Source organism: Arthrobacter sp. sptzw42, from assembly GCF_059089685.1.
The window spans coordinates 345,105-449,487 of the sequence record NZ_JBNHEX010000001.1 but is presented as its reverse complement, the minus strand read 5'-3'; the positions used below and the strand labels follow the sequence as shown (position 1 = coordinate 449,487).

Genomic DNA, 104,383 nt, shown 5'->3' with positions numbered 1-104,383 from the left:
CGGTGGATCATCCACCGGCCCCGCCGATTCATGCTTGTCCGTGCCGGAAACCGGAAGTGCTAGATGTCAGCGCCTTCAGCAGGTTCCGTGGTGTGGGCGCGCTCGGTCTCGACCTCAGCGCCTTCTTCCTCGGCCACAACCGGGGCGAGCGAGAGCTTTCCGCGGTCATCGATCTTGGTGATTTCCACCTGGACCTTCTGGCCCACCGAGACAACGTCGTCAACGTTGTCCACGCGCTTGCCGTTGGCCAGCTTGCGCAGCTCGGAGATGTGCAGGAGGCCGTCCTTGCCCGGGGTCAGCGATACGAATGCACCGAAGGTGGTGGTCTTGACGACCGTACCCAGGTAACGTTCGCCGATTTCCGGGACCTGCGGGTTCGCGATGGCGTTGATGGCGGAGCGTGCTGCGTCTGCAGACGGGCCGTCGGTGGCGCCAATGTAGACCGTGCCGTCGTCCTCGATGGAGATGTCGGCGCCGGTGTCCTCCTGGATCTGGTTGATCATCTTGCCCTTGGGGCCGATGACCTCGCCGATCTTGTCCACGGGGATCTTGACGGCGATGACGCGCGGTGCGAACTCGGAGAGCTCGTCCGGGGTGTCGATGGCCGAGTCGATGACCTCGAGGATGTGCAGGCGGGCTTCGCGGGCCTGCTTGAGTGCTGCAGCCAGGACCGAAGCGGGAATACCGTCAAGCTTGGTGTCCAGCTGGATGGCGGTCACGAACTCGGAGGTACCGGCAACCTTGAAGTCCATGTCGCCGAAGGCATCTTCGGCGCCGAGGATGTCGGTCAGTGCCGCGTAGCGCGTCTGGCCGTCAACCTGGTCGGAGACCAGGCCCATGGCGATGCCTGCGACAGCTGCCTTCAGGGGCACACCGGCGTTCAGCATCGACAGGGTGGAGGCGCAGACGGAACCCATCGACGTCGAACCATTGGAACCGAGGGCCTCGGATACCTGCCGGATGGCGTACGGGAACTCTTCGCGGGACGGCAGGACCGGCACGAGTGCGCGCTCGGCCAGGGCGCCGTGGCCGATTTCGCGGCGCTTCGGGGAACCGACGCGGCCCGTTTCACCGGTGGAGTACGGCGGGAAGTTGTAGTTGTGCATGTAGCGCTTGGTCTTCACCGGCGACAGCGAGTCGATCTGCTGTTCCATCTTCAGCATGTTCAGCGTGGTGACACCCATGATCTGGGTCTCGCCGCGCTCGAAGATGGCCGAACCGTGAACGCGGGGCAGAACCTCGACCTCGGCGGTGAGCTGGCGGATGTCCGTCAGGCCGCGGCCGTCAATGCGGATCTGGTCCTTGAGGATGCGCTGGCGCACAACGTGCTTGGTGACCGAGCGGAATGCTGCGGACACTTCCTTCTCACGGCCTTCGAACTGGCCGGCGAGGAAAGAGGTGACCTCGTCCTTCAGGGCGTCGGAAGCGTTGTCGCGCTCCTGCTTGTCGGCGATCTGGAAGACAGCAGCCAGCTTCTCGGCGGCGGCCGACTCAACAGCGGCGTAAACGTCGTCCTCGTAGTCCAGGAAGACCGGGAACTCAACAGTGGGCTTGGCCGCGCGGGCAGCCAGGTCCGCCTGGGCGTCGCAAAGTGCCTTGATGAACGGCTTTGCAGCCTCGAGGCCTTCGGAGACAACCTCTTCGGTGGGGGCAGTGGCGCCCTGTTCCTTGATGAGGTTCCAGGAGTTGTCGGTGGCTTCGGCTTCCACCATCATGATGGCGACGTCGTCACCGGCCACGCGGCCGGCTACCACCATGTTGAAGACGGAGTTTTCCAGCTGCGAGTGCTTGGGGAAAGCAACCCACTGAGATCCGTTTTCGTCGGCAACCAGGGCAACGCGGACGCCGCCGATGGGGCCGGAGAACGGCAGGCCGGAAAGCTGGGTGGACATGGAGGAGGCGTTGATGGCCACCACGTCGTAGAGCTCGTCAGGGTTGATGGCCAGGACGGTCACAACAATCTGGACCTCGTTGCGAAGGCCCTTGATGAAGGCGGGGCGCAGCGGGCGGTCCATCAGGCGGCAGGCCAGGATGGCTTCGGTGGACGGTCGTCCTTCGCGGCGGAAGAACGAGCCCGGGATGCGTCCGGCAGCGTACATGCGCTCTTCGACGTCGACCGTCAGCGGGAAGAAGTCAAAGCCTTCACGCGGGTGCTTGCCGGCCGTGGTTGCGGACAGCAGGGCGGTGTCATCGTCGATGTACACCATTGCTGCGCCGGCTGCCTGCTTGGCAAGGCGGCCGGTTTCAAAGCGGATTACACGCTTGCCAAAACGGCCATTGTCAATGACTGCTTCTGAGAACTGGATTTCGGGACCCTCCAAGAGAGTCACCTCCGTTTCTGTTTTACGGAAGTCCAGCCGCATCAACCCAGGCCAGCATCTGTCGACTGGCCCTGCACCCGGTCGTCGATCGAGACCCACGGGCCGGGGCTTCAGTCAACGAAGCCGTTCCCGGAGATCACTACCGAGGACCGCGAATGCGTGATGCGGTTGATCCTCCTGTTTAGTTTTTTTCTTTGAAGGAGCGGCCCGTTCCGTTCCGGAAAGGGCCGCCCCAAAGTCCGACTAGCGGCGCAGGCCGAGGCGCTCGATGAGCGAACGGTAGCGGGCGATGTCAGTCTTCTTGAGGTAGCTCAGCATGCGCTTGCGACGACCAACCATGGCCAGCAGACCGCGCTGGGTGTGGTAATCGTGCTTGTGCTCCTTCATGTGCTCAGTCAGATCCTTGATCCGCTGGGTCAGGACTGCAACCTGGACCTCCGGTGAACCGGTGTCGCCTTCTCCGGTTGCGTATTCCTTGATGATGGACTGCTTTACAGCGGCGTCAAGTGCCACAATAACTCCTAGGGATGTGCCGTGAGGGCCCAGGTCAGTAACTCACTGCCGGGTCTGCCGCGGCGGCTGGTCCGGAGAAACAGGACTATGCCACACACAACAGGAACCAGCCGCCACGGACTGCAGCCGGATCCATCCCCCAGTTTACCGGCGCCTGCCCAATCTTGTCGAAACAGGCATCTCCCGGGAGGGAAGCTGCTGCGCTACCGCGCCAGTTGCTTCCGGATTGCAGCCATCCCGTGCAGGACTTCCGCGAAGCTGGTGCTCAGCGGGGACAGCCCCACGCGAACGCCGCGCGGAGCGCGAAAGTCCGGGATGACGTCGTCATCCCAGAGGGACGCGACAGTTGCTTTGGTAAAACTGGGGTGGTCCAGGGTGATGTGGCTGCCCCGCTCCCCCGGCTCCCGCGGCGAGGCGAGTTCCACCCCCAGGGGCGCCAGCCAGGCTTCGAAGATCTCGACGGCGAAGGCGGTCAGCTGCACCGATTTCGCCCGTACGGCAGCCATGGTTGCTTCCTCAAAAAGGTCGAGGGTCCCCCGCATGGCAAGCATCCCGAATATGGCGGGCGTACCGCTGAGGAAACCGCGGATGCCGGGAGCTGGTTCATAACCGGAGCCCATGTCAAAGGCATCCTTGCGGCCCATCCATCCCCAGATGGGCTGGTTGAGCGAGGCGAGGTGGCGGTGGTTGACGTAGGCGAACGCGGGCGAACCGGGCCCGCCGTTGAGGTACTTGTAGGTGCAGCCGGCAGCGAAGTCCACGTCCGCGCTGTCCAGGTCCATCTCCACTGAACCGGCGGAATGGCAAAGGTCCCACACCACCAGCGCCCCGGCGTCGTGCACTGCTGCCGTGATGCCCGGCAAGTCCGCCAGGTGGCCGGAACGGTAGGCGATGTGGCTCAAAAGTACGACGGCGGTGCGCGGTCCAGCCGCGTTGCGCACCTGCTCAACTGTCACCCCCGCGTTGGGGTCCGTTTCAATCCAGCGGAGTGTCAGGCCTTCCTCAAGGGCAATGCCCTCCACAAGGTAGCGGTCGGTAGGGAAATTTTCCGTGTCCAGGACCAGTTCGTTCCGGTCCGGGTCTGCCACGGCTGCCAGGGCTGCCCGGATCAGCTTGTACAGCACCACGGTGGTGGAATCCGCGATGATTGTCTGTCCCGGGGCGGCGCCGAGCACGGCCCGGCCCAGCTGGTCGCCAATGGATTGGGGCAGGTCCAGCCATTCCTCGTCCCAGCCCCGGATCAGGCGTCCTCCCCAGCCGTCGCGGATGAAGGCGCTGATGTCCTCCGCCGTGCGCTGAAGCGGCCGGCCCAGGGAGTTGCCGTCCAGGTAGGACAAGGGCGTGTCCGTGCCGATGAACCGGCTCCTGTACTGGGCCAGAGGGTCCTTGCGGTCCAGCTCGGCCGCGCGCTGTTGCAAGGCGGCGTCCGCATCTTTTGTGGTTCCGGCAACGTGCTCCTGTGTGGTCATTGGCCGATCTCCGTCCTGACAGCGAAAAGTTCTGGGAAAAAGGTCAGTTCGAGGGCCTTCTGCAGGAACGCGGCCCCGCTTGAGCCGCCGGTCCCTGTTTTCATGCCGATGGTCCTCTGCACGGTGCGCAGGTGCCGGAAGCGCCACAGCTGGAAGTTGTCCTCGAGGTCCACCAGCTCCTCGCACGCCTCGTAGGCGCCCCAGTTATCCGCAGCGTTCTCGTAGATGTGCTTGAAGAGCGGCACCAGGTCGGGGGTGAATTCGTGGGCAGAGGTAACGTCCCGCTCCAGTACCGAGCGGGGCACAGCAAACCCCTGCCGGGCAAGGTAGGCCAGGAATTCGTCATAGATGCTGGGCGCGGAAAGCACCTCATCGAGCATGGCGTAGGCTTCCGGATCCGACTCGAACACCGGAAGCATCTTGCGGTCCTTGTTGCCGAGGATGAATTCAACGGCCCGGTACTGGCTTGACTGGAAGCCGGAGGAATTGCCCAGGAAGCCGCGAAACTGTGAATACTCGGTGGGCGTCAGGGTGGCCAGCACTGACCACTGCTCGGTGAGGGTCTTTTGGATGTGCTTGACCCGGGCTATGCCCTTGAGCGCGGACCCCAGATCATCCGCACGGAGCCAGGCCGCGGTGCTCCGGAGTTCGTGCAACACCAGCTTGAGCCACAGTTCGGTGGTCTGGTGCTGAATGATGAACAGCATTTCATCGTGATGTTCCGGCTGGCTGACAGGATGCTGTGCACTCAGCAGGGTTGGCAGGTGCAGGTACGAGGCGTAGCTCATCCGTGTGCTGAAGTCGCGGACTATGCCTTCGTCCAGTTTCCTGGTGTTTTTCTCAACGGACACGGTGATGCCTTTCCCTTGAGCGCTGTCCTGGCGGACGGGTCAGCGCCTGGCGAGGAGGTTGTGCGCCTGGACCACATCCAGCCGCATCTGGTCCACCAGCGCCTCCGGCCCACGGTATGCCACCATGCCCCTCAGCCGGGCCACGAATTCAACAACCACTGTCTGGCCGTACAGATCGAAATCCTCCACCGCTTCGTGGGGCCGGTCGATGACATGGGCTTCGACCTGCCGGCTCACACCATCGAACGTGGGATTCGACCCGACGGAAATAGCTGCAGGCCATCGCGTCCCGGCCTGGTCTACAAGCCAGCCGGCGTAGATGCCGTCCGCAGGGATGAGCCCGCTGGAGTTGCTGGACAGGTTAGCCGTAGGAAATCCGAGGGCACGGCCGCGGGCGGCGCCATGGACAACTTCCCCGCGCATCCGGTGCGCGCGCCCCAGTACTGCCGCGGCAGTGGCCACGTCACCCTCCTGCAGTGCCTCACGCACCCAGGTGGAGGAGCAGCGGCGGTCCGTGCCGTCGTCGTCATGCAGGGGGTAGCCCTCCGAGCCAAACTCACTGATGACCTGGACTTCGAACCCAAACTTCCCGCCAAGGGCCTGCATGGTGTCCAGGTCGCCGGAGTTTCCGCGGCCAAACCGGGCGTCGTGGCCGATCACTACGTGGCTCGCGTGCAGGCGGTCCACCAGGAACTGCTCCACGAATTCCTCAGCGGTGAGGCTGGCCAGATCCAGGGAGTACTTCATCACCAGGATGGCATCCAGGCCCAGCTCGCCCAGCGCCTCCAGTTTGTCGTGCAGGCCCATGATCAGCTCCGGCGCGGACTCGGGACGGTGGACCAGGGCCGGGTGGGGGTCGAACGTGATGGCCACCGACCTGGAGCGGGTGAGGCGGGCAGTGCGGATCAGCTGGGACAGCACCTGCTGGTGGCCGCGGTGAACTCCGTCGAAGTTCCCAAAGGTGACAACAGATGGGCCGAAGTCCGCCGGGACCTCGGACGGATCGTTCCAGATGTAGACCATCACCCTCGCCTTTTACTGCTGAAAATATCGACGTCCCGGACCCTGCCGGCCGCGGAACTCTCTAAAGATTACCCGCATTCACGCAACCGCTATTGCCAGGTGGCCGGGGTTGCCGCCTGGCCCGACGGACAGGTGTCAGGACCTGCGGGACGGCCGCCGCCGGTAGAGCCACACCAGGCCAAGGACGGGCAGCAGCAGGGGAATGAACGCGTAACCGCGGCCAAAAAGGGACCATACCGTCTCGTGCGGGAACTGGACCGGGTCGAAGACGCTCAGGCCGCCCACAACGAGTACCCCGACCAGTTCCACCAGGACCGCTGCCACGGATACTTTGAACCACGTACTGCCGGCCCGGGCAAGGGATACCGTGGCAATGACGTACACGAGTGCGGCGAACGCGGACAGCAGGTACGCCAGCGGGGCCTCGGAGAACTTGGTGAGGATTTGATACCCGGCGCGGGCAGAAGCCGAGATGGCGAAGACCGCATAAACAGCGATGAGCAGGCGTCCGGGCCCGGTATTGCGGGTGTTCCTGGACCCGGTTCCGTTGGGAGCCACGTCCTTGGCCGCACCGGCATGGGCTGCGCCGGTATCGGCTGCGCCAGGGGCGGAGTGCTGGTCTTTCACGTTGCGTGCTTCTTCCACTTCAGTACCAGATCTGGTTCATTCGGGCGGCCATCACCAGCGCGGTGACACCCACGGCGGCCAGGACAAAGTTGCTCCACCGGGTACGTTCCAGGATGGCCCAGTAGACGGCTGCGGGCGGCAGGAGCATCGCGGTGGCGAGGTAGCCCCAGAATTCCCAGGCCTCCCCGGCAATGGGCTCGCCCGCAACCACACGCACGACCGATCCCACCAGGTACACCAGCAGGGCCACCTCGACCGCGGCCACCGAGAGGATAGTGACGTCGTTGGGTGCTTTCTTCAGGATGCCGGCCAGCAGGCAGACTCCGCTGGAAAGCAGCCCCACCACCAGGATGATGTAAAAGTAGGCGTCCACCCTCAGGCCACCCCGGACGCACCGGCGCCGATACCAGTACCAGTACCGGGGGCGAACACCAGCACCGGCTTGGCGAAGCTGCCGGCGTCCGCAAGCAGCGCCACCAGGCTTCCGTCAGGGGCAAAAGCGGCAGCAGGATGCTCGGCTGTGGCTGCTCCCGGGCTGCCGGGCGCGGCACCGGCGGCAATGCGTCGGCCAAAGGAAATCTCAGTGGTCTCTTTCGGGCTGAGCTCGCGGTTGGGCATCAGCGCCCGGGCAGCCTCGGCCATGTCCAGAACGTTGAGCCCGTCCGCAAGCTGTTCAAGGGTGCGCGCCTGTTCGAGGGAGTAGGGCCCTACGTGCGTGCGCCGGAGGGCCGTGAGGTGTCCGCCGACGCCGAGTGCGTCGCCGAGGTCCCGGGCAAGGGCGCGGATGTACGTCCCTGAGGAGCATTCAACTGTAACGTCCAGGTCCACGACGTCGGCCCCGGTGTCCCTGTTGATGCTGTGCACCTCGAAGCGGTGGATGGTGACGGGGCGCGCTGCGAGCTTTACCTCTTCACCGGAGCGGACCCGGGCGTACGCCCTCTCCCCGTTCACCTTAATGGCGCTCACGCTGCTGGGCACCTGCTGGATCTGCCCGGTGAGGGCGGCAACGCCGTCGTGAATAGCCTGCTCGTCCACAGCGGCAGTGCCGGCAGCGGCCGTAACCTCACCTTCGGCGTCGTCCGTCACTGTGGACTGGCCCAGGCGGATGGTGGCGGTGTAGGTCTTGGAGGTGCCCACGATGTAGGTCAGCAGGCGGGTGGCTTTGTTGATGCCCACCACCAGGACGCCTGTGGCCATCGGATCCAGCGTTCCGGCGTGGCCCACTTTCCGGGTACCGGCGAGGCGCCGCATCCGGCCAACCACATCATGGCTGGTCCATCCCTGCGGTTTGTCCACTATCACCAGTCCAGAAAGCACGCTCCCCAGTATATCGGCGCTGGTCCCGGCGCCCGCCCACGCCCGGATTGGGCGCAAGGGAGCCACGCCAGCGCCCTTTCCGCCGGTAACGCCGGTAGTCAGCCAGTTAGGATGGCAGGCATGCCTGAGCTTGCCGCGCACGTCCGCGACGTCCCTGTGAACCAGATCCGGGAAATCACCGAAGCCGCGTGGCGGACCCCCGGGGCCCTGGTCCTCAGCATCGGGGAACCAGGCTTCCCGCTCCCCCGCCACATTCTCGACGCCGGCATGGCCTGCCTGGACAGGGACGAGACCAATTACACCCCCAACGCCGGCATCCCGGCGTTGCGGGAGGCGTTTGCTGCCAGGTTCAGGGAGCGCGCTGGTGCCGGCCACAACAGTGAGATAGGCGCGGACCGGGTGTATGTGGTGGACGGCGCCCAGCAGGGCCTGCACTTTGCCATGAGCCTGCTGCTCTCCCCCGGCGATGAGATCCTGATCCCCAACCCGGGCTACCCCACCTTTGCCATGACCAGCCGCCTCTTGAATGCTGTCCCGGTGGGTTACCCGCTCTATCCTGAGCACGGCTTCCAGCCTCGAACCGGTGACATCGAGGCGCTGATCACGGACCGGACGCGGGTGCTGGTCCTGAACTCGCCCTCCAACCCGCTGGGCGCGGTCCTCGGCGAGGACCTGACCCGCGAACTCGTCGAGCTGGCCCGCCGGCACGACCTGTGGGTGATATCGGACGAGTGCTATGAGGCGTTCACCTACGATGTCCCGCACGTAAGCCCTGCACGGTTCGACGGCGCCCTGCCGGGTGAGGCGCGCGTTTTCACCTCGCTGACCCTGTCCAAAACCTATGGCCTTACCGGGCTCCGCATCGGCGCCCTCATCTGCCCGCCGGGACTGGAGCAGAAGATGAACAACGTGATGGAATCGATCGTCTCGTGCGTGGCATCGCCCTCCCAGTACGCCGCGCTTGCCGCCCTCACGGGACCGCAGGATTACGTCGAGCAAGCCCATGGGCATTACCGGGCCAACCGGGACGCCGCCTCCGCCGTACTCGATGCCAAGGGCATCCCCTACTTGAAGGCCGACGGCGCGTTCTACCTTTGGGCGGACGTGTCCCATGTCAGCGGCGGCGACGTCCGCGGGTGGGTGCGGCGCTTCCTGATGGAGTCAGGCGTTGCGCTCGCTCCGGGAACTGCCTTCGGCTCCATCGGCGAGGGCTGGGTGCGGATCGCCCTGTGCGGCAAGAGACAGGAACTGCTCGACGGCGTGGCCCGGCTGCCGGAACGCGTCTAGGCCCCGCCGCCGGGGTCCCGTCTCAACGGCGGGTGCCGGAAAGAGCACCGTCCAGCCAAGCGCGCAGGACGTCTGCGGGAGCTGCCCCCGCCTGCCGGGCAGCCACCTGCCCGTCAACCAGCACCATCAGGGTGGGGATGGCCTGCACGTCGAAACGCCGGGACAGGCCCGGGGATTTGTCGACGTCGACCTTCACCAGTTTCACTTCGCCGGCACGTTCGCGCGCCAGTTTATCCAGGGCTGGACTGACCATCCGGCATGGACCGCACCAGGCAGCCCAGAAGTCCACCAGCACCGGAACCGGCGACTGTTCGGCCACAGTGCTGAAGTCCGCATCCCCGGCATCCACGATCCAGGGCAGCCCGGCGCGGCAGCTGCCGCAGCGCGGCCGGCCCGCAGCGGCGGCGGGGATTCTGTTGGTCTTCCCGCAGTGCGGACAGCTGACAAGGGTGGCTTCCATGCCTAGTAGTCTTTCCTGTTCTTGTGGGCGCCCCACGCCCGGAAAGGAGCGTCCGACGCCGGGACCTCACCTCTGCTGACGGGCAACAGGTCGGGACGGGTACCAGAAAAGTAGTCGTAGAAGATGGCGTCGTCAAAACCCGCGGACGCTGCACCGTACCGGTCTGCTGCAAAGAACACACGGTCTATCCGGGCCCAGAGGGCAGAAGCCAGGCACAGCGGGCACGGCTCGCAGCTGGCGTAGAGCACCGCACCGCGCAGGTCGAAGTTCCGCACGGCAGCGGCAGCCGTACGGATGGCCACCACTTCGGCGTGGGCAGTGGGATCGTTGTCGCGGGTGACGCGGTTGACGCCCTCGTGCACCCGCCCGTCCTTCGTCACCACCACTGCGCCGAACGGCCCTCCCCCGTCCTCGACGTTTCGGGTGGCGAGGGCTACCGCCTGTTCGAGGTACTGCGTGGCATTGAGCTGCTGTTGGTCCGCCTGAGTCATAGCTAGATCCTAGCCAAGGGTATGGTCCCAGGGGACGTAAATAGGGGGCTGAATAGGGGGAATTTCCCCGCGACATAGTTGCCTGGGAGGAATACTCTGGCGCCGGGGGTTTTCCGTTTTTTCGCCTCTTGCGAGGCTTCCCATACCGGCCCGCAGAGGGCATCGAACCCGGAGTACCCAATGAAAAAAAGACTCAGCATCATCGTCTGCACCGCCGTGGCCGCTGCTATCGCACCGGCGGGCCCGTCGGCCGCTTCTGACCGGGAGCCGGAGGCCAGGGAAATAGTTGGCGGGCTCGTCTCACCGCTGCACCTGGCCATCGGAACAAATAGGTCCATTGACGTAACGCAGGATTTCGCGGGGAAGCTGAGCCGTGTCAACAGGGACGGCAGCGTCAACGACATCTACCAGGCAGATCCTGGCCGGGGCGTAGCGGGTGTGGAGACCCGTGGCGCCACAACGTTCTTCCTCGAAACCGCAGGCGCCGGCTCCAATGACCCTGCCGCCCTGCGGGGTCATTTGAAAGCGATCAGCCCGCGGGGAGATGTCAGGACCATTGCGGACCTGGCCGAACATGAGCGGAAAAACAACCCCGATGCGGGCCAGCACTACGGGTTTGGAGCGGATGCCAGCAGTAAGTGCCTGGAGCAGGCCGCAGCGGTTCCGGGTGCTCCGGGGGCACGGTACACGGGCGCCCTGGACTCGAACGCCTACGCCACTGCCGTCCAAGGCAACACCGCTTACATCGCCGACGCAGGGGCAAACGCCATCCTGAAGGTCAACATTCACTCCGGCGCCGTCAGCACGCTGGCGGTTCTGCCTCCCCGGCCTTCGGTCCTGACGCAACAGACCGCCACTGCTCTGGGGGCACCAGACTGTGCAAACTTCAAGTACGCCTTCGAACCCGTTCCAACTGACGTGGAGATCGGCCCGGACGGCTGGCTGTACGTGACATCGCTTCCTGGCGGCCCCGAAGCCCCTGGCCTGGGCGCACGCGGCGCGGTTTTCAAGATCAACCCCTGGAATGGCCGCACCAAGCTGTGGGCGGACGGGATCCTCAGTGCCACCGGGCTGGCAGTGGCAAACTCCGGTGATGTGTATGTTGCCTCGCTGTTCGGCAACGAGATCATCAGGTTCAGCGCTTGGAAGGGCCAGCGGTCAGTGTTCCTTCCGGTCCCTGCACCGGCCGACGTAGAAATTCAAGGCCGAACTTTGTATGCGACGGTTGATGCAGTGAACCCGGCCGCACCACCGCCTCCCCCCGCCGAAGGCCGGGTGATAAAGGTGGACATCAGGTAATCCGGCCACCATTTTGGGAAGCAAAAACCCCGGTCCGCAACTGCGGGCCGGGGTTTTCCCTGTCAGCAACGGTTACTGCTTGGTGCCGTCCTCCTTGAGTTCCTCGTCGTCTGCGACGTCGAAGTCCTCTTCATCAAAATCGTCTTCGTCGATGTCCACGTCCGCGGACGCATCGCTCCTGTAGGGATCGGCGTCCCCGGCGTGACTCGCGTTGGCAGCCAGGGCGGCCACTTCGGCGTCACGCCTCTTGGCCTCCCGCAGCAGTTCCTCCAGGTTGGAGGCGTTGACGGGGATTTCGTCGGATACGAACTCCAGGGTGGGGGTCAGTCGGATGCTAAGATTGCGCCCCACTTCCTGCCGAAGCACACCCTTGGCCTTCTCCAGGCCCTTGGCAGCATCAGCCTGCACGGCCTCGTCACCGAAAACGGTGTAGTAAAGGGTGGCGTGCTGCAGATCGTTCGTCACCCGGGCATCAGTAACAGTGATGCCCTCCAGCCGGGGATCCTTAACCTTCCGGCCCAAGGCCTCAGCAACAACAACCTTAATCCGCTGCGCCAACTTGGCAGCACGTGCCGGATCAGCCATGAACAACTCCTATAAGAAGAAAAATTTGGGGGTACGACGGCGCCCCGACGGGGCCATACGTACGTTTGCGTTTTTGCTACCCACCAAAGGCGAGTGTACGACGGGACTCCCGTCGGGATTTTTCCGGCGGCCCGGGAGTGGCATCGGGCCTGCCGGAGCTGGGTGGCCGACGTCGTAAGACGTTGGCCACCCAGCGAAGGGGCGGGGCCGCCGGAAAAATCCCGACGGCCCCGCACCGGTAGAGCATCAACGCTTAGACGCGCGGCTTTTCACGCATCTCGAAGGTCTCGATGATGTCGCCTTCGGTGATGTCGTTGTAGGAGCCAAGACCGATACCACACTCGAAGTCCGTGCGGACCTCAGTGGCGTCGTCCTTGAAGCGCTTGAGCGTCTCAACGGTGAGGTTGTCACCGATGATCTTGCCGTCGCGGCTGATGCGTGCCTTGGTGTTGCGTCGGATGATGCCCGAGCGGACGATCGAGCCGGCGATGTTTCCGAACTTGGAGGAGCGGAAGACTTCGCGGACTTCGGCCGTACCCAGCTGGAATTCTTCGTATTCCGGCTTGAGCATGCCCTTGAGCGCCATCTCGATGTCATCAATCGCGGAGTAGATGACGGAGTAGAAGCGCATGTCCACGCCTTCGCGGTCTGCCAGTTCGGCAACACGCTCGGCGGGCTTGACGTTGAAGCCAATGATGACGGCGCTGTCCACCGTCGCCAGGTTGACGTCGTTCTGCGTGATGGCACCAACGCCGCGGTGGATGACGCGCAGCTGCACGCCTTCGCCGACGTCGATCTTGAGCAGGGCGTCTTCGAGGGCTTCCACGGCACCGGACACGTCACCCTTGAGGATGAGGTTGAGGGTGTCGATCTTGCCGTCGGCCACTGCCTGGTCGAAGTCTTCCAGGCTGATGCGCTTGCGGCGCTTGGCCAGGGCGGCGTTGCGGTCCGCTGCTTCACGCTTCTCGGCGATCTGGCGGGCCGTGCGCTCGTCAGCGGTCACGAAGAAAGTGTCGCCTGCACGCGGCACGTTGGACAGACCCAGCACCTGGACGGGGCGGGACGGGCCGGCCTCGGTCAGGGCGCTGCCGTCGTCGTCGAACATCGCACGGACGCGGCCGTGGGCCGTGCCTGCAACGATGGTGTCGCCGACGCGCAGCGAACCGGACTGCACCAGGACGGTGGCCACGGAACCGCGGCCCTTGTCCAGGTTGGCTTCGATGGCGATACCGCGGGCGTCCTTGTTCGGGTTGGCGCGCATGTCCAGGGCAGCGTCTGCAGTGAGCAGGACTGCCTCGAGCAGCTCGTCGATGTTGAGGTTCTGGCGGGCAGAGACCTCCACGAACATGGTGTCGCCACCGTATTCTTCGGGAACCAGGCCGTACTCGGTCAGCTGGCCGCGGACCTTGTCCGGGTTGGCGCCTTCCTTGTCGATCTTGTTCACGGCCACCACGATCGGGACGTTGGCTGCCTGCGCGTGGTTGAGGGCTTCAACGGTCTGGGGCATAACGCCGTCGTCCGCTGCGACCACCAGGATGGCGATGTCGGTGACCTTCGCACCACGGGCACGCATGGCGGTGAACGCCTCGTGGCCCGGGGTATCGATGAAGGTGATCTTCCGGTCGTTGCCTTCGTGGTTGTGGGTGACCTGGTAGGCACCGATGTGCTGCGTGATGCCGCCGTGCTCGCCCGCCATGACGTCGGACTTGCGGATGGCATCAAGCAGGCGGGTCTTACCGTGGTCCACGTGGCCCATGACGGTGACAACCGGAGGACGTGCCTCGAGGTCTTCGTCGCCTTCGGCTTCCAGCTCTGCTTCGAAGTCAATATCGAAGGTGGAGAGCAGCTCGCGCTCCTCGTCCTCCGGCGATACGACCTGGAGCTTGTAGCCAAGCTCCTCGCCCAGCAGCGCAAAGGTTTCCTCATCCAGCGACTGGGTGGCTGTTGCCATTTCACCGAGGTGGAACAGCACGGTGACCAGCGCGGCGGGGTTTGCCTCGATCTTGTCGGCGAAGTCCGTGATGGACGAGCCGCGGCGGAGGCGGATGACAGTGTTGCCGTCGCCGCGGGGTACGCTCACGCCACCCAGCGACGGGGCACTCATCTGCTCAAGTTCCTGGCGCTTCGCACGCTTCGACTTGCGCTGCTTGCCGCGTCCGGCGCCACCCTTGCCGAAGGCACCCTGGGTGCCGCCGCGTCCGCGGCCGCCCTTGCCAAAGCCACCACCGGCGGGAGCACCGCCGCCGCCACCGGGACCACCTGTTCCAGGAGCGCCACCCGGGCGTGCCGGGCCGCGGCCGCCGGCACCTGGACGTCCAGCACCGGCCGGAGCCGGACGTTCGGTGCGGTTGGGCATCATGCCCGGAGTAGGACGGTTTCCACCGGCGCCACCGGGGCGGGGTGCACCGGGGCGCGGGCCGCCGGCGCCTGCGGCGGGACGAGGCCCACCGGCGCCTGCTGCGGGACGGGGACCACCGGGACGGGGGCCGCCGGCACCTGCTGCGGGGCGCGGACCGCCGGGACGGTCGCCGTCGGTACGGCTTCCACCCGGACGGGGCATGCCCTGGGAGGTGGCGAACGGGTTGTTGCCGGGACGGGGAGCGCGCTCACCGTCACCGCCACGGCCGCGGGGCATGCCCTGCGAGGTGGCGAAGGGATTGTTGCCCGGACGGGGACCGCCGGGACGGGGAGCGGAACCACCCTGTGATCCACCGGGGCGGGTGGGTGCAGCCGGGGTCTCGGCCTTGGGGGCCGGGCGCGCACCGGGCTTTGCGCCGGTGGACGGTGCAGCAGCCGCTGCCGGAGCGGCCGGAGCCGCCGGAGCGCTGGCAACAGGTGCTGCCGGCGCCGGTGCAGCGGGAGCTGCGGGTGCCGGTGCGGCCGGAGCTGCGGGGGCAGGTTCCTGCGCCTTGGGGGCCGGAGCCTTGGGCGCTGCCGGACCGGGAGCGGGGGTGGAAGGACGCGCCTCTGCCGCGGGAGCGGCTGCCTTGGGCGCGGCGGCCGGAGCTGATGCCTTGGCAGCAGCGTCGGGGAAGGCGTTGCGCAGTTTGCGCACAACGGGGGCCTCAATGGTGGAAGAGGCGGAGCGAACGAATTCGCCCAGTTCCTGCAGTTTTGTCACTGCATCTTTGGAAGTTATACCGAGCTCTTTGGCGAGCTCGTGTACGCGGACCTTGGCCACATTTCTCCTGTCTCGGTCCGCACCGAGCCAGGCACGAACCGTCTACTTCTTACTGCGGGCCCCAGCCGCGTTTGGTGCAGAAGGGCCCATTGCAGAGCGCAACAAAGTTGTCATCGTTGCGCACTCATCGCTGGGAACTCATCGGGTTTCCATCAGATTTCTGACCCGCTTTCAGGTTGGACGGTTGGTGTTGCAGTTGCCGTGGCTGCAACGCTCGCTTCCTTAATCCAGCGTTCGACGGCGGCGGTTCCGGTTGCGCCCGACAGGGCACGTCCGAAAGCCCGCCGTTTTAAGGCCAGAGCAAGGCACGATTCACTGGGGTGCAGCCATGCACCCCGGCCAGCCATCCGGCGTCGTTCATCCACAAGGACAGCGGTGGAACCGCTGCCTTCGGCGACGAGCCGGAGTAGTTCGGACCGCTTGCCCTTTTTCCGGCAGCCGATGCAGGTACGTTCCGGTTGACTCCCGGTGGAAAGCTCTGCCACGGTCATCTTCCTGACGTTCATATCTGCCGGCCCCGTCATGCCTTGCCTCCGCTTGTTCAGCGGAAGGGACACGCGCAGGGCGCACAACTGCCGGCCGTTGGGCGCGGCCTTATCTATTCTAGCCCCTCCGGGCCGTTCTGCCCGAAACGCAATTGTGGTCGCGGCGCGGCTGGCCGGTAACCGGCGGGACTAGTTTTCGCGGGGGGTCGCTGCGTCGGAGACGATGTCGATGCGCCAGCCGGTGAGCTTGGCGGCCAGGCGGGCGTTCTGGCCCTCCTTGCCGATGGCCAGCGAGAGCTGGTAATCGGGAACCACGACGCGGGCCGAACGGGTTGCCTCGTCGGTAATGGTGACCGAATTCACCCGCGACGGGGACAATGCACTGGCGATGAACGTGGCCGGATTTTCGCTGAAGTCGACAATGTCGATCTTTTCGTCATTCAGTTCAGTCATGACGGCCCGCACGCGTGAACCCATTTCGCCGATGCACGCGCCCTTGGCGTTGATGCCCGGAGCGTTTGCCTTCACGGCAATCTTGGTGCGGTGTCCCGCTTCCCGGGCCAGGGCGACGATCTCGACCGAACGGTCAGCGATTTCCGGTACTTCCAGTTCGAAGAGCTTCCGGACCAGCCCCGGGTGCGAACGGGACAGCGTCACGGACGGGCCCTTGGAACCGCGGTGGACGTCGATGACCAGGGCACGCAGGCGGTTGCCGTGAATGTACTTCTCCCCAGGCACCTGTTCGGGCGGCGGCAGGAGTGCTTCCACAGCGCCGAGGTTGACCTGGACCATGTGCGGGTTGTGGCCCTGCTGGATTGTCCCGGCCACCAGTTCGCCTTCACGGCCCTTGAACTCGCCCAGGACGTTGTCGTCCTCCACGTCACGCAGCCGCTGCAGGATGATCTGGCGGGCGGTGCTGGCGGCGATGCGGCCGAACCCTTCCGGGGTGTCCTCGAACTCGCCGATGGGGGCGCCGTCGTCATCAATTTCCACGGCCCAGATGGTCACGTGGCCGCTCTTGCGGTCCAGCTCCGCGCGGGCCTTTTCGAAGGCGCCGGGCGACTTGTGGTAAGCCACCAGGAGCGCCTGCTCGATGGTGGGGATCAGGAGGTCCAGCGGAATTTCACGCTCACGCTCCAAAAGCCTCAGTGCGCTCATGTCAATATCCATCAGGCCTCCTCAGAAGGTCCATTGTGTGCAGTTTCCAGACCGTCCTCGTTGAGGTGGCTGAATTCGATCTCGACTTTTCCGTTGCGGATCCTGTCGAAAGGAAGCTTGAGGGGTTCGCCCTGCCTGGGCTTCATGCCCTTTTTCACGGCGATCTCGGGCACAAGCGTCACGCCGCCGTCGTCGACGGACTTGATCCGGCCAGTGATGTTGTCTCCCTGGACAACATTGACCTTGACCATGCGCCCCTTGGCGCGGTGCCAGTGGCGCGGCTCGGTCAGCGGCCGCCCGACGCCGGGGGAAGAGACTTCAAGGTCATAGGGACGCCCATCGTCACCGGGATCGTTGTCCAGCACATCGGAAAGCACCTTGGAGATATCGGCAATGACATCCAGGCTTACGCCGCCGGTTTCCTCCTGCGGCAGGTCCACCACCACGTGGACCACCCGATGGGAACCGGGGATGATGGCCACGTCCTCCAGGTAGAGGCGGTTGGCCTGGACCGAGGGTTCAAGAAGGGCCCTGAGCCGTGCAGCTTCCGGATTGTGCGCGGCCTCGGCCTTACCCGTACCGGTCCGGTCTGATGAAGCCGTGGCTTCTGCATTGCTCACGATGCCGGCCGCCTCCCGTTTAGATGATGTTGTGTGTACTAGCGTAGCTATTTTAGCGGTTCCTTGGTGCACGAAGTTCTACCCCCGGCGTGACACCATGGTCTGTTGTGACAGACGACAACCAGGAAAACCGCCTGCAGATGCGCTATTTCCGGTACGCCGTTTTTTCGCTCGCAGCCCTCCTCGTCCTGAGCCTGGGATTCGCCTTCATCCCCCCTGAACCGCCTGCCCCTGCGGAACCGCCGTTCTCAGAACGGGCCCGCGCGGCCGCGTACGAAGAGACAATGCGGCTGCGGTCCGCCGGGCTGGAACTTGCCGCTACCGGAGGAAACGCCGCCGCCGGTGCAACGGCTATGCCCCCGGTGGACGGGGTTGTGACATTGCTGACCATCCAGGCCCGGGCGCTGCTGCTTCCCGCAGGGCCTGCCCCCACTGACCCTACGTCCGCCAGGGCTGCTGCGGCCTCAGCCACCGCGCCTCCTGCCGGCGCTTCGCCTTCAGCTTCTCCGCCGTCGCCGGCTCCTCCTGCCCAGGTCACGCCGGCGGAGTTCGCCGCCGCACTGGCCGCCAGCGGACAGCAGCGGCTGAAGGACGCGGAGACGGCCGACGGCGGCATGGCCCGCCTGCTGGCGGGGACCGGCACGGCGCAGCTCCTGGCAGCCGAACGGTTTGGGGCCCAGGGCGCAGGAACAGCGCCGGCAACAGCTCCGGCAGCTGCGTCAGGTGCACCCGGCCCAACAAAGTCCGCTGAGGCCTCTGCCTGCCCGGCCGCACCGACCGCGCCCGACTCGCAGGCGGATGCGGACACCGGCCTTGGGGCCGCCCTTGCAGCCGTGGCTGTGGCTGAGCGGGAGACCGTGTACGGGTACCAGGCCGCCCTCACCCGCCTTCCGTCCGAAGGGGCGCGCCCGGCGTCGGACTTCCTGGAACAGCACCAGGACCTTGCGGTGCAGGCCGAAACGTTGAGCCTGAGACACTGCAGGGGCCCGGTTCCGCAGCAGCCTGGTTACGTCCTGGACCAGGCGTTCCTTGATGCGCCGGCGGCAGGACTTGCCGGGCTGGAGTCAGACATTTTGCCCGCTTATGGGGACATTGTGGCGCTCGCACACGGATCCACCCGGGCCTGGGCCTTGTCCGCACTGCAGGGAGCAGCCCGCCGCGCCCAGCACTGGGGCGCCGGGACGGTTCCCCTGCCGGGCCTTGTGGTGGACGCAGCCCAGCTGCCGCAACTGCCCGCGTAGGGCGGCCTTCGACTGCCCGGGCGCCAATACCCGGGCCTTGATGCTGGCGGGCCTGCTGCGCCCGGTGGTTTGCTGTAGGGATGGACGCCGCACCCCCTTTCCACAACAACGAACCGCACGGCAACGACATCGCGCAGCGGCTGAACTGGCTGCGGGCAGGGGTGCTGGGCGCCAATGACGGCATCGTCTCCGTTGCAGCGATAGTTGTTGGAGTGGCCGGCGCCACCGCCGCAACCGGGCCGATACTGACAGCCGGAGCCGCGGGCCTGGTGGGCGGGGCCGTGTCCATGGCGCTGGGCGAGTATGTCTCCGTCAGCAGCCAAAGTGACAGCCAGCGCGCGTTGATCGAAAAGGAACGCCGTGAACTGGCGGAGGAACCGGAAGAGGAACTGGCCGAGTTGACGGCCCTTTACCTGGCCAAAGGCCTCAGCCCGGAAACAGCCGGCAGGGTAGCCGAGGAACTTACAGCGCACGACGCACTGGCCGCACACCTGTCCGCCGAACTCAACATTGACGAGACCGGCATCGTCAGCCCCTGGCACGCCGCCTTCGCCTCTGCCATCGCTTTCGTCACCGGCGCCGTCCTCCCCATGCTGGCCATCCTGCTCCCGCCACCGGAGCTTCGTGTCCCCGTCACCTTCGCCGCGGTCCTCCTTGCCCTGGCACTGACCGGTGGGGTTGGGGCCTGGATCGGTGGCGGTTCAAAAGTCCGGGCGGCTGCCCGGGTGGTGGCAGGCGGCGCCCTCGCCCTCGCAGCCACCTTCAGTGTCGGCAGCCTGCTCGGAGCCACGGGCGTGGTCTAAGGATGTACCCTGCGGCGCTGGCCGCTTCCGTACGCCTAGGCTGGAAGGGATGAGCGGGCCGGCGGCAGTACCAATCCCCCCTGACCTCACTGCGCGGTACAGCCGCAGCAGCGCAGGGCGGGCGTGGCTCGCGTCCCTGCCGGACCTCATCAAGGGCCGGCTGGAGAACTGGCAGCTGACACCGGACCTGCCTCCCGGCGCACTGCCCTGGAACGGCCGCGGCGGAGTGGTCGTCCCAGTGAGGCAGGCGGACGGCAAAACGGCGGCCCTCAAGATCGCCTTCCCCCACGAGGAAGCCCGGGTTGAACGGCACGCCCTTGCCCTGTGGCAGGGACGGGGCGCGGCAGCACTGCTGGCATCCGACGCAGGTACGTGCGCCATCCTCCTGGAAAGGCTCGACGGCGAACGGTCACTCGCCGCTGTTTCCATCGAAGAGGCTGTGGAAGTGTGGGGCGGCCTGGTGCGGCAGCTGAGCATCGTCCCCGATGACCGGCCGCAGTGGCAGGAGTTTGAACACATCGCCGCACGGGCTGAGCAATGGAGTGATGACCTGCCCCTGGAATGGGAACAGCTGGGACGCCCCTTTCCACGCTGGCTCCTCGAAGCTGCACTTGAGGTGTGCCAAACCCGTGGGGCGGTAGGGCGGCGTTCAGCATGCGACGTCCTGGTACATACCGATCTGCACTTCCTCAACGTCCTGGCACGTCCCGCTGCGCCGGGACGTGCAGGCTCTGGAGCCCCGCCGGCGCTTCCGATGGCGGCAGGCTTCGCCGCCATCAACCCGCAGCCCATGATCGGCGAGCCGGAGTTTGCCGTGGCCCCGCTGCTGTGGAACCGCCTGTCCTGGTTGCCCCTGAACAACGCCGGAGCCGGGCTTCTGCAGCGTTGTGCTGAGTTCAGCTCTGCCGCGGGCCTGGACCCGGACGTGGCACGGCAATGGGGCATCGCCCGGGAAGTGGAAAGCGCCCTCGCATACGCTGGGAGGCCGGGCCTGCGCGGGGAGCTTGCCCGGTCCCTGTGGGTGGCCAGCACCCTGGCCGGCAAAACCCTGGAAGGGCTCCCGTCAGCGCATCGTCTTCCGGAACCCGGCAAGGCTCCCGGCGCGCGCTGATGCCGGTGGCGCCTCGCTGCTCATGCTCCCCCCACGGCGGCGAGGGCGGAATCCACCGCTGCCACGGCAGTGCGCACCTCTTCCGCTGATGTCTGCCAGTTGCTGACGGAGATGCGCAGGATGTCCCGGTCGCGCCAGCGGGAGCCGGACATCCACACCCTGCCGTCCGCAATGATGCGTGCGGTTACGGCGCGGGTGGTCGCGTCGTCACCGAACGCAATACAGACCTGGGTGTAGCGGACGTCATTCAGGACTTCCACGCCGTCGAGCCCTGCCAGGCCGGCGGCAATGTCAGCAGCCGCGGTCACCAGGCCCCGCACCTGGTTTTCCACGCCGTCACGGCCCAGGCTCTTCAGCGCAGCCCATACGGGGACCCCTCGGGCGCGCCGCGACAGCTCCGGCACCTTCTCAAACGGGTCACCAGGACCTTCAGCATCCTGGATGAGGTAACTGGTGTGCAGGCCCATGGCGGACCGGAGGGCGGCTGCGTCGCGCACAATGGCGATGCCACAGTCGTAGGGAACGTTCAAGGTCTTGTGGGCGTCCGTCCCCCACGAGTCGGCATCCTCGTAGCCCCGGGTCAGGTTCCGCAGTTCGGGTACTGCCGCCGCCCAGAGGCCGAATGCACCGTCGATATGGACCCAGGCGCCATGTTTCCGGGCGATGCCAATGGCGTCGGCAAACGGATCAAACGCCCCGGAATGTAGGTTCCCGGCTTGCAGGCATACCAGGGCCGGCCCCGAACCTTCAGCCAGCGCCGCCTCAAGGGCAGCAGGAACAAGCCGCCCCTGATCATCCACGTCAACCACTTCCGGCCTGCCCAAACCCAGGTACCTGAGGGCGAGGTCCACGGTGTCATGCCGTTCGCGGCCCACGAAGCACCTGATGCGTGGTGCTCCGTTCAACCCATCACGGTCCAGGTCCCAGCCGGCGTTCGAGAGGAGCCGCCACCGTGCGGCAGCCAGCCCGGTGAAGTTGGCCATGGTGGCCCCGGTGACAAAGCCGACGTCGGAGTCCGGTGAAAGCCCCAGCAGTTCCAGCAGCCACGTCCCGGCGCTTTCCTCGATGGCTGCCATGGCAGGGGTGGCGTAGCGGAGGCCGGCGTTCTGGTCCCACGCGCTGACCAGCCAGTCTGAGGCGAGAGCGGCAGGCAGTGTCCCGCCGATGACCCAGCCGAAGAAGCGGCCGGACGGCATCGCCATCAGTCCGGGTTCGGCTGTTTCAGCCAGGAGCTCAACAACATCTTCTGCAGGGACGCCGTGAGCAGGCAGCGGGCCGCCAAAGGCGCCGGTGAGGTCCTGGGCCGGCCGGCGTGGACCCACCGGCCTGTCAGGAAGGCTGCCCAGCCAGGCCTTGGCGTGCCTTGCCGCGGCAGCAAGGGCACTGGAGTACTCATCTTCGCCGTGTGGCATAGCTGCATGCTACTCCCCCGCCTTTGGTGCCCGGGAGGCTCCCGCCTACCCCTGTTGGGCGAAGTTTTCCTGCCAGACGTCGTAGCCGAGCTTGATGATCAGGGCGGCCACCACCACCAGGAAGACGACACGGACAAACCGGCTTCCCTGCGCTACCGCCGTCCTGGCTCCCAGGTACCCGCCGGCCATGTTGGCAAGACCCAGCAACAAGCCGAGTCCCCACAGGATGGAGCCGTGCGGCAGGAAGAACATCAGGGCGCCGGCATTGGTTGCCATGTTCACGATTTTGGCCTTGGCACTGGCTTCGAGGAACGCGTAACCCATCGCGGAAACCAGTGCGATGACCAGGAAAGAACCGGTTCCAGGACCGATCAGGCCGTCATAAAAGCCGATGACGGCACCGATCAGGCACGCCACCACATAGTGCTTGTGTCCGTTGTGCCGCAGGTCGGTGATGTGGCCCGCGTCCGGCTTAAGGGCCGTAAACAGCGCAACCGCCACCAGTGCGGCCACAATTATGGGTTTGAACACGGCGGACGGCAGCGTGGCGGCCAACACGGCACCACCGAAACTGCCTGCCAACGCGATTGCGGCCATTGGCAGTGCCGTCCGCAGGTCCGGTCCCACCCGACGGTAGTACGTGACGGCGCTGGTGGCAGTTCCGAAAATGGACCCCATCTTGTTCGTGGCCAGTGCCTGCACGGGCGTGATGCCCGGGACCAGCAACAGGGCGGGAAGCTGGATCAGCCCGCCCCCGCCCACCACGGCGTCCACCCACCCGGCTGCGAAACCCGCAAGCACAATCAGTACCAGCGTGGTGAGCTGGATGGACTCAAGCCCTGGAAGCACCCCTGCTGCGTCAGCTGGCGCGGACAGCGTTGACTACGTAGTCAACAGCCTTGTCTACGGCAACGTTCTCGGCATCACCGCTGCGGCGGTCCTTGATCTCCACCACGCCGTCCACCAGGCCGCGGCCCACGGCAAGGATAGTGGGTACGCCGAGCAACTCGGCGTCACCGAACTTGACCCCGGGCGAGACCTTGGGCCGGTCATCCAGCAGGACCTCAAGGCCCGCGGCTTCCAGGTCTGCTGCCAGCTGCCCGGCGGTGGCAAAGATGTCCTCGCCCTTGCCGACGGCCACCACGTGGACGTCAGCCGGCGCCACCGAACGCGGCCACACCAGGCCCTTGCTGTCATTGTTGGACTCGGCCAGCGCGGCAACTGCCCGGGTGACACCTACGCCGTAGGAGCCCATGGTGACGGTAACCTGCTTGCCGTTCTGGTCCAGGACCTTCAGCTCCAGGGCTTCGGCGTACTTCCGGCCGAGCTGGAAAATGTGGCCCATCTCGATTCCGCGGGCTATCTCCAGGGGGCCGGAGCCGTCAGGGGCGGGGTCGCCTTCACGGACTTCCGTGCACTCGATGACGCCGTCCCACGAGAAGTCCCTGCCCGCCACCAGGCCGAAGACGTGCTTGCCTGCCTCATTGGCGCCGGTGATCCAGGCGGTTCCGCTGACAATGCGGGGATCCACCAGGTACAGGAGCTTCGAGGCGCTCTCGCTGCCCAGCAGTGCTTCGTCCAGTGCAAGTCCGGGTCCAAGGTAGCCCTTCACGATCGACGGCTGCTTCTTGAGGTCGTCGTCGTTGGCGGCTTCGATGCCGATTTCGCCTGCGATTGGCAGGAAGGAGCCGATGTTCGCCTCAACGCGCTTCAGGTCCACGCCCCGGTCGCCGGGAACACCAATGACCACGAGCTGCCGTTCCCCGGTGGGCAGAGTGACGGCCAGCACGACGTTCTTGAGCGTGTCCGCGGCAGTCCACGCGCCGCCGTCGGCTGATGAGCGCGGGGCGAGCTGGTTTGCAGCTGCGACGAGCGTGTCAATGGTGGGCGTATCAGGGGTGTCGAGGACCTCGGCGGCGGGAGCAGCCGAGAAGTCGATTGGCGCGGGCGCCACAGTAGTGACGGCCTCGACGTTCGCGGCGTAGCCCCCGGCGGATCGGACGAACGTGTCCTCACCAATCTCCGTGGGGTGCAGGAATTCCTCGCTCTTTGAGCCCCCCATGGCGCCGGCGGTTGCAGTGACAGGGATAACCTCCAGGCCGAGGCGCTCGAAAATCCGGAGGTAGGCCCCGCGGTGGGCCGCGTAGCTGGCGTCCAGGCCGGCGTCGTCGACGTCGAACGAGTAGGAGTCCTTCATGATGAACTCGCGTCCGCGCAGGAGGCCCGCGCGGGGGCGGGCTTCGTCCCGGTACTTGTTCTGAATCTGGTAAAGGCTGAGCGGCAGGTCCTTGTAGGAGGAGTAGAGGTCCTTGACCAGCAACGTGAACATTTCTTCGTGGGTAGGGGCCAGCAGGTAGTCCGCGCCCTTGCGGTCCTGGAGGCGGAACAGGCCTTCGCCGTACTCGGTCCAGCGGTTTGTGGCCTCGTACGGTTCGCGCGGCAGCAGCGCCGGGAAGTGAACTTCCTGTGCCCCGATGTTCGCCATTTCCTCCCGGATGATGGCTTCAACCTTGCGCAGGACGCTCAGTCCCAGCGGCAGCCAGGTGTAGATGCCGGGGGCGGCGCGGCGGATGTAGCCCGCGCGGACCAGGAGGCGGTGGCTGGCAACCTCGGCGTCGACGGGGTCTTCGCGCAGGGTGCGCAGGAATAACTGGGACAGTCTTGTAACCACGGGAAAGTTTCCGTTTCTGGGGAGGTGCTGGAGCAGCAGCAGGCCGGGCATTTCGTCTGGGTACTAATCTACCGCCAAGCACAGCAGAGCCACGCCCGGGATACAAAGCCCCTGGCCCCCCAAAGGGCTGGTCATCGCATCCGGGCGTGGCTCAAAGCCGTTACCGCCTAAGTACTGGTGAGGACTGGTGAGACCGCCCACGCCACTCCAGCGCAGCTAAATCGAACCTAAGTGATGGGGCCCACAAATGACAAGTATTCTTCCCATCGGCGTTGATCAGCGTCATGTCCAGGTGCGGCGTAGACCAGCAGGTGATGATGGGGCGAGTGGCAGGAGAGCCTAGAACAGCACGGTGGCGAACGTGCCCACCTGCCGGAAACCAACCCGCTCGTACGTGGCGCGGGCGCGCACGTTGAATCCGTTGACGTAGAGGCTGGTAATGGGAGCGATCTTCCTCGCCTGCTCCACAACGGCCGCCATGTAGCCGGAGCTGAGGCCCTGGCCACGGTACAGCGGGTTCATCCAGACGCCCTGGACCTGTGTGACCTCCGAGGTGACGGCACCAAGTTCGGCTTTGAACACCACTTCACGAGCGTCGTTGAGGTGAACGAGGGAATGGCCTTGGCGGATCAGACCTTCCACCCGCCGGCTGTAGAACTCCCTGCCGCCAAGGAAGGGAGAATAGCCCACTTCCTCCTCGAACATGGCCGCGCAGGCAGGAAGGATGCGGTCAAAGTCGGCGAGGTTTCCCAGACCGACGCCGGGATCGGGCTGGATCAACGGCGGACCTTCGATAGTCATCAGGGGCTGCTCGGCGCGAACCTCGTGCGCCCGGTGGCCCAGTTCCACAAGTTTGGCGTGGAGGGCAAGGACCGACTCGGCAGGACCGAACGCGGAGGCGTAGCGGCGTCCGGACCCATTGGCTGCCCGCGCAACGGCCCCGGCAAAACCGGGGTCCAGCTGGACCGGAACCAGGTTGGCCCCAGCCCAGCACGCTCCTACCAGCACGCCGTCGTCGAAGACGCCAATGACGCCGGCGCCGCCACTGGTGGGGGCGGCGGTACCGGAAGCACGCAGGTGGGCAAGGATGAAGACGTTGGTTACCGGATCCTGCTGAGCCAGCATCCGGAGCGCGGCAGTATCCGTTCCGTCCAGCGTGCGGACAGAGATCCCCGGGGGGTCGGGAGCGTCCTTACGAGACGCTAACCACGGGGCTACCCTTGACAGCATCTTCGCCATCGGCCTCCCCCATCTCTTCCGCGATACGCATGGCCTCTTCGATCAGTGTCTCAACAATTTGGCTCTCGGGCACAGTCTTGATGACTTCGCCCTTCACAAAAATCTGGCCCTTGCCGTTGCCGGAAGCCACGCCAAGATCAGCCTCGCGGGCCTCACCGGGACCGTTCACCACGCAACCCATGACGGCCACCCGCAGCGGAATCTCCATGCCTTCGAGTCCTGCCGTGACCTGCTCAGCGAGCGTGTACACATCCACCTGTGCGCGGCCGCAGGACGGGCAGGAAACGATTTCGAGCTTCCGCGGACGCAGGTTGAGGGACTGGAGAATCTGGTTGCCCACCTTGATCTCCTCCACCGGCGGAGCCGAGAGGGAAACGCGGATGGTGTCACCGATCCCCCGGGATAGGAGTGCGCCGAAGGCGGTGGCTGACTTAATGGTTCCCTGGAACGCCGGGCCGGCCTCGGTGACGCCAAGGTGCAGCGGCCAGTCGCCCTTCTCCGCCAGCATCTCGTACGCCGCCACCATGATCACCGGATCGTTGTGCTTGACGGAGATTTTGAAGTCGTGGAAGCCGTGCTCCTCGAACAGGGAGGCTTCCCAGACGGCGGATTCCACCAGTGCCTCCGGCGTGGCCTTGCCGTACTTCTTCAGGATGCCCGGTTCCAGCGAACCGGCGTTGACGCCGATCCTGATGGAGGTGCCATGGTCCCGGGCGGCCGCCGCGATTTCCTTGACCTGGTCGTCGAACTTGCGGATGTTGCCCGGGTTCACACGCACGGCGGCGCAACCGGCCTCAATCGCCGCGAAGACGTACTTGGGCTGGAAGTGGATGTCCGCGATGACCGGAATCTGCGACTTCCTGGCGATGATGGGCAATGCCTCGGCGTCATCGGCGGAAGGGCAGGCCACGCGCACAATGTCACAGCCGGACGCCGTGAGTTCCGCAATCTGCTGCAGGGTGGCGTTGATGTCCGTGGTGGGGGTTGTGGTCATGGACTGCACGCTGATGGGGAAGTCTGAGCCTACCCCTACTGAACCGACCTTGATCTGGCGGGTCTTACGGCGGGGGGCGAGGACGGGCGGCGGTGCTGACGGCATTCCCAGGCTGACCGAGGTCACGTGGACTCCTAGAGTTGAAAGGGTTTCGAAGCGGCTACGCGGTGAGGCCGGCGAGCACGCCGATGATGGGCGACCACTCCGTGATGCGGGTCCCGGCGATGACTCCGGCGGCGGCAAAGGGATCCTGCTTGAGGATTGAATTCAGGGCGGCTTCGTCTGCGGTCTTGAAAATCAGCAGCGCTCCGGCGCCGTCGCCGTACGGACCGCTGGCAAGGACGACACCATCCTGCGCAAGGCCCGCCAGCCATTCGCGGTGGGCTGGCCTGGCCTCGTTGCGGGCTTCGGTGGAATCGGCGGCGTAAACGTACTCAACGGCAAAAACTGTCATACCGCTACCCTATCGCCCCGCCTGCCCCAGCACCCATCCGGGAGCCCTGCCGGGCCGACGGGACTGCACAGTGCGCACGCCTCAGGAAAGGAACAGCACTTTAACCACCGCCGCCGTTCCGGCAGCCCACAGCATGGAGGTCAGTGTTCCGATGATGAAGCGTTCGGCTGCCACGGGCGTTTCCTTCAGCTCCGCGAACCTGCCCAGGCCCTTAATGGCCACGATGTAGGCGATGGCCACAGGTTGGCCGGTGAGGATTGCCAGGCACACGCCGAGCCGCTCCAGTACTCCAATAATTGCTCCGCCGCGGAGGATGCGCTGGCTGGAAACAGGGGGCATCCCAGCTGAAGCACCCGGCGACGGGGCGGCGGCTGCCGCTGTGAGCTCCCCGTCCACGTTTTGGGTTCCGGCACGGGGCGGGTCCACTGTCACGTCCGCGGCCGGGTCCTCGGTTGCCCTGCTGGCCTCCTCCGCAGCTCTGGCGGCATCGGCTTTGTCGTCGATGGTTCTGGCTACCCGGAACACCAGGGCGGTCACCGGCCAACCGGCGAAACCGGCCACGAGCAGCGCGGCCGTAACCCACAGTGCGGTCACTGGGCTGCCTCATTCCTGGTATGGACAGCCTGGAAGTGGGCGTGGTCCAAAAGCATCGCTGCTGCCGGCCTGGCTGCCCATTCTTCCTGCCAGCCGGAGCGAAGGACCGCCCGGCTCACCGATTGCTCCGTTATCCCCAACGAGTGGGCAACCTGCTTCTGGCTGCCATGCCGGCCCTCGCCGTCCTGGATCTCGCGCAGCCGGTCCACCACCCGCCACTGCGCCTCCGTGCGCTGCTGCACAACCCTTCCGATCAGGCGCAGCACCGCCTGGGCGTTTGCGCTGGCCATGGCACCTTCCTTTCCCTGGGACGGGAGGTCCCCACGGCCCATAATGCCCGCTACCACTGACAACGGAACCTGGCCCGCTGCACTTTTCGCCAGTTCCACAGCTTTGCGCGCTGCCACAAAGCCGCTGCCTGATCCCTCCCTGGGGCTGTTCCCCGGCGCCAGCTGTACGTTGCCTATCCCAATCCCGACGTACCAGTGGCCACTCCGAAGCGCGTGGAGTGCTATATCCACCACCTCTGCGGCGTTCTCCACAACGCCCTGGAGTTCGTCACCAACCGAGCGTTCGAAGGGTGCCGGCGTGAGGGTTCGGAGCGCGGAGATCAGGTCAGGGACCCGGTCGCGGTCCGAAGAGCTGCCACGCTGGTCAATGGTCAGAACGTACATGCCATGACCCTAGACATCGGGCGGCATATAATCAATCGGTAATAGCTGATTATCCAATATCAGCCGTCAGAGGCTGATGAAAGCGAATCACCCTTGCCGGTTTGCAACTCCCGCATTGCGCTCGAAGGTCAGCCGAAGAGGTTGACGGGTTTGACGATGTCGGCATAGATGAGGAGCGCGCTCATGCCCATCAGCAGGGCCGCCACCACATAGGTCACAGGGAGCAGCCTGGCAATGTCAAAGGCGCCTGGGTCAGGCTTGCCGAACAGTTTGGCCACCTGGCGCCGGGCACCTTCGTAGAGCGCACCGGCTACGTGACCGCCGTCCAGCGGCAATAGCGGGATCAGGTTGAAGACCGCCAGGGCGAAGTTCAGCCCGGCCAGCAGTCCCACCAGGGTGGCCACCCGGGACTGGACGGGGATCTCCTCCATGGCGGCCACTTCACCGGCCACCCGGCCCACACCAACCACGCTGATGGGGCCGTTGGGGTCGCGGGGCTCCTCGCTGAAGGCGGCTTTCGCCACGCCTACCACCCGGGCGGGGAGGTTGAAGACCACTCCTGCCACCTGCCGGATGTTTTCGCCGGCCATGGGCAGAACGGACGACGCCGGCTGGGGCACCAGTTCTGTCTGCGCGCCAATGCCCAGGAAGCCGACGTCCTGGTAAAGGAGGGTGCCGGCGTCGTCCGTCGCCTGCCGGCCATCCGCACCGATGATGGGCCTGGCCGACAGTACCGGCGTCACGGTGGTGGAAACCGGGGCACCGTCCCGCTCCACCGTAATGGCTACTTCACGCCCTGCCGAAGCCCGGATCCATTCAGTCAACTGGTCCCAGCTGGTAACGGCTTTCCCGTCAAAGGAAGTGATGGTGTCGTTGGGTTTCAGGCCTGCGGCCGCGGCCGGCGTAAGCTGGCAGTCCGCTGAATCCGGGTCAACGGTTTCGCCCGCCGCCACCTGGCATTTGGAGACGTCCGAGATGGTGGTGGTGGCCGTCGCCATGCCAAAGCCCATCAGCAGGACAGCGGTCAGCACCACGCCGAGGACCATGTTCATGGCCGGGCCGCCCAGCATCACGATGATCTTTTTCCATACGGGAAGCCGGTAAAACACCCGGTTTTCATCACCCGGGCCAACTTCCTCCTGGGCGGCGGACCGTGCTTCCGTTGCCAGCGTCTGGAACATTCCCGTGCTGGAGGGCCTGACGGATCCGTCCTCCTGGTTGGGCGGGTACATCCCGATCATGGAGACGTAACCGCCCAGCGGAATGGCCTTCACGCCGTACTCCGTCTCGCCTTTCCGCCGTGACCAGAGTGTGGGGCCAAACCCGATCATGTACTTGGTGACGCGGACCCTGAAGAGCTTGGCGGGCACGAGGTGGCCCACTTCGTGGAGCGCGATGGAGGCAGCGATGCCGATGGCCACAAAGACGACACCGAGGATAAAGAGGAAAACGGGGGTCATGGAGGTACTTGCTGCTTCCTAGAGACTGCTGACTGCTAAACGTTCATTGGCGCGTGCGCGTGCCCAGCTTTCAGCATCCAGCACAGTTTCCACTGTCAGCCCGGAGGAGCCTGAATGTTCGCTGAGGACGGCGGCCACGGTGTCCACAATGTCCGTGAACCTGATCCGGCCGGCATGGAAGGCCGTCACGGCTTCCTCGTTGGCGGCGTTAAACACGGCGGGAAAGGTGCTGCCCCGTTTGGCCGCGTCCTTGGCAAGGTCAACGGCAGGGAAGGCAGCCACGTCCAGGGGCTCGAAAGTCCACGTGGACGCCTGGGTCCAGTCGCAGGCCGCGGCGGCGTTGGGCACCCTGTCCGGCCAGCCCAGCCCCAGGGCTATCGGGAGGCGCATGTCCGGCGGGGACGCCTGGGCAATGATCGACCCGTCGATGAACTGGACCATGGAGTGAACCACGGACTGGGGATGCACCACCACATCGATCCGTTCCAGCGGCACGTCGAACAGCAGGTGTGCCTCGATCACTTCCAGTCCCTTGTTGACGAGGGTGGCAGAGTTGGTGGTGACCATGACGCCCATGTCCCAGGTGGGGTGTGCCAGTGCTTCGTGCGGAGCGACATCGTGGAGTTCCGCCCTGCTCCTGCCGCGGAAAGGGCCACCCGAGGCTGTGAGGATGAGTTTGTCCACCTCGGCCGCCGACCCCGAGCGCAGGCACTGGGCGATAGCCGAGTGCTCGGAGTCCACGGGGACAATCTGGCCTTCCCGGGCCGCCGCTTTCACCAGCGAGCCGCCGACAATCAGCGATTCCTTGTTGGCGAGGGCAAGGGTGGCGCCTGACTTGAGGGCAGCCAAAGTCGGTGCCAGGCCGATGGAACCGGTGATTCCATTAAGCACCACGTCTGCCTGGACCTCTGCGATCCGGGTGGATGCATCCGGTCCTGCGACGATCTCCGGCCGGTAGCCGTGCCTGCCGGCCGCGGCGGCGGCCTCCCCGATCAACAGTGCGAGGCGTCGGGGGTCGCCGCCGGCAATGCCCACAGCCGCTGCCCCTGTGTTCACCGCCTGCTGCGCGAGGAGCTCCAGGTTGCCTCCCCCGGCACTGAGTGCCACCACCTCGAAAAGATGCGGGGCGCCGTCGACGACGTCAATCGCCTGGGTGCCGATGGAGCCGGTGGATCCAAGGAGGGCGATCTTGCGTGGCTGCATTGCTTAAGTATTGCGCACCATCCTTGGCCCGCTGCGCCTTGACCCCGGGGTGGCCGGGCGTAACGTGGACTCCGTGGACTGGCTCTCGTGGTTTGATGCGCCGGAATACGAGTTCGCCCGGCAGGTGCTGCAGCGCGGCGTGGCAGCACTGTATTTCGTTGCGTTCCTGTCCTCACTGAACCAGTTCCCCGCGCTGCTGGGCGAGCGGGGCCTCCTTCCGGCGCCTGAGTACCTGTCCGGTTTCAGCCGTTTGCGCCGGCCCACCCTATTCCGCTGGCGGTACTCGGACCGGCTGCTGCGCTGGGTCTGCGCGGCAGGGCTTGTGGTGTCGGCGCTGCTGGTGGCGGGCATCCCGCAGCAGGGTCCGCCTTGGGTTCCCCTCATTGCGTTCCTGAGCCTGTGGCTGCTCTACATGTCCATTGTGAACGTGGGCCAGACCTTCTACGGCTTCGGCTGGGAGATGCTGCTCCTCGAGGCGGGCTTCACCGTGGCCTTCCTGGGGTCGGACCAGACCGACCCGCCGCGCACCATCCTGATCCTGATCGTGTGGCTGGTGTTCCGGCTCGAGTTTGGCGCCGGCATGATCAAAATCCGCGGCGGCCGTGAATGGCGCGACCTCACCGCCCTGTACTACCACCACGAAACCCAGCCCATGCCGGGGCCATTGAGCCGGCAGGCGCATCTGCTGCCCAAACCGCTCCACAAAGTTGAAGTCCTCGGCAACCATTTCGCCCAGCTGGTGGTGCCCTTTTTCCTGTTCGCGCCGCAGCCGGTGGCCAGCGTCGCGGCGGCGGTGGTCATCCTCACCCAGCTGTGGCTGGTGGCCACCGGCAACTTCGCCTGGCTGAACTGGATCGCCATTGTGCTGGCGTTCGCCGCGGTGAGCGACCCGGTGGCGCATGCTGTCCTGCCGGTCATCCCGCTGGACTGGCACGGCGAAGCCGCCGCGGGCAGGGAGACACCGCTGTGGTGGCTGGTCATCACGCTGGCCGTCACCCTTTTGCTGCTGGTGCTCAGCTACTGGCCCCTGCGCAACCTGTTCTCCAGCCGGCAACTCATGAACGCCAGCTTCAACCGGTGGCAGCTGGTCAACACCTACGGTGCGTTCGGTTCAGTAACCAGGAAGCGCATCGAGATCGTGGTGGAAGGCACGCTTGAGGAGGACCCGGACAGTTCCGCCAAGTGGCAGGAGTACGGCTTCAAGGGCAAGCCGGGCGATGTCCGCAGGGTGCCGCGCCAGTGGGCGCCGTACCACCTCCGGCTGGACTGGCTGATGTGGTTCCTGCCGCTGCGGAGCGTCCATGAGGAGTGGTTCTACGCTTTCCTCGGCAAACTGCTGGAAGCGGACCGCCCCACGCTGCGGCTGCTTCGCCAGGACCCGTTCGACGGCGTGCCGCCGCACTGGGTGCGCGTCCGCAGCTACCACTACCGGTTTGCGACGCGTCAGGAATTCCGGGAGACCGGGGACCGGTGGGTGCGGACGTTGCTCCACGAGCCGATTCCCCCGGTTTCGCTGCGGAAATCGAGCGGACGCAAACGTTAGGCGTGCTCCCCTGCACGGCGGATAACTGCCTCGGCGTGCCGGAGGATGGGCCCGTCAACCATGTGGCCGTTGTATTGGAAAACGCCCTGTCCTGCCGCCGCCGCGGCCTGGAGCAGCGCTGCGGCAGCCGAGACCTCCGCTTCCGAGGGCGCATAGGTCCCCCGCACCACTGCTGCCTGGCTGGGATGGATGCATGCCTTGGAACCGAAGCCTGACGCCACCGCATCCGCCGCTTCCGCCGCCAGGCCCTCCAGGTCCGGAATGTTGGTGTAGACGGCGTCCACCGCTTCCTTGCCGAAGGCCCGTGCGGCGAGCAGGACTGAGGACCGGGCGTGGAGCGCGACGGCCCGGTAGCCGCCATCGTCCGTCCTGCTGGAGGTCCCGCCCAGTGACGCCAGCAGGTCCTCAGCTCCCCACATCAGGGCCACTACGTTGGGGGCCGCGGCAATTGCCGGGGCGTTGAGGACGCCGGCGGCCGTTTCACACAGTGCAATCACCTGGTAGCGGGCCAGGGCATCCACCTGCACGGTGCTCTCGGCTTTCGCGAGCATCACGGTTTTGTAGGGCGTGTGGGCCAGGCAGTGCAGGTCCTTCTCGAATTCCTCGGTCCCGGCAGGGTTTACCCGGATAATGGTCCGGCTCGGGTCCAGCTCGGGCACGTCGCCGGCAGCACCCAGCTGCGCAAGGATGGCACCGCGGGCGCGTTGTTTGTCCGCCGGGGCGACGGCGTCCTCAAGGTCCAGGATGACGGCGTCGGCGCGGGTGGCGGCTTTCTGGTAGCGCTCAGGCCGGTCCGCCGGGCAGAAAAGCAGGGCAGGTCCCATCACAAAGGTCATACCGGTATTGTCCCCTCTCCCGGGCCGGGCTGCCGGGCGTGCGCGTCCCGCGTCCACATCAGGCAACTGCGCTTCGCCAGTGCAACCACGGTGCCGTCCTGGTTGCGGCCGGTGTGTTCCATGCTGACGATGCCCTGGCCGGGGCGGGATGACGAGAGCCGTTTCCCGGCGATCACCGTCTCGGTGTAAAGGGTGTCGCCGTGGTACAGCGGGTGCGGGAAGGAGACGTCGGTGAGGCCCAGTTGGGCGATGATGGTGCCCTGGGTGAGCTGGGAAACGGACTGGCCCACCATGGTGGCGAGGGTGAACATGGAGTTCACCAGCCGCTGGCCGAAAGGCTGGCCTGCGCTCCAGGCAGCGTCGAGGTGCAGCGCCTGGGTGTTCATTGTCAGCGTGGTGAACAGGACGTTGTCCGCTTCCGTGACGGTCCGGCCGGGACGGTGGGCGTACAGCACGCCCTCCTCCAGCTCATCGAAGTACAGTCCGCGCTGCTCGATCTGGCGCAGCCCGTCGCCGGAATTCCTGCCGCCCCTCATACAGTCAGTTCCCGGTCTTCCTCGAAAAGCTCGGCACCGGTGGCCGCTGCCACGTCCTCCACGGAAACGTTGGGCGCCAGTTCCCGGAGTACCAGGCGCGAGCCTGCTGAGTCGACGACGTCGATGACTGCCAGGTCCGTGATGATCCGGTCCACGCAGCCTTTGCCCGTCAGGGGCAGGGAGCACTGCCGGACAATCTTCGGGTTCCCGTTGCGGTCCACGTGCTCCATCATCACGATGACCTTCTTGGCGCCGAACACCAGGTCCATGGCCCCGCCCATTCCCTTGACCATCTTGCCCGGAATCATCCAGTTGGCGAGATCGCCGTTCTCGGCCACCTCCATGGCACCGAGTACGGCGACATCCACGTGCCCGCCGCGGATCATTCCGAAGGAAGTCGCCGAGTCGAAGAAGGCAGCCCCCTTGTTGACCGTGACAGTTTCCTTGCCGGCGTTGATCAGGTCCGGGTCTACGGCATCCTCCGCCGGATAAGGTCCGACGCCGAGAATCCCGTTTTCGGAATGGAGCACCACTTCCACCCCGGCAGGGATGTAGTTGGGAATGAGGGTTGGCATGCCGATGCCCAGGTTGACGTACTGGCCGTTGCTGAGCTCCCGGGCCACCCGGGCGGCCAGTTCGTTCCGCGTCCAGCCCTTGGTTTGGGACGTGTCCCGTCCGTCGCCCGGGGCGTCGTGTTGGGAGGCTGCGCGGCGGTACTCCGGACGTACGCCTTCAGGCCGTGGCGCGTAGGGGCTGTTCGGGTCCATGGTTAGGCTCCTGCCTGCTGGTTGAGGGCGACGGTCCGCTTTTCAATCCGCTTTTCGGCGTCCGGGGCCAGCACTACCCGCTGGACGAAAATCCCCGGTGTGTGGATGTGTTCGGGGTCCAGCTCGCCCGGTTCCACCAGTTCCTCCACCTCCGCGATGGTGATCCGCCCGGCCATGGCGCACAGCGGGTTGAAATTCATGGCGGTGGCGTGGAAGACCAGGTTTCCGTGGCGGTCGCCCTTCCAGGCGTGGACCAGGCCAAAGTCCGGGGTCAGGGCCTCCTCCAGCACGTAATCGACCCCGGCGAAGGTGCGCACCTCCTTCGGGGCCGAAGCGATGGCAATCCCGCCGTGGGCGTCGTATTTCTGCGGCAGGCCGCCGTCGGACACCTGGGTGCCTACGCCGGCCTTGGTGAAAAAGGCCGGGATGCCCGCACCGCCTGCCCGGAGTTTCTCTGCAAGGGTGCCCTGCGGAGTGAGCACCACCTCAAGCTCACCGGCCAGGTACTGGCGGGCGAACTCCTTGTTCTCGCCGACGTAGGAGCTGATGGTCCGGCGGATCCGGCCGTCCCGAAGCAGTATGCCCAGGCCCCAGTCGTCCACGCCGCAGTTGTTGCTCACCGTTTCCAGCTCCGTTGTTCCGGCCCGGTGCAGCGCGTCAATCAGGGACACCGGGATGCCGCACAAACCGAAGCCCCCCACCGCCAGGGAGGCGCCGTCCGGGATGTCCGCTACAGCCTCCTCTGCGGTGGCAACAACCTTATCTATCATCGGTGATCCTTTCAGGCCGACTCGGTTCCATGGGGCAAGCGCCCGGTACTACAGACCCAGTTCGCGGGCAATCAGCATCAACTGGACCTCCGTGGTGCCCTCCCCCACCTCAAGGATCTTGGAGTCGCGGTAATGGCGTGCCACGGTGAACTCATTGATGAAGCCATAGCCGCCGAACACCTGGGTGGCATCCCGCGCGTTGTCCATGGCCGCCTCGCCTGCGACCATCTTAGCGATGGCCGCCTGGGTCTTGAACGGCTTTCCGGCCAGCATGCGGAACGCCGCGTCGTAGTAAGCCAGGCGGGCGGTATGGGCCCTTGCCTCCATGCGGGCGATCTTGAATGAGATCGCCTGGTACTTGCCGATCTGGTTGCCGAAGGCGCTCCGTTCCTTCGCGTACTTGACCGACAGATCCACGCAGCCCTGGGCGGCGCCGGTGGCCAGCGCCGCAATCGCGATGCGGCCCTCATCGAGGATGGACAGGAAGTTGGCGTAGCCGCGGCCCTCCACCCCCAGCAGGTTTGACTCCGGGACACGCACGACCCTCAGCGTCAGCGGGTGGGTGTCCGAGGCGTTCCAGCCCACCTTGTTGTACGGCTTCTCCGCTTTGAAGCCTTCCGTGTCCGTGGGAACCAGGATGGTGGAAATTTCCTTTTGGATGCTGCCGTCCGCGCGTTCCTTCTGTCCGGTGACGGCCGTGACCGTGACAAGCCGGGTGATGTCCGTGCCGGAGTTGGTGATGAACTCTTTGTTGCCGTTAATCACCCATTGCCCTGCCTCACGCCGGGCGGAGGTCTTGGTGCCGCCGGCGTCGGATCCCGCCTCCGGTTCGGTCAGGCCGAAGCCCGCGAGCGCCTGGCCGGACGCCAGCAGGGGCAGCCACTCCTGCTTCTGTTCCCCGGTTCCGAAGCGGTAGATCGGCATGGCACCGAGGGATACGCCCGCCTCGAGGGTGATGGCTACGGACTGGTCCACCCGGCCCAGCTGCTCCAGTGCCAGGGCAAGGGCGAAGTAGTCCCCGCCCATGCCGCCGAATTCCTCGGGGAAGGGCAGTCCGAACAGCCCCATTTCTGCCATCTGCTTCACTACCCCGTAGGGGAAGCTGTGCTCTTCGTCGTGCTTGGCCGACACCGGGGCAACCACGTTGTCCGCGAAGTCCCGGACGGTGTCGCTGAGGTCCTGGTATTCCTCGCTGAGTTCAAAACCTGCCATGTCTAGGCTCCTTTGCCATCTGAAGGGGTGTCGTGTGGCTGTTCTGCGGCGGCCTCCGTGTGGGTGGCGTGGATGGTGGCCAGGACCTGGTCTGCTTTGACGGGGTCGCCCAACCGGATACTGAGGTGGACCGTTCCGTCCAGCGGTGCCAGCAAATGGTGTTCCATCTTCATCGCCTCCACCGACGCCAGCACCTGCCCGGCCACCACGGCCTCTCCGTCGCTGACCGCAACGGACACCACGGTTCCCGGCATCGGGGAGCGGACGGCGGGATCGGCGGCGCCCTCCTCCCGGTGGACAGCTGCCAGGACCCGTTCCAGCCGTGACTCACGGGTGAGTATTTCCAGCCGGCAGGACCAGCCTTCGTTGCCCAGGAACAGTTCCGCCGGTACCCCTGCAACCGGGTGGTCATTGTTAGGTGTCACCGGCCCACGGAAGACCGGTGCGACGGCGTAGGTGGTGCTCTGGCCGTCGAGGGTCAGCACGGCGGCGCGGGGGGAAAGGTACTCCAGCCGCGCCGGTCGTGCGGGCCCGCTGTCCACAGCCACGAGGACGGTGCCGCCGGGGGTCCTGCCTCCCGCGGTCACGGTGCCAAACGCAGTACCGTCTGTTGATGCGCCGCTAATGCTTACTGTTGCAACGCCGCCGTCGGGCGTTCCCAAACTGATGCGGCGGGGTGCAGGTGCTCCCAGCCGCCAGCCATTGCGTGCTTGCCAGAGGCCGGGCGCGGGGGGCGTATTGTTCTGTGCCTCGGCACCGATGGTGAAGAGTGCCGCCGCCACCAGTTCGGCGTCGGCGACCCGGCGGAAGGTCAGCTTGGGCAGTTTGCGCTCTATCAGTCCGGTATCGAGGCGGCCGGCGCGGACGTCGGGATCGTTGATCAGCAACCGCAGGTACTCCACATTGGTGTCCAGTCCCAGTGCGGTATAGCCTGCCAGGGCGGTATCAAGGGCGGCCAGGGCTGCCGCGCGGTCCTCGCCCCAGGCGATGAGCTTGGACATCATGGGGTCGTAGCTGGCCGAGAGCTCCAGCCCCTCCACCAGGGACGAGTCCACCCGCACCAGGCCGTTGCCGGCAGTGACCTGGGTTTGGGAAGGGGCGCTGGGGCGCCTTGGCCCACCGGGCAGTTCGTCCAGCAGGAGCAACGTGCCTGTGGACGGAAGGAAGTTCTTCTCGGGCACCTCGGCGTAAACCCGGGCTTCCACTGCGTGACCGTTAAGTCCGACGTCGGCCTGCCGGACGGTGAGTTCCTCGCCCGCGGCGATCCGCACCTGCCACTCGACGAGGTCGATGCCGGTGACCATCTCGGTGACCGGGTGTTCCACCTGCAGCCGTGTGTTCATCTCCATGAAATAGAACTCCTCCGGCGAATCGTCGGAGACGAGGAACTCCACCGTTCCGGCGCCGCTGTAGTTGACGCTGCGGGCTGCGTTGCACGCGGCTTCGCCGAGGCGGGCACGGATGGCGGCGCCTGCCGGGAGTGCTTCAAGCAGCGGTGAAGGAGCCTCTTCGATAACCTTTTGGTGCCGCCGCTGCAACGAGCATTCGCGCTCGCCGAGGTGGATGACGTTGCCGTGGTTGTCGGCCAGGACCTGCACCTCGATGTGCCGCGGGGTGGACACCAGGCGCTCCAGGAACAGGGTGTCGTCGCCGAAGGCACTTGCCGCCACCCTTCGCGCCGTGGCCAGTACCGGCACCAGGTCTTCCTGGCGTTCCACCACGTGCATGCCTTTGCCGCCCCCGCCCGCTGAGGGTTTGATCAGGAGGGGAAACCCCACGGCCCCGGCAGCCTGTGCCAGTTGGTGGTCGGTCATTCCCGGTTGGGCAACCCCGGGGACCACGGGAACGCCGTATCCGGCCACGTGGTTCTTGGACCGGATCTTGTCCCCCATCACATTCAGGGCCTCCACACCGGGTCCGATGAAGGTAATGCCTGCCTGGTCCAGTGCGCGGGCAAAGTCCACGTTCTCGCTGAGGAAGCCATAGCCCGGGTGCACTGCTTCGGCCCCTGTCTTGCGGCACGCCTCGATAATGGCTTCGATCTTCAGGTAGCTCTCGGTGGCAGCGGCCGGGCCAATCCGGACGGCAGTGTCAGCTTCGCGGACGTGCCGGGCGCCGGCGTCGGCATCGCTGTACACCGCGACTGACCGGATACCCAGGGCGCGCAGCGTCCGGATGACGCGGCTTGCGATCTCGCCGCGGTTGGCTACGAGGACGGTGCCGAAGAGTGCATCCTGTTTTGGCGGTGCCGTGGCGGATGTTTCCGCGCGGGCGGCCGGCGATAGTGGCATGGTCACTGGGCTCACATCCTGAAGAGGCCGAAGGAGGTTTCCGGCAGCGGGGCGCGGGACACCACGTCCAGTGCCAGCCCCAGGACCGTACGGGTGTCCACGGGATCGATCACGCCGTCATCCCACAGGCGGGCGGTGGAGTAGTAGGGGCTGCCCTGGTCCTCGTACTGCCGGCGGATGGGCGCCTTGAAGTCTTCCTCGTCCTCAGCCGACCACTCCTGGCCGGCTGCCTCGTACTGCTCCCGCTTCACGGTGGCCAGGACGCTGGAGGCCTGATTGCCGCCCATCACGGAAATCCGGGCGGCGGGCCACATCCACAGGAACCGCGGCGAATAGGCGCGGCCACACATCGAGTAGTTGCCGGCACCGAACGAGCCTCCGATCACCACCGTCAGCTTGGGCACACGGGCTGTCGCCACGGCGGTGACCATCTTGGCCCCGTTCTTCGCGATGCCGCCCTGCTCCGAATCCTTGCCCACCATAAAACCGGAAATGTTTTGCAGGAACAGAAGCGGGATTCCACGCTGGTCGCACAGTTCAATGAAGTGCGCGCCCTTGAGGGACGATTCGCTGAACAGGACGCCGTTGTTGGCCACGATCCCCACCGGGTGCCCGTGCAGCCTGGCGAAGCCTGTCACCAAGGTGGCGCCGTACTCCTTTTTGAATTCGTGGAACCGGCCGCCGTCCACCAGCCTGGCGATCACCTCATGGACGTCGTACGGGGCGTTGACGTCCGTTGGAACAGCGCCGTAGATCCCGCCAGGATCTGCTGCGGGTTCGACGGCGTCAGCCACCTCCCACACCGGTGGTGCCGGCGGCGGCAGGGTGGCCACGATGTCCCGGATGATCTGCAGCGCGTGTTCGTCGTTTTCGGCCAGGTGGTCCGTCACGCCGGAGATCCTGGAGTGCACTTCCCCGCCGCCGAGTTCCTCAGGAGTGACAATTTCACCGATCGCGGCCTTCACCAGCGGCGGCCCGCCCAGGAAGATGGTGCCCTGGTTCCGGACGATTACGGTCTCGTCACTCATGGCCGGAACGTAGGCACCGCCGGCAGTGCAGGAGCCCATAACCGAGGCGATCTGGGGAATCTTGGCCGCCGAGAGCCTGGCCTGGTTATAGAAGATCCGGCCAAAGTGGTCCCGGTCCGGGAAAACCTCATCCTGCTTGGGCAGGAAGGCCCCACCGGAGTCCACCAGGTAGATGCAGGGCAGCCGGTTTTCGAAGGCGATTTCCTGGGCCCGCAGGTGCTTCTTCACGGTCATCGGATAGTACGTTCCGCCCTTGACGGTGGCGTCATTGGAAATCACCAGCACATGCCTGCCGTGAACCAGCCCGATCCCCGCAATCACGCCGGCGCCGGGGGCCTCATCGTTGTACATCCCGGTGGCGGCCAGTGGCGCAATTTCGAGGAAGGGGCTGCCGTCGTCGAGCAGCTGGTCGATGCGTTGGCGGGGCAGGAGCTTTCCCCGGGCCACGTGGCGTTGCCTGGACTTTTCGGGCCCGCCCAGGGCGGCGTCGGCCAGCTTTTTCCGCAGCTCCTCGGCGAGCGCCAGCTGCTCGGCGCGGTTGGACGCAAAGGCCTCGGCCGTTGCGTCAAGCCGGGTGGCAAGGGTCTCCATTGACGGTCCGTTCCTGTTCCGGTCCGAGCTGTCCAAGCAACTCGGTTAGCGCCCAATAACTGAAAATCAGGTTAGTCTGTATTAACTGTGAAGTCCAACACATACCGCTCTGGCTGACGCCGCGGGGCCGAGGAGGAAACGTGGCCGGCACCGACGCCACCAAGACGGGCGGACGAGGATCCTCGATCCAGTCCCCGGCTGCGGATCCGGGTCCGGCAGGCGTTACCGCCGGCCGGCCCGAACCAGCCACCCAGCGCGTCCCGTCAGCGCAGCGCGTCCAGTCAACGCAGCGCGGCAAGGCCAAGGAAAACCGCCGCCAGGCGCTGCTGTCCGCCGCGGCTTCGCTGTTCGCCGTCAACGGGTTCAACCGGGTATCCCTCGAAGACCTTGGAGCAGCGGCAGGAGTCAGTGGCCCGGCCGTTTACCGTCACTTTCCGGGCAAGCAGGCCGTCCTTGCCGACCTGCTGGTGACCGTCAGCCAGGAACTGCTGGACGGCGGCCGTGACGTTGTTGACCAAAATCCTGATGCCGCCTCCGCCCTGCGGCGCCTGGTGGAGTTCCAGGTGGACTTCGCCCTCGGCAAGCCTGACGTCATCCGGGTACAGGACCGGGACTTCAGCAACCTGTCCGAGCAGGACCAGGCAGCCGTGCGTACGCTTCAGCTGAATTACGTCGAAGTCTGGGTGGACGTGCTCGCCCGGCTGCATCCGGACACGGACATCGCGGAGCTGCGGATGCGGGCGCACGCCACGTTCGGACTGATCAACTCCACGCCGCACTCGGTCCGCAGCCACGGCCGGAAGATGGCGGCACGAACCGCCCGTCCCCTGCTGGAGGGCATGGCTTTGGCTGCGCTGCTGGTGGAGGTCCCGCAGGGCTCCCCGTAAGGCCCCGGTTCTTCAACAGCCGAAGGGACGCGGGGCCCGGCAGGAAACGTGCGGCCCGGCAGGAAACGTGCGGCCCGGCAGACCCGGCTGGCGGCAGCGGTCCAGCAGCTGCCGGCTCAGACCATCGTGAGGACCATTCCGGGCTCTGCGAGGATCGCGCCTACATCTGCCAGGAAACGCGAGCCCTGCTCGCCGTCCACCAGGCGGTGGTCAAAGGACAGGCTCAGTGTGAGGACCTGGCGCAGCGCCACCTGGCCCTGGTGCTCCCACGGCATGTTCCGCACCGCTCCCAACCCCAGGATGGCCGCCTCCCCCGGGTTGAGGATGGGCGTGCCGGCGTCGATCCCAAAGACACCGATGTTGGTGATCGAGATAGTTCCCCCGGACAAGTCCGCGGGTGTGGTCTTGCCCGCCCGGGCGGTTTCGGTGAGTTCCGTCAGGGCATCGGCCAGCTGCAGCAGGGACAGGGTGTCCGCGTCCTTGATGTTGGGAACGGTGAGTCCACGCGGCGTCGCGGCGGCTATGCCGAGGTTCACGTAGTTGAACGTCACAATCTGCTGGTTTTGCTCGTCCCATCGGGCGTTGAGGGCGGGATTGCGCCGCAGTGCGATGAGTACGGCTTTCGCCGCCAGGGTGAGCGGAGTCAGCTTGTGGCCGCTGAAGCCGCGGCTTTCCTTGAGCCTGGCCAGGAGCTCCATCGATGGGGTGACGTCCACCGTGAGGAATTCGGTGACGTGGGGCGCGGTAAAGGCACTCTGCACCATTGCAGCCGCCGTAAGCTTCCGCACGCCTTTGACGGGCGTCCGGGTTTCCCGCCCGCCCTGCTGTGCCGCCAGCACCGGGGTTTCTGCTTCCCACGCAGGAGCAGCCGCCCTCGGCGACCTGCCGTCCAGGAATTGCTGGACGTCCTCGCGGGTGATCAAGCCGTGCGGGCCGGTTGCTGGAACCAGCGCCAGGTCCACGCCCGCGTCCTTGGCAAACTTCCGCACGGGCGGAGTGGACCGGGGGCGCATTGCGCCAGGATCGGTTGCACCAGGGTCGGTTGCGCCAGGGTCGGTTGCGGCAGGCCCTGTTCCGGCCGGCTCAACCAACGGCTTTGTCGCTGCTGCCTCGGCCACCGGGGCCGCAGCAACCCGGAGCAGGTTGCGGGGGCGCCGTGCCGGACGGGCGGAGCTTTCGACGACGGCGCCGTACCCCACGAGGTTGGGTTGCCTCCTGGCGGGTTCCCCCTCCTGGCCCGCGGCGGAGGCGGCCGGGCCAGCCGGGGACAGAGCAGCGGTACCGGACCCTGCTGAGGCAGTGCCGGCGTCGTCCGCCACTTCAAAGGAGACGATGGGCTTGCCCACCTCCACGATGGTGCCGGGCTGTTCGTGCAGTTCCCGGATGACTCCGGCAAAAGGGGACGGGAGCTCCACCACCGCCTTGGCGGTTTCCACCTCGGCGATCACCTGGTTCAGGCTCACCGTATCCCCCACCCCCACTTTCCAGCTGAGGATTTCCGATTCAGTAAGTCCTTCGCCCAGGTCCGGGAGCCGGAATTCCTTGATCATGGTGGCGCTCATCCTTCCAGCCCGCTGAGGGAGTTCGGCCGGCCCAGGGCACGGTCCACGCCGTCGAGGATGCGGTCCAGGCCCGGCAGGTGGTGCATTTCCAATTTGGAGTACGGGTATGGGATGTCGAAGCCGGTCACGCGGACAGGCGCCGCCTCAAGGTAGTAGAAGCACCGTTCGGTAATGCTCGCTGCCACTTCCGCGCCGAGGCCTCCGGACTGGCCCGCCTCGTGGGTGATGATTAGGCGGCCGGTCTTGCGGACTGAGGCCACCACGGTGTCGTAGTCCACGGGCGCGAGCGAACGAAGGTCGATGACTTCGATGGAGATGCCTTCGTCCGCGGCGGCAAGGGCGGCGTCCCGTGCTGTCTTTACCAATGGACCGTAGGCCACCAGGGTGACGTCTGTGCCGTCCGCCAGCACCCTCGCCTTGTCCATGGGTGCCGCTGACAGTGGATCAAGCGCCTCGTCCACTTCACCCTTGTCGTGATAGCGGCGCTTGGGCTCAAAGTACAGGACGGGGTCGTCGCAGGAGATGGCCTGCTGGATGACGGTGTGCGCGTCCTGGGGGCTGGAAACAGTCACCACCCGCAGCCCTGAGGTGTGGGTGAAGTAGGCTTCCGGGGATTCCGAGTGGTGTTCAGGTGAGCCGATGCCGCCGCCGAACGGCACCCTGATGGTGATGGGCATTTTCACCGCGCCGCGGGTGCGGTAGTGCAGTTTGGCCACCTGGCTGACGATCTGGTCGAATGCCGGGTAGATGAAGCCGTCAAACTGGATTTCCACCACGGGCCGGTAGCCGCGGTAGGCCAGTCCCACGGCGGTTCCCACGATGGCGGACTCGGCCAGCGGCGTGTCCACAACGCGGTGCCTGCCGAAGTCCTTTTGCAGGCCGTCTGTAATCCTGAAGACGCCGCCAAGGGCACCGATGTCCTCGCCCAGCAGGACCACCTTTGGGTCATTTTCCATTGATTTGCGCAGGCCGGCGTTGATGGCACGGGCAAAGGTCATCTGGGTCATCAGCGTTCACCTTTTTCTGAGACGGCTTCTGCGGGATCACCGAAGGAGGCCAGGTAACGGGTGTAGTGGTCCTGCTGCCGGTCCAGCCAGGAGTTGGGGGTGCTGTAGACGTGCTTGAAAACGTCCAGCGGCTGGGGCTCCGGCATGGTGGTGCAGCCCGTGCGCATGTCCCGTGCAACGGCGTCGGCCTTGTCCTTGACCTGCTGCTTGAACCCTGCCGTCAGGAGGCCTTTGCGGTCCAAAAGCGCTTCGACCCGGCTGATGGGGTCCTTCGCTGCCCAGTCCTCGAGTTCGTTGGGGTCCCGGTAGCGGGTGGGGTCATCGGCCGTGGTGTGGGGGCCCATCCGGTAGCTGACGGCCTCAATGAAGGTGGGGCCGCCGCCGCGGCGGGCACGGTCCAGGCCCACCCGCGTTGCCGCCATGACGGCAAGGACGTCGTTGCCGTCCACCCGGAGGCTGGGGATGCCGAACCCGGCGGCCCGGTCCGCGAGCTGGATGTGCGACTGAACGCGCACGGGCTCGGAGATGGCCCAGTGGTTGTTGGTGCAAAAGAACACGACAGGCACCTGAAAGCTCGCGGCAAAGACCATCGCCTCGTTGACGTCACCCTCGCTGGTGGCGCCGTCGCCGAAGTAGGTGACGGCCGCGGAATCGGCGCCGTCGTTCTGAATGCCCATGGCATATCCGGTGGCATGCAGGGTCTGGGCGCCGATGATGATCTGCGGCGTGGCCATGTTAATGGAGTAGGGGTCCCAGCCGGACGGGGCGTTTCCGCGCCAGACCCGGACGATGTCCGTCAGGCCGACACCACGGCAGTAGGCCACACCGTTTTCGCGGTAGCTGGAAAAAACGAAGTCGTCCGCGCGCAGGGACCGGGCGGAGCCGACCTGCGCCGCTTCCTGCCCCAGCAGTGGCGGCCATAAGGCGAGTTCGCCCTGCCTTTGCAAGGCAGTGGCTTCAACGTCGATGCGCCGGACAACAGTCATGTCCTCGAACAGCGAGCACAGCTGCTCGTCAGTAATGTCCTGGACCCAGGGGTCGAATTCCGGGTGGCTTATCCGCTCCCCCCGGGGAGTGATCAGCTGGACAAGACCCTTGCCCTGCCGGTGAATATCCGCCCCGGCATCAGCACCCGCGGCATCTGCAAGCGGGGTATTTGCGCCGTCCTGGCCGGTTCTGTCTGTAGACACGATAGCCGCACCTTCTCACGTTGTTGACCAGCGGATTCGGGGACTTGTGGTCCCGCCTGCCTCCGGCCCCCGGGCGCCGTTGCCGCGGATACTGTGACCCTACTCACAATGCTCATTGGGTACAACCACCAGGGCGGCCATTGAGCACAATGCTCTGTGTGGCGGCTTGTGACGGTGCTAACGTTGCGCACTATGCAGGCTCTGGATGGCACTGACACCCGCCTTTTGTCCGCCCTCGCCCAGGATCCGCGGCGGACGGTGGTGGCGTTGGCCCAAAAGCTGGGCCTGTCCAGGAATACGGTTCAGGCGCGGATGGCCCAACTGGAGAAGAAACACGTTTTCCTTTCCTTCGAACGCAGGATCAATCCCGTGGCCTTGGGATATCCGCTGATGGCGTTTATATCCGTCCACGTCCAGCAGCAAAAGCTCGCCGGGCTGGCAACGGCACTGGCCGGGATTCCGGAGATCCTCGAAGGCTACGGGCTCACCGGTCCGGCCGACCTGCTGCTCCGGGTGGTGGCACTGGACGCCGAGGACCTCTTCCGCATCAACGGGAAAATCCTGGCGTGTGACGGCGTGGACCGGACGGACACTGCCTTGGCGATGGGTGAGCTCATCCCCTTCCGGATGCAGCCCCTCCTGGAGCGGGGCCCGCGAAACGGCTGACAGTGCCGGCGGATCGCCGTGGAAGTACGACGGCGGCAGCGCGGGAATATAGGCTGTTGCAAGTTATTCACGGGTGCCGGGAGGTCCCCGCAACCAGGCGGGTGCCATGCATCACGCCGGAGAGGCTCGATCTTGGGCAATCCTCAGGAACCGTACCAGCCGGGACAGCCCGGGCAGGTGCCGCAGCAGCCGCCCCTGCCCCCGCAGCAAGTGCCGGGCTACAGCGGGCAGGCTTACCAGGCTCCCGCCGGGGCGTATGGGGAACCGGGCCCGTTTGGCCTGCCGGGCCGGCAGCCTCCGGTCAAGAGCCGGCGGAAATTGTGGATTGTGTTGGCGGCGATCGGCGGTGTCCTGCTTTTGGTGGTCCTGGGCGTCATCATCCTGGTTAACGTGGTGGGAAGTGCCACCAACCAGGCGAGGGGCGTTGCTGACGGTTTCACAAAGATGGTCATCAGCGGCAGAAGCTCAGAGGCTTACGACGAGTACCTTGACCCTGCCCTGAAGGAACAGCTGTCCAAGGAAGCGTTCATCGCCGGAGTGGACACCCTGGAGATGGACGATTCCTGCAAGCCGACGTATAACGACCTCCAGGTGGGAACCGAGAACGGGACCAAGGCGGCGGACGTGGCAGGTGTCATCACCTGCGAGGGCAAGGAAGTGGACCTGGCCTACCGCTTCGAAGGTACCGAGGACCTGAAGATGACCAACATCAAGCTCCGGCCCAAGGCCTGACTCCCCCGCACACGAAGGAGCCTCGGCGCCGCAGCGCCGAGGCTCTTTCCGTGATGCCGGGTAACCCTTGAGTCAGGGGTCAGTGGTTGACTGCCTTTTCTGCCCCGACCCCGGTCAGGGACCGGACTTCCATTTCGGCCTGCTTGGCGGTGTCTTCGCGCTTCTTGTCCAGGACGGTTCCGAGCCAGCCGAGGAAGAACGCCAGCGGGATGGACACAATGCCGGGGTTGCTCAGCGGGAAGATCGCGACGTTGGCGTCCTTGATCATTGAGGTCGCGCCGCCGGAGACCACCGGCGAGAACATGATCAGGACGATCGCGGCGCCAAGCCCGCCGTACATGCTCCAGACCGCACCCTGGGTGGTGAACCTCCGCCAGAACAGGGAGTAGACGATGGTGGGCAGGTTGGCGGAGGCGGCGACGGCGAAGGCCAGCGCCACGAGGAACGCCACGTTCTGTCCGTTGGCGAGGATACCGCCCAGGATGGCCAGGACACCGATGACCACCACAGTGCGCCGGGCCACCTTGACCTCGGTGTCGGCGTCGGCCTTGCCCTTGGAGATGACGCTTGCGTAGATATCGTGGGCGAAGGATGCGGCGGCGGTGATGGTCAACCCTGCCACAACGGCGAGGATGGTGGCGAAGGCCACGGCCGAGATAAAGCCCAGCAGCAGCGGCCCGCCCAGGTAGAAGGCCAGCAGCGGGGCCGCGGCATTCACACCGCCCGGTGCCGTCCGGATGGTGTCGGGACCAACGAGAGCGGCGGCGCCGTACCCGAGCACCAGCGTGAACAGGTAGAAGAGCCCGATCAGCCAGATGGCCCACACCACGGACTTGCGGGCTTCCTTGGCGGTGGGGACGGTGTAGAAACGCATCAGCACGTGCGGCAGGGCGGCGGTTCCAAGGACCAGCGCGAGGCCCAGGGACATAAAGTCCAGCTTGGAGGTTTCGGTCTTGCCGTACTGCAGGCCCGGGTTGAGGACGGCCGGGTTGTTGGCCGTCTCAACTGCTGCGCCCAGCAGGCTGGAAAGGTTGAAGCCGTAGATCGCCAGGACCCAGATGGTCATGACGGCCGCGCCGGCGATAAGCAGGACTGCTTTAATGATCTGCACCCAGGTGGTGCCCTTCATGCCGCCGATGAGAACGTACATGATCATCAGGCCGCCGACGACGATGATCACCAGGGCCTGGCCGCCCCAGTCGCTGATGCCCAGCAGCAGCGAAACAAGGCTTCCGGCCCCTGCCATCTGGGCCAGGAGGTAGAAGAAGCAGACGGCCAGCGTGGAAATGGCGGCGGCGATGCGGACGGGCCGCTGCCGGAGGCGGAAGGACAGCACGTCCGCCATGGTGAACTTACCCGTGTTGCGCAGGAGTTCGGCCACGAGCAGCAGTGCCACCAGCCAGGCCACCAGGAAGCCTATGGAGTACATAAAACCGTCGTAGCCGTTGACGGCGATGGCACCGGTAATGCCCAGGAAAGACGCTGCCGAGAGGTAGTCCCCCGCGATGGCCGTGCCGTTCTGTGAGCCGGTGAAGGACCGGCCTGCGGCGTAGTAGTCGGCCGCGGTTTTGTTGTTCCGGCTGGCGCGGAAAACAATGACCATGGTCACGGCCACGAACAGGGCGAAGACGCCCATGTTCAGGAGGGTGGTGTCCTTGAGCGCGGCGACGTCCACCGCTGCGGCAATCCCGATCATTTGTTTACCTCGCCCACGCGGTTGCCGTCCTTATCAAATTCATGCCCCTCGATTTCGTTCCGGATCTCCGCTGCGATGGGGTCCAGCTTCCGGTTTGAGTAGCTGACGTACCAGCTGGTGATCGCGAACGTCGAGACGAACTGGAGCAGGCCGAGGATCAGCCCGACGTTGATGTTGCCCCAGACCTTGGTGGACATAAAGCCCACCGCGTAGTCAGCCAGCAGGACGTAGGCGAAATACCACAGCAGGAATGCGATCGCCATGGGAAAGACAAAGCTGCGGTGACGCTTGCGCAGTTCCTGGAACTGCCCGGTCGACTGGACTTGTTCAAAGTCCACGGACGCTGCTGCGTCCGGAGTGTGGGCATCGTTACCCATCGTTCCTCCTCATTGAGACTTGCCTTGGACACACACCGGCCGGCAAATCCAGTCAGGGCTACCGCAAGTGTGACTGCAATCACTCTGCGGGCGATGGGCAGTACAAGCCATACCCGGCCCGCCGGCGGTCGCTCAACGGTCGGGATGCTGCGCCAAACGGCACCCGCCACTACGCTGGGCACCATGCCTGACTCCCCCCTCCTGACTGCCGCGGCGGTGGCAGTGATCGCCATGGCCGTCGCCGTCGTCGTCGGCGTGGGACTCAAGGTGCTGCGCTCATTCCGGGACCTCGGCACCGACGCCGAACGCGCCACGTACCACACCCTGCATGCGGCATCCCAGGCCGGCCAGCATCTCCGGCGCGGACTGAACCCCGCCGGCGCGGCAAAAGCCGGCAAGCAGCTGCGCGGGCTGCTCGGTTCCGACGCGCTGGCCATCACAGACACCACCGGCGTACTCGCGTGGGACGGTGCCGGCGAGGAACTGAAACCGCAACTGATGGCCCTTGCCGAAGGGGTGCTGGCTGGGGGGCGGACTGCGGTGCTGCCGGCGGGTTATCCCACCGGACCGGGCGGTGCCCCGAAGCGCGGTACGGGCGGGCCGCTCGCGGCGGTGATCGCCCCGGTGCGGGCCGGCACCCGCGTGGTGGGGGCGGTCGCTGCCTTCGCCCCGACAGCCGGCGCGGGCCTGGTGCGGGCCACCACAGAAGTGGCCGACTGGGTGGCCGTGCAGGTGGAGCTTGCCGAGCTTGACGCATCACGGACACTGCTGATGGAGGCTGAGGTCCGGGCGCTGCGCGCCCAGATCAGCCCGCACTTTATCTACAACTCGCTCAACGCCATCGCCTCCTTTATCAACACCGACCCTGCCCGGGCCCGGGAGCTGGTAGTGGAGTTCGCCGACTTCACCCGCTATTCCTTCCGGCGGCACGGCGACTTCACAACGCTCGCCGAGGAGCTCCGCTGCATCGATCGCTACCTCCTTTTGGAACGTGCCCGTTTTGGCGAGCGCGTCCAGGTCAGCCTGCGGGTGGCCCCGGAGGTCCTCAGCACCGTCATCCCCTTCCTCAGCCTGCAGCCGCTGGTGGAAAACGCCGTCCGGCACGGGCTGGAGGCCAAGGAAGGGCCGGGGCACATCAGCATCAGCGCGAACGACGCCGGCGCCTTCGCCGAGGTGACTATTGAGGACGACGGCGTGGGCATGGACCCTGCGCAGCTGCAGTCCATACTGGCCGGCCATACCGACGGCGAGCACGTGGGCCTGCGGAATGTGGACGCCCGCCTCCGCCAGGTCTACGGCAACGACCACGGGCTGGTCATCGACACCGCCCCCGGGGAGGGGACCCTGATCACCATGCGGGTCCCCAAGTCCCAACCCGGCCACGACGCGTGACCCCGCACACCAGGCGCCAGGCGGGAACGTACCCTAGGAAGATGATTAACGTCCTCGTCGTCGATGACGAGCTGCCCGCCGTTGAAGAACTGGCATTCCTCCTCGGCCGGGACGACCGCATCGGCACCGTCCTCCGCGCCACCTCCGGCACCGAAGCCCTCCGGGCCCTGGCAGCCAGCCCGGTTGACGCCGTATTCCTCGACATCCATATGCCGGCGGTCTCCGGGCTGGATATTGCCCGCGCCATCTCCGGGAGCCGGAATCCGCCCGCCGTGGTCTTTGTGACCGCGGACGAGGACCACGCGCTCAAGGCCTTCGAACTCGCCGCTGTGGACTACCTGCTTAAGCCGGTCCGGGCCGAACGTCTGGCCCGCTCCGTGGGGCGCATCAGTGAACTGCGCGACGGCGGTACGGCACCGGAGATGATCACCGTTGACCAGGGCGGTACCACCAGGATGATCCGGCGTGACGACGTCACCTATGTCCAGGCCCAGGGCGACTATGCACGGTTGCACACGGCTGATGCGAGCTACCTGATCCGGGTGCCGCTGGCGGACCTTGAGCAGCAGTGGGCCGACGCCGGCTTCATCCGGACGCACCGCTCCTACCTCGTTGCCCTGAAGCACGTTACGTCCATGAAGCTGGCTGCGGACGGTCCCTGCGTCACCGTTGCAGGTGCCGGCCTTCCCATCAGCCGGCGCCACCTGCCAACGGTGCGGGAAAAGCTGGGGGCCACCCGGATCAGGCCGCACGCATGAGCAGGGTACGCGTTACCGCCCCCCGTTCCGCTGCACTTCCTCCCCGGGACAGCCGGGAAGCGGCGCAGGATTCCGAGGTAGGGCAGGTCTTCGTCAGGTCGCTGATCCGGTCGCAGCTGCGCCTGGCGCTGGTGGTGGCTGCCGGGTTCCTGCTGATCCTTGGCGCTTTCCCGCTGCTGCTGGCCGTGGTGCCGGGGCTGGCGGAGACCCGCGTTGCGGGGATTCCCTTTGACTGGCTCCTCCTGGGCGCAGGCATCTACCCCCTGATCGGACTCAGCGCCTGGCTGTACGTCCGCACCGCTGCGCGCAACGAGGCACGGTACCGCGACCTGGCCAAGGACCAGTGAGGGCACCGTGAACCCCGGCGTGGCCATAGCCGCGCTCGCGGTGGTTTCGGTGGCCACTGCGGTGATTGGTTTTTACGGCCTGCGCATTTCAAGGACCACCGGGGATTTCTACGTTGCTTCCCGAACGGTGCGGCCCTGGTGGAACGCCTCCGCCATTGGCGGCGAGTACCTGTCCGCCGCGAGTTTCCTCGGTGTTGCCGGGCTCATCCTGCTGTCCGGAACGGATGCCCTGTGGTTTCCGGTGGGCTATACGGCCGGCTACCTGATGCTGCTGCTGTTTGTTGCAGCGCCGCTGCGGCGCTCCGGCGCCTATACGATTCCTGACTTCACGGAGGCCAGGCTTGATTCACGGGCTGTCCGGAAGGTCACCAGCCTCGTGGTGGTGCTGGTGGGATGGCTGTACATTGTGCCCCAGCTGCACGGAGCCGCTTTGACCATCCGGATCACCACCGGACTGCCGTCCTGGGTGGGATCGGTGGCTGTGGTGGTTGTGGTGTGCCTGACGGTGGTTGCCGGCGGCATGCGTTCGATCACTTTTGTCCAGGCTTTCCAGTACTGGCTCAAGCTCACCGCTCTGGCGGTCCCCATCCTCTTCATCATCTTTATGCTGGCGGGGAACGGAACCCCTGCACTGTCAGCGCCCTCCGTAAACCCCACTTCCCTGGCCCCCGCCGGGCTGTACCAGAACGTGTCCCTGCTGGTGGCCCTCCTGTTCGGCACCCTCGGGCTGCCCCACGTGCTGGTCCGCTTTTACACCAACCCGGACGGGCATTCGGCCCGGCGCACCACGCTGATCGTCCTGGGGCTGCTGTCCGTGTTCTACCTGTTCCCCACGGCATACGGCCTGGTGGGCCGGATGTTCGCTCCAGGCCTCGCCCGCACCAGCCAGGCCGATGCCCTGGTGCTGCTGCTCCCCGGCGAACTGGTGGGCGGTGCCGCCGGCGACCTGTTGTCGGCCTTTGTGGTGGCCGGCGCTTTTGCCGCCTTCCTGTCCACGACGTCGGGACTGGTGGTATCCCTTGCCGGAGTTATCAGCCAGGATGTGCTGGGCGCGGGCGTGGGCGGATTCCGGCTGGCCGCCGTGATCTCGATCGTGGTGCCGTTGGGTTTTGCCGCTATGACGGACTCGCTGGCCCTTGCCGGCAGCGTGGGCCTGGTTTTCGCGTTCACCGCCTCCACCGTATGCCCGGTGCTCCTGCTCGGCATCTGGTGGCGGGCGCTGACCGACGCCGGTGCCATCGCCGGGATGCTGACCGGCGGGGTCCTCTGCGGCGGCGCCATGATCGCAGGCTCAGTGGCCGGCGCGTCGAACCTCTCGCCCTGGCTGGCGCAGCCTGCCGCCTGGACAGTACCGGCCGCCTTCGCAGTGATGGTGGTTGTTTCCCGCGCCACCGCCAACAGGGTGCCCAGGACGATGTCCCGGGTCATGACGCGCCTGCACACTCCGGAACGGCCGCTGGCCACCGAGCGGTGAACAGGCCCGGCTGATCCAGCCGGACGCCGCCGTGGCCTGCTTTTTCCTCGCGCTGCTCCCCGGGATGGGAGACAATAACGCCATGTCCACCGAGGACGGCAGGCCGCGCGGCACGCCGGATGGCATTCCTCCGTCGGTGCGGGCCCAGCTGCTCGCCACTGAACACTGGGGCCTGCTGGCATCGCGCAGCACCACCCAGAGCGAGGTCCTGACCCGGATCAGCATGTTCCTTACCTTTACCTCCGCCAGTGTGGTGAGTGCGGCACTGGTGGGTCAGGCAACCCGCTTTTCCGAAGCCTTTGTCCTGCTTGCGGTGATCGTTCTGTGCATTGACGTGGCCATGGGACTCCTTACCCAGATCCGCGTTATGAATGTCGCGCAGGAGGACCTGATGTATGTGACGGCTATGAACCGGCTTCGGGCCGCCTACGTGGATCTTGACCCCGGTATAGCGCCGTACCTGATGGCCGCCAGCCACGATGACGAGGCCGGCTCCGGGAGGACCTACTTCTTCTTCGGGAACCGGAATTCCCTGAGCCATGTGCTGGGCAGCAGCATGATCTTCATGACTGCTGCGAACGCAGCCCTGATCGCCATCCTGTCCGGCCTGCTGTTGTCGCTCCTGGGAGCCGGCACAGCGGTGGCAGTCGTCGTTGGAGCGGTGGCGGGCCTGGCATTCGTGGCCGCGTGGTCGGTCTATGGTTACCGGGCCTACCGGAATATCTGGCGCAGGTTCAAGCCGCTCTCCCCCACTCCGCCCGGGGATGTGTGAAGGCGGCTCAGTCGATGGCTGCCATCAGTTCGACCACACGGTCGAGGAAGGCGTCAACCTGGGTTTCCTCGTACCCGTCACGGCCAACGGCGGGACGGAAGACTGCCCGGCGGACGTTGTCCACGCTCAGTGGCTTGTCCTGCTCAAGGTAGGCAATAAGTTCGCGGCAGAGCCGGTCCACGTCAACCGTGTTGTAGCTGCGCGCCTTCTTCTTTGCGGGGCGGCGGAAGCGGTCGCCGTCGGGGCGGTGCAGCCGGCCGCGGAGGATCCCGGACAGGTTGCCGATCTCGCGCAGCCACGCCTCCTCGCCACGGGCAGCGATCAACTCGTCCCGCTCACGGCGCGCGAAGGCATCTTCGAGGCGGTCCAAGGCCGCGTCAACAACGGCAGCGGAGTAACCGCCCTTGACGGGGTCGAAGGAAACCGCCCTGACGTCAGCACTGTTGACCGGCTCCGCCGCGGCGCCGGGGTTCTCCAGCGACACCCGCGCGCGCTGCAGGAACTGGTCCACCTGCTTGGCGTTGTAGCCGTAATCACTGCGCTGCACGCGCTCAAAGGACGCAGGGATCTGCCGATGAATGTCCAATGCCACTGATGATTCCTTCGATGCTTCTCAAGCCGTACCGCCCGGGCGCCAGTCTAGGGGTGCCCGGGTGTCCGGCGGGGGTTGTGTTTCAGGCCCCGGAGACGAGGCCGTACAGGACAAAGGCCGCCGGGGCTGCAAAGACGATCGAGTCCAGGCGGTCCATCACGCCTCCGTGTCCCGGCAGGATGCTGCTCATGTCCTTGACGCCGAGCTCGCGTTTGACCATGGATTCGGCGAGGTCGCCGGCTGTGGATGCGGCTACGAGTCCCACCGCCAGGACCACACCCACCCACCAGGGCTTGTCCAGCATAAAGAGGCTGGCCAGGACGCCTATAAGGATGGCGCCGCCGATGGAGCCGGCGAAGCCTTCCCAGGATTTCTTTGGGCTGATCTTGGGCGCCATCGGGTGCTTGCCCAATGACGCGCCCACCAGGTAGCCGAAGGTGTCGTTGGATACGACCAGCAGCAGCATGACCGCCACCTGCCACGCGCCGTCGGGAATCATCCCTCCCGGCCAAAGTCCTACGGGGGTGGCACCGCCCGAAGCATGCAGCGGAAGTGCCGCGAAGCTGATGAAGAACGGCACCCAGCCCAGGGTGAAGACGCCCGCAAAGATGCTGTTGGCTGAGCCGGCGGCACTCTCGATGGACCGCCACAGCAGCACGGCCACCGAGCTCAGCAGCATGGCAAACAGCAGGCTCTCGATCCCGCCGAAGTAGGCGGCAAAGGGCATGGCCACCGTGCCGGTTATTACCGGCACGATGGGCATCCTGGTGCCGTTCGCCTCCAGGGCACGGTAAATCTCCCAGACCCCGAAAACGGCGAACGCGGTGGTGACAGCAACAAAGCCGAGAGGGAGGAACAACAGCCCGCCCAGCACGGCGAAGAGCATGGCAAGGCCCACCGCCACCGCAGCCGGCAGGTTCCGTCCGGCCTTCGGCGTCGGGTTGGACCTGGGCTGCTTCCCCCGTGTGCGCGCCCGTTGTGCCGGGGCCTGCTCTGCCTGGCCCATCAGACTTCGAGCAGCTCTGCTTCCTTGCGCTTGAGCAGCTCGTCGATGCCGTCCACGTGCGCTTTGGTCAGGCCGTCAAGTTCCTTTTCGGCGCGGGTGCCCTCATCTTCACCGGCTTCGCCGTCCTTGACCAGCTTGTCCAGGGTTTCCTTGGCTTTGCGGCGGATGTTGCGGATGGAGACTTTGGCGTCCTCGCCCTTGGTCTTGACGATCTTGACGTATTCCTTGCGGCGTTCCTTGGTCAGCTCCGGAATGGTGATCCGGATGACGTTGCCGTCGTTGGACGGGTTGGCACCCACCTCGGAATCACTGAGCGCACGTTCGATGTCGCGCAGGGCCGTCTTGTCGAAGGGGGTGATGAGGATGGTGCGGGCGTCCGGAATGGCGAACGAGGCGAGCTGCTGCAGCGGCGTGGGTGAGCCGTAGTAGTCCACCAGAACCCTGTTGTAGAGGCCCGGATTGGCCCGGCCGGTGCGGATGGAAGCGAAGTCTTCCTTGGCTACCTCAACAGCCTTGTCCATCTTTTCTTCGGCTTCGAGCAAGGTTTCTTCAATCACGGTTTCTCCTGAAGATTCTGGTGCAGTCCGGGCCACCGGGTCCATGCACAAACGTGGTTCTGTTACTGCTTCCGCCCCTGGCCACACAGGCAGGGGCGGAACTGTCCTGAAGACATCCTAGCCGCAGCTAGGCTGTGACCAGGGTGCCCAGCTTCTCGCCGAGGATGGCCCGGGTAACGTTGCCTTCGCCTTCCATGCCAAAGACCACCATCGAGAGGTTGTTGTCCTTGCACATGGTCATCGCCGTCTGGTCCATCACGCGGATGTCGCGGCGGAGCGCGTCGTCATAGCTGAGGGTTTCGAGCCGCTCGGCAGTGGGATCCTTTTTAGGGTCCGCCGTGTACACAGCGTCCACGCCGCTCTTGGCCATCAGGACGACGTCGGCGTGCACTTCCAGTGCCCGCTGGGCGGCAACGGTGTCGGTGGAGAAGTACGGGAGTCCGGCACCGGCGCCGAAGATGACTACGCGGTCCTTTTCCATGTGCCGGATGGCGCGCCGCGGAATGTAGGCCTCGGCCACCTGTCCCATGGTGATGGCGCTCTGGACCCTGGTCTCCACGCCGGCCTGCTCCAGGAAATCCTGCAGGGCCAGGCAGTTCATGACCGTTCCGAGCATGCCCATGTAGTCGGCCCTTGAGCGGTCCATGCCGCTTTGGGAAAGTTCGGCGCCCCGGAAGAAGTTGCCGCCGCCTACCACGATCGCCACCTCCACCTGGGGGACGGCTGCTGCGATCTGCTTGGCGACGTCCCGGACGGTCTCAGGGTCAACGCCCAGCTTCCCGCCGCCGAAGACCTCGCCGGAAAGCTTCAGGAGGACCCGGCGTCGGCTTTTCTCTGGCTGGACTACAGTGTTGACGGCTTCCATGATGCCTTCCCGTTGGTGAACTCTGAAAAAAGGTTATCCTGCTGCGCGGCCGGGGACCCAGTCGGGCCCGCACCATTCGAGCCTGTCCCGTTCGGGGCAGGTTCCCAGGCGGGCGTCCCCGCGCATGCAAAAGGGGCGGCCACCGAAGTGGCCACCCCCTTGCTGTTTCGACTAGGAGCCGACGCGGAAACGCGTGAACGCGGTTCCCTTGACACCGGCCTCTTCGAGGACCTGCGCCACGGACTTCTTGGCGTCCTTCGCGAATGCCTGGTCAACCAGGACCTCACCCTTGTAGAAGCCGGTCACGCGGCCTTCCACGATCTTGGTGAGGGCGGCTTCGGGCTTGCCTTCGGCCTTTGCGGTCTCTTCGGCGATGCGGCGCTCGGACTCAACCAGCTCTGACGGGACGTCTTCGCGGGTCAGGTAGTTCGGAGCCATGGCAGCGATGTGCACTGCAACGTCGTGGGCGGCGGTGCCAGCGGCTTCGCCTTCACCGTCGACAGCGAACAGCACGCCAACCTGGGCCGGGAGGTCCTTGGAAGTCTTGTGCAGGTAAGCGTCAACCGTTGCGCCCTCGACGCGGGAGACACGGCGGACAACAACCTTTTCACCCAGGACAGCGCCTTCTTCGACGACGACCTCGGAGAGGGGCTTGCCGTCAACCTCGGTGGCGAGCAGGGTCTCGAGGTCGGCTGCGCCGGACTCGACGGCAACGGCCAGGACCTTGTCGGCCAGCTGGATGAACTTGTCAGCCTTGGCCACGAAGTCGGTCTCGCAGTTGACCTCGATCATAACGCCGACGCCGTTGCTGACCTTGGCGGCAACCAGGCCCTCAGCGGTGGAGCGGCCCTCGCGCTTGGTAGCGCCCTTGAGGCCCTTGATGCGGATGATCTCGATGGCCTTCTCGGCGTCGCCGTTGGCCTCGTCAAGAGCCTTCTTGACGTCCATCATGCCGGCGCCGGTGCGCTCGCGCAGGGCCTTGATGTCCGCGGCAGTGTAGTTCGCCATGTGAACCCCTCTGTCTAGAAATTTATGGTGGTGTACGGACCGACAGGACAGCAGCCCACCTGGTGGGCCGCCATCCTGTCAGCAGCTCCGGCACCGCAGGGCGGCGCAGGAGAATCCGGATTTATTTGTTACTTGGCGTCTTCAGCCGGAGCAGCAGCGTCTTCTGCCGGGGCAGCTGCCTCGGCAGCAGCGGGTGCTTCAGCTTCTTCCGCCGGAGCGGCGGGAGCAGCTTCTTCAGCCTTGCTGCCTTCGAGGAGCTCGCGCTCCCACTCGGCCAGCGGCTCTTCCGGCGCCTCGGTGGTGCCGGTGGCGCGGTTGTTGCGGGCGATGAGGCCCTCGGCAACGGCGTCGGCAACAACGCGGGTCAGGAGGTTCACGGAGCGGATGGCGTCGTCGTTGCCCGGAATCGGGAAGTCGACCTCGTCCGGATCGCAGTTGGTGTCCAGGATGGCCACAACCGGGATGTTCAGCTTCTTGGCCTCGTCAACGGCGAGGTGCTCCTTCTTGGTGTCCACGATCCAGAGCACGGAGGGTGCCTTGGTCAGGTTGCGGATACCGCCGAGGTTGGACTCGAGCTTGGTGAGTTCACGCTTGAGGAGCAGCAGCTCCTTCTTGGTGTACGCGGAGCCGGCGACGTCGTCGAAGTCGATCTCTTCGAGTTCCTTCATGCGCTGGATGCGCTTGGCGACCGTCTGGAAGTTGGTCAGCATACCGCCGAGCCAACGCTGGTTCACGTACGGCTGGCCCACGCGGGTTGCCTGCTCGGCGATTGCTTCCTGGGCCTGCTTCTTGGTGCCGACGAAGAGAACGGTGCCGCCGTGTGCAACGGTGGCCTTTACGAACTCGTAGGCGCGGTCGATGTAGGACAGCGACTGCTGAAGGTCAATGATGTAGATGCCGTTGCGCTCGGTGAAAATGAAGCGCTTCATCTTCGGGTTCCAACGGCGGGTCTGGTGTCCAAAGTGGACGCCGCTGTCAAGCAGCTGGCGCATGGTTACGACGGGCATGCCGACGCTCCTTCCGGCAGGTCATTCATGAGAAAGCCCCTGGGCTTCTTACCCTGCCAATAGTTGACGGTTTATTAGCCGGGCCCGGGCGGGCCCTGCTCCTGGCATCCATCGCACTTCTCATCAGCACCAGGGGCGCTGACCGCAAGAAGCATGATCCTCCGCTGGAGGGCTGGATACGCGTAGTCAGCTGCCACTCCCCCACACTCCTGAATGAGACGTGCCGACGCAAACCCGGACAGGGGCGTATACCGTTGGGAAAACCATTGGGATAGCCGCCGGACGGACAGCGTTGAGGGCGCAGCAAACTGCTCCATCAAGTGTACTACAGGCACCCGCGCCCCAAGGACGGGACACCGCTATGCCAGGCCTTATCCACATAGGCCGGGCTGGCCCTGCCAAGGTACTTCCCCGCCGGTGCAGGCTGGGGCTATGAAACCTCCGGTCCTGCTCGCGGCCCTGCTCCTGCTGCCCGCTTCCCTTGCCCCCGCCGGCGAGACGCTGGTGTCCGGCCCCCTGCTGTCCACAGAGCCTGCAGCGGCGGAGCCGGCGCCTTCCTGGCAGTGGCCGCTCAGTCCCCGGCCGCCGGTCCTGCGCGACTTCGACCCGCCGCCCAAGCCGTGGCTCAGCGGCCACCGTGGTGTGGACCTGGCAACAGCGTCGGACGGCGCACAGGTCACCTCGCCGGCGGCAGGCACTGTCAGCTTCGCAGGGGTTGTGGTGGACCGGCCGGTGATCACCATTGATCACGGAAACGGCCTGCGCAGCAGCTTTGAACCGGTGGAGAGCAGCCTGGCCGCGGGAGCCGCGGTGGGCGCGGGCCAGGTTATTGGCACTGCCCTGCCGGGGCACTGCCCCGGGGCTTCGTGCGTCCACTGGGGTGTCAGGCGGGGCGAGGACTACGTAAATCCGCTGCAGTTTGTTCTGGACCTGCGTCCGTCCATCCTGCTGCCCCTAGCAGCACCGCCGCAGTAGCTGAGGTGCCGTGGAACCGGACCGCGCCGGCTCAGACGATGGCTGAGATGCCGGTAATGGCGCGGCCGGTCACGAGGGTGTTGATTTCGTGCGTTCCCTCGTAGGAGTAGATGGCTTCGGCGTCGGCAAAGATCTTGGCCATTTCGAAGTCGGTCACGATGCCGTTGCCGCCCAGGAGGTTCCGGCCGATGGCAACGCTTTCACGCATCCTTGCCGTGGTGAAGGCCTTGGCCAGGGCGGACTGTTCGTCCTTGGCCACCCCAGCGTCCTCGAGCTGGGCCAGCCTCACCATCATGCCCATGGAGCTGACGGCGTTGCCCAGGATCTGGACCAGCTGGCTCTGCACCAGCTGGAAGGAGGCCAGCGGCCGGCCGAACTGGTGGCGTTCCACCGCGTAGCGCCGCGCCACGTCGAAGGCAGCCAGCTGCTGGCCGACGGCCTGCCAGGCGACGCCGAGGCGGGTGACTTTCAGGACTTTGTTGACGTCGCGGAAGCTATTGGCGTGGGCAAGCTTGCAGATTTCAGGCACCACCACGTTGTCCAGGGTGATGTCGGCGTTCTGGACCGTCCGCAGTGCGATCTTGTTCTCGATTTTCTCCGCGCGGAAGCCCTCCAGCCGGGTGTCCACCAGGAAGCCCTTGACCTGGTTGTCCTGGATGTCGCGTGCGTAGATGACCACCCAGTCGGAGAAGGTGGCGTTCCCGATCCAGCGCTTGGCCCCGTTCAGGATCCACGAACCACCCTCGCGGCGGGCAGTGGTCCGCGTACCCCCCGCTACGTCGGATCCGCCCAGGGGCTCCGTCAGGCCGAAGGCTCCGATCTTCCTGAGCGAATAGATGTCCGGTAGCCAAGCCTCCTTTTGCTCCTGGGAGGCCAACGCTTCAATGGAACCGGTGAAGAGCCCGTCGTGGACGCCCATAAAGGTGGAAATGGACGCGTCAGCGCGTGTCACCTCAGCATGCATCAGGCCCGCAAACAGGTTGGAGTGGCCCTGCCTGCGCACAGGACTGACCAGGTCAATATCCGCCAGCTTGGGAATCAGGTCCATCGGAAACTCGGCGCGGTTCCAGTAGTCAACCGCAATAGGCCGTACCTCACGTGCCAGGAACTCCCTGACTTCCGACAGCCGGTCCTGCTCCTTCCCGCTGAGCAACTGCTCGAAGGCATAAAAGTCACCATCGGCGTAAGGCAGGTTGTTGAGGTCGGCAGCGGAAGTGGACATGTTTACCTCGCAAATGATCAGCGGTGACCGGGGGCCCCGGAAGGAGCACGTTAAGTTACTGCTCAGTAACATACCTCAGCAGGCACGCTTAAGGAAGAAAAAACCGCGGCCGGCACAAGTGCCGGCCGCGGTTACGCGCTTTGGGTAGGGCTACTCGGACTTGAACCGAGGACCTTAGGATTATGAGTCCCGCGCTCTAACCAGCTGAGCTATAGCCCCAGACGCCCTGGCCCGCCACGGCAAAAGGGATGCGCCGGCAGGGCAAAATTACTCTAGCAAACCCGGGAAAGCCTTCAGACCACTTTGTCCTCGAAGCGCGCCCCCCGGTACAGGTCCTCGAAAGTCTGCAGGGTGCCTTCGAGGCTGTGCGGTTCCACCATCTGCCGGCTGACCTGGCCCATCACGGCGCGCTGGTCCGCTGGCAGCTCAAGGATCATGGTGATCTTCTTGGCAAGATCATCACTGTCGTTTGGGGTAAACAGGTACCCGTTCTCGCCATCGCGGACCAGATGCGGCAAAGCCATGGCATCCGCCAGCACCACGGGAGTGGAAGCGGACATCGCCTCCAGGGTGACCAGGGACTGCAGCTCCGCAGTCCCTGGCATGCAGAAAAGATCAGCCTTGATGTAGGTCTCCCGCAGCTCCTCGTCGCTGACAAGGCCCAGGAACTTCACCCGGTCCCCCAGGCCCAGCCGCTGGACGAGGGTTTCGAGGGAGGAACGCACCTCGCCGCCACCCACGATTTCCAGGTGCACGTTCAGCTCCGGGGGCGTCTTGCTGATGGCTTCGATCAGCACATCCACATGCTTTTCTTCGGCAAGGCGGCCGGCAAACATCACGGTGGGGTGGGCGTGCGGTTCAATGTGCTCGCCCGGCTGAAGCTCGTAGGCGGCCGAGTCGATGCCGTTCGAGAGCGGCAGGACCTTGCGGAGGAAAGCGTGCTGGTGCATCGCCTTGGCCGCCAGCGGGGTGGGCGTAGTTACCACGTCCGCCCGCCCCATCACCTTGCCCATGTCCTTCCAGGAGATCCGCCCGATGATGTTCTTGAACCATTGCGGAAACGGCAGGAACGGGTTGAGGTTCTCCGGCATGAAGTGATTGGTGGCGACGATCCGGATGCCCCGCTTGTCGGCCTCGTACAGGACATGCTCACCGATCATGTAGTGGCTCTGGATATGCACTACATCAGGCTTAACGCGGTCAAAAAGGAGGCTGATTTCCTTCTTGATTTCCCAGGGAAAGCAGATCCGGAAGTACTCATGCGTGGGCACGCCGTGCGAGCGGAGGCGGTGCACCGTTGCTTCTGACCGGAACTCGGTGAAGCTCTTCCCGTTGTCCGCGCGGCAGGCCAGCACGTGCACGTTGTGGCCCCGGCCCGTCATGCCCTTGGCCAGCCGGTACCCGAACTGGGCTGCCCCGTTGATATGGGGCGGATAGGTGTCCGCGGCGATCAGGATGGTCAGGGGCTGCTGGTCTGCGGGCGTGGTCACGTGGAGAACTCCTGATGGTCACGGTGCGGACAGCTGGCACTGGCAGCACGGTTGGCCGCCGCTATGGGCGGGGGCCTCGTGTAGTGGCTGGACGGACTAGTGGGACGGCCTGCCCGCGGCCTTCCGAGCGTCTTTTTTGCGCTTGGTAACCTCGGGATGGTGCCTTGAAAGGGCTATTACCCCCACGATAGCAAGGGAAGCAGCGGTTCCCATGGCAATGGCCATCACGGCGTGGACATCGGGGCGGAGTTCACCGAGGATGACAATTCCGATGGCGATCCCTACCAGCGGATCGATCACCGTAAGTCCCGCAATCACCAGGTCCGGCGGACCCGCGGAGTAGGCGTTCTGGACAAACCACGAACCCAGACCTCCCGCGGCGATGAGGGCCAGCACCGAGTACCACTGAACGTTCAGCAGGAACAGCCCGTTCGGGTCAAGCAGGTGTTTGCCGATGATCCGGGTGAGCACTGCTACGAAGCCAAACAGTACGCCGGCGCCAAGGATGTAGATAAAAGCGTTGATGCGGTGCTTGAACATCACTGCAAGGGTGCCGAAAAGTCCGACGGCGAGGGCCAGCAGCAGCACGATGGTCAGTTCGGCGTCCAGGCTCACATGGTGGTTTTCCTGGGTGACGTTGACGGCCAGAAGCACAAAAAGCGCAGAGCCCGTCACGCACGCGCTGATGGCCACCACTGTCGCGCGGTTAATGGTGAGGTCCTGGTCCTTGGCATTGATGACGGTTGTGATGACGAGCGCGATGGCGCCGATCGGCTGCACCACGGTGAGCGGGGCGGACACCAGTGCCACCGCGTTCATGGCCATGCCCGCGCACAGCAGCAGGAGGCCGAAAACCCACCGCGGGTTACGGAGGAGGCGGAGGAATCCGTTGGAGCTCAGCGCCAGGCCACCGGTGTCGGCTTTAACCGCGCTCCCCTGGCGCTGGGCACCAAGGGCAAGGCAGAAAGCACCCAGCAGTGCCAGCCCAACCGCCACCCACACCATCAGGAGGTCCCGCCGTCGTGGTCCTGGACCATTCTGCCTTTGCGCAGGATGGCCCAAAAGTAGTTGTAGGCCGCGATCCAGTGCCCAACGAGGCCAAGGCCCAGGACAATCCACGCAGTGACGAGCAGCCCGCCCGAGAACGCGGTGTCCAGCCGGGACAGGACCAGCAGCGGCGTGCCTAGGAGCAGCAGGCCGGTGCGGACCTTGCCCACGGCGCTGACGGGCAGGTCCGGGTGGCCGCCGAAGAATGACAGCGTGAGCACCAGCAGCACGGCGTCCGGGATCAGCAGTGCGGCCAGGTACAGCCAGTGCACAATCCCGGCGATCACCAGCGTGACCGCGACGGCGATCAGCGCCAGCCGGTCCGCGATGGGATCCAGGACCCGGCCAAGCTTGGAGGCCTGGTCAAAGCGGCGCGCTACGTAGCCGTCAATCCAGTCGGTGCAGCCCATCACTGCCAGGACCACTACGGCGGGGCCGTATTCCTTTTGGGCCAGGACCAGCCAGACGAAGAGCGGTACGCCCATGAACCGGACCACAGTGAGCAGGTTGGGGATGGTGAACACGCGGTCATGGTCCACCTGGGGGCGTCCGGGACGGGAGCCGGCACCGATGAACTTCATCCCGACCCCCTTTCCTTCCTGCTGCCCCTCGGGCGCGGGCTAACGGTTCCTGCCGACGGACCTGCCGCGCTGCACGCTGCAGCGCGGGAGGAAGCCTGGTGCTAGTAGGTCCTCAGGAGTTTGCGGACCAGGACGACGAACAAGGTGCCGGCAGCCGCAAAGGCTGCCAGTGGCTTCCACCGGTTACCCAGGCCTCCGGCGGACTCGGAGAGTGCTGCAAGCCGGCGTCCGGCAAGGTCCTTGCCCCGCCCGGCGAGAACCTGGCCCTGGTGGAGCTTGCCCTGGGCGGCAGCCAGCAGGAACTGGGCCTGGGCTTTGACATCGAGCTCATCGCCGAGATCGTCGCGGACCTCTGTGAGGTGGTGGCGGCGCTGGTTGAGGCGGCGGACGAGGTCCGGCTCGGAGGCCTGCGGGTATTCCTTGTTGTGCTCCGCTGCCTTGGCCTCCTTTTCGGCCTTGGCCTTGGCATCGGCCTGCGCCTTGGCAGCCTTGGCCGCTTTTGCCTCGGGGCTTTGCGGATCGAGGATTGCGGGATTGTAGGCGGAGCCTTCCCTCGCGATGCCGATGTCGTGCTTGATGCCGCGGATGGTTTCCTCCGGCAGCAAAGGCATCGCCTTCTTGAATTTGCGCATGCCGATAAGGCCACCGATGAGTGCTATCAGCAGAAAAACCGCAGAGACCAGCAGGGCGGCCAGCCACGCCGGCATGACCGTGGCCAGGCCCATGATCGCGGCAACGATCAGGCCGACCAGCAGGAAGAGGAGGAAGACAAGCGCCACGACGAGGAAGGCTGAGGCAACTCCGACCTGGATACCCTTGCGCTTAAGCTCAATCTTCGCGAAAGCGACTTCGTCATTCAGTTGGCGGGGCGCCAACCGGAAAAGGAGTTTAAGCGTCCCGGGCAGCGCAGCGATGCGCAATCCCGGGCTGGTCCGCCCGCTGTGACGTCCGCTCATCGGTTCCGCCTTACTGTTTCATGGCCAATTCGGCTTCCATGTGCTGCGGGAAAGTGCAGCTGCACAGTCCCCGGCACCAAAAGTATCATTCGGTTGAATGACCGGCCCCCGTGGCTTGCCGGACGGCGCGGCCTACAACGCTGGAGAATTCCCTTAGCCCCCGGCCATAGGATTAATCTCCGTGACCACACCCAGCAATCCGGGCGACCTGTTAAGCCGACGCCGGAAACTTCTGTACATCCTCCTCCTCGGTGCCCTGACGGCCTTGGGTCCGTTCACGATCGATCTTTACCTTCCCGCCTTTCCCGCACTGGAGGCGAGCCTGGGCGTGAGTGAGGCCCAGGTCCAGCTGACCCTCGCCGGAACGACCGTGGGCTTCGCCCTCGGCCAGCTGGTGGTGGGCCCGTTCAGCGACAGGTTCGGCCGGAGGACTCCGCTGATCCTGGCCACGGCCCTGCATATCGCAGCCTCGCTCGGCGCAGCCCTGTCCACGGACATCACCACCCTGGGTATTTTCCGCGTGCTGATGGGGGTGGGCGCTGCCGGCGGCGGCGTGGTGGCGATGGCCATGGTCCGGGACCTGTTCTCCGGCTATGCATTGGTCAGGATGTTCTCCCGCATGTCCCTGGTCAGCGGGCTGGCGCCGATCCTCGCGCCTGTGATTGGCTCCCAGCTGCTCCTGGTGATGCCGTGGCCGGGGATTTTTGTTTTCCTTGCCGCCTACGGCACCCTGGTCATCGTCGCCGCCCTGTTCCTGGTGCGCGAGACGCTGCCGCCGGAAAAACGCCGGCAAAGCGGCATGACAGCCCGCCAGCGCTACCGTGTTCTCTTCACCGACAGGGTTTTCGTTGGGCTGCTGATGGTGGCTGGCCTGAACTTCGGCGGCCTGTTCACCTATCTTTCGGCGTCCCCGTTCCTGTTCCAGGACGTTTTCGGGTTCTCCGCCCAGGAGTACGGCCTGCTCTTCGGCATCAATTCGCTGGGCATCGTGGCCGGAATCCAGACGAGTTCGCGGCTGATCCGCCGCGTGCCGCCGCAGTGGATCCTTGCCGGCGCCACGGCGTGGATGTTCGTGATGGCAATGCTGATCGTGGTGTTCGACCAGCTGGGGTTCGGCCTCTGGGGCGTGATGGTCCCGCTGTGGTTCTACATCATGGGCACCGGCTTCATGTTTCCCTGCGTGCAGGTGCTCGCCCTGGCCAGCCACGCCGCCCAGGCCGGCACCGCTGCTTCCCTGCTCGGCTTCGCGACCTTCATGATGGCCGGACTCATCTCCCCTGTGGTCGGCTGGCTGGGCATCAACAGCGCAGCTCCCATGGGCGCCGTGCAGGGTGCCTGCATCCTGCTGGCCATCGCAGCCCTCTGGCTGGTGGTACGGCCACGCACCGTCCCCTCGATCCACTGAAGCCATGAAGCATCCACGGCGAAAGCCGCACCGGAACCGCCGGGGCCTGTTCCTCGGAGCGGTGCTTGGCGCCGTCGCCGGCTATTTTGCAGGCCGGGCCCTGGGCAACCCTGCCATGGGGATCGCCCTGGGCATGATTGCAGGAGCGGCTTTGCTGTACCGCGTCAACCCGGGGCCCTGGAACCGGCCCTGACACTGGCCGCAGGGCTTCCCCGACGTTCCCGCGGCACGGCCGGGCCGCGGCGCCATGTCTGCCGTCGCGGTGCCCTACGGGATAAACTGTGTCCGTGTCCCGCCGGCAGAACCAACCGCCGCTTCCGGCCACGTGGCAACGGTGCGATGCCCGGATACTGCCACTGTGGTGGGACCGGCTGCGTGCCCAGAGCGGCGAGCAGTCCGCCGCCCTCTACGCCGCCGGCCTGTTTACGGAGGACCGCCGCCGTCCGATCGCCCAGTGGTACAACCCCGCCTTCAAGGCCGCGCTGCTGGTAGCCCCGGAAACCTCACCCGAGTGGCCCGTCCAGCGCTTTGGGATCTTCTATGCGCCGCCGGAAACGGGCTTTGTGCGCGTCCATTCGGCGCCGCATGAGTGGAACCCGCGCCAGCCGCGGAGGTCGCCTACCGAGCAGGAGGCGTTCCTGGCCGCCGTAGCCGAGGCGGAGCGGTTTCTTCAAGTGGAGATGGACTTCGTCTAGGAAAGAAAAATCCCCGTCTCCAATGGAGGAACGGGGATTTTTCTCTTGGCTCCTCCTGCTGGACTTGAACCAGCAACCCTTCGATTAACAGTCGAATGCTCTGCCAATTGAGCTAAGGAGGAATGAAGCAGGTATGACATTAGCAAAGGATCCACGCCAAAGTGAAATCGGCGGTTTTGCCGGGCCGGGAAGGCTTTGAGGGTACAAAAAAATCCCCGTTCCGGAGTCCGGAACGGGGATTGCGCGCTCCTCCTGCTGGACTTGAACCAGCAACCCTTCGATTAACAGTCGAATGCTCTGCCAATTGAGCTAAGGAGGAATGAAGCGGGTATTAGCCTAGCAAAGGTGTGGCCGGGAAACGAAATCGGGGCGGGCGGGGTGGTGCGGCGAACGGATCAGGCATCCGCACGCAAAGCGCGGCGTTCCATTTCGAGCATCATGAGCTCGCGGTTGAGCCGCTGGTAGGTCTCGGGATCCGCCCCCGGGTCCAGCCGCTGGAGCTGGCCCATCTTGTCCGCCTTGGTCCGGGTGATCTGGAGTTCGAAAAGCCGCGCGAGGATGTCCCGGCAATACTTTTGCACTGCTTCCTCCGTGCTGGCGGGCAATGGCACCACAGCCAGTTCGGACACCAGGGGCCGCAGCGGTTCGGGGACTTCGTTCATCACATGCTCCACCCAGCGCACGGGATCGGCCGTGAGGGCAGGGTCCGTGGCGCGCATGGCGTCGTGGACCGCCTGGAAAGCCGGGGTGGCGAACCGGGCAGCGGAAAAGCGCTCCCAGACCCCTCCACCGAGCAGTGCGGGTTCCTGCAGTGCCACCTCCAGGGCCTGCCGCTCCATGGACGCCACAGGATCGCGCGGGTCCGGGCGGTGGAAGGACGGGACGGCGCCCTGCACCGGCCCGGCAGCGACGCCCGGACCGCCCGGCAGGGCGGCACGTGCGGAAGTCCGGGCATCTGTTGCGGGTGGCCCTGCCTGGTCTCCGCGTTTTACCGCGGCAGTTACCAGGCGCAGCACTTCGTTGGGGTCCGGCATGCCCAGCCAGCCCGTGAGCGCCTGGCAGTATCCGGTGCGGGTGGATGCGTCACGGATGGCGGCAACCACCGGTACGGACGCTTTCAGGCCCTGCACCCGGCCTTCCACGGTGTCCAGGTTAAACTGCTGAAGCGTGCTGCGGATGGCGAATTCGAAGAGCGGCCGCCGGGACTCCACCAGCGCGTGCACGGCCTCGTCGCCCCTGGTCTGGCGCAGGTCGCACGGATCAGCGCCCGTGGGCTCCACGGCAACAAAGGTCTGGGCGGTGAAACGCTGGTCCTCTTCAAAGGCACGCAATGCCGCCTTCTGACCCGCGGCGTCACCGTCGAAGGTGAAGATGACCTCTCCCCCGGTGCCGTCGTCGGACAGCAGCCTGCGGGCGACCTTGATGTGCTCGGTGCCGAACGCGGTGCCGCAGGTGGCCACCGCCGTCGGGATCCCTGCCAGATGGCAGGCCATCACATCCGTATAGCCCTCTACCACCACCAGCTGCCGGTCCCTGGCGATGTTGCGCTTGGCGAGGTCGATGCCGTACAGCACCTGGGATTTTTTGTAGAGGGTGGTCTCCGGGGTGTTCAGGTACTTGGGCCCTTGATCGTCTTCGTAGAGCTTCCGGGCACCGAAGCCGATGGTGTCGCCGGCGATGTCGCGGATGGGCCAGATGAGGCGGCCGCGGAACCGGTCGTAAATGCCGCGGTTTCCTTCAGAGAACATGCCGGTGAGCTTCAGCTCGGAATCGGTGAAGCCGCGGTTGCGCAGGTGCTTGAGCAGCGAGTCCCAGCCCTGCGGGGCGTAGCCGACGCCGAACTGCTCGGCGGCGGCGCGGTCGAACCCGCGGCCGTGCAGGAAGGTCCGCCCCTCGGCGGCACCGGGCGTCAGCAGCTGCGCCTGGAAGAACTCATCCGCAATTTTGTGGGCATCCAGCAGCCGCTGCCGCCGCCCGACTTCCTCGCGGCTGGGCCCTGTTCCGCCGTCTTCGTACCGGAGTTCGTAGCCGATCCGGGCTGCCAGCTTCTCCACGGCCTCCTGGAAGGAGCTGTGGTCCTGCTTCTGGACGAACGCGATGACGTCGCCGTCCTCGCCGCAGCCGAAGCAGTGGTAGCGGCCTACCTGGGGGCGGACGGTGAAGGACGGCGAGCGCTCGTCGTGGAACGGACACAGGCCCTTGAAGGTGCCCAGCCCCGCGCCCTTGAGCGTGACGTAGCCGTCCACCACTTCCTTGATGTCAGTGCGCTGGCGTACTTCGTCGATGTCTTCACGTTTGATCAGCCCAGCCACAGAGCCATCCTAGCCCCGGGGTACGACTGCGCCGGGCGCCTTATGGCGTTCCTCACCACAGTGACGGAAGGCTCCCCACCAGGCGTTCATACATAGCGAGCGCCGAACCGTCGGTGAGTGACGCCACCTGGTCGATTACGACGCGAAGGCGGGCTCCGTCGTCGGGAGCGTCACGCCAGTCCGCCGCGAACATCGGCTCGAGATGACGGTCCCCGGTGGCGCTCAGGGCGGTTACCAGGGCGTGCAGCACCTCGCGCTGGCGCTCGTAGATCGGCTGGCGGTGCTCGGTGGTCATCACGAAGGTGGTGGCCAGGCCTTTCATGACCGCGATCTCCATGATGGTCTCGTCCGGCACCATGAGCTGGGCGTTGTAGCGGGTCAGGTTTTCCGGGCCGTAGACCGCACGCGTGGTTTCCAGGGCGCTCTGGCAGAACCGGCCAATGAGCTGGCTGGTCATGTTTTTCAGGGCTGCCATGGACTTGCGGCTGCCGTCCGCTTCGCGCACCCACACGTCGGTTGCCTCCAGCCGGGCCAGGGCGGCATCGATGGCGGCGGGGTCGTTGTGCGGCAGGTACCACTGCCTGGCATAACCCACCACCCGGGCGCGGTGGTCCGGGTTGTCCATCCAGCGGAGCTGGAAGTGTCCGGCGACGATCGCGTCCTCGACGTCGTGGACCGAATAGGAGATGTCGTCGGCGAGGTCCATGACCTGCGCCTCCAGGCAGGACCGGCGTTCCGGTGCGCCTTCGCGGATCCAGTTGAAGATGGGGAGATCGTCCTCGTAGGCGCCGAACTTGCTGGTCCTTTGGCCGTGGATCACCGGGGCTTCCAGCGCGGACCAGGGGTACTTCGCTGCCGCGTCGAGGCTGGCCCGGGTGAGGTTCAGCCCGGCCGGCTGGTTGTCTGCCGTCAGCACCTTGGGTTCGAGGCGGGTCAGCAGCCGGAGGGTCTGGGCGTTGCCTTCGAAACCGCCGATGGCGTGGGCCACCTCGTTCAGCGCCGATTCCCCGTTGTGGCCGAACGGCGGGTGGCCGAGGTCATGGCTGAGGCAGGCAGTGTCCACCACGTCAGGGTCGCAGCCAAGGGCGCGTCCCAGTTCGCGGCCCACCTGCGCCACTTCCAGGCTGTGGGTGAGGCGGGTGCGGACAAAGTCGTCAGTGTCCGGCGCCACCACCTGGGTCTTGGCCCCGAGCCTGCGCAGCGCGGAGGAATGCAGCACCCGGGCGCGGTCACGCTCAAAGTCCGACCGGTAAATGTTCTTGGGCGGCTCTTCCACCCAGCGGGCGGAATCATGGGTGTCATAGCCCGGCAGGACCGGGGCAGCAGTGCGCGTTTCAGCCACCGGAAACATCCAGTTCCGCCGCAGCAATGTCCCGGGACTGGTCCGCGTTCAACGCCCGCGAGTCCAGCCAGTCCTTGGGCAGGGCAGGCCTCTTCGGCGAGCCCGCGCGGCCCCGGGGACCCTCGGCGTCGTTGCCCGGGTACGGCGATTCAAGGTCCAGTTCGGCGAGCGTATCCCGCAGCACCTGCAGGCTGGTCACCAGGGCCAGCCGGGTCCGCAGTTCCCCGCCCACCACGTATCCCTTGAAGTACCAGGCAATGTGTTTGCGGATCTCGCGCAGCGCCTTGCCCTCGTCGCCGAAGGTTTCCACCATAAGTTCGGCGTGCCGGTACACGCCCTCGGCCACCTGGCGCAGGTTGGGCCGGAAGCGGGTGTCGCTGCCTTCGAAGGCTGCCTGCAGGTCCCCGAACAGCCAAGGCCGGCCCTGGCAGCCGCGCCCCACCACCACGCCGTCAACACCGGTGTCGCGGACCATCCGCACAGCGTCTTCGGCAGACCAGATGTCGCCGTTGCCGAGCACCGGAATGTCTGGCAGCGCCTCGCGAAGGCGGGCGATCGCGGACCAGTCCGCCTGTCCCGAGTAGAACTGGGCCGCGGTCCTGCCGTGCAGGGCGACGGCGGCAACACCGGAATCCCGGGCGATGCGGCCGGCGTCTAGGTACGTGAGGTGGTCGTCGTCGATGCCCTTGCGCATCTTGATGGTGAGCGGGACGTTGCCCTTTGAGGCCTCCCTGACGGCGGTCTGCACGATCGAGGTGAAGAGGTCGATTTTCCAGGGCAAGGCTGAGCCGCCGCCGCGACGGGTGACCTTGGGTACGGGGCACCCGAAGTTCAGGTCGATGTGGTCTGCCCGGTCTTCCTCCACCAGCATCCGGACGGCGCGGCCCACTGTTCCAGGGTCCACACCGTACAACTGGACGGACCGGACTTTTTCGTCATCATCGTGGGAGATGATGCGCAGGGACTCAGGCGTCCGTTCCACCAGCGCGCGCGAGGTGACCATCTCCGCCACGTACATGCCGCCGCCGTATTCACGGCACAACCGGCGGAAAGCCGAGTTGGTGATGCCGGCCATGGGCGCCAGGATCACCGGGGTGTCCACGGTGATGGGGCCCAGCCTCAGGGGCGGGAGTTCCAGCTTGGGGGCGGGAGGAGTTGCAACAGTCACCTGTCCATTGTTGCAAAGCCGGGCAAATCGGGCGTGCGCGCGGGTCCCGCTCCCCCGGTGACCGCCGCCGTCAGTCCCGCTCGGCCGCCCTACGCCCCCGCCGGGTTTGCAGGGCAGCGGCGGCAAGCGTGCCTGTATCGCTGACGTCGTCCGGGTTGACGGCGGGCTGGGGCGGACGGGCCGGCCTTTCAGCAGCGGCGGCTTCACCCTGGCCCGATTCCGTTTGGAGGCCTCCGGAACCCGCGGGCTCCACTGCCCGTGCGCCGGTGGCCTTCACCACCAGCACGGCAATGAGGGTGGTGACCGGAATTGCCAGGACCAGGCCGATGGAGCCGACCAGGGTCCGGATGACCTCCTCCGACAACTCCGCGCTGGTGAGGGTGTCCGCGAGCGGGCGGTCGTAGAGCATCACGATGATGAGGATCGGCAGGGCGGCTCCGGCGTAGGCGAAGGCGATGGTGTAGACGGTGGAGGCGATGTGGTCGCGTCCGATGCGCATGGCGGAGGTGAACAGTTTCCGTGCGCTGCTGCCCGGTGCCAGTTCGTACAGCTCCCACACGGCGGAGGACTGGGTGATGGTCACGTCATTCAGGACACCGAGTCCGGAGATGATGAGCCCGCACAGGATCACACCCGAGATGGAGATGTTGGTTGAGGTGTTCACCAGGGTGGTTGCCTCGTGATTGCCCACGCCGGCAAGGTTTGCGGCGCCGGTGGCCCAGGCTGCCAGGAGCGCTGTTATTCCGAGCCCGAACATGGTGCCCAGGAGGGCGGTGGACGTCCGGGCCGAGAAGCCGTGGGCGAAGTACAGCACCCCGATCATGATCACGGTCGACCCCACCAGGGCCAGCAGCAGCGGCGGTTTGCCTTCGACCAGGCCTGGAAGCATAAAGCCGGCCAGCACGAGGTAGGCCCCCACGAGTCCGATCAGCGCCCGGAGGCCCCGCCAGCGGGCAACTGCGATGACCACCGCAGCGTAAAGCAGTGCGAGCAGGACTATCGGCAGGGTCCGGACGAAGTCCACGAAGATGAAGGCGGGTGAACCCTGGGAGGCGGAGGCGCCCTGGGCGTTGGAAAGGTTCAGGTACCGGATCTGGTCGCCAGGCTTCACCCCGTGCGACTTGGCGACATCCGGGTTGATGACCACCTTGACGGGGCTTCCGCCCTTGTCCGGTTCGGTAAAGGCAAACGTACAGTCAGATCCCTGCTGGCTTTGTCCCTGTTGGTTTTGGCTTTGCTGGGTTTGGCTTTGCTCGCCCGGCCCCTGCTGGGCGACGCCCTGCATGCAGTTCTCGGTGACGACGCTTTGGATGGATCCGGTGTCGAACGTGACCCCCGGAGCGGCGGAGTAGGGGTTGGCCAGGGAGATGCCCTCCTTGCTTCCGGAGGGCCAGAGCATCGCCATGCCGGCCAGGGTCAGGAGCGTCAGGGGAATCAGCACCGCGGCGAGGATCCTGTTTGCCTTCCGGCGGGCGGCCATTGCCTGCGGTGAAGGCTCCGCATGGCCTGTGGAAGCGTGGGAGTGACCGGAGCCCATCAGCAGTAGAACCTCATACCTTGAACTCTACGTCCGGCACCATAGGGTTGATAAATGGACCGTCAGAACTGGGAGGAACCGGGCATGGCCAACCGCAGCACGGGAGAAAGCGGCCGTTTCAATGCCGCCGGAACTGCTTCTGACGCCGCCCCCCAGGCCGCACTCAGTGTTCTTCCGGCGTCCGGGCCCACCTTGGGGGTTGCCCTGGTGCTGCACGGCGGAAAATCGCACAGCCGCGAGCCGGTGGAAGCCATCCACCTGAGCCCGGCACGGATGATCCCCTTTGCGCGGCACCTGCACCGGGCCGGCCGGCAGAACGGACTGGCGGTGTGGTCCCTCCGCAACAGCGTGCGCGGCTGGAACGGCGCCGACATGTCGCCGCTGCAGGATGCGCGTTGGGCCCTTGAACAGATCAGCAGCCGGCACCCGGGCGTTCCGGTGTTCCTGGTGGGGCACTCGATGGGCGGCCTGACTGCCGTCTGCGCTGCAGACCACCCCCAGGTGGAAGCTGTTGTTGCCCTGGCGCCCTGGCTCAGCACCGGGACTCCGGTTTCGGCAGTGGCCGGCCGGAAGGTGCTCATTGTCCACGGCACCGTCGACAGGTGGACCAGCCCGCCGGCGTCGCTCGCGTTCGCCCGCCGGGCCGCCGCAGGTGCCCAGTCGATGCAGTACGTTGCCCTGAAAGGCGTGGGGCACTTCATGTTCCGCAAGATCGGCCTGTGGCATTCGCTGTCCACGGGATTTGTGCTGAAGGCATTCCACGACGCAACCGGGGCGGATGTTGCCCTTCCCCGCGGGTTTGGCCAGCTGCTGCCGGCATCGGCCGTCCAGGTGACCCTGTAACGCTGCAGAGAGGCTGCCCGCATGACCCGCAGTTAACGCCGGGGACGATCGCTGCGGGTCAGGTGGGTCAGTCTTCCTAGTCCGACACGACCAGGGTTTCGGAACCGGAGAGCCGCGCCTTGCCGTTTTCGAGGAGGGGCTCGACGGCGGCGCGAAGGGCCGTCATTGAATCGTCCAGTTCCAGCATGACCGGGTGCTGGTAAGCAATCAGCGCGAGCATGTCCCGGACGGCCTCGGCGGCGTCCTCCGGGGCAAGCGCGGGTTCGTGCCCAACGAACACGTCAGTAGGAACCTGTTCCCCCTGCGGCGCCGTGTCCTGTTCCGGGCCCTGCGCCTGGGCTGCATAACTCACTGCGAAAGCCCTGATCCGGCCCTTCCTGCTGGGCGAAACCCCCGCCCCGAACGCGGACTCCGGCTGCGCACGCAGCACGATGGCCCCGTGCGCGCCGGTCAGATCGTCCAGGAACAGCTTCTGCACCTGGCCCACGGACAGCACACCCGGCGAATCCCAGTCGTGGATGGCCGTGTAATAGCGGCCCACCACATCGGTCAGCTCCACGGACCCGGTAGCCAGGTCCATCACGACGTCGGAGCCTGCGTTCTCATCGTTCGCCGGCCCGCCGTCGTGGTCCTTGGCCGGGAAGACCGGAAGCCGCAGGGCGCCCGGCTCCACAACCACCAGCCGGGACCGCTGGATAGGCGAAAGGTCGAAATGCTCTGCGAAGGCGGCACCCGGAGTGCCCGGCTCCACCTTGGCCCGTAACCTGGACACGCCCGACGGCGACTGCCCGGCTTCGCGGCGCAGCATGGTCAGGAGCGTGGCGCCGATGCCGGAGCGGCGGTGATCGCGTGCCACCTCAATGTAGGCCCACAGCCGCTCGGGGTGCAGTGAGGCCTCGTAGACAACGCCAGCCGCAACCGGAATGCCGACGCCGTCAATGACGTCCTCGGCCACGATGCAGCGCCGCCATGGCGAGCCGCTTCCGTCCGATGACGGTGCCAGGGCGCCGCGGAACTGCCGCGCCTGGTACGTTTCGGGGCCGCCCCAGATTTCCAGGAGGGCCAGGTCGTCGCCCTCGCGCCATTCGCGGTATTCGATGGCCATGGCTAGGCGCCGATCAGGCGGGCGGCCAGGTAGCCCTCCACCTTGTCCAGGGAGACGCGTTCCTGGCTCATGGTGTCCCGCTCGCGGATGGTGACGGCCTGGTCCTCGAGGGTGTCGAAGTCCACCGTGATGCAGAACGGGGTGCCGATTTCGTCCTGGCGGCGGTAGCGGCGGCCGATGGCCCCGGCGTCGTCGAAGTCGATGTTCCAGTTCTTCCGCAGCTGCGCGCCGAGGTCCTTGGCTTTCGGGGACAGGTCCTCGTTGCGGCTCAGCGGCAGCACGGCTGCCTTGACCGGGGCCAGGCGCGGATCCAGCTTCAGGACAGTGCGGACGTCTACGCCGCCCTTGGCGTTGGGGGCTTCGTCCTCCGTGTACGCGTCCACCAGGAACGCCATAAAGGACCGGGTGAGGCCGGCCGCAGGCTCGATCACGTACGGGGTGTAGCGCTCGTTCGTGGCCTGGTTGAAGTAGCTCAGGTCCGTGCCGGAGGCCTTGGCATGAGTGGAGAGGTCAAAATCCGTGCGGTTGGCGATGCCTTCAAGCTCGCCCCATTCCGAGCCCTGGAAACCGAAGCGGTACTCGATGTCCGTGGTGCCCTTGGAGTAGTGGCTCAGCTTTTCCTGCGGGTGCTCGAAAAAGCGGAGGTTTTCCTGGCGGATGCCCAGGCCCGTGTACCAGGACATGCGCTCCTTCATCCAGTACTGGTGCCATTCCTCGTCCGTGCCGGGCTCGACGAAGAACTCCATTTCCATCTGCTCGAACTCGCGGGTGCGGAAGATGAAGTTTCCCGGCGTGATCTCGTTGCGGAAGGACTTGCCGATCTGGCCGATGCCGAACGGCGGCTTCTTGCGCGAAGTGGTGAGCACGTTGTTGAAGTTCACGAAGATACCCTGAGCCGTTTCCGGCCGCAGGTAGTGCATGCCTTCCTCGCTGGCCACGGGACCCAAAAAGGTTTTGAGCAGGCCGGAGAACTCCTGGGGTTCGGTCCACTCGCCGCGGGTGCCGCAGTTCGCGCAGGCAATGTCCTTCAGGCCGTTCTCGGCAGGGCGGCCCTTCTTTTCCTCGTATTCTTCCTCAAGGTGGTCCGCACGGTAGCGCTTGTGGCAAGACAGGCACTCCACCAGGGGATCGGAGAAGACCTCCACGTGGCCGGAGGCTTCCCATACCTGGCGGGGCAGGATGACGGAGGAATCCAGGCCCACCACGTCCTCGCGGCCGCGGACCATGGACTGCCACCACTGGCGCTTGATGTTTTCCTTCAGCTCCGCGCCGAGGGGCCCGTAGTCCCAGGCAGAACGCGAACCTCCGTAGATCTCACCGGCCTGGAACACAAAACCCCTCCGCTTGGAGAGGGAAATGACCTGGTCGAGAACGGATTTTGCTGCCATGGGGAAAACTCCAATTTCTACAGGGCCGCTGGGTGCGGTCCGCGGTTTTTCGGGCCCGCGGTAAGCCGGCGGTGTGCAACCGCTGGCTGCCGCGGGGGCGGATGAAGGAAGATGCAGAAAGCTGCGTGACCTAGCCTACCGGTGCCCACTGTGGAGCGCGCCCCGAGGCCAGGGCAGGGTGGCCAGGATGATGGCCGCGAGAGTGAGGATGGTGCCGAGCACTGTGGCCGGGGCAACCACGCTTCCGGGCGCCGGCAGGATCACGTCGAGGGCGAGCGAGCCGAGCAACTGCCCGGCGATCATGCCCAACCCCGTCACCAGGACGCCCAGGCTGCGCACCAGCAGGGCGCCCAAACCGATGAACACGCACCCCATCGGGCCGCCAACGTAGTACCACCACTCCCCCGGCAACGGATTGCCCGGCCCGGCAACGGCCACCTTGATGGCATACGCCGTCCAGAGGACCAGCGAACCTGCCACGAAATTGACCAGGGTAGCTGCAATGGGCGTGCCGTAATGGGCTGTTGCCGTTCCGTTCATGGCCTGCTGGAAGCTCATCAGGAACCCGGCCGCGACGGGAAGAAGGAGGGGAAGCACCAGGAAAGCAGGACCGCCGTCGTGCGCTCCCCCGCCGGTTCCGGTGAACCGGGGCGAAACTGCCCAGGCGACAGCGGCGATGGTCAGCAGGCAGCCGATGAGCCGGATCGCGGTGACGGGTCTCTTGCCTGCCGGCCCGATGCCCAACCGGTCCACGAGCAGGCCGCTGACGGTTTGGCCGGTAACGGTGGCAACCGTGAAGAGGGCAACACCCAGGATGCCCACCGTGAAGGACTGGGCAAAAACGAACAGCGCCCCGATCCCGCCGGCGAAAACATAAACCCGGGGAAAGGCCCTGCTGCGGACGGCAGGTACGATCCGCGCCAGCCCGGCCCGGCCGCGCGGCAGCAGCAGCGAGATCAGGATCATCACCACAAGGCCTGTGCTGAAACTCACGACGGAAGCGGCAATGCCGTCGTCCAAACGGGCACCAAGGGCACCGTTGACACGGCCCTGAAGCGGAATGGCCAGCCCAGCGCCCACCGCCAACGGCAGGCCTGCGAGCAGCGGCAGGCGGGGGCTGGAGGTCACCGAATCCACCTTACGTCAGGCATCATTGCTTCATGAGCAACCCCGTTGAAAACATTCCCATCCGCGACAGTATGATCCGCCTCGGCCAGCTCCTCAAGCTCGCCAGCCTTGTGGAGGACGGCGTGGAGGCGGCGGATCTCATCAGGAACGGGCTCGTCAAAGTCAACGGCGAAATCGATGACCGCCGCGGCCGGCAGCTGCATCACGGGGACACCGTCACAGTGAACGGGCAGACCGTCCGGGTGGTGGCACCGAAGGCGGGCTGACCTCCCGGGCAGGCGCCCGGCGTCGTCCGCCTATTTCTTCAGCACCTCGTGGGTGAGGAATTCACCCACGTGCCCGATCTCCTGCTGGTTGATCCCGTGCCACATGCCTGTGTACAGCACCTTGGTGAGCTTGACGTGCTTGCGGACCCAGCCCATGGTGTAGTCGATCCTGTCCGGAGTGATCACCGGATCCTGCTGGTCCCGGCCCCAGAACATGGGAATGGTGCCGTCCAGTTCGGAGTCCCTGAAGCTGGGGTCGCCGCCCGCGTCCACCACAAAGCCCGAGAGCCCGACGACGGCCGCAAAGTCAGTGGGGCGCTGCCGCAGGAGCGTGGTGGCCATGGCCATTCCCATGGAAAAGCCCAGCAGTGACACCGAGGGGTGTCCTACTTTGATGGTGTCGATCCAATCCAGCACAAAGGACGACGCTGCCTTGACCCGATCCAGCGAGTACTCGATGGAGGCCGTGAGCGGAAACCAGGTGAAGCCCGGGCCCATGGCGATGGGGGCCCGGACTGAGGCCACGGCGAAGTCCCCCGGCAGCAGGTCAGCCAGACTGAGCAGGTCCTGTTCGTTGGCGCCGTAGCCGTGCAGCAGCACCAGCAGCGGCCTGCCGTCGCGCTGGTCCTCCGGATGTGACCACAAAACAACAGGGGCAGGAAATACTTCGGCTTCGGTCATGGTTTCCATTCTTACAGTTACCCCCAGGTAACAACCTACGTTCGCGTAGCCAGCGAAGCGGAAGGCAGGATAGGACCGTGACTGACACGAGTGCCATTCGAACCCCCACCGCCCACGCCGGATCCCACCCCTGGACCCGCTATGTGGCAATGGGCGATTCCTTCACCGAGGGCATCGGCGATCCCGAGCCCTCGAGCCCCGGCGGCTACCGCGGCTGGGCGGACCGTGTGGCGGAGGAACTGGGCCGCACCCAGCCCGACTTCGCCTATGCCAACCTCGCCGTGCGCGGCCGGTTGCTGCAGCAGATCGTGGACCAGCAGCTTGCCCCGTGCCTGGCACTGAAGCCGGACCTGGTGACCCTCTCGGCCGGCGGCAACGATCTCATCCGCCCTGGCGGTGACCCCGACGCGCTCGCCGAAAAACTCGATTCCGTGGTGCAGATCCTGGCGATGGGCGGCGCCACCGTGGTCCTCTTTAACGGCCCCGACACCGGCTCGTCAGTGCTGGGCAGGATCCGCAGCAAGGTTGCCATCTACAACGAGAACCTTCGCACCGTGGCTGCCCGGCACGACGCCGTTATCGCGGACATGTGGTCCCTGCGCCAGCTCAGCGATCCCCAGATGTGGGACCAGGACCGCCTGCATTTCTCTCCGCTGGGCCACCACACCATCGCGGCCATGGTGCTGGACTCGCTGAACGTTGAGCACACACTGGAGCCGCTCCAGCCCAAGCCTGTGCCTTCCCGCACCTGGCGCGAGGCGCGCTCCGGTGACCTGGTGTGGGCGCGCGAGTACTTTGTGCCCTGGGTGCTGCGCCGGCTGCGGCACCAGTCCTCCGGAGATGGAATCACCGCCAAGCGTCCGACGCCGGGGCCAGTCTTTGGCCCCGGCGTGCCGTTGGGATCCGGCGAGGGTCCTTTGGGCACCACCGAGGCTGCCAGGCGCTAGCGCCCGCAGGATAATCCCGACGGCGGCCAGTTCAGGCGGGCAGGCATGGAACCCCATGCGGTGGTGCGGATGCGGCTTCGGTCCCAGCTGCTCCGGGCACCTGCCGCGGCCTCTCCCGAAGCGGCACTCCGGAGGCTCCTGGCCGTGCAGGCACAGGAGTTTCCGTACGCCCGGTGGAGTCTCGCCCAGCGCGTATCGGCCGCCGGACGTGCACCCGTGACGGCTGCTGACATTGAACAGGCTGTGGCGGACGGCCGGATCCTGCGCACCCACATCCTCCGGCCCACCTGGCACTTCGTTCACCGGGACGATCTGCGCTGGCTCCGTGCGCTCTCCGGGCCACGGCTTGAGCAGGCCAATGCCTTCACCTACCGCAGCACCGGCATTGACGCGGCCGCTGCCGCGCGGAGCGCCGACGTGCTGGCACGGGCTGTTGCGGACGGAAACCACCTGACCCGTGAAGGCCTTGCGGACCGGCTGCGCGGGGCCGGGTTTACGGCGAAGGGCCTGGAGCTGGCCTACCTGATTATGCATGCCGAAATCAGCGGTGTCCTGGTGAGCGGGACGCCCGTGCGAAGCCGTGGCGGAGCGTTGAAGCAGACATACGCGCTTTTTGAAGAGCGGGTTCCCGCCGGGCCAGGGACGGCGCCCACCCGGGAGGAGGCGTTGGCCGAACTCGCCCGCCGCTATTTCACTGGCCGCGGTCCTGCCACAGCCAAGGACTGCGCCGACTGGTCGGGAATGACCATGACGGACGTCAGGAAGGGCCTGCAGCTCACCCTGGAAACTGAACCGGGGGCTCTCGCCTCAGCCCTTATAGACGGCGTCTTGTTCTATTACAGTCCTGAAGCCGCCGGCACTGGCGCCCGCGATGCTGAGTCCGGCAGTCCTGAAGCCGGGGCAGGAGACGGAGCCGCCGTCTCACCGGAAGGCCGGCCCCGGATCGACCTGGTCCAGTGCTACGACGAATACATCATGGGTTATTCCGCCACCCGGCACTACCTCGGGGGCAGCGCACCCGCTTTTCCCTCTGAAGGCCAGCCGATGCACGTGGTGCTGCTGGACGGGAAGATGGCCGGCGCCTGGCGGCATACGCTGCTTCCCGGCCGCTGCGAGCTGGATATCCGGCTGTCACTCTCCGCTGGGACGCCGGGTTCTCCAGTGGCCGCGGCAGTGCAGGAAGCAGTGGACCGGTACGGCGCATTCACCGGGCTCCCGGCCGTTCGCGTGCACTCCGGGGCTAAGCTTGAGGGACACATATGAGAGGCACGGCACCGTGAGCAACTTGTTTTTCTGGATCATCATTTTGTCATTCCTGATCCCGATGGCCATGCGGATGTACCGGAAGTCTGTGGCCCGCAGGAACCAGGAGCAGAGCTTCCTGGGGCGCTACCCCGAGCAGTTCCCGGGCGGAGGCCAGTTCCCGGGCTCAGCCGGCCCGCAGAACAAACAGCCCCGGGACGGCTTCACCCAGCAGGACTACTTCAGCGGCGGATTCCGCGGCCTTGACCGGCCCCAGCCGCTGCCGCCCGTCCAGCCGGTCCCGCCGATGGACCAGCAGTTCCCGCCGTACGGGCAGCAACAGCATGGGCAATACCAGCAGGGCCAGCCGGTGCAGGGACAACCCCAGGTGCCCCAGCAGCCGGCCGCCCCTGCAACTCCCCCGCCGCCGTCGGCCCCGCAGGGCTACCGCGCGCGCAGGCTGGCGGAGCTGGATGAGAAGTACAGCAACGGCGAACTGTCCGTTGAGGAGTACATGGCCCGCCGCGGCGAGATCATGAACGGCTGACGCGCCTCAGTCGACCTGCGGAAAGCCCAGGTCGATGACCGACGTCGCGGGGTCCGGCCACCGGGTGGTGACCACTTTGCCCCTGGTGTAGAAGCGGATACTGTCCGGCCCGTACATGTGCGTGTCACCGAACAGCGAGTTCTTCCAGCCGCCGAAGGAGAAGGTGCCCACCGGCACCGGGATGGGCACGTTCACGCCCACCATGCCCGCCTCCGCGTCGAACTCGAACTGCCGGGCGGCGCCGCCGTCACGGGTGAAGATGGCAACGCCGTTGCCGAACTCGTTGTCGTTGACCAGTTGGACGGCGTCATTGTAGGTATCCACGCGGACAACGGACAGGACAGGCCCGAAGATTTCGTCGTCGTACACCTTCATGCCCGGCTTGACGTTGTCCACCAGGCTGACGCCAATAAAGAACCCGTCTGAATCGAACTGCTGCGAGCGGCCGTCAACAACCACCGTGGCCCCTTCGTCCTCTGCGCCTGCCACGTAGGAGGCCACCCGCTCACGGTGCTCCGCCGTAATCAACGGGCCCATCTGCGATGCCGGGTCCGTGCCCGGGCCGATGGTGAGCGTCGCCATCCGGCTCTTGATGGCCGCCACGAGGTCGTCAGCGACGTTGCCCACCGCAACAAGCACGCTCACTGCCATGCACCGCTCACCCGCTGAGCCGTAGGCAGCCGACACGGCCGCGTCGGCTGCCATGTCCAGGTCCGCGTCAGGCAGGACCACCATATGGTTTTTGGCCCCGCCCAGTGCCTGGACCCGTTTGCCGTGGTCCGCCGCGCGCTTGTAGATGGACTGCGCGATGGGCGTTGAGCCCACGAAGCTGACGGCTTTCACGTCCTGGTGCTCAAGCAGGACATCCACCGCTTCCTTGTCTCCCTGGACCACGTTCAGCACGCCGGCGGGCAGCCCCGCTTCCGCGAAGACTTCCGCGATGAATACGGCCGATGAGGGATCCTTTTCGCTCGGCTTCAGGAGGACGGTGTTGCCGCACGCCAGTGCACTGCCGATCATCCACAGCGGCACCATGGCCGGGAAGTTGAACGGGGTGATGCAGGCCACCACGCCTACAGGCTGCCGGACGGAGTGAACGTCCACGCCGCTGGAAACCTGCTCAGAGCGTTCCCCCTTGAGCATGTGGGAGAGCCCGGTGGCGAACTCGATGTTCTCGAGCCCGCGGGAAATCTCCCCTTCGGCGTCGGAAAGCACCTTGCCGTGCTCGCTGGTAAGGACGGCAGCCAGTTCGGACTTGCGCTGGTTAAGGATTTCGCGGACGCGGAAGAAGATGTTGGTCCGCTTGGCCAGGCTCGTTGCCCGCCACGCCGGCAGTGCGGCCTTGGCCGCGGCGATGGCTTCCTCCACGCGGGCGGCCGAAGCCAGCGCCACCTGCTTTTCCTGCTCTCCTGTGGCGGGGTTGAAGACGGGGCCGAAGCGTTCCGCGTCGGTGACGCGGCTGCCGTTGATGTAATGCGGGATGGTTTGCATGAAAGTCTCTCTTCTACTTTGCTGAATCCAGGGAACCGTCAACGAGCTTGATGATCATGGAGCAGTCCTTGCCGGACTCGCCCGCATCGATAAGGCGCTGGTACAGCTGCTGGACGTGCTTGCCGATTTCCAGGGGCGTGCCGGTGTCTTCCGCAGCGCTGATGGCCAAGCCGATGTCCTTGTTTGCCAGTTCGGCGGTGAACGTGGGCGCAAAGTCGTTGTTGGATGCCGCGGTGGGGACGACGCCGGGAACGGGGTACCAGGTGCGCAAGGCCCAGCTGTCCCCGGAGGAGACGGAGGCGATATCCCAAAACACCTTCTTGTCGAGGCCAAGCCGGTCCGCCAGCACGGCGCCCTCGGCTGTAGAGGCAAGGTTGATCAGGAGCATCAGGTTGTTGCAGATTTTGGCCGCCTGGCCGGTGGTGGCTCCGCCGGTGGGGATGATGTTTGCGGCCATCGGTTGGATGAAGCCGGCAGCATCGGCCACGGCACCAGTTTCACCGCCGACCATAAAGGTGAGTGTTCCGGCTGCCGCGCCGCTCATCCCGCCTGAGACAGGGGCATCAACGAAGCGGAAGCCGGCGGCAGCGGCGGCGTCGTGCAGCTCCTTTGCTGCGGCGATATCGATAGTGGAGGAATCGACCAGGAGGGTGCGCGTATCGGCATGGGCCAGCACCCCGTCCGCGCCCAGGTAGACGGCCCTGGCGTGTTCGCCCTTCGGCAGCATGGTGAAGACGACGTCGGCGCCGGCCACAGCCTCGGCGATGCTTCCCACCGGTTTGACCCCTCCGGCCTCCGCTGCGGCGAGCGCGGCGGGGTTGAGGTCGAATCCCCGTACGTCGTGGCCCGCCTTGGCGAGGTTCCCCGACATGGAACCGCCCATATTCCCCAACCCAATCCAACCGACTACTGCCATGGTCCAAGCTCCTTTGCTGTGTCCCCGGCCGAAGGCAGCCGGAAGGTCTGTGTCCACCATCACACCCCTGTTACAGTGCAATCAAGGGGAAAAAACACAGACAGTATGTGCACTGATGCACACGGATGGAAGGTGATGAGTGGCGCGGCTACCGAGTCCGGACGACCTGCTGATTTTGCTGACCGTGGCCCGGCTGGGGCGTTTCAATGCCGTCGCAGAAACGCTTGGTACCACGCACACCACTATTTCCCGGCGGATCCTCGCCCTCGACAAGCAACTGGGCGGGCGCACGCTGGAGCGCAGCCCGCACGGGTGGGAATTGACGGAGCTGGGCGCTTCGGCCGTCGCCGCGGCCGAGAGGATCGAGGAAACCCTGGGTTCCCTGGCTGCGGTCACAGGCCAGGACCGGGACGCTCTCGCCGGCATGGTGCGGATCAGCACCTCTGACGGTTTCGGCGCCGAATTCGTCACGCCTGCGCTGGTCCGGCTGCAGCACCGGCATCCCATGCTCAATGTTGAGATGCTCAGTGCCACGCGCAAGGTCAGCCAGAACCGCTCCGGCGTGGACCTGGAGGTGGTGGTGGGACGCACGGACGTGAGCAACGCGCAGGCCATCTTCCTGACCAACTACTTCCTGCGGCTCTACGCCAGCCCCGCCTACGCCGCCCGGAGGGGATTACCGGAAACGCCCGACGGTGTGCGGCAGCATGGCTTCGTCTCCTACGTGGAGTCGGCACTTCAGGTGGCCGAACTGGGCCACCGGTCCTCGCAGCTGCCGATGCCTAAGTCCAGTTTCCAGGCGACGAGCATTTTCGCCCAGGTGGAGGCGGTACGCCGCGGTGCCGGCATCGGGTTGCTTCCCAGCTTTATGGTGGCCCGGGATCCAGGGTTCGTTCCGGTGCTCCGGGACTCCTTCCAGCGCCAGGTGCCCATCTGGGCAGTGGCCCGGCCGGAAGCGCTGCGGTCCGCCAGGGTGCAGGCCGTGATTGCTGCGCTGCAGGAAGAGGTGGCGGAACGCCAGGATCTGTTGGCAGCCTGATGCGGCGGGCGCGTGATCCTGCTGCAATTGGAGCAGGATCCATGTCAGGCCTGGAAGAGCCGCCTTACCACCTGTCCTGCGGCGAGCGCATCGAGGCCTTCGTTGATCTCCTCCAGCGGCCGGGTGTCCGTGTGCAGCAGCTCAACGGGGAGCCTGCCCTCCCGCCAGTACCGGAGATAGAGGGGGATGTCCCGGCCTGGAACGGCGTCGCCCATATAGGACCCGAGCAGCCGCTTGCCCGCTCCCGCGAACTGGAGCGCGGGCACCGTCAGCTCCGCAGTGGGGTGCGGCAGTCCCACGGAGACCACGGCGCCGCCGCGGGTCACGTGTTCAAGGCAGGAGGTGATGACACGTGCTGATCCCACAGCTTCGATGGCAGTGTCCACGCCGTCACCCGCGGCCTCAGCAATAAGACGGGAAGCCTCGTCCGGCGTCCCCACCGCCGTGGCGCCGCACTTCAGGGCGAGCCCGTGTTTGCCGGCATTCGGGTCGATGGCAATCACGGAGGAGGCACCCGCGAGAGCGGCGGCCATAACGGCCGAAAGCCCCACGGCGCCGAGTCCGAAGACCGCCACTGACTGGCCGGGCTGGACTGCAGCGGTGTTCATTACCGCTCCCATTCCGGTGAGTACGGCGCACCCGAACATTGCTGCAACAGTGTCCGGGACGTCGTCGTCGATAACCACCACCGATTCCCGCGCCACCACTGCATAGTCGGCGAACGCCGAGACCCCCAGGTGGTGGTTGATCCGTTCCCCTGCAGGCGTCCGCAGCAGGGCCTCGCCGTGCAGGAGGTCCCCGGTCCCGTTGACTTCCGCAGCGCGGTGGCAGAGTGCGGGGCGGCCTGCCCGGCACGCGCGGCAGGCACCGCAGCTGGGGACGAAGACGAGGACCACGTGGTCTCCGGGGGAAACATCCGTCACGCCCTCCCCCACTGCGGCAACGCGTCCTACGGCCTCGTGCCCCAGTGCCATGGGAAGGGGCCGGACGCGGGAACCGTCCACCACTGACAGGTCGGAGTGGCACAGGCTTGAGCAGGTGATGGTGATGCCCAGCTCGCCGGCCCGGGGTTCCGGCCGGTCGAGCTCCTCGACCCGAAGGGGGTGCGCGTCGGTGTAGCTCGTTCCGGGCGGGACAGTGGAGTAAAGAACGGCTGCTTTCATGGGAAATCCTGACTTCGTCGATGGGGCTGACGGCCGAACTGCCCGGGCCTGCGTTGTCGCGGGTCGGGCAGTCTGCGTGTTGTGCGGTGGCGGGTGCCGGAGCCTACTTCTTGGCCGCTGCCAGCAGGTCGGCCGTGCCCTTGGCGTCTGCCGCGTCCACGTCGTGGAGCGAGATGCCACGGGTCTCCTTGAGGAAGAACACCGAGATGGCGGTCACGATGCAGGCACCGAGCAGGTACAGGGCCACCGGGGTGGAGGACTTGAAGTTGCTCAAGAGTGCAGTGGCGATGATCGGTGCCAGCGAACCGGCAACGATGGAGGTGACCTGGTAGCCCAGGGAGACGCCAGAGTAGCGCATCCGGGTGGGGAACATCTCGGCCATGATTGACGGCTGCCCTGCGTACATCAGCGCGTGGAAGAGGAGGCCGATGGTGATGGCGGCCAGGATGACGATGTCGTTGGCGGTGTCCATCATGGGGAAGGCGAAAAAGCCCCAGGTTCCGCCGAGGATGGCGCCCGCCATGTAGACCGGCCGGCGGCCGAAGCTGTCGGACATCTTTCCCACGAGCGGGACAGCGCAGAAGTGGATGAAGTGCGCCACCAGCAGGAGCAGGAGGATCCGGGAGGTGTCGGTCTGGACGACCACTTTCAGGTAGGTGATGGAGAACGTCACCACGAGGTAGTACAGGATGTTCTCGGCGAAACGCAGGCCCATGGCGGTGAAGACACCGCGGGGGTAGCGGCGAAAGACTTCGGCGACGCCGTAGCCCTTCTTCTCGACGGTGACTTCCTTGCGGGCTTCGATGAAGATCGGGGCGTCCTGGACCTTGGTGCGGATGTAGTAGCCGACGATCACGATCACGGCCGAGAGCCAGAAGGCGACGCGCCAGCCCCAGCCGAGGAATGCTTCCTGGGAAAGCGTGGCAGAAAGGGTGAACAGCACGCCGGTGGCCAGGAGGTTGCCGAGGGGAACGGCGGACTGCGGCCAGCTGGACCAGAACCCGCGGGACTTGTTCGGGCTGTGCTCGGCAACGAGCAGCACGGCGCCGCCCCACTCCCCGCCGACGGCGAAGCCCTGGACGAAGCGCAGGAACACCAGGAGGGCCGGGGCCCAGTAACCGATCTGGGCAAAGGTGGGCAGGCATCCCATGAGGAAGGTGGCCACGCCCACCAGGATGATGCTCAGCTGCAGCAACTGCTTGCGGCCGAACTTGTCCCCGAAGTGGCCGAAGACAATGCCGCCGATCGGGCGGGCCACGAAGCCTACGGCGTAAGTAACGAAGGCAGCGATGATGCCGTCGAGTTCCGTCCCTGAGTTGGGGAAGAACATTTTGCCGAACACCAGGGTGGCGGCCGAGGCATAAAGGAAAAACTCATACCACTCAACTACGGTGCCGGCCATGGAGGCCGTCACTACTTTCCTCAGGCCTGTGGATTTGACGTCGGTTTCCTCTGGCCGCCGTGCGGCGGAGTGTTCCGTACTCATGTGAACTCCTTCGGCGTCGTCTTCGACACCACTGGGACAGTCTGTAGCGGATGCGTGTGGTTTTGGTCACGAACCGCCGGGTCCCATCGAGTATGGTCCTCCCAAACGCGCAGCTCAACGCCGAATGATGCAGAGTGCATCTGCATTAATGCACACGGGCAGGCTTGTGGGGCCGGGGCTACTCCGAAAGATGGTCCCGCAGCTGGCTCCCCAGCTGGGCGATCTCCGTGAGGAATCCGTCGTGCCCGATGGGTGCCTCGATAAGGTGGACGTCTACCTCGCCGGGGAGGGCACGGGCCAGTTCCCATGACTGGGACGGGAAGTAGAGCCGGTCAGAGTCCACCGCCGCTACAAAGAACCGTGCAGTGCAAGCGGACAGGGTCTGGACGAGGGCTCCACGCCCCCTGCAGATGTCATGGCTCATGAGCGCTTCGGTGATGGCGATATAGCTGTTGGCGTCAAACCTCTGGACCAGTTTGCTGCCCTGGTGGTCCAGGTAGCTTTCCACCTGGTAGCGCCCGCGCGCTGCAAGCTGCTCGCCTTGAAACGGTGATTCGGGAGCCTGCGGCGCACGGCCGAACCTGCCGTCCAGCTCGACCGGAGAGCGGTACGTGATGTGGGCGATCCGCCGGGCGAGGGCCAGCCCCTCCTCGGGGGCGGGGCCGCCGTAGTAGTCGCCGCCGTTGAAGTTGGCGTCCTGCCGGATGGCGAGCGTCTGTGCCTGGGCGAAGGCGATCTGTTCTGCCGTGCTCGCGGCACCAATGGAGATCACGGCGCAGCGCTGCACCCGTTCCGGAAAGGTGACGGCCCATTCGAGGGCGCGGGCGCCGCCCATTGAGCCGCCCAACACGGCGTACCAGCTCCGGATTCCGAGCTGGTCTGCCAGCCGGGCTTCGGCCACGGTGCTGTCCCGCAGGGTCACCAGCGGAAAACGCGAACCCCACGGTTTTCCGTCCGGGGCAGGCGACGAGGGCCCGGTCGAGCCGTAGCAGCCGCCCACAATATTTACGGACACCACGAAGAAGCGGTTGGTATCCACTGGTGCGTCCGGCCCGGCGAGTTGTTCCCACCAACCGGGCTCCTCGGTGTCGCCCCGGGTCACGTGGGTGCTGCCGGTCAGTGCATGTTCGATCAGGACGGCGTTGCTGCCGTCCTCGTTCAGGGTGCCCCAGGTTTCGTAGGCCACAACAACGTCCGGCAGGTAACCGCCGGCTTCGAGCTTCAGCCCGCCGATGGAGGCGTAGCGGACAATGCCGTGTTCGGGGACAGTTGTACGGGTGACGGTAACCGTCATGGCAAGACCTCTTCTACGCGCTTGCCCGCCGTCATATGACCGGCAGGCCAGGTCTTCACCCGGGGCACCCCGCCGCGGAAGGAGGGTTGCCGGCCAGCAAGCCGGGGCTGTCACTGGCACTCATGACCTGGTTCGAGTGTACGAAACAGCCCCTGCCTGCCGCCAAGAGTGTGACTGGTTGTGACTTCCCCGGCCCGTTGCTGCCCCCGGGCGCCCACCCTGTGGGAGGGCTAGGCTCCGGTGGCCTCCTTGGCCGCGCGGAAGCCGGCTTCGAGGTCGGCCAGGATGTCATCGATATGTTCGATCCCCACCGAAAGCCGCACCAGGCCGGGGTTCACGCCCGCCACCACCTGCTGCTCGGGCGACAGCTGGCTGTGGGTGGTCGACGCCGGATGGATCACCAGCGACCGGACGTCGCCGATGTTCGCCACGTGGGAGTGCAGCTCCAGCGCGTCTACAAAACGCTTGCCCGCCTCCGCGCCACCGGCAAGGTTGAACGACACGATGGCGCCGGTCCCCTTGGGGCCGTATTTGCGGCCCCGCTCGTACCAGGGGCTGGAGGGAAGCCCCGCATAGGCGACCGATTCGACGTCGTCACGCGCTTCCAGCCACTGGGCAACTTCCAGGGCGTTGGCAACATGCCGTTCCACCCGCAGGCTCAGCGTCTCCAGACCCTGGGCGATGAGGAAGGCGTTGAAAGGCGACACCGCCGAGCCGAGGTCCCGCAGCAGCTGCACACGGGCCTTCAGGATGTAGGACAGGTTCGCGCCGAGGGCACCGTCTGCGCCGAGATCGCGGGCGTAGACAAGCCCGTTGTAGGTGGGGTCCGGGGTGTTGAAGCCCGGGAACCGGGCAGGGTCCTTGCCAAAGTCGAACTTTCCGGAGTCGACGATCACTCCGGCAATGGCGGAGCCATGGCCGCCGAGGTACTTGGTGGCTGAGTGCACCACAATGTCAGCACCCCATTCGAGCGGCCGGATCAGGTACGGGGTGGACAGGGTGTTGTCCACGATCAGTGGAACGCCGGCGTCGTGCGCCACCTGGGACACGCCTTCGATGTCCAGGACGTCCTGCCGCGGATTGGACACCACTTCGCCGAAGAAGAGCTTGGTGTTGGGCTGGACTGCCCCGCGCCACTGGTCCAGGTTGTCCGGATCTGCCACGAAGGTGACTGAAATCCCGAATTTCTTGAGTGTATGGGCAAAGAGGTTGTAGGTGCCGCCGTAGAGGCTGGGGCTGGCGACGATGTGGTCCCCTGCCTCGGCGATGTTCAGGACGGCAAAGGTCTCGGCGGCCTGGCCGGAGCTGAGCAGCAACGCTCCCAGGCCGCCTTCCAGGCTGGCGATCCGCTGCTCCACCGCTTCCTGCGTGGGATTGCCGATCCTGGTGTAAATGGGTGCCAGCTCGGCCAGGGCAAAGCGGTTGGCGGCGCTTTCAGCGCTGGGGAAGACAAAGGACGTGGTCTGGTAGATGGGAAGGGCCCGGGCGCCGGTGGCACCGTCCGGCTCCTGCCCTGCGTGGATCTGGCGGGTTTCAAAAGACCATCCGTTGGACAAGTAAGGCTCCTTTGACATGGGCCCGGCATGCTGGGAAGCACCGCGGGCCGCGCTTGCCATCCGGCCGTTGCCGGACAACCAGGTCCTCACCCGGGGCACCCCACCGCGGGTGGAGGGTTGCCGGCCAGCAAGCCGGGGCTTCGTGCTGGCACTCATGACCTGAGCTCAGTGTAGGAACGTGCAGACACGGCCGAACAGGATTATGACGAACATAGTCCTCAAGATTTCGGGGACCTGCGCAGAAAAACCAGTGCTTCCACGGGAAAATCCCAGTAAGGGTTGCCTTAGCTGAGAGCCCGATCACAAAGTGCCAAGATGTTGCCATGCGCATGGATCACGTCTCTTACGCCTGTGAACACGATGGCCTGGCTGCCACCACCGAACGTATCTCCTCTGCCCTCGGCGTTGAGGCAGTGAAGGGCGGGGTACACCCGCGGTTCGGAACCCGGAATATGATCATCCCGCTTGCGGGACACAAGTACCTCGAAGTGGTGGAGGTCCTGGACCACCCCGCTTCGGACAAGGCTCCCTTCGGACAGGCAGTGCGTGCGCGGTCTGCCGCCGGCGGCGGCTGGATGGGCTGGTGCGTCGAGGTTGACGACCTGGCACCATTCGAAGAGCGCCTTGGCCGCTCCTCGGTCAACGGAAACCGTAAGTTTCCCGACGGCCGCGAACTGGTCTGGAAACAGATCGGCATCCTCGGTCTGATCGCAGACCCGCAGGTTCCGTACATGCTCAAGTGGGAGGGCGACCCGACCCTGCACCCGTCCAACGCCTACGAAAGCAACGTCAAGATGAGCTGCCTGACCATTGCCGGTTCGGCTGAGCGCGTTACTGAATGGCTGGGTGAGCCGGTAGAGAAGCCGCTCGAGGACGTGGCCGTGGAGTGGGTGGCACCGCACGGAACCCCCGGGATCCTTTCGGTGACGTTCGAGACCGCCAACGGAGCCGTCACGATCTGATTGTCCCTGGCGGAGTTGCGGGGCTGATGCCCGGGCTTCCGTACGGTCGGATATACCAGCCCGCTCTTTCCTGAGCTTCGGCCGCCATCAGCAGGTGACAACGGCGCCACCCGCTGATGGCGGCCGAATCCACTTCGCGGCGTATTGCGGCGGGTTAAGTTCCTCGGAACCCGGGCCGGCAGTTGAGCCTCTCGAAACCCTGGCCGCAGTTGGAAGCGAAACCTGCCGGAGGAATGTCAGACCCCCTTGTCATCATGGGTGTATGGGAAAAGCGGCGGTAGCGAAGGCGTTTGAGGACATCAATGCCGCTATTTCCGTGCTCAATGCCGAGGCGAAGGGATGCGGTTCGGAGCCGTTCTCGACTGCTGATCCGCTGGCCGGGCTGGCTGATGGCTGCCTGGACATCCTTACCGGGGCCTCCGCGGTCCAGGCCCGGATGTCGGCGTTAGTGGTCAACGCTACAGCGACGTACGCCGAGTCTGCACGGGCGGCCGCTCCGCCGAACGCGCCCGTGCAGGAACAGGAAATGGCCATCGCCGCGGAAATCGGCTGCCTCCTGACCCTCAGCAGCCGGGCCGCCGGCGCCCTGCTGGCTCAGTCCCATGCCCTGACCACGTCCCTGCCCCTGGCCCTGGCCGCCCTCGAAACCGGGACGATCTCTTGGCTGCACGCCCTGGCCATGATCGAGGAAACCGCGACCCTCGACCCCGCAGGCGCCGCGGCCCTGGAAGCGCACTTCCTGAACCCGGACACCACGAAACCCGGCACCGCCGCGCCGATCGGGGACATCCCCGCATACCGGTCTAAAGCCAAAGCCCGGACCTGGCGCGAGCGCCACCACGCCGAGTCCATCGAACAGCGGCACATCAGGGGTGTGGCGGACCGGCGGGTGGAATACCGGCCGGACCAGGACGGGATGGCCTGGCTCTCCGCCTACCTGCCCGCTGACCAGGCGGTAGCGGGCTGGAACCGGCTCACCGCCCTCGCCCGCGGACTCCAGGGCCCCAACGAACACCGCACCCTCACCCAACTGCGGGCCGACCAGTTCGCCGGAGCCCTCCTCAGCAGCGGGGACATGATCAGCGGCGGAACCACTACCGGCAGCAGTGACGATACAGGCGCAGACGCAGGCCCGGCTGCAGACTCTGATGCAGGTACAGGAACGCATCGTGGGCCATCGTCATCGATCCGGCCACAGGTACTGGTCACCGTGCCCGTGTTCTCCCTGCTCGGCCTCACCGACGAACCCGCCATGCTGGACGGCTACGGACCCATCCCGCCCTCGATGGTTAGAGACCTCGTCACCAACGGCGCCAACTCGTTCTACCGGGTCCTCGTGGACCCCCGCGACGGCGCGCCACTGGAGATCGGTCGGACCAGCTACCGCCTCACCAAAGCCATGAAGAAAGCGCTCCAGCTCCGGGACGGCAAATGCACGTTCCCCGGGTGCAGCAACAACTCCCTGGACAACGAAGCCGACCACCTCACCGCCTGGCACCACGGCGGAACCACCGGAATCAGCAACCTCGGCCAGCTCTGCCCCACGCACCACCGCCTCAAACACGCCACCGCCTGGAAACCCACCAGGGCCACCAGCACCCAACCGCCGGGCTGGACCTCACCCACCGGCAGGCACTACAAACCCGAACACCACGACTGGGAACCACCACACTTGCCACGCCAACTCCAGACCGTGCCGGAAGACGCTACGCGCGGCCACGTGGACTTTGTCCTCGTCGCGCACTCCCCCGGAGAGGACTGCATCGAACGGTTCCTGCACGCGCGCGGCGGTTGACCTTCACGGATTTTGAGCCTTTACCCCAGTCCTATGGCCTTGCCGAACAGGCTGAAGCCGACGAAGGCCACGATGTCCAGCACGGCATGGGCGATCACCAGGGGCATGACGCGGCGCGTCCGGGTATACAGCCACGCGAAAACGAGGCCCATCACCACGTTGCCGATGAAGGGGCCAAAGCCCTGGTACAGATGATAGGTGCCGCGGAGCACCGAGCTCACGACGATGGACAGCGGTACGCTCCAGCCGAACTTCCCAAAGCGGTTCAACAGGTAGCCCACCACGATGACTTCCTCCACCACGGCATGGCGCACTGCCGAGAGGATCAGCACCGGCACTGTCCACCAATACGCGTCGAGCGCACTGGGAATGATGGCCGTAGTAATTCCAAGAGCCCTCCCCGCGGCGTAAAGGCCAAGGGACGGGATACCTATCAGAGCCGCCAGTCCCAACCCCTGGAACAGGTCCCGGCCAGGCCGCTCGAAGTTGAATCCGAGCTTGCGGAAAGCCGAACCCGCGTTGCTGTCACCGGAGGCTGCCTGCCGCTGGTCCGTGAGGAAGTAAATCACCAGCAGCACGGGCACCAGCGCGAAGATGATGTCCAGCAGTTGGTAGGTCAGGTCAAAGTATTCACGAGTGCTCTGGGAGCGGTTGAGCGTGGACGTGCCTTCTGCCAGCGGCGCCCGTGTCATCTTGTCCAGTAGCTGCACCACCGAGTAGACCGCAGACTGGCCCAGGGACAGGCCCAGGACAATCCAGACTTCAATCTTCAAACGACGGCGGGAGGGAACCAGCATGTACCCATCTTGCCTGCAGTTCCTGGTTCCGGGCTGATTGCCCTTACCGTCCGGCTGGCACACAGCTGAAACTAGCTGGCAGCCACAGTCACTTCCGTACCGTTGGCTTCAAAGGCCGCCTTGTCCCGTGCCGAGATTCCTGAATCCGTAATGAGGCGGGTGAAGTTGTAGCCGTCCATGGTGGCAAAGGCGCGCACCCCTACTTTGGACGAGTCAGCCAACACATAAGAAACGCGTGCCCTGCTGGCTAGCAGGGCGTTCACCGAGGCCTCCCCCTCCCCCGTGTTGGTTGGTCCCACTTCAGGGTCAATGCCGTTGACGCCGATGAAGGCGATGTCCAGCACCACCTTCTGCATAATGATGTCCGTGTAAGGCCCCACGAGTTCATAGGAGCGCGGATTAAGGATTCCGCCGGTCACCATGACCTTGATGTTTGGCCGGACCGCCAACTGCCCGGCGATATTGATCGCATTGGTTACTACCGTGAGGGTGGGCTGGTTGGAAGGCGCGTTGAGGTCCTCGCGGGTGGCCAGGATCTGTGCCAGTGCGGTGCTGGTGGTGCCGCCGCACAGGCCGATCACCGCCCCTGGAGCAATCAGTGCAGAGGCGGCCTGGGCAATCTGTTCCTTGGCCTCGGCGTGGTCGTCACGGTTGTACCGGCCCGGCAGGTCGTACGCGAGAGCACCGGTGGTGGCACCGCCCCGGGTCCTGGTCAGCAACCGTCGCTTTGCCAGGCTGTCCAGGTCGCGCCGGGCAGTGGCTGGGGAGACGTTGAGGGTGGTGACGATCTCTTCGACCTCTACCTGCCCGGTTTTGGCAAGGAGATCAAGGATGGCCGTCAGTCGGTCGGTGCGGGTCATGCAATGGCCTCCAGGTACTCCGCCACCAGCTCCGATGACGGTTTCTGATCATAACAGGTCCTTTACGATCATCTAACGCCATTTTGTGGTGCTGGTTACCTGGCCCGTTTACCGGCACGCCATACAGCGTACGTCAGTGGCATGCCCGGGCGGTAAGCAAGGTGCGTCGCAGAGGGTGCGTTGAGCAGCTGAAGGTCCGCCCGGTGACCGACGGCGATTGAACCCACCGCGCGTTCGCCGTCGGCATCGTTTCCTGTGTCCTTGTGCAGGGCCAATGCACCGCCGTAGGTGGCGGCCCGGACGGCTTCATGGACGCTGAGGCCCATCTGCAGCACTGCCGTGGTGACGCAGAAGGCCATGGAGCTGGTGTAGGACGTGCCCGGGTTGCAGTTGGAGGCCAGCGCCACCTGGACTCCGGCGTCCAGCAGGGCCCGTGCAGGCGCGAGCGGCTGGCGGGTTGAGAGGTCGCAGGCCGGCAGGCAGGTGGCCACGGTGCCGCGCCGTCCGGTTCCGTCGGCATCATCCCAGGCGGCCCAGGTTCCGGCGAGCGCGTCCACGTCCTGCTCCGCAAGGTAGTTCACGTGGTCCACGCTGGCGGCGCCGAGTTCCACTGCGAGCTGCACTCCCGGCCCCTCGCCCAGCTGGTTGCCGTGCACGCGCAGGCCGAGCCCCGCTTCGCGGCACGCCAGCAGGACCCGCCGGGACTGCTCAGCCGTGAAAGCGCCCTTTTCACAAAAGACATCAGCCCACTGCACGTATGGCCGGACGGCGGCCAGCATCGGACCGCAGACGAGTTCCGTGTAGTGGTCCGGATCCTGCCCGGCAGGCACCAGGTGTGCTCCGAGGTAGGTGACCTGGTCGGCCACGGTGGAGGCGATGCGCGCACTCCGGGTTTCGTGTTCAACGTCCAGGCCGTAACCGGTTTTCGTTTCGATGTAGGTGGTTCCCTGGGCAACAGCTTCGTCAACGCGGGCCAGCGCGAGGCGGGTGAGGTCGAAGTCGGAGGTTGACCGGGTGGCGTCCATAGTGACGGCGATGCCCCCGGCGGAATAAGACTCCCCAGCCATCCTCGCCTCGAACTCCGCCGTCCGGTCCCCGGCGAAAATCAGGTGGGTATGGGAGTCCACCCAGCCGGGGAGCATGGCACGGCCGCCGGCGTCGACGGCGTCGTCCGCGGCAGGTGCGTCGGCCGCGGCGCCGAACCAGGAGATCCGTTCCCCCTCAATCACCACCGCAGCGTCCCGCAGGACCTGGTGCTCCAGGTCCTGCGTCATCAGCTCGGCGATATTGGTGATCAGCGTACTCATAGTGCCATTCTTCAGCGCCGGACGGACCAGCGGGTTGCCGCCAGCGCCTGCGCTGTCCGGGATGCCGGACTGTCGTCGGTTCGGCCCGAGGCGCTGCTGGTTGTGTCGAGGCCGGCGAGTATTTGCCCTGCTGCCAGTTCCGCCATCGCGGCCGATGTCTGGAACCCATAGCCGCCCTGGCCTGCAAGCCAGTAAAAGCCGGGGGCTTCGGCGTCGAAACCGGCCACCGGGATACCGTCCGCCGCTTCGGTCCGCAACCCGGTCCAGGCACGGCGGATTCCGGTGATGCCGAGCGTTGTCAGTTGATTAAGCCTTGCGGCGAGCCGCTCCACGTCACCGGGGCGGGGCCTGGCGTCTTCGGCCCTGCTGGGCACTGATTCGGACGGGGAGATCAGCACGTCGCCACCCTCGCGGCGGAAGTAGAACGAATTGTCCGCTGCCGCCACCATAGGGCTCCGCTCGGGCAAGGGGTGTTCGACGGCGGCAATCGCCGCGGTCCGCCGGTACGGCTGCAGCCCGAGCTTCTCCACCCCGCTGATGACGGCGAGTTCATCGGCCCAGGCGCCGGCGGCGTTGACCAGGACGCCCGCTTCGAGTGCCTCCGTGCCGGCTCCCACTTGCCAGCCGGAGCCGAGGCGCTGCGCGGAATGGACCCGCGCGCCGGTGATGATGTCCACCCCGGCCGCGAGGGCACGCTCCCGGTAGTCGGCCAGCAGGAGGGGCGCGTTGCAGCCGAAGGATCCGGTGTCGAGGCCGGCGGCGGCAAACGAATCCGGGACCAGCGCCGGGCAGAGTTCGAGTGCTTCGGCCACGCTGATGGGCTGCATGGAGCCGCTGGCTTCGGCAGCCACCTCTTCCTCGGTCCCGACCAACATGAAGCTGCGGGGTGTGAGCACGTGTTCGGGCAGCTCAGCGTCGCGGGCAGCAATCAGCTCGAGGGTTCGGACCGTCAGTTCCTGGACCACGGGCGGACCGTAGCTGGGGATGAGCTGCCGTGCTGAGCGGGAGGAGGTGTGGTACGCCAGCTCCTGCTCAGCCTCCACCAGCGCCACGCTGCACTTGCCGGCCAGCGCCGAAGCAAGGGATAGCCCGGCGACGCCGCCGCCGACAATTAGGACGTCGTAGTGTGCTGCCATGGCACCATCCTTGCAGAGTTGGGCGGACGGCGGCTGAGCTCAGGCTCCGACTTCGGCACGGCTGGCGACGAAGGCCCGCACGCACGTTTCGACGTCGTCCGCTGAGTGGGCGGCCGAAAGCTGCACCCGGATCCGGGCGGCCCCGCGCGGCACCACGGGGAAACTGAAGGCGGTGACGAAGACGCCATGCTGCAGCATCCGGTCGGCCAGCTTGGCAGCCAGGACGGCGTCGCCGAACATCACCGGGACAATGGCGTGCTCGCCGGGCAGCAGGTCAAAGCCTTCCTCGGTCATCCGGCGGCGGAAGAGCGCAGCGTTGTCAAAGAGTGTTCTCCGCAGCTCCGCCGAGTTCTCCACGAGGTCCAGGGCTTTGATGGTGGCGGCAACGATAGCCGGGGCCAGCGAGTTCGAGAAGAGGTACGGCCGGGCCTTTTGCCGGAGCATGGCCACTACTTCCCGCCGGCCGGAGACGTAGCCGCCGGATGCCCCACCCAGCGCCTTGCCGAATGTGCCGGTGTAGATGTCCACCCGGTGCGACACCCCTGCGTGTTCCGGGGTACCGGCACCGGTGGCGCCCATGAAACCGACGGCATGCGAGTCGTCCACCATCACCAGGGCGTCGTGCTTCTCGGCAAGGTCGCAGATGGCTTCCAGCGGCGCCAGGTACCCGTCCATCGAAAAAACGCCGTCGGTGACGATGATCTTGCGGCGGGCGTCCTTTGCCTCCACCAGTTTCGCTTCCAGGTCCGCCATGTCCTGGTTCGCGTACCGGTACCGCTGGGCTTTGCACAGACGGATGCCATCGATGATGGAGGCATGGTTCAGGGCATCGGAGATGATGGCGTCCTCCGGGCCGAAGAGCGATTCGAAGACCCCGCCGTTGGCGTCGAAGCAGCTGGAGAACAGGATGGTGTCCTCGGTCCCCAGGAACCGCGAGACGCGGGCTTCGAGTTCCAGGTGCAGGTCCTGGGTGCCGCAAATAAAACGGACGCTGGCCATGCCGAAGCCGCGTTCGTCCATGGCGGCCTTGGCTGCGTTAATGATGTCGGGGTGGTCCGCCAGGCCCAGGTAGTTGTTGGCGCAGAAGTTCAGCACGTTGGCGCCCTGCCGGCCAATGATGCCGGCGGTGATGTGGCTTGACTGGGGCGAGTTGATGCTGCGTTCGGTCTTGAAGAGTCCCGCGGTGCGGATGTCCTGCAGCTCGCTGCTCAGCTGGTCCTTGATCGAGGTGTACATGGTGTTCCTTAGAGTTGGGTCCAGTCGAGGACAACTTTTCCGCCCGCGCCGCTGCGGGCCAGGTCGAAGCCCTTTTCCCACTGGGCGGCAGGCAGCGTATCAGTGACGACGGCGGAAATGCCGGCGTGCAGCACGGGGTTGGACGAGAGCATGGCGCTCATGGCATACCAGGTCTCGTACATTTCGCGGCCGTAGATGCCTTTAAGCGTGAGCATGTGGGTGACCACCTTGCCCCAGTCAATGGTGATGTCCTGGCTGGGCAAGCCGAGCATGGCGATCCGGCCGCCGTGGTTCATGTTGTCGATCATTTCCGGCAGGGCGGTGGGGTGGCCTGACATTTCCATCCCGATGTCGAAGCCTTCGCGCATGCCGAGTTTCCGCTGCGCGTCCCGGACACGCGTGGTGGAGACGTCGATGGCGAGATCTGCGCCGAGCTGCCGCGCGAGGTCCAGCCTTGGCGGGGACACGTCCGTGATGGCAATCTTGCGGGCACCGGCATGGCGTGCGACCGCGATGGCCATCAAGCCGATGGGGCCGGCGCCGGTAATCAGCACGTCCTCACCCACCAGCGGGAAGCTGAGGGCGGTGTGGACGGCGTTGCCGAAGGGGTCGAATATTGCACCGAGCTCGGCGGTGACGGAGGGATCGTGATGGACCCAGACGTTGGTTTCCGGGATTACGACGTACTCTGCGAAGGCCCCGTCCCGCTGCACACCCACACTTACGGTGTGGATGCACATCTGCCGCCGGCCGGCACGGCAATTACGGCAGATCCCGCAGACCACGTGGCCCTCCCCGGAGACCCGGTCACCGACTTTGACGTCGCGCACGTCCTCGCCGATCCCGACGACTTCCCCGTAGAACTCATGGCCGGGGATGAGGGGAGCTTCGATGATCCCCTGCGCCCATGAGTCCCAGGACTGGATGTGCAGGTCAGTGCCGCAGATCCCGGTGGTTATGACCCGGATCTTGACATCCGCGGGACCGGCCGCCGGTTCGGGGCGGTCCACCAGTTCGAAGCCGGCCCGTGGGCCGGGCTTGTACAAAGCCTTCATCGGCTTCCTAACTCTTCATCTTTGCGTCATCGGCGGGAGCTGCCCTCCTCATTACAGCGAGGAAGAAGCTTAAGCACAACCGCTATCTTCTCAATCAACGATGTAGCTGGAGCTAATGAATAGACTGGGGAACATGGAGATACACCAGCTGGAGATCCTGCGCGAGCTCGGCTCCTTGGGCAGCGTCAAGGCCGTGGCGGACACGCTGATGGTGACACCTTCGGCGGTCTCCCAGCAACTGGCGATCCTGCAGCGCGCCGTGGATGTTCCGCTGACCCGCAAGGAAGGCCGGAACCTGGTCCTGACCGAGGCCGGCCAGGTGCTGGCCGACGCCGGCGCCGCCGTCGTCAGCGCCATGGCGGATGCCAAGGGCGCCATCGGGAGCTACCACGGCATGCCGGATGGCAGGGTTACTCTCTCCGGCTTCCACAGCGCGGGCCAGGCCGTGTTTGCCCCGCTCGCGAGGATGTTGGACGCGGAGGGACAACCGCGGATAGAGCTTTCCGACGAGGACGTGGCCCAGCAGGACTTTCCTGCCCTCACTGCCCGCTACGACCTGGTGCTGGCCCACCGGATGGACCACAGTCCCCGGTGGCCCGCGGAGCGGGTGACGGTGATTCCTCTCGCCCACGAACCCCTCGACGTGGCGCTGCCTGCCGGACACCCACTGGCCGGGAAGGCGGCCGTGACAGCGGACGACGTCGGCGGGGAGGCCTGGGTGACCAGCCACACCGGCTACTCCCCCGCCGATGTGCTGTCCGCCGTCGCCGCCGTTTCCAGCCGGGAACTGAACATCGTCCACCGGATCAACGACTACTCCACGGTTGCGGCCCTGGTGGCTGCCGGCGGAGTGGTGGGGCTGCTGCCCAGGTACACCGCCGGGCCGGTGCTCAACGCGCAGATCGTGCTGCGTCCCCTCGAAGGAATCAGCACGCGGCGCCGGATCGACCTTCTGGCACGGCCCGAGAACCTGAAGCGCCGTTCAGTCATGATCGTCTCCGAGGCGCTGCAGAGCATCATGGCCGGCCTGGTGGAACAGGGCTGACGCTGCCTGCCCCCGGGCGGCGTGAGCACTGATCAAACCAAAACTGGGTCGCAGCAAATGTCGTTATGAGCGCTCAAAACGACACTTACTGCGACCCAGTTGGGTGGGGAATTTAGACGGTGACGCCCAGCTTCTCCAGGATCAGTTCGCGGACCCGGCCGGCGTCGGCCTGGCCGCGGGTGGCCTTCATGACTCCACCTACGATGGCGCCGATGGCCTGCACCTTGCCGCCGCGGATCTTGTCCGCCACGTCAGGCTGTGCAGCCAGCGCGGCGTCGATGGCTTCGAGCAGCGGGCCGTCGTCGGAAACCACGGCCAGGCCGCGCTTTTCGACAATTTCTGCGGGGGCGCCTTCACCGGCGAGCACGCCGTCCAGCACCTCCGAGGCCATCTTGTTGTTGATCTTGCCCTCTTCCACCATGCGGGCGAGCTCCACGATGGTGGCGGGCTGGACTCCCAACTGGCCGGGGTCGACGTCGGCGTTCTTGGCGCGGCCCACGATTTCGCCCATCCACCATTTGCGGGCAACGGAAGCGGAAGCACCTGCGGCAATTGTTTCCTCGATCTCGTCCATCACGCCGGCGTTCACCACATCGCGGAATTCGAGGTCCGAGTAGCCCCAATCGGCCTGCAGCCGCTTGCGGCGGGCGGCCGGCGGCTCGGGCAGCGTGGCACGGAGCTCTTCGACCCACTCGCGTGAGGGAACAACAGGAACCAGGTCCGGTTCCGGGAAGTAGCGGTAGTCGTCGGCGTCGGACTTGGCGCGGCCGGACGTGGTGGTGCGGGTGTCCTCGTGCCAGTGGCGGGTCTCCTGAACGACCGGCTCGCCGGCATCGAGGACGGCGGCATGGCGCTGGATCTCGTAGCGGACGGCGTGTTCGACGGCGCGCAGCGAGTTCACGTTCTTGGTTTCCGAGCGGATGCCGAACCGTTCCCGGCCGTGCGGGCGGAGCGAGACGTTGGCGTCGCAGCGGACGTTGCCGCGTTCCATCTTCGCGTCGGACACACCGAGGTTCTTCACGATTTCACGGACCGCTGCCACGTAGGCCTTGGCGAGCTCGGGCGCGCGGGAACCGGCGCCTTCGATCGGCTTGGTGACGATTTCGACCAGGGGAACACCGGCACGGTTGTAGTCCACCAGGGAGAAGTCGGCGCCCTGGATGCGGCCGGTGGCACCACCCATGTGGGTGAGCTTTCCGGCGTCCTCCTCCATGTGGGCACGCTCGATCTCCACGCGGAACACGGTGCCGTCGGAGAGTTCGATGTCCAGGTAGCCGTCATAGGCGATGGGTTCGTCGTACTGGGAGGTCTGGAAGTTCTTGGGGGTGTCCGGGTAGAAGTAGTTCTTCCGGGCGAAGCGGCAGGACTCGGCGATCTTGCAGTTGAGCGCAAGGCCGATCTTGATCGAGGACTCGATCGCGGCCTTGTTCACTACCGGCAGGACGCCGGGCATGCCGAGGTCCACCTCGTTGACGTTGGTGTTGGGCTCGTCGCCGAAGACGTTGGGAGCGGAGGAGAACATTTTGGTCTTGGTGTTGAGCTCCACGTGGACCTCGAACCCCAGGACGGGATCGTACTTCTCCATGGCCTCTTCGAAGCTCAGGATTGCGTCGGTGTTCATTAGTTTGCCTCCTTGGCTTCGACGAGCACGGCCACGGGACGTGGGGAAAGTTCCGGGGCCTGGGCCAGCAGCGGGCCGCCCCACCTGGCCTCCAGCAGCGACTCCAGCACGGCGCCCACGCGGTACAGGCGGGCGTCCTCCCGGGCCGGGGCCAGCAGCTGGATGCCAACGGGGAGCCCGTCCTCGTCGGCAAGGCCGCCGGGAAGCGACAGGCCCGGAACCCCGGCGAGGTTCGCCGGAATGGTGGCGACGTCGTTGAGGTACATGGCCAGTGGATCGTCCAGTTTCTCGCCGAGGCGGAAAGCGGTGGTGGGGGCGGTGGGCGAAATCAGGACGTCGGCCACGGTGAAGGCGGCGTCGAAGTCGCGCTGCACCAGGGTGCGGACCTTCTGAGCAGAGCCGTAGTAGGCGTCGTAGTAGCCGGCGGACAGCGCGTAGGTGCCCAGGATGATGCGGCGCTTGACTTCGTCGCCGAAGCCGGCGGCGCGGGTGGCACCCATCACGCGTTCGATGGTCATGGGACCGTCCTCGGGGAGGACACGCAGCCCGTACCGGACGCCGTCGAACTTGGCCAGGTTGGAGGACGCTTCAGAGGGCATGATCAGGTAGTAGGCGCCCAGGGCGTACTGGAAGTTGGGGCAGGACACCTCGACGATTTCGGCGCCGGCGTCCTTGAGGAGTTCCAGGGAGTCGTGGAAGCGGTTTTCGACGCCGGCCTGGTAGCCCTCGCCGTGCAGTTCCTTGATGATGCCGATCCGCATGCCCTCGACGTTGCCGGTTTTCGCGGCGGCCACGAGGTCAGCCAGCGGGTCCGGCAGGGAGGTGGAATCGCGGGGATCATGCCCGCCGATGACCTCGTGCAGGAGGGCTGAGTCCAGGACGGTCCGCGAGACGGGGCCGATCTGGTCCAGCGACGATGCCATGGCGATGGCACCGTAGCGGGACACGCTGCCGTAGGTGGGCTTCATGCCCACGGTTCCGGTGACCGCACCGGGCTGGCGGATGGACCCGCCGGTGTCGGTTCCCAGCGCGAGGGGCGCCTCGAAGGCCGCGACGGCGGCTGCGGACCCGCCGCCGGAACCGCCCGGGATCCGGTCCAGGTCCCAGGGGTTGCGGGTGGGCCCGTAGGCGGAGTGCTCCGTGGAGGAGCCCATGGCGAACTCGTCCAGGTTGGTCTTGCCCAGGATGGGCATCCTGGCCGCGCGCAGGCGCTCCACGACTGTGGCGTCGTAGGGGCTGTGCCAGCCCTCAAGGATTTTGGAGCCGGCCGTGGTGGGCTGGCCTACCGTGACGATGAGGTCCTTGACTGCGATGGGAACGCCGGCCAGGACATGCAGGGCGTCGGCTTCGGCGCCGCCGGCGGCGCGGATGGCGTCCACCTCTGCCGCGACGGCGAGCGCTTCCGCGGCGTTGACGTGCAGGAACGCGTTGACGCCCCGTTCGCCGCCGTCAACGGCAGCGATCCGGTCCAGGTATGCCTGGGTGACTTCCACGGAGGTGACCTCGCCGGCAGCGAGCTTTTCGGCCAGCGTGGACGCGGAGAGGCGGATGAGTTCGTTGGTGTCAGTCATGCTTATGCCTCATCCAGGATTGCGGGGACCTTGAAACGGTTGTCATCGGAATCCGGTGCGCCGGAAAGCGCCTGCTCCGCTGTGAAGGTATGTCCCACAACGTCCTCGCGGAACACGTTGTTCAACGGGATGGGGTGGGACGTGGCCGGGACGTCATCACCGGC

At 65.8% G+C, this 104,383-nt stretch carries 98 protein-coding genes, 3 tRNA genes and 2 riboswitches (1 of these 103 running past the window's edge); of the genes, 27 read left to right on the top strand and 74 right to left on the bottom strand.

Annotated features, from left to right (window positions below):
• Window positions 1-59: 59 nt before the first annotated feature.
• The 8 genes from AC5RT4_RS02055 to truB all read right to left on the bottom strand — a co-directional run bounded on the left by AC5RT4_RS02055 (window position 60) and on the right by truB (window position 8,121).
• The gene (locus AC5RT4_RS02055; RefSeq protein ID WP_494104740.1) at window positions 60-2,321 is read right to left on the bottom strand and encodes a polyribonucleotide nucleotidyltransferase; all 2,262 of its coding nucleotides are present in this window, start codon (window positions 2,319-2,321) and stop codon (window positions 60-62) included.
• A gap of 243 nt (window positions 2,322-2,564) precedes the next feature.
• Window positions 2,565-2,834, bottom strand: coding sequence for a 30S ribosomal protein S15 (gene rpsO, locus AC5RT4_RS02050; RefSeq protein WP_013600532.1), 270 nt, complete (start codon window positions 2,832-2,834; stop codon window positions 2,565-2,567).
• Between the two features lie 203 nt (window positions 2,835-3,037).
• Window positions 3,038-4,303 (bottom strand): kynureninase, encoded by a 1,266-nt coding sequence (kynU, locus tag AC5RT4_RS02045; protein ID WP_494104721.1) that lies wholly within the window; start codon window positions 4,301-4,303, stop codon window positions 3,038-3,040.
• On the bottom strand, window positions 4,300-5,154 hold the full coding sequence (gene kynA, locus AC5RT4_RS02040; RefSeq protein ID WP_494040861.1) for a tryptophan 2,3-dioxygenase: 855 nt from the start codon (window positions 5,152-5,154) through the stop codon (window positions 4,300-4,302). The genes kynU and kynA overlap by 4 nt, the downstream gene beginning before the upstream one ends.
• 39 nt (window positions 5,155-5,193) lie before the next feature.
• Window positions 5,194-6,177, bottom strand: a complete 984-nt coding sequence (locus AC5RT4_RS02035; RefSeq protein ID WP_494040862.1) for a bifunctional riboflavin kinase/FAD synthetase — start codon at window positions 6,175-6,177, stop codon at window positions 5,194-5,196.
• A gap of 135 nt (window positions 6,178-6,312) precedes the next feature.
• Window positions 6,313-6,735, bottom strand: coding sequence for a hypothetical protein (locus tag AC5RT4_RS02030; protein WP_494041329.1), 423 nt, complete (start codon window positions 6,733-6,735; stop codon window positions 6,313-6,315).
• An 88-nt stretch (window positions 6,736-6,823) separates the two neighbouring features.
• Entirely contained in the window at window positions 6,824-7,177 is a 354-nt protein-coding gene (locus tag AC5RT4_RS02025) for a hypothetical protein (RefSeq protein ID WP_494104720.1), read from the bottom strand.
• A gap of 2 nt (window positions 7,178-7,179) precedes the next feature.
• Window positions 7,180-8,121, bottom strand: a complete 942-nt coding sequence (gene truB / locus AC5RT4_RS02020; protein ID WP_494104719.1) for a tRNA pseudouridine(55) synthase TruB — start codon at window positions 8,119-8,121, stop codon at window positions 7,180-7,182.
• Between the two features lie 120 nt (window positions 8,122-8,241).
• On the opposite strand from truB, the gene AC5RT4_RS02015 reads away from it, so the two are divergent.
• Window positions 8,242-9,408 carry a pyridoxal phosphate-dependent aminotransferase gene (locus AC5RT4_RS02015; protein WP_494104718.1) on the top strand — a complete coding sequence of 389 codons (1,167 nt, stop codon included), beginning with the start codon at window positions 8,242-8,244 and terminating at the stop codon, window positions 9,406-9,408.
• 22 nt (window positions 9,409-9,430) lie between these two features.
• Here AC5RT4_RS02015 and trxA read toward each other — a convergent pair whose 3' ends face one another.
• Complete coding sequence (gene trxA / locus AC5RT4_RS02010; RefSeq protein WP_494104717.1) at window positions 9,431-9,868, bottom strand: thioredoxin; 438 nt, start codon at window positions 9,866-9,868, stop codon at window positions 9,431-9,433.
• 2 nt (window positions 9,869-9,870) lie between these two features.
• The gene (locus tag AC5RT4_RS02005) at window positions 9,871-10,359 is read right to left on the bottom strand and encodes a nucleoside deaminase (RefSeq protein ID WP_494040867.1); all 489 of its coding nucleotides are present in this window, start codon (window positions 10,357-10,359) and stop codon (window positions 9,871-9,873) included.
• Between the two features lie 180 nt (window positions 10,360-10,539).
• Between AC5RT4_RS02005 and AC5RT4_RS02000 the strand changes: the two genes are divergently transcribed.
• Window positions 10,540-11,658 (top strand): ScyD/ScyE family protein, encoded by a 1,119-nt coding sequence (locus AC5RT4_RS02000; protein ID WP_494104716.1) that lies wholly within the window; start codon window positions 10,540-10,542, stop codon window positions 11,656-11,658.
• A 72-nt stretch (window positions 11,659-11,730) separates the two neighbouring features.
• Here the strand turns inward: AC5RT4_RS02000 and rbfA are convergent, their stop codons facing one another.
• From rbfA to rimP, 5 genes are all read right to left on the bottom strand, one after another.
• Window positions 11,731-12,243, bottom strand: coding sequence for a 30S ribosome-binding factor RbfA (rbfA, locus tag AC5RT4_RS01995; protein ID WP_494104715.1), 513 nt, complete (start codon window positions 12,241-12,243; stop codon window positions 11,731-11,733).
• Between the two features lie 253 nt (window positions 12,244-12,496).
• On the bottom strand, window positions 12,497-15,424 hold the full coding sequence (infB, locus tag AC5RT4_RS01990; RefSeq protein ID WP_494104714.1) for a translation initiation factor IF-2: 2,928 nt from the start codon (window positions 15,422-15,424) through the stop codon (window positions 12,497-12,499).
• 152 nt (window positions 15,425-15,576) lie between these two features.
• The gene (locus AC5RT4_RS01985) at window positions 15,577-15,915 is read right to left on the bottom strand and encodes a YlxR family protein (protein ID WP_494041331.1); all 339 of its coding nucleotides are present in this window, start codon (window positions 15,913-15,915) and stop codon (window positions 15,577-15,579) included.
• A gap of 183 nt (window positions 15,916-16,098) precedes the next feature.
• Window positions 16,099-17,079 (bottom strand): transcription termination factor NusA, encoded by a 981-nt coding sequence (gene nusA, locus AC5RT4_RS01980; protein WP_494040871.1) that lies wholly within the window; start codon window positions 17,077-17,079, stop codon window positions 16,099-16,101.
• Window positions 17,079-17,687 (bottom strand): ribosome maturation factor RimP, encoded by a 609-nt coding sequence (gene rimP / locus AC5RT4_RS01975; RefSeq protein WP_494040872.1) that lies wholly within the window; start codon window positions 17,685-17,687, stop codon window positions 17,079-17,081. Before rimP ends, nusA begins: the two co-directional genes overlap by 1 nt.
• A gap of 107 nt (window positions 17,688-17,794) precedes the next feature.
• Between rimP and AC5RT4_RS01970 the strand changes: the two genes are divergently transcribed.
• The 3 genes from AC5RT4_RS01970 (at window position 17,795) to AC5RT4_RS01960 (ending at window position 20,842) form a co-directional block, all read left to right on the top strand.
• Window positions 17,795-18,928, top strand: coding sequence for a DUF4439 domain-containing protein (locus AC5RT4_RS01970; protein ID WP_494104713.1), 1,134 nt, complete (start codon window positions 17,795-17,797; stop codon window positions 18,926-18,928).
• Between the two features lie 80 nt (window positions 18,929-19,008).
• Window positions 19,009-19,731, top strand: coding sequence for a VIT1/CCC1 transporter family protein (locus AC5RT4_RS01965; RefSeq protein ID WP_494104712.1), 723 nt, complete (start codon window positions 19,009-19,011; stop codon window positions 19,729-19,731).
• Window positions 19,732-19,780: 49 nt separating this feature from the next.
• Window positions 19,781-20,842, top strand: coding sequence for an aminoglycoside phosphotransferase family protein (locus tag AC5RT4_RS01960; RefSeq protein WP_494104711.1), 1,062 nt, complete (start codon window positions 19,781-19,783; stop codon window positions 20,840-20,842).
• Between the two features lie 20 nt (window positions 20,843-20,862).
• On the opposite strand, the gene AC5RT4_RS01955 is transcribed toward AC5RT4_RS01960, so the two are convergent.
• The 10 genes from AC5RT4_RS01955 to dxr all read right to left on the bottom strand — a co-directional run bounded on the left by AC5RT4_RS01955 (window position 20,863) and on the right by dxr (window position 31,543).
• Window positions 20,863-22,254 carry a pyridoxal phosphate-dependent decarboxylase family protein gene (locus AC5RT4_RS01955; RefSeq protein ID WP_494104710.1) on the bottom strand — a complete coding sequence of 464 codons (1,392 nt, stop codon included), beginning with the start codon at window positions 22,252-22,254 and terminating at the stop codon, window positions 20,863-20,865.
• A 45-nt stretch (window positions 22,255-22,299) separates the two neighbouring features.
• Window positions 22,300-23,103, bottom strand: a complete 804-nt coding sequence (locus AC5RT4_RS01950; RefSeq protein ID WP_494040877.1) for a sulfite exporter TauE/SafE family protein — start codon at window positions 23,101-23,103, stop codon at window positions 22,300-22,302.
• Window positions 23,104-23,113: 10 nt separating this feature from the next.
• Window positions 23,114-24,925 (bottom strand): proline--tRNA ligase, encoded by a 1,812-nt coding sequence (locus AC5RT4_RS01945; protein WP_494104709.1) that lies wholly within the window; start codon window positions 24,923-24,925, stop codon window positions 23,114-23,116.
• Between the two features lie 339 nt (window positions 24,926-25,264).
• Window positions 25,265-26,155, bottom strand: a complete 891-nt coding sequence (locus AC5RT4_RS01940) for a GNAT family N-acetyltransferase (RefSeq protein ID WP_494104739.1) — start codon at window positions 26,153-26,155, stop codon at window positions 25,265-25,267.
• Window positions 26,118-27,284: a flavodoxin-dependent (E)-4-hydroxy-3-methylbut-2-enyl-diphosphate synthase gene (gene ispG, locus AC5RT4_RS01935; protein ID WP_494040878.1), complete on the bottom strand. Its 1,167-nt coding sequence runs from the start codon at window positions 27,282-27,284 to the stop codon at window positions 26,118-26,120. Before ispG ends, AC5RT4_RS01940 begins: the two co-directional genes overlap by 38 nt.
• Before the next feature lie 34 nt (window positions 27,285-27,318).
• The gene (locus tag AC5RT4_RS01930; protein ID WP_494040879.1) at window positions 27,319-27,612 is read right to left on the bottom strand and encodes a YciI family protein; all 294 of its coding nucleotides are present in this window, start codon (window positions 27,610-27,612) and stop codon (window positions 27,319-27,321) included.
• Window positions 27,613-27,693: 81 nt separating this feature from the next.
• Window positions 27,694-28,206, bottom strand: a complete 513-nt coding sequence (locus AC5RT4_RS01925; RefSeq protein WP_494104708.1) for a hypothetical protein — start codon at window positions 28,204-28,206, stop codon at window positions 27,694-27,696.
• On the bottom strand, window positions 28,203-28,880 hold the full coding sequence (locus tag AC5RT4_RS01920) for a MarR family transcriptional regulator (protein WP_494040881.1): 678 nt from the start codon (window positions 28,878-28,880) through the stop codon (window positions 28,203-28,205). Before AC5RT4_RS01920 ends, AC5RT4_RS01925 begins: the two co-directional genes overlap by 4 nt.
• Window positions 28,881-29,008: 128 nt before the next feature.
• Window positions 29,009-30,340: a M50 family metallopeptidase gene (locus tag AC5RT4_RS01915; protein ID WP_494040882.1), complete on the bottom strand. Its 1,332-nt coding sequence runs from the start codon at window positions 30,338-30,340 to the stop codon at window positions 29,009-29,011.
• 18 nt (window positions 30,341-30,358) lie between these two features.
• Window positions 30,359-31,543 (bottom strand): 1-deoxy-D-xylulose-5-phosphate reductoisomerase, encoded by a 1,185-nt coding sequence (dxr, locus tag AC5RT4_RS01910; protein WP_494104707.1) that lies wholly within the window; start codon window positions 31,541-31,543, stop codon window positions 30,359-30,361.
• Window positions 31,544-31,616: 73 nt separating this feature from the next.
• Here dxr and AC5RT4_RS01905 point away from each other — a divergent pair, with 73 nt between their 5' ends.
• Window positions 31,617-33,086 carry a lipase maturation factor family protein gene (locus AC5RT4_RS01905; protein WP_494104738.1) on the top strand — a complete coding sequence of 490 codons (1,470 nt, stop codon included), beginning with the start codon at window positions 31,617-31,619 and terminating at the stop codon, window positions 33,084-33,086.
• On the opposite strand, the gene AC5RT4_RS01900 is transcribed toward AC5RT4_RS01905, so the two are convergent.
• From AC5RT4_RS01900 to AC5RT4_RS01870, 7 genes are read right to left on the bottom strand one after another with little or no spacing between them, the layout of a single operon-like run.
• Window positions 33,083-33,922: an HpcH/HpaI aldolase/citrate lyase family protein gene (locus AC5RT4_RS01900; RefSeq protein WP_494104706.1), complete on the bottom strand. Its 840-nt coding sequence runs from the start codon at window positions 33,920-33,922 to the stop codon at window positions 33,083-33,085. The genes AC5RT4_RS01905 and AC5RT4_RS01900 overlap by 4 nt on opposite strands.
• A complete protein-coding gene (locus AC5RT4_RS01895) occupies window positions 33,919-34,458 on the bottom strand; it encodes a MaoC family dehydratase (RefSeq protein ID WP_494104705.1) in 540 nt (179 codons plus the stop codon). The genes AC5RT4_RS01900 and AC5RT4_RS01895 overlap by 4 nt, the downstream gene beginning before the upstream one ends.
• Window positions 34,455-35,225, bottom strand: coding sequence for a CoA transferase subunit B (locus AC5RT4_RS01890; protein WP_494104704.1), 771 nt, complete (start codon window positions 35,223-35,225; stop codon window positions 34,455-34,457). The genes AC5RT4_RS01895 and AC5RT4_RS01890 overlap by 4 nt, the downstream gene beginning before the upstream one ends.
• 2 nt (window positions 35,226-35,227) lie before the next feature.
• Window positions 35,228-35,995, bottom strand: coding sequence for a CoA transferase subunit A (locus AC5RT4_RS01885; RefSeq protein ID WP_494040887.1), 768 nt, complete (start codon window positions 35,993-35,995; stop codon window positions 35,228-35,230).
• Between the two features lie 48 nt (window positions 35,996-36,043).
• Complete coding sequence (locus AC5RT4_RS01880; protein ID WP_494104703.1) at window positions 36,044-37,207, bottom strand: acyl-CoA dehydrogenase family protein; 1,164 nt, start codon at window positions 37,205-37,207, stop codon at window positions 36,044-36,046.
• Window positions 37,208-37,209: 2 nt separating this feature from the next.
• Window positions 37,210-39,498, bottom strand: a complete 2,289-nt coding sequence (locus AC5RT4_RS01875; protein ID WP_494104737.1) for an acetyl/propionyl/methylcrotonyl-CoA carboxylase subunit alpha — start codon at window positions 39,496-39,498, stop codon at window positions 37,210-37,212.
• 11 nt (window positions 39,499-39,509) lie between these two features.
• The gene (locus AC5RT4_RS01870) at window positions 39,510-41,117 is read right to left on the bottom strand and encodes a carboxyl transferase domain-containing protein (protein ID WP_494104702.1); all 1,608 of its coding nucleotides are present in this window, start codon (window positions 41,115-41,117) and stop codon (window positions 39,510-39,512) included.
• Window positions 41,118-41,302: 185 nt separating this feature from the next.
• On the opposite strand from AC5RT4_RS01870, the gene AC5RT4_RS01865 reads away from it, so the two are divergent.
• Window positions 41,303-42,004 carry an SACE_7040 family transcriptional regulator gene (locus AC5RT4_RS01865; RefSeq protein WP_494104736.1) on the top strand — a complete coding sequence of 234 codons (702 nt, stop codon included), beginning with the start codon at window positions 41,303-41,305 and terminating at the stop codon, window positions 42,002-42,004.
• Between the two features lie 116 nt (window positions 42,005-42,120).
• Here the strand turns inward: AC5RT4_RS01865 and AC5RT4_RS01860 are convergent, their stop codons facing one another.
• The 3 genes from AC5RT4_RS01860 to pdhA are packed head-to-tail and all read right to left on the bottom strand — an operon-like array spanning window position 42,121 to window position 45,763.
• Window positions 42,121-43,566, bottom strand: a complete 1,446-nt coding sequence (locus AC5RT4_RS01860) for a dihydrolipoamide acetyltransferase family protein (RefSeq protein ID WP_494104701.1) — start codon at window positions 43,564-43,566, stop codon at window positions 42,121-42,123.
• The gene (locus AC5RT4_RS01855; protein WP_494104700.1) at window positions 43,563-44,573 is read right to left on the bottom strand and encodes an alpha-ketoacid dehydrogenase subunit beta; all 1,011 of its coding nucleotides are present in this window, start codon (window positions 44,571-44,573) and stop codon (window positions 43,563-43,565) included. The genes AC5RT4_RS01860 and AC5RT4_RS01855 overlap by 4 nt, the downstream gene beginning before the upstream one ends.
• A complete protein-coding gene (gene pdhA / locus AC5RT4_RS01850) occupies window positions 44,573-45,763 on the bottom strand; it encodes a pyruvate dehydrogenase (acetyl-transferring) E1 component subunit alpha (RefSeq protein WP_494104699.1) in 1,191 nt (396 codons plus the stop codon). The genes AC5RT4_RS01855 and pdhA overlap by 1 nt, the downstream gene beginning before the upstream one ends.
• A gap of 192 nt (window positions 45,764-45,955) precedes the next feature.
• Here pdhA and AC5RT4_RS01845 point away from each other — a divergent pair, with 192 nt between their 5' ends.
• Window positions 45,956-46,429 (top strand): Lrp/AsnC family transcriptional regulator, encoded by a 474-nt coding sequence (locus AC5RT4_RS01845; RefSeq protein ID WP_494040894.1) that lies wholly within the window; start codon window positions 45,956-45,958, stop codon window positions 46,427-46,429.
• 132 nt (window positions 46,430-46,561) lie between these two features.
• Window positions 46,562-47,161 (top strand): hypothetical protein, encoded by a 600-nt coding sequence (locus tag AC5RT4_RS01840; RefSeq protein WP_494104698.1) that lies wholly within the window; start codon window positions 46,562-46,564, stop codon window positions 47,159-47,161.
• A gap of 79 nt (window positions 47,162-47,240) precedes the next feature.
• On the opposite strand, the gene AC5RT4_RS01835 is transcribed toward AC5RT4_RS01840, so the two are convergent.
• Both AC5RT4_RS01835 and AC5RT4_RS01830 read right to left on the bottom strand, forming a co-directional pair.
• Window positions 47,241-48,857 carry a monocarboxylic acid transporter gene (locus AC5RT4_RS01835; protein WP_494104697.1) on the bottom strand — a complete coding sequence of 539 codons (1,617 nt, stop codon included), beginning with the start codon at window positions 48,855-48,857 and terminating at the stop codon, window positions 47,241-47,243.
• Complete coding sequence (locus tag AC5RT4_RS01830) at window positions 48,854-49,234, bottom strand: DUF485 domain-containing protein (protein ID WP_494040897.1); 381 nt, start codon at window positions 49,232-49,234, stop codon at window positions 48,854-48,856. The genes AC5RT4_RS01835 and AC5RT4_RS01830 overlap by 4 nt, the downstream gene beginning before the upstream one ends.
• 183 nt (window positions 49,235-49,417) lie before the next feature.
• On the opposite strand from AC5RT4_RS01830, the gene AC5RT4_RS01825 reads away from it, so the two are divergent.
• The 5 genes from AC5RT4_RS01825 to AC5RT4_RS01805 all read left to right on the top strand — a co-directional run bounded on the left by AC5RT4_RS01825 (window position 49,418) and on the right by AC5RT4_RS01805 (window position 53,977).
• Window positions 49,418-50,626, top strand: coding sequence for a sensor histidine kinase (locus AC5RT4_RS01825; RefSeq protein ID WP_494104696.1), 1,209 nt, complete (start codon window positions 49,418-49,420; stop codon window positions 50,624-50,626).
• A gap of 41 nt (window positions 50,627-50,667) precedes the next feature.
• Window positions 50,668-51,384: a LytR/AlgR family response regulator transcription factor gene (locus AC5RT4_RS01820; protein ID WP_494040899.1), complete on the top strand. Its 717-nt coding sequence runs from the start codon at window positions 50,668-50,670 to the stop codon at window positions 51,382-51,384.
• Window positions 51,381-51,731, top strand: coding sequence for a DUF485 domain-containing protein (locus AC5RT4_RS01815; protein WP_494104695.1), 351 nt, complete (start codon window positions 51,381-51,383; stop codon window positions 51,729-51,731). The genes AC5RT4_RS01820 and AC5RT4_RS01815 overlap by 4 nt, the downstream gene beginning before the upstream one ends.
• 7 nt (window positions 51,732-51,738) lie before the next feature.
• Window positions 51,739-53,205 (top strand): sodium/solute symporter, encoded by a 1,467-nt coding sequence (locus tag AC5RT4_RS01810; protein WP_494040901.1) that lies wholly within the window; start codon window positions 51,739-51,741, stop codon window positions 53,203-53,205.
• 82 nt (window positions 53,206-53,287) lie between these two features.
• The gene (locus tag AC5RT4_RS01805) at window positions 53,288-53,977 is read left to right on the top strand and encodes a hypothetical protein (RefSeq protein WP_494040902.1); all 690 of its coding nucleotides are present in this window, start codon (window positions 53,288-53,290) and stop codon (window positions 53,975-53,977) included.
• A gap of 7 nt (window positions 53,978-53,984) precedes the next feature.
• Here the strand turns inward: AC5RT4_RS01805 and AC5RT4_RS01800 are convergent, their stop codons facing one another.
• From AC5RT4_RS01800 to rpsB, 6 genes are all read right to left on the bottom strand, one after another.
• Window positions 53,985-54,569 (bottom strand): DivIVA domain-containing protein, encoded by a 585-nt coding sequence (locus AC5RT4_RS01800; protein ID WP_494040903.1) that lies wholly within the window; start codon window positions 54,567-54,569, stop codon window positions 53,985-53,987.
• Window positions 54,570-54,651: 82 nt separating this feature from the next.
• On the bottom strand, window positions 54,652-55,575 hold the full coding sequence (locus AC5RT4_RS01795) for a phosphatidate cytidylyltransferase (RefSeq protein ID WP_494040904.1): 924 nt from the start codon (window positions 55,573-55,575) through the stop codon (window positions 54,652-54,654).
• A complete protein-coding gene (frr, locus tag AC5RT4_RS01790) occupies window positions 55,575-56,132 on the bottom strand; it encodes a ribosome recycling factor (protein WP_494040905.1) in 558 nt (185 codons plus the stop codon). Before frr ends, AC5RT4_RS01795 begins: the two co-directional genes overlap by 1 nt.
• A 127-nt stretch (window positions 56,133-56,259) precedes the next feature.
• Window positions 56,260-56,997 (bottom strand): UMP kinase, encoded by a 738-nt coding sequence (gene pyrH, locus AC5RT4_RS01785; protein WP_104997352.1) that lies wholly within the window; start codon window positions 56,995-56,997, stop codon window positions 56,260-56,262.
• 171 nt (window positions 56,998-57,168) lie between these two features.
• Complete coding sequence (tsf, locus tag AC5RT4_RS01780) at window positions 57,169-58,005, bottom strand: translation elongation factor Ts (RefSeq protein ID WP_494040906.1); 837 nt, start codon at window positions 58,003-58,005, stop codon at window positions 57,169-57,171.
• Window positions 58,006-58,133: 128 nt separating this feature from the next.
• On the bottom strand, window positions 58,134-59,012 hold the full coding sequence (gene rpsB / locus AC5RT4_RS01775; protein ID WP_494040907.1) for a 30S ribosomal protein S2: 879 nt from the start codon (window positions 59,010-59,012) through the stop codon (window positions 58,134-58,136).
• 432 nt (window positions 59,013-59,444) lie between these two features.
• Between rpsB and AC5RT4_RS01770 the strand changes: the two genes are divergently transcribed.
• Complete coding sequence (locus AC5RT4_RS01770) at window positions 59,445-59,987, top strand: M23 family metallopeptidase (RefSeq protein WP_494104694.1); 543 nt, start codon at window positions 59,445-59,447, stop codon at window positions 59,985-59,987.
• Window positions 59,988-60,018: 31 nt separating this feature from the next.
• On the opposite strand, the gene AC5RT4_RS01765 is transcribed toward AC5RT4_RS01770, so the two are convergent.
• The 6 genes from AC5RT4_RS01765 to AC5RT4_RS01740 all read right to left on the bottom strand — a co-directional run bounded on the left by AC5RT4_RS01765 (window position 60,019) and on the right by AC5RT4_RS01740 (window position 65,283).
• Entirely contained in the window at window positions 60,019-61,209 is a 1,191-nt protein-coding gene (locus AC5RT4_RS01765) for an acyl-CoA dehydrogenase family protein (protein WP_494104693.1), read from the bottom strand.
• Between the two features lie 145 nt (window positions 61,210-61,354).
• Window positions 61,355-61,428, bottom strand: a tRNA-Ile gene (locus AC5RT4_RS01760).
• Window positions 61,429-61,502: 74 nt separating this feature from the next.
• Window positions 61,503-62,699, bottom strand: coding sequence for a glycosyltransferase (locus AC5RT4_RS01755; RefSeq protein ID WP_494104692.1), 1,197 nt, complete (start codon window positions 62,697-62,699; stop codon window positions 61,503-61,505).
• 96 nt (window positions 62,700-62,795) lie between these two features.
• A complete protein-coding gene (locus AC5RT4_RS01750) occupies window positions 62,796-63,704 on the bottom strand; it encodes a DMT family transporter (protein WP_494040920.1) in 909 nt (302 codons plus the stop codon).
• Window positions 63,704-64,327 carry a CDP-alcohol phosphatidyltransferase family protein gene (locus AC5RT4_RS01745; RefSeq protein ID WP_494040921.1) on the bottom strand — a complete coding sequence of 208 codons (624 nt, stop codon included), beginning with the start codon at window positions 64,325-64,327 and terminating at the stop codon, window positions 63,704-63,706. Before AC5RT4_RS01745 ends, AC5RT4_RS01750 begins: the two co-directional genes overlap by 1 nt.
• Before the next feature lie 101 nt (window positions 64,328-64,428).
• Window positions 64,429-65,283, bottom strand: coding sequence for a phage holin family protein (locus AC5RT4_RS01740; RefSeq protein WP_494104691.1), 855 nt, complete (start codon window positions 65,281-65,283; stop codon window positions 64,429-64,431).
• Between the two features lie 181 nt (window positions 65,284-65,464).
• Between AC5RT4_RS01740 and AC5RT4_RS01735 the strand changes: the two genes are divergently transcribed.
• The 3 genes from AC5RT4_RS01735 (at window position 65,465) to AC5RT4_RS01725 (ending at window position 67,383) form a co-directional block, all read left to right on the top strand.
• Complete coding sequence (locus tag AC5RT4_RS01735; protein WP_494040923.1) at window positions 65,465-66,688, top strand: multidrug effflux MFS transporter; 1,224 nt, start codon at window positions 65,465-65,467, stop codon at window positions 66,686-66,688.
• Between the two features lie 4 nt (window positions 66,689-66,692).
• Window positions 66,693-66,881 carry a hypothetical protein gene (locus tag AC5RT4_RS01730; RefSeq protein ID WP_494040924.1) on the top strand — a complete coding sequence of 63 codons (189 nt, stop codon included), beginning with the start codon at window positions 66,693-66,695 and terminating at the stop codon, window positions 66,879-66,881.
• A gap of 94 nt (window positions 66,882-66,975) precedes the next feature.
• A complete protein-coding gene (locus AC5RT4_RS01725; RefSeq protein WP_494040925.1) occupies window positions 66,976-67,383 on the top strand; it encodes a hypothetical protein in 408 nt (135 codons plus the stop codon).
• A gap of 46 nt (window positions 67,384-67,429) precedes the next feature.
• Here AC5RT4_RS01725 and AC5RT4_RS01720 read toward each other — a convergent pair.
• The 6 genes from AC5RT4_RS01720 to AC5RT4_RS01695 all read right to left on the bottom strand — a co-directional run bounded on the left by AC5RT4_RS01720 (window position 67,430) and on the right by AC5RT4_RS01695 (window position 73,742).
• Window positions 67,430-67,505, bottom strand: a tRNA-Asn gene (locus AC5RT4_RS01720).
• Window positions 67,506-67,629: 124 nt separating this feature from the next.
• Window positions 67,630-67,702, bottom strand: a tRNA-Asn gene (locus AC5RT4_RS01715).
• A gap of 76 nt (window positions 67,703-67,778) precedes the next feature.
• On the bottom strand, window positions 67,779-69,695 hold the full coding sequence (dnaG, locus tag AC5RT4_RS01710; RefSeq protein ID WP_494104690.1) for a DNA primase: 1,917 nt from the start codon (window positions 69,693-69,695) through the stop codon (window positions 67,779-67,781).
• 52 nt (window positions 69,696-69,747) lie between these two features.
• On the bottom strand, window positions 69,748-71,046 hold the full coding sequence (locus tag AC5RT4_RS01705; protein ID WP_494040927.1) for a deoxyguanosinetriphosphate triphosphohydrolase: 1,299 nt from the start codon (window positions 71,044-71,046) through the stop codon (window positions 69,748-69,750).
• Entirely contained in the window at window positions 71,030-72,205 is a 1,176-nt protein-coding gene (gene dusB / locus AC5RT4_RS01700) for a tRNA dihydrouridine synthase DusB (RefSeq protein ID WP_494040928.1), read from the bottom strand. The genes AC5RT4_RS01705 and dusB overlap by 17 nt, the downstream gene beginning before the upstream one ends.
• A gap of 70 nt (window positions 72,206-72,275) precedes the next feature.
• Window positions 72,276-73,742, bottom strand: coding sequence for a YibE/F family protein (locus AC5RT4_RS01695; RefSeq protein WP_494104689.1), 1,467 nt, complete (start codon window positions 73,740-73,742; stop codon window positions 72,276-72,278).
• Window positions 73,743-73,826: 84 nt separating this feature from the next.
• On the opposite strand from AC5RT4_RS01695, the gene AC5RT4_RS01690 reads away from it, so the two are divergent.
• On the top strand, window positions 73,827-74,585 hold the full coding sequence (locus tag AC5RT4_RS01690) for an alpha/beta hydrolase (RefSeq protein WP_494104735.1): 759 nt from the start codon (window positions 73,827-73,829) through the stop codon (window positions 74,583-74,585).
• A gap of 76 nt (window positions 74,586-74,661) precedes the next feature.
• Here the strand turns inward: AC5RT4_RS01690 and AC5RT4_RS01685 are convergent, their stop codons facing one another.
• From AC5RT4_RS01685 to AC5RT4_RS01675, 3 genes are all read right to left on the bottom strand, one after another.
• Window positions 74,662-75,690 carry a GNAT family N-acetyltransferase gene (locus AC5RT4_RS01685; protein WP_494104688.1) on the bottom strand — a complete coding sequence of 343 codons (1,029 nt, stop codon included), beginning with the start codon at window positions 75,688-75,690 and terminating at the stop codon, window positions 74,662-74,664.
• A 2-nt stretch (window positions 75,691-75,692) separates the two neighbouring features.
• Complete coding sequence (locus tag AC5RT4_RS01680; RefSeq protein WP_494104687.1) at window positions 75,693-77,078, bottom strand: glycine--tRNA ligase; 1,386 nt, start codon at window positions 77,076-77,078, stop codon at window positions 75,693-75,695.
• Window positions 77,079-77,213: 135 nt separating this feature from the next.
• Window positions 77,214-78,206, bottom strand: a complete 993-nt coding sequence (locus tag AC5RT4_RS01675; protein WP_494040932.1) for a DMT family transporter — start codon at window positions 78,204-78,206, stop codon at window positions 77,214-77,216.
• Window positions 78,207-78,238: 32 nt separating this feature from the next.
• Here AC5RT4_RS01675 and AC5RT4_RS01670 point away from each other — a divergent pair, with 32 nt between their 5' ends.
• Window positions 78,239-78,472: an RNA-binding S4 domain-containing protein gene (locus AC5RT4_RS01670; RefSeq protein WP_494104686.1), complete on the top strand. Its 234-nt coding sequence runs from the start codon at window positions 78,239-78,241 to the stop codon at window positions 78,470-78,472.
• A 30-nt stretch (window positions 78,473-78,502) separates the two neighbouring features.
• Here AC5RT4_RS01670 and AC5RT4_RS01665 read toward each other — a convergent pair whose 3' ends face one another.
• The gene (locus AC5RT4_RS01665) at window positions 78,503-79,153 is read right to left on the bottom strand and encodes an alpha/beta hydrolase (protein WP_494040934.1); all 651 of its coding nucleotides are present in this window, start codon (window positions 79,151-79,153) and stop codon (window positions 78,503-78,505) included.
• Between the two features lie 77 nt (window positions 79,154-79,230).
• On the opposite strand from AC5RT4_RS01665, the gene AC5RT4_RS01660 reads away from it, so the two are divergent.
• Genes AC5RT4_RS01660 through AC5RT4_RS01650 form a run of 3 tightly spaced genes read left to right on the top strand, consistent with a single transcriptional unit; the run spans window position 79,231 to window position 81,889 of the window.
• Complete coding sequence (locus tag AC5RT4_RS01660; RefSeq protein WP_494104685.1) at window positions 79,231-80,100, top strand: SGNH/GDSL hydrolase family protein; 870 nt, start codon at window positions 79,231-79,233, stop codon at window positions 80,098-80,100.
• A gap of 45 nt (window positions 80,101-80,145) precedes the next feature.
• Window positions 80,146-81,363, top strand: a complete 1,218-nt coding sequence (locus AC5RT4_RS01655) for a winged helix DNA-binding domain-containing protein (protein ID WP_494104684.1) — start codon at window positions 80,146-80,148, stop codon at window positions 81,361-81,363.
• Between the two features lie 13 nt (window positions 81,364-81,376).
• The gene (locus AC5RT4_RS01650) at window positions 81,377-81,889 is read left to right on the top strand and encodes a hypothetical protein (RefSeq protein ID WP_494040937.1); all 513 of its coding nucleotides are present in this window, start codon (window positions 81,377-81,379) and stop codon (window positions 81,887-81,889) included.
• Between the two features lie 6 nt (window positions 81,890-81,895).
• Here AC5RT4_RS01650 and AC5RT4_RS01645 read toward each other — a convergent pair whose 3' ends face one another.
• On the bottom strand, window positions 81,896-83,380 hold the full coding sequence (locus tag AC5RT4_RS01645) for a CoA-acylating methylmalonate-semialdehyde dehydrogenase (protein ID WP_494040938.1): 1,485 nt from the start codon (window positions 83,378-83,380) through the stop codon (window positions 81,896-81,898).
• 13 nt (window positions 83,381-83,393) lie between these two features.
• Window positions 83,394-84,296 carry a 3-hydroxyisobutyrate dehydrogenase gene (mmsB, locus tag AC5RT4_RS01640; RefSeq protein ID WP_494040939.1) on the bottom strand — a complete coding sequence of 301 codons (903 nt, stop codon included), beginning with the start codon at window positions 84,294-84,296 and terminating at the stop codon, window positions 83,394-83,396.
• A 139-nt stretch (window positions 84,297-84,435) separates the two neighbouring features.
• Here mmsB and AC5RT4_RS01635 point away from each other — a divergent pair, with 139 nt between their 5' ends.
• On the top strand, window positions 84,436-85,335 hold the full coding sequence (locus AC5RT4_RS01635) for a LysR family transcriptional regulator (RefSeq protein ID WP_494040940.1): 900 nt from the start codon (window positions 84,436-84,438) through the stop codon (window positions 85,333-85,335).
• A gap of 44 nt (window positions 85,336-85,379) precedes the next feature.
• Here AC5RT4_RS01635 and AC5RT4_RS01630 read toward each other — a convergent pair whose 3' ends face one another.
• The 4 genes from AC5RT4_RS01630 to AC5RT4_RS01615 all read right to left on the bottom strand — a co-directional run bounded on the left by AC5RT4_RS01630 (window position 85,380) and on the right by AC5RT4_RS01615 (window position 90,834).
• Window positions 85,380-86,498, bottom strand: a complete 1,119-nt coding sequence (locus AC5RT4_RS01630; RefSeq protein ID WP_494040941.1) for a zinc-binding dehydrogenase — start codon at window positions 86,496-86,498, stop codon at window positions 85,380-85,382.
• Window positions 86,499-86,601: 103 nt separating this feature from the next.
• Entirely contained in the window at window positions 86,602-87,984 is a 1,383-nt protein-coding gene (locus AC5RT4_RS01625) for an MFS transporter (RefSeq protein WP_494040942.1), read from the bottom strand.
• A gap of 178 nt (window positions 87,985-88,162) precedes the next feature.
• Complete coding sequence (gene metX, locus AC5RT4_RS01620; RefSeq protein WP_494104683.1) at window positions 88,163-89,278, bottom strand: homoserine O-acetyltransferase MetX; 1,116 nt, start codon at window positions 89,276-89,278, stop codon at window positions 88,163-88,165.
• A 12-nt stretch (window positions 89,279-89,290) separates the two neighbouring features.
• Window positions 89,291-89,406, bottom strand: a riboswitch (SAM riboswitch).
• 102 nt (window positions 89,407-89,508) lie between these two features.
• On the bottom strand, window positions 89,509-90,834 hold the full coding sequence (locus tag AC5RT4_RS01615) for a bifunctional o-acetylhomoserine/o-acetylserine sulfhydrylase (protein ID WP_494104682.1): 1,326 nt from the start codon (window positions 90,832-90,834) through the stop codon (window positions 89,509-89,511).
• Window positions 90,835-90,878: 44 nt separating this feature from the next.
• A riboswitch (SAM riboswitch) is annotated at window positions 90,879-90,994 on the bottom strand.
• Window positions 90,995-91,157: 163 nt separating this feature from the next.
• Here AC5RT4_RS01615 and AC5RT4_RS01610 point away from each other — a divergent pair.
• The gene (locus tag AC5RT4_RS01610) at window positions 91,158-91,796 is read left to right on the top strand and encodes a VOC family protein (protein WP_494104681.1); all 639 of its coding nucleotides are present in this window, start codon (window positions 91,158-91,160) and stop codon (window positions 91,794-91,796) included.
• A 262-nt stretch (window positions 91,797-92,058) separates the two neighbouring features.
• The gene (locus AC5RT4_RS01605) at window positions 92,059-93,591 is read left to right on the top strand and encodes an HNH endonuclease signature motif containing protein (protein ID WP_494104680.1); all 1,533 of its coding nucleotides are present in this window, start codon (window positions 92,059-92,061) and stop codon (window positions 93,589-93,591) included.
• 20 nt (window positions 93,592-93,611) lie between these two features.
• On the opposite strand, the gene AC5RT4_RS01600 is transcribed toward AC5RT4_RS01605, so the two are convergent.
• The 6 genes from AC5RT4_RS01600 to tdh form a co-directional block, all read right to left on the bottom strand.
• Window positions 93,612-94,388 (bottom strand): CPBP family intramembrane glutamic endopeptidase, encoded by a 777-nt coding sequence (locus AC5RT4_RS01600; RefSeq protein WP_494104679.1) that lies wholly within the window; start codon window positions 94,386-94,388, stop codon window positions 93,612-93,614.
• Window positions 94,389-94,459: 71 nt separating this feature from the next.
• The gene (locus tag AC5RT4_RS01595) at window positions 94,460-95,248 is read right to left on the bottom strand and encodes a DeoR/GlpR family DNA-binding transcription regulator (protein WP_494104678.1); all 789 of its coding nucleotides are present in this window, start codon (window positions 95,246-95,248) and stop codon (window positions 94,460-94,462) included.
• Between the two features lie 95 nt (window positions 95,249-95,343).
• A complete protein-coding gene (gene hutI / locus AC5RT4_RS01590; RefSeq protein WP_494104677.1) occupies window positions 95,344-96,555 on the bottom strand; it encodes an imidazolonepropionase in 1,212 nt (403 codons plus the stop codon).
• Window positions 96,556-96,566: 11 nt separating this feature from the next.
• Window positions 96,567-97,691, bottom strand: a complete 1,125-nt coding sequence (locus tag AC5RT4_RS01585; RefSeq protein ID WP_494104676.1) for an NAD(P)/FAD-dependent oxidoreductase — start codon at window positions 97,689-97,691, stop codon at window positions 96,567-96,569.
• 39 nt (window positions 97,692-97,730) lie between these two features.
• Window positions 97,731-98,927: a glycine C-acetyltransferase gene (locus tag AC5RT4_RS01580; RefSeq protein WP_494104675.1), complete on the bottom strand. Its 1,197-nt coding sequence runs from the start codon at window positions 98,925-98,927 to the stop codon at window positions 97,731-97,733.
• An 8-nt stretch (window positions 98,928-98,935) separates the two neighbouring features.
• A complete protein-coding gene (gene tdh, locus AC5RT4_RS01575) occupies window positions 98,936-99,982 on the bottom strand; it encodes an L-threonine 3-dehydrogenase (protein WP_494104674.1) in 1,047 nt (348 codons plus the stop codon).
• Window positions 99,983-100,115: 133 nt separating this feature from the next.
• On the opposite strand from tdh, the gene AC5RT4_RS01570 reads away from it, so the two are divergent.
• A complete protein-coding gene (locus AC5RT4_RS01570; RefSeq protein WP_494104673.1) occupies window positions 100,116-101,027 on the top strand; it encodes a LysR family transcriptional regulator in 912 nt (303 codons plus the stop codon).
• Window positions 101,028-101,139: 112 nt separating this feature from the next.
• Here AC5RT4_RS01570 and gatB read toward each other — a convergent pair whose 3' ends face one another.
• The 3 genes in view from gatB to gatC are tightly spaced (at most 2 nt apart) and all read right to left on the bottom strand, a layout consistent with a single transcriptional unit that may run on beyond the window.
• Window positions 101,140-102,648, bottom strand: a complete 1,509-nt coding sequence (gene gatB / locus AC5RT4_RS01565; protein WP_494040955.1) for an Asp-tRNA(Asn)/Glu-tRNA(Gln) amidotransferase subunit GatB — start codon at window positions 102,646-102,648, stop codon at window positions 101,140-101,142.
• The gene (gatA, locus tag AC5RT4_RS01560; protein WP_494104672.1) at window positions 102,648-104,219 is read right to left on the bottom strand and encodes an Asp-tRNA(Asn)/Glu-tRNA(Gln) amidotransferase subunit GatA; all 1,572 of its coding nucleotides are present in this window, start codon (window positions 104,217-104,219) and stop codon (window positions 102,648-102,650) included. Before gatA ends, gatB begins: the two co-directional genes overlap by 1 nt.
• Window positions 104,220-104,221: 2 nt before the next feature.
• Window positions 104,222-104,383, bottom strand: partial view of an Asp-tRNA(Asn)/Glu-tRNA(Gln) amidotransferase subunit GatC gene (gene gatC / locus AC5RT4_RS01555; RefSeq protein WP_307095783.1) — the 3' portion only. It continues 135 nt past the right edge of the window; the window shows 162 of its 297 coding nt (coding positions 136-297); its start codon lies off the right edge, out of view — the gene reads right to left on this strand; its stop codon occupies window positions 104,222-104,224.

Coding starts and splice junctions, on each gene's coding strand:
- kynU (WP_494104721.1), bottom strand. CDS start 4,303: ATGACCACACAGGAGCACGTTGCCGGAACCACAAAAGATGCGGACGCC.
- AC5RT4_RS02035 (WP_494040862.1), bottom strand. CDS start 6,177: ATGGTCTACATCTGGAACGATCCGTCCGAGGTCCCGGCGGACTTCGGC.
- AC5RT4_RS02015 (WP_494104718.1), top strand. CDS start 8,242: ATGCCTGAGCTTGCCGCGCACGTCCGCGACGTCCCTGTGAACCAGATC.
- trxA (WP_494104717.1), bottom strand. CDS start 9,868: ATGGAAGCCACCCTTGTCAGCTGTCCGCACTGCGGGAAGACCAACAGA.
- AC5RT4_RS02005 (WP_494040867.1), bottom strand. CDS start 10,359: ATGACTCAGGCGGACCAACAGCAGCTCAATGCCACGCAGTACCTCGAA.
- AC5RT4_RS02000 (WP_494104716.1), top strand. CDS start 10,540: ATGAAAAAAAGACTCAGCATCATCGTCTGCACCGCCGTGGCCGCTGCT.
- rbfA (WP_494104715.1), bottom strand. CDS start 12,243: ATGGCTGATCCGGCACGTGCTGCCAAGTTGGCGCAGCGGATTAAGGTT.
- AC5RT4_RS01985 (WP_494041331.1), bottom strand. CDS start 15,915: ATGACCGTGGCAGAGCTTTCCACCGGGAGTCAACCGGAACGTACCTGC.
- nusA (WP_494040871.1), bottom strand. CDS start 17,079: ATGGATATTGACATGAGCGCACTGAGGCTTTTGGAGCGTGAGCGTGAA.
- AC5RT4_RS01965 (WP_494104712.1), top strand. CDS start 19,009: ATGGACGCCGCACCCCCTTTCCACAACAACGAACCGCACGGCAACGAC.
- AC5RT4_RS01960 (WP_494104711.1), top strand. CDS start 19,781: ATGAGCGGGCCGGCGGCAGTACCAATCCCCCCTGACCTCACTGCGCGG.
- AC5RT4_RS01955 (WP_494104710.1), bottom strand. CDS start 22,254: ATGCCACACGGCGAAGATGAGTACTCCAGTGCCCTTGCTGCCGCGGCA.
- AC5RT4_RS01940 (WP_494104739.1), bottom strand. CDS start 26,155: ATGCTGTCAAGGGTAGCCCCGTGGTTAGCGTCTCGTAAGGACGCTCCC.
- AC5RT4_RS01930 (WP_494040879.1), bottom strand. CDS start 27,612: ATGACAGTTTTTGCCGTTGAGTACGTTTACGCCGCCGATTCCACCGAA.
- AC5RT4_RS01920 (WP_494040881.1), bottom strand. CDS start 28,880: ATGTACGTTCTGACCATTGACCAGCGTGGCAGCTCTTCGGACCGCGAC.
- AC5RT4_RS01915 (WP_494040882.1), bottom strand. CDS start 30,340: ATGACCCCCGTTTTCCTCTTTATCCTCGGTGTCGTCTTTGTGGCCATC.
- dxr (WP_494104707.1), bottom strand. CDS start 31,543: ATGCAGCCACGCAAGATCGCCCTCCTTGGATCCACCGGCTCCATCGGC.
- AC5RT4_RS01900 (WP_494104706.1), bottom strand. CDS start 33,922: ATGACCTTTGTGATGGGACCTGCCCTGCTTTTCTGCCCGGCGGACCGG.
- AC5RT4_RS01895 (WP_494104705.1), bottom strand. CDS start 34,458: ATGAGGGGCGGCAGGAATTCCGGCGACGGGCTGCGCCAGATCGAGCAG.
- AC5RT4_RS01890 (WP_494104704.1), bottom strand. CDS start 35,225: ATGGACCCGAACAGCCCCTACGCGCCACGGCCTGAAGGCGTACGTCCG.
- AC5RT4_RS01885 (WP_494040887.1), bottom strand. CDS start 35,995: ATGATAGATAAGGTTGTTGCCACCGCAGAGGAGGCTGTAGCGGACATC.
- AC5RT4_RS01880 (WP_494104703.1), bottom strand. CDS start 37,207: ATGGCAGGTTTTGAACTCAGCGAGGAATACCAGGACCTCAGCGACACC.
- AC5RT4_RS01875 (WP_494104737.1), bottom strand. CDS start 39,498: ATGCCACTATCGCCGGCCGCCCGCGCGGAAACATCCGCCACGGCACCG.
- AC5RT4_RS01870 (WP_494104702.1), bottom strand. CDS start 41,117: ATGGAGACCCTTGCCACCCGGCTTGACGCAACGGCCGAGGCCTTTGCG.
- AC5RT4_RS01860 (WP_494104701.1), bottom strand. CDS start 43,566: ATGAGCGCCACCATGATCAAGGAATTCCGGCTCCCGGACCTGGGCGAA.
- AC5RT4_RS01855 (WP_494104700.1), bottom strand. CDS start 44,573: ATGACCCAGATGACCTTTGCCCGTGCCATCAACGCCGGCCTGCGCAAA.
- AC5RT4_RS01845 (WP_494040894.1), top strand. CDS start 45,956: ATGCAGGCTCTGGATGGCACTGACACCCGCCTTTTGTCCGCCCTCGCC.
- AC5RT4_RS01835 (WP_494104697.1), bottom strand. CDS start 48,857: ATGATCGGGATTGCCGCAGCGGTGGACGTCGCCGCGCTCAAGGACACC.
- AC5RT4_RS01830 (WP_494040897.1), bottom strand. CDS start 49,234: ATGGGTAACGATGCCCACACTCCGGACGCAGCAGCGTCCGTGGACTTT.
- AC5RT4_RS01825 (WP_494104696.1), top strand. CDS start 49,418: ATGCCTGACTCCCCCCTCCTGACTGCCGCGGCGGTGGCAGTGATCGCC.
- AC5RT4_RS01820 (WP_494040899.1), top strand. CDS start 50,668: ATGATTAACGTCCTCGTCGTCGATGACGAGCTGCCCGCCGTTGAAGAA.
- AC5RT4_RS01815 (WP_494104695.1), top strand. CDS start 51,381: ATGAGCAGGGTACGCGTTACCGCCCCCCGTTCCGCTGCACTTCCTCCC.
- AC5RT4_RS01805 (WP_494040902.1), top strand. CDS start 53,288: ATGTCCACCGAGGACGGCAGGCCGCGCGGCACGCCGGATGGCATTCCT.
- AC5RT4_RS01795 (WP_494040904.1), bottom strand. CDS start 55,575: ATGGGCCAGGCAGAGCAGGCCCCGGCACAACGGGCGCGCACACGGGGG.
- pyrH (WP_104997352.1), bottom strand. CDS start 56,997: ATGGAAGCCGTCAACACTGTAGTCCAGCCAGAGAAAAGCCGACGCCGG.
- tsf (WP_494040906.1), bottom strand. CDS start 58,005: ATGGCGAACTACACTGCCGCGGACATCAAGGCCCTGCGCGAGCGCACC.
- rpsB (WP_494040907.1), bottom strand. CDS start 59,012: ATGCCCGTCGTAACCATGCGCCAGCTGCTTGACAGCGGCGTCCACTTT.
- AC5RT4_RS01770 (WP_494104694.1), top strand. CDS start 59,445: ATGAAACCTCCGGTCCTGCTCGCGGCCCTGCTCCTGCTGCCCGCTTCC.
- AC5RT4_RS01765 (WP_494104693.1), bottom strand. CDS start 61,209: ATGTCCACTTCCGCTGCCGACCTCAACAACCTGCCTTACGCCGATGGT.
- AC5RT4_RS01750 (WP_494040920.1), bottom strand. CDS start 63,704: ATGGTGTGGGTGGCGGTTGGGCTGGCACTGCTGGGTGCTTTCTGCCTT.
- AC5RT4_RS01745 (WP_494040921.1), bottom strand. CDS start 64,327: ATGAAGTTCATCGGTGCCGGCTCCCGTCCCGGACGCCCCCAGGTGGAC.
- AC5RT4_RS01740 (WP_494104691.1), bottom strand. CDS start 65,283: ATGAGCGGACGTCACAGCGGGCGGACCAGCCCGGGATTGCGCATCGCT.
- AC5RT4_RS01730 (WP_494040924.1), top strand. CDS start 66,693: ATGAAGCATCCACGGCGAAAGCCGCACCGGAACCGCCGGGGCCTGTTC.
- AC5RT4_RS01705 (WP_494040927.1), bottom strand. CDS start 71,046: ATGTTTCCGGTGGCTGAAACGCGCACTGCTGCCCCGGTCCTGCCGGGC.
- AC5RT4_RS01695 (WP_494104689.1), bottom strand. CDS start 73,742: ATGGGCTCCGGTCACTCCCACGCTTCCACAGGCCATGCGGAGCCTTCA.
- AC5RT4_RS01690 (WP_494104735.1), top strand. CDS start 73,827: ATGGCCAACCGCAGCACGGGAGAAAGCGGCCGTTTCAATGCCGCCGGA.
- AC5RT4_RS01685 (WP_494104688.1), bottom strand. CDS start 75,690: ATGGCCATCGAATACCGCGAATGGCGCGAGGGCGACGACCTGGCCCTC.
- AC5RT4_RS01680 (WP_494104687.1), bottom strand. CDS start 77,078: ATGGCAGCAAAATCCGTTCTCGACCAGGTCATTTCCCTCTCCAAGCGG.
- AC5RT4_RS01670 (WP_494104686.1), top strand. CDS start 78,239: ATGAGCAACCCCGTTGAAAACATTCCCATCCGCGACAGTATGATCCGC.
- AC5RT4_RS01665 (WP_494040934.1), bottom strand. CDS start 79,153: ATGACCGAAGCCGAAGTATTTCCTGCCCCTGTTGTTTTGTGGTCACAT.
- AC5RT4_RS01655 (WP_494104684.1), top strand. CDS start 80,146: ATGGAACCCCATGCGGTGGTGCGGATGCGGCTTCGGTCCCAGCTGCTC.
- AC5RT4_RS01645 (WP_494040938.1), bottom strand. CDS start 83,380: ATGCAAACCATCCCGCATTACATCAACGGCAGCCGCGTCACCGACGCG.
- mmsB (WP_494040939.1), bottom strand. CDS start 84,296: ATGGCAGTAGTCGGTTGGATTGGGTTGGGGAATATGGGCGGTTCCATG.
- AC5RT4_RS01630 (WP_494040941.1), bottom strand. CDS start 86,498: ATGAAAGCAGCCGTTCTTTACTCCACTGTCCCGCCCGGAACGAGCTAC.
- AC5RT4_RS01625 (WP_494040942.1), bottom strand. CDS start 87,984: ATGAGTACGGAACACTCCGCCGCACGGCGGCCAGAGGAAACCGACGTC.
- metX (WP_494104683.1), bottom strand. CDS start 89,278: ATGACGGTTACCGTCACCCGTACAACTGTCCCCGAACACGGCATTGTC.
- AC5RT4_RS01610 (WP_494104681.1), top strand. CDS start 91,158: ATGCGCATGGATCACGTCTCTTACGCCTGTGAACACGATGGCCTGGCT.
- AC5RT4_RS01605 (WP_494104680.1), top strand. CDS start 92,059: ATGGGAAAAGCGGCGGTAGCGAAGGCGTTTGAGGACATCAATGCCGCT.
- AC5RT4_RS01600 (WP_494104679.1), bottom strand. CDS start 94,388: ATGCTGGTTCCCTCCCGCCGTCGTTTGAAGATTGAAGTCTGGATTGTC.
- AC5RT4_RS01595 (WP_494104678.1), bottom strand. CDS start 95,248: ATGACCCGCACCGACCGACTGACGGCCATCCTTGATCTCCTTGCCAAA.
- hutI (WP_494104677.1), bottom strand. CDS start 96,555: ATGAGTACGCTGATCACCAATATCGCCGAGCTGATGACGCAGGACCTG.
- AC5RT4_RS01585 (WP_494104676.1), bottom strand. CDS start 97,691: ATGGCAGCACACTACGACGTCCTAATTGTCGGCGGCGGCGTCGCCGGG.
- AC5RT4_RS01580 (WP_494104675.1), bottom strand. CDS start 98,927: ATGTACACCTCGATCAAGGACCAGCTGAGCAGCGAGCTGCAGGACATC.
- tdh (WP_494104674.1), bottom strand. CDS start 99,982: ATGAAGGCTTTGTACAAGCCCGGCCCACGGGCCGGCTTCGAACTGGTG.
- AC5RT4_RS01570 (WP_494104673.1), top strand. CDS start 100,116: ATGGAGATACACCAGCTGGAGATCCTGCGCGAGCTCGGCTCCTTGGGC.
- gatB (WP_494040955.1), bottom strand. CDS start 102,648: ATGAACACCGACGCAATCCTGAGCTTCGAAGAGGCCATGGAGAAGTAC.
- gatA (WP_494104672.1), bottom strand. CDS start 104,219: ATGACTGACACCAACGAACTCATCCGCCTCTCCGCGTCCACGCTGGCC.